Raw genomic sequence first — 112591 nt, forward strand, 5'->3', positions numbered from 1 at the left:
ACGGTGCATCGCACAAACTGCAATTGGATCGCAAGGCCAATTTACCGCCAAACCCACCGCCAAACAGGGCGCCAAACGCGCCGCCAAACACTTGAACGGCCCCATCCAGGGGTGCAATTCCTAGACGCACCATAATCAGGCCTCATCGAACGGGCGACTTGACGCGGTGCAGCGAGAACGCCGATAATTCAAACCAAGCGGGAACTCATCTCGTTTGGGAGCTTTAGAATCCAAGCGTTGGTTCGCCGCGCCTTGGCCTTTCGATTTCTCGCCACGACGTGAGCCTAGTCTCGATTCAGCTGGGGAATGCATGACGATGGCTTTTCAGGCAACCAACGCGCGCGCGCAGCGAGAGAAGGATGCTCATAACGAGGGCCTCAAACGGGGGACCTACAACAGCGTCTTTGCGCATACGCGTGTGCTGTATGACCGCAAGCGGCTGGAGCTTCTTCAGGGCCTCTTTCGGGGGCGGGAAGACGGAAGCTTCCTCGAGATCGGATCCGCCTCCTGGATCGCCTGGATCGCCAATAACGGCGTCCGTCCGAAGTCGCTCACCTGCATCAACATCTCCGAGGTCGAACTCGAGAAGGGCGTGAGCAGCGCCGAGCGCAGTGAAGTCAAGCCTCAGTTTAGGATCATGGACGCGAACGCGCTCGAGTTCGCGGACGGTACTTTCGACGTCGTTTATGGTGGAGGCATCCTGCACCACCTTGATTTTGAGAAGGCGGTGGACGAGGTATATCGGGTGCTGAAACCCGGCGGCATCATGGTGTTTCAGGAGCCGTTGGACCTGAACCCGATCGGGTGGGTCGTGCGCTGGGCGACGCCTGCTGCCCGGACGCCGGATGAGCGGCCGCTGCGCTTCAAGGAACTGAATTATCTGCGCAGCAAGTTCGACACCACATTTCACCATGAGCAGTTTACATCGGTGCCGCTTGGGGTCCTCTCCCGATTCATCTTCAAGGACGCCGATAATCCTCTGACCCGCACGGCCTTTGCTCTGGATGAGAAAATCGTTCGCGCGGCGCCATTCGTGGGGAACATCTACCGGCATGTTCTGATCGTTGGTCGCAAGTCCGCCCACTGAAGGCATGACAGCGCTGTTTGGGGTCCGATTATTGGGAAGCAGCCGTCTTCGGGCGTCGTTCGCGGTTGGGGGGACAGCGCGCTGTCAGGCAGTGTCGTTGTCCTCCGGCCGCGAGGCATTCCCTGTCTGCGCCAGGGCAGGGAAGGATCTCGCGGCGTCGCCTTTGGGCGGCCTGAATTCAATCCCGGCAAAAGCGGCTCTGGGCGCCAGCCCTCTAGGGGGCGATCATGCAAGCCGATGGTGGCCTGTGACGGACATGACGAACTCATGGGCGATTTTGCGATTCAATTTTGGATTCGTTTTTGATCGGATCATAGCCGGCGCGGTTCGATGAAGTACCTCCCAAAATCTCAGACGTTCGCGGGGCGATTTTCTATCTATTTGATCGCGGGCGTTTCCCAACAGCTCATCAATGTCGCGCTTCTTCCTATATTTTCCCATTTCCTCGAGCCAGCGGAAATAGGCTTGCTCGCGGTCCTTGCAGCGCTCGAGGCGTTGCTCGTGATTTCATTTGATGGTGCGTTTGCGGCCAGCTGTGTCCATTATTACCATGTCAACAAGACAGAATCGCGAGACCGCACGATCTCGCGGCTCTTTCTCGTCTCGCTGGCTGTCGCAGCGGTGTTGGCCTTGGCGAGCTTTGTGCTCATCTGGCCGACATGGTCGCTGTGGACCACTTTATCGCCGCCTTCGAGCATGCTCGTCGCGATTTTGATCGCGGGCGCATTTTTTCAGCGTATCAACCTGTTCGCGCAGCAGATGTATAGAACGCGAGAGCAGGCGAGGCCATTTGCAGTCATCGCTCTGGTTCGTATTTCCTTGCTTCTTGTCTTGAGTCTGCTGCTCGTCTGCGTTCTCGACCTTGGGCTTCTCGGAGTGTTTCTGGCGCGGGCGCTCGCGGCGTTCCTGACGATGATCATCGAGATCAAGCCGCTCGCGCGTCCGGCATTGTCGCCTGCTCCCGGGACCGTGGTGGAGCCATTGCTTCCCATCTGGCTGTTTGCGATGCCGCTGTTGCTTCAACAGCTTTCAGGATGGGCGCGCGTCTTTTTCGACCGGATTCTGCTCTCGAATTTTGTCGGGGCACCCGCCCTTGGGGTATATTTTGCGGCCGGTCTCGCGGGGCAAGCTTTCGCGCTTCTTACAATCACTTTCGATCAAACGTTTGCGCCATGGTATTATCGTAAAAGAAGCTCGGGCGAGTTGGATTTTAGAAAAAAATCAACGATTGTGGCCCGTGTTTATCTGTCGGGTCTCGGCATTCTGTGTGTGGTCGCCATGGCGGTTTCTCCCGAAATTTATCATATTCTGTTCCCGGGCCAGTTTGCCGAGGCGGGGAGAATCGCTCCCATGATCATTGCGGCTCAATTTATAAACGCCGCCGGGCAGTTCTTTTCCAAGGTACTCCTCTTTCATCGAAAGACAGCTCTAATTCCGGTCTTTAGCGGAGTTGGAATGCTTATCGGATTCGGCTGTATGATTTTTCTTGTCAATTATTTGGGGGTCGTTGCCGGCGCGTTGGGCCTCATCGTCACCAACCTCATCGTGCTCCTGGGCACATGGATGGCGGTTCGCCGCATCGAGGAGCCGGATTTCAGCATCCTTTTCACACTCTTCATGTCGTCGATGCTCTGTGTCTACGGTGCGATCTTGTACCAGTGGGGCTTCGCATTCGAACTTCACTCGCTGGCGGTGCGCGGGGCGGGCGTTGTCGTCTGTATCCTGGCCGTGGTGCCCCTCATCGGATCCGATGGCCGAGCCTTGATACTCGGCCTTCTGGGACGCCGGGGCGGAATCTGACCTGGTGGGGGTTCTCCTGACTTGGGGCGTGCGCGCCTTATCAGTGTGTGCAGCGGGCTGAGCTGACGACCCGTTCCCCTCTTCAACCGAAAGAGCCGGCCAACCGGCAAATGATCTCAATTTTCGCGTTTGCTCGTGATCCAGAAGCGGGGCGCCTGCGCGCGCCCGGCCTCATGGCAGTCGCCCCCGTCACCGCGACAGTGCGGGCGCAAACTGGGCGATATTTTCTTGCGTCAGGGTGTAGAGGGCGGTCTGAGCTTCGGCCACCTGCGCGCGATAGCTTTCGACGTCGTCGAGAATTGGGCTGAGGCGGGCGATGAAGGCGTCCTTGAATCCCCGGTGCTGCACGTCGACCTGCCATTCGGGCTTGCCGATGTCGTTGAGGAAATAGGCCAGCTTGGGATGGGAAACCAACGAGAAGATGGCATTGCCGACGCCGAAGGGGACCATCTGCCCATGCCCACGCATCCCTAGCGTCAGCGGGATCGCGGCGTAGAAATTCACGACCTCTTCGAAACTTGCGTTCGGCATGTCGTGCACGGTGAAGCGCACTCCGGCGGACCGCAGGAACGGGAGAAAATACCGATCGCGCGGATCGTGAATTGTGACCACAAGCCTCCAACCCTTTGAGGTGAGCCACTTCAAGCAATCGGCGATTTCCTCGACCACCGGTCCAACGCCATCTTTGAAGCGAAGCTCCGCCCTGTCGAACGCAAGATTGACCGCAGCGACGCGCTCCAGCCTTGGAACGTTGATGGGGTGGAAGCGCGATATCATGGTGGTCGGGCAGGGCTGAAACTTGAGCTTGGCTGCCAGTTCTGGAGAAAGGTATTCTGACAGCGCTGCAATGCTGCCCCGATTGCGCAGTCCGAAGAAGGCGGATTTGGCAATTGTCTCGGTGATGTGTTCCCTGAACTGGGATGCGAACTCGTCCTGCCCGGAAAACCGGTTGTAGCCTATGGCGAAGCCGATGATCGGACGCTCCAACTGGCGCAGGAGATCGAGGGGAATGTTCCACTGCCAGCCGGACGCACTCGCCGGAACGCTGTCCTTGAGGATCAGGCCGCCGCCCCCGAGCACCAGCGCCGGTGCGCGCTTGTTGATTGTTGCGATGTCCTCCGGCAGTACGCGCTCCCGTACCGGCATCAGCCGCCAGCGATGCTGTCCCAGTTCATGATCGATGATCTTTCTGGTGGAGACGAACAGCGCAGTATCGCCGCAGTTGCCCGACCGATGGACCCCGTAGTGGGGCAAGAAAGTCTCATCGGAGCCGAGGACCTTGTCTTTCAGGCGGTAGCCCCGGGGGCGCAGCCGTTCGCTGGCTGCGCTCAGGGCACGGGGTATGAAGCCATGCGGGTCTTGGCGCAACGAAGCCACGATGCGGTCTAGCATGTGTCTGGTCCCATCAGCGGGTAGGAGGAAAGGGGCTTGTCGTGTCTATCTGGTAGAGGCGGGCTTCGGCTATCTCGAAAGCCTATGCGGGCCGGGTGACGATCCGATTACGAGCACCTTGGAGCGTGTTGCGAGAAGCGCGGCCGTTCCGAAGAAAGGTGTTCATGATAATAAAAATTATCCATAATCTCCAAATCACATGGTTTAAACCAAGTATTTCTATGCAGCGTTCCATTATCAGTTATGCATATATTCATTTTCGCAAACGTCAGAGTCGTAAAATGCTCGGAAAATTGCGCCGCTCACACGGTTGTAATGCAATGATGGGAAGTCTTGTCTGGTAGTGCCGGTGCGAATTGTAGCGCTATTTTCTTGTGCGGTGCAAGAGTGGGAAGGCCGGTCGCCTGCTGGTCGACGCTGACCACCGTCCCCTGTCCTGAATAGGCCGTGGCGCCTGGCTGCCGGAGATTGAGCGGCTGGGTGCCGGCGATGGTCATCCTGAGGTCTGGATGGGCCTCACGCAGAACCGATTCGATGCGGGCGAACGTGCGCCCGGATGACCCGCCGGTCGCCACGGCGCGAACGGAAAGAGGCCTCGTCATCCACCCTCCAGACGTCCGGCACAAGCCGGTGCAGCCGCACCTTCGCAACGGCGCACCTTCTGTTTAACCGGAACTTTTTTTGCGGTGCAAGATTGGCTAGGATGCTGTGCGGCGGCGGCTATGGGAAACAACGGGATGAGAGACGTAAACGCAGCCTTTCTCCTGTCCCGCCGCGAACTGATTCTCGCCGGCCTGGGGATCATTTTCGTGCCGCCCGCCATTGCGGGTGCGACGCGCGACCCCTTCCTTGCGAATGCCCCCGCGGCACTCAAGGACCGCCTCGCCGAACTCGGGCGGCTCAGCCGTCGCACACAGGTGGGTCATGTGAACATTCCCCGCCTTTATCGGGACCTGGATGCTCTTCCCGGCAGCCGCGACGCGGTGGATCTGAGGTCCTTCGGCGCCCGGCAGGACGGAGAGACGGATGACACGGACGCTGTCCGCAACGCCCTGGGCTCGTCCGCGCAGGTCATCCGGATTTCGGGTGGAGGCGTGGTGCGGATCACGCGGTCGATCGACGTCGATCGTTCCGTGGCGTTCGTTGGAGCCGGTGATGGAACATCGATCCGCTACACTGGAGCGGGCGCCGTCTTCAATGTCGGCCTTCGGCAGGGCGGTGATACGGACTTCCTCCACGATCTTCGCTTCGATCGCCTGGTGGTGTCGGGTCCCGGCAACGGCAACAGAACGCCGCCGCTCATACAGGCGCGCAATGTCCGGGGCATCTCGCTCACCCGTTCGAAGATCTCGAACATGGGCGGGCTGGTGGTACGGCATGCTCTCGAACGCAAGATAAACTTCCGCGGCGAAGGCGCACCGCGATCTCCTGACGTGGACCCGGCCGTACTCGGCGGCTTCTCGGCAGCCTCGACCGACGATCTCAACGAAGACGTGGTGCTCATCGACAATGAGATCGCTTGCGATGCCTATTTTGCTCAGGCGCTGCGTGTGAATTTCGGCAAGCGGCTCGTTGCTGCCTACAATCGCTGCCGCCATGCCAATATTTCGTGGTGGGGTGGCGGCGGCCGGGTGATTGAGGGCGGGGCAATGCAGTTTCTCCGCCGGGTGCGAGAATTCGCCATTGTCGGCAACGAAGTCCATGGGTCTCTGGGCGGAATATACGGCAACAACGGCGATAACGTCCTGATTGAAGACAATATGTCCGATGACGTCCTGGACTGCGGCATCGATTTCGAGGGATGTTTCAACTCGATCGCTCGCAGAAATATTTGCAGAGACGCAGGTAATTTCGCGTATTCAACTTTTTTTGCTGCGAAGAATGTCAGCTTCGAACACAATATCGCCATTCAGACCGGCAAGGGCGCCAGCGCCCCCCAGCGGTTGGGCTCCCGTCCGGTTGGGAAGCCGACTGGAACAATCGTCTTCGCCCTGAGAAGCGCGGGCTTCGCGGGAGAGGGAAAGATCGAGGTTGCCTGCACCAACAACACTTTTGCGTTTACCGGTCCTGCTGGCCTCGGTTATGTACTGCCGAGCTATAGCTCTTCCCTGAATTTTTCTGAAAACGAATTTCTGAATGTGAAATGCAATCTGAAGTACAGCCAATCTGGGGTTGTCGTTATTAATAGGAACGCGTTTGTCTATACGCAGCCGAGCCTCGAGCCGGAGGTTCTGGTGGGGATCGGTGACACCAGGCCGCGGTCCGAGTCGCGCATCGTCGACAACACGCTGCTGATCGCGGCCGACATGCCAAAGGGCTCTGCGGCGTTGGGGGCGGTCCAGAGAAGTCCCGGCCGCACGGTCATCAGTGGCAACGACGTCAAGCTCTCCGGCGGCTCGGTGGAGTATGGGCTGCTGATCCGTACGGAAAAGCCGGAGGACGGGAAGGAGCCCGAATTCGTCGTGAGGGATAACCGGCTTCCCTCTATCGTCGACCGCAGCGAGGGGGGGGCTGCGAATGTGCTGGCTGAGGGCAATGTCGATGCAGGCGGCTCCGGCGTCGGCGTGGTCAGGTAGACCCGGGCCCCCGCGGCCAGAGGTGTCCGGCCACGAAGCAGTTCGAGCGAATGGATTCAGTGGAACGTGGCAGCATGAGGATGCGGGGGGCATGAAGTATCGGGCTGATATCGATGGGCTACGGTGCGTCGCCGTTGTGCCGGTTGTGCTATATCATGCCGGCCTTAGCCTGATGCCCGGCGGATTTGTTGGTGTTGATGTTTTTTTTGTAATTTCCGGGTTCTTGATCACCTCGATCATTTATAATGAAATGGTTCAGGAAAAATTCAGTTTCGTTTCTTTTTATGATCGACGCGTCAGGCGTATATTTCCAGCATTATATTTCGTTTTGTTTGTGTCGTCGATCTTTGCGTTAGTAATATTGATACCGGTTGATCTTGTGGGTTATGGAAATAGTATGATCTATACGACGCTGTTCGCGTCGAATTTTTATTTCTGGTCAACTGCGGGATATTTCGCCGAGGCGTCGGAGACGCTGCCTCTCCTCCACACCTGGTCGCTGGCGGTTGAAGAGCAGTTCTATCTGCTGTTTCCACCGGTGTTGCTGCTCGTGCTGCGGCTGATCGGCGCGCGGTGGCTTGCGGTCGTTCTCCTGGTCGGGGCAGGTGTCTCGCTGGCGGCATCGGCGTGGGGGGTCTTCGCGGTTCCCCGTCTCACATTCTATCTGCTGCCGACCCGGGCCTGGGAGCTCTTGATCGGCTCGCTGATTGCCGTCCCGTTCCTCCCCAAGATTCCGGCACGCTTGGGTTCGGCGCTTGCCGCGTCCGGCTTGGTCATGATTGCCGCGGCAATATTGACGATCGACGGCACGATGCCGTTTCCCGGCATCACCGCGCTCCTTCCCTGCATTGGCGCGGGGCTGGTGATCTATGGCGGCATGTGGTCCAGCGGAGGGCTGGCCAAGAGTGTGCTCGAATGGGCCCCGGTCGTGTATGTCGGCAGGCTCTCGTATTCCCTCTATCTCTGGCATTGGCCCGTTCTGGTTTTCGGTCGCCTCTATCTCGGGCGATCACCGAGTGCCGCCGAGGCGGTTGCTCTCGTCGCGCTCAGCTTTGCGCTCGCCGCGTTTTCATTGCGCTTTGTGGAGGCGCCCTTCCGTGGCGCGAACAGTCTTGGCGGGCGTCCCTGGCTCAGGCTCGGTGCCGGCGCAGGCCTCATCGCCGTAACCAGTGCGGTGGCGTTGACGTTCACCCTGAATCACGGCCTGCCCGGTCGCGTCTCCCAGGAAACGCTGACTGCGGAAGCGGTGCGCTGGGATCGCAATGCCTTGAGGCAGAGGTGCCTGGTCGATTCCCCGTTCTCGTTCAGCGCGCGCCAGAAACTGCCACCGATCGAGGGCTGCCTCGCGGGTCCAGGCGCGGCCGGGCAGCGCTATGAGGTCGTCGTGTGGGGGGACTCGCAGGCGGATTCCCTGGTGCCCGCCGTCGTCGATATGGTCGCCGCCAGGGGCTGGACGGTGCGCGAGATCGCCATGGAGGGATGCCCGCCACTGATTGGTGCGGATCTCGTTGTGGTCAAGCAGGACCTGCGTGGCGATCGCTGCAAGCAATTCAATACACAGGCGATCGAGATGATCCGCAATTCCCCCGGGCTGAAGCTTGTGGTGGTGGCGGGTCGGTGGTCCGTTTGGTCCGAAGGTGGAAGTGTGCCCGCTGACCCGCGCTACAGCGTTGACGAGATCAGCGGCGTTCGCAGCCTCGACAACAGCCGCCGCGTTTTCGCCCGCTCGCTTGAGGCATCGGTTCGCCAGATCACGGAAACAGGTGTTGCCGTCCTCCTCATGGGGCAGGTTCCGGAATATGAGCATTCGCCATGGCGCTGCGCGGCCTATGCACGCCTCCGAGGCCACCCCGTCGATGCCTGCAAGATCGGCGAGCGCAACGTGGTCGCGGCTCCCATGCAATATTCCAACACGATCATCCGGCAGCTTGCGAAGGACGATCCGCTCGTCTCCATCGTGCTGCCGACCGAAGTGCTCTGTGAAGGCGAGCGCTGTTATTCCGGGCGCGACGGAATATTCTATTATATCAATGCCAATCACCTGACCTCATCAGGTGCAAGGCATGTGCTGAGCGTCTTCACTTTCGATCCGAAGGTGGGCGGCGCAGGCGGGTCGCCGAACTGACCGGCCCGGGCATGGAGTTCGCGGGTTTGTGACCTGCGTCACGCCGCCCCTACTTCCGGTAATGATCCCGGTACCACGCCACGAAGGCCGGCACGCCGATGTCGAGTGGGGTCTGTGGACGGAATCCCGTCAGCGCTTCCAGCAGGCGCGGGTCGGCGAAGGTATCGCGCACGTCGCCGGGCTGCATGGGCCGCATGAGCTTTTCTGCCTCGCGGCCCACCGCGGCCTCGATGGCCTTGACGAAGTCCAGCAGCCCCACGGGTTCGCCGCCGCCGATGTTCACCGCCCGCCAGGGAGCGACCGGGGAGAGGCTGTCCTCGACGCCGGCGGCCTTAACCGGCTGGCCCGCCACCGGCGGCATGCCGGCGAGCCGCACCACGGCCTCGACGATGTCGTCCACATAGGTGAAGTCGCGCCGCATCTCGCCCATGCCGTAGATCTCGATCGGGCGTCCCGAAAGGATCGCGTCCACGAACTTGAACAGCGCCATGTCCGGCCGGCCCCACGGGCCGTAGACGGTGAAGAAGCGGAACGAGGTGGTCGGCAGGCCCCACAAGTGCGCGTAGGAATGGGCCATGGCCTCCATGGCCTTCTTGGTGGCGGCATAGAGCGTGATCGGCCAGTCCGCGCGGTCGGTCTCGGCGAACGGCATCTTCGCGTTGCCGCCATAGACCGAGCTGGTGGAGGCCATCAGCAGGTGCTTCGGCCGCGCGACACGCGCCGCCTCCAGCACGTTGTAGGAACCGACCAGGTTCGAATCCACATAGGTGCGCGGATGCTCGATGGAGTAGCGCACCCCTGCCTGGGCGGCGAGGTGAACCATCACGTCCGGCGCCGCGGCCTCGGTGGCGGCAGTGAGCGCCGCCATGTCCTCGAGCCGGGCCTCGACGGCGCGGAACCCGTTCGAACGGGCGAGAATGTCGTGGCGCGCGCGCTTGAGCGCCGGGTCGTAATAGTCGGTCATACCGTCATAGCCGACGACGAAATGGCCCTCGTCCAGCAGCCGGCGCGCCAGATGGAAGCCGATGAAGCCGGCGGTACCGGTGATCAGAAAGCGCATGAAGGGTCTCGCGAGGGGTTCAATCCGCAGTGGCGCAGGGATGAATGGTCCAGACTGGTGGGATCAGGTGATATATGGGTTTCCGCGCGTTTTGCGAACTTGCCCCACCGTCAGCCCTGCAAGACCGTGCCCGGAGGATGCTATCGCACGCATCATGTTCGCTCACGTCGCCCTCCCACGCGGGAGCGGGATCCGATCGTATTGGTCGAATTCGCGACCGGAGTCACGGGCTGGTTCCTGTTCAAGGACGCCTCCGGCAGATGGGCCGTCGTCCGCGTCATTTATGGAAATACACCACCTTGCCTCTCGATTCGCTCAATCCGATCCGAAAGCCGGCTGAAATAAATTTGGAAAAAATCTGAGTGATTTTGGTATCATCTATGAATTGAGGGTGAAATTCGATGCAAATTTTATTTATTGAATCCAAATCTGAGTCTTTAAGTATTTCAAATTCGGCGCCCTCTACATCCATTACGAGGGCAGTTGGACGATAAAGTGCCACGGCTTCGGAAAATGACACGCCTCTCACTTTTATTGCATGAGTGGTGCCGTCCTTGTCAGACAGTGAGCTGGCCCAAAAATGGTCGGAGATGAAGAATTCTACTTCGGATTGACTGGTAGAGGTGATCGCCGCATTGATGAGGGTGGGAGACAACCCATTCAGTGCGTAATTCTCTCGGGCAATTGCGCAAATATCGGGGTTCGCCTCGATGCTGACGACGTTTGATGAACCAACGATTTGGCAGCAGCGCATGCCGATAAAACCGACGGCGGCCCCGATCTCAAGCACCCTGTCGCTGGGCGTAAGTACGGTGCTGACAAGATGATATTCGGAGTGTTCGTACGAGCCTTTATAAAAGGCATCGCGCATTGTTGCCGGCCAACGGGGGTCGACCTTAAGCTTGATCCCGTTGATTTTGACGATCTGAGGCTTGACGACCCTAAACCAAGAAGTGAGCAGGTGGCGCCTGGCGAGTCTGACCGTGTGTCTCAGTCGGTCTTTGGCCTTCGTCCGCATGCGGGCACCTCCAGGCGGGGAATGACGCAGGTTGTTTCGTTTTGGGCGGGTCAGATCCATCTTCTTCTCACCATGGAACCTGCGCGCCGGTTCGTCGACCTCGACGGCGGTGCGTTGCCATCAGGAGACGAAAGGGCGTCGGGCAAGCAGCGCCATGTCCGCCGCGCAGGCTTCAAGTTCCGGCATATCCCAGGTTCGCCTTATGTTGCTGCCGGGGCCGGGTCGTCCAGCCTCAGATGTGGCCCGAGGCCTGGAGATAGCGGATGACCTCGTCGGCCAGGGCCTCGGGATCCTTTGTGCCGCCCAGCAAGGTGATCTCCGCCGCTTCGGGGCTCTCATAGGGGCTGTCGATGCCGGTGAAGTTGCGGATCTCGCCGGCACGCGCGCGCTTGTAGAGGCCCTTCACGTCGCGGCTTTCCGCGACGGCGAGCGGCGTGTCGACGAAGATCTCCACGAACTCGCCCGGCCCCATGAGCTCGCGTGCCATGCGGCGTTCCGCACGGAACGGCGAGATGAAGGAGACGAGCACGATCAGCCCGGCATCGACGAACAGGCGCGAGACCTCGGCCACGCGGCGGATGTTCTCGACCCGGTCGGCCTCGGTGAAGCCGAGGTCGCGGTTGAGGCCGTGGCGCACATTGTCGCCGTCCAGCATGGTTGTGTGCCGGCCCAGCACATGGAGCTTCTTCTCGACGATGTTGGCGATGGTCGACTTGCCGGCGCCCGAAAGGCCGGTGAACCAGAGCACCACGGGCTTCTGCGCCTTCAGGGCGGCGCGGCTGTCCTTGGTCACTTCCAGCGCCTGCCAATGGACGTTGGTGGCGCGGCGCAGGCCGAAATCGATCATGCCCGCCCCGACCGTGAGGTTGGACATGCGGTCGATGACGATGAAGGCGCCGGTCTGCGGCACCGCGCCGAAGGGATCGAAGGCGACCGGCGCCTGGGTGGAGAAATTCACCACCGCCACCTCGTTCAGCGCCAGCGTCTTGGCCGCGAGGTGCTGGAAGGTGTTCACGTCCACCTTGTGCTTGATCTCGGTGACGGAGGCGCCAACCGTGCGGGTGCCGATCTTGATGAGATAGGAGCGGCCGGGAAGCAGCGGCTCGTCGTGCATCCAGATGAGATGGGCGGCGAACTGGTCGGAGAATTCGGGCCGCGCGGCAGCGGCGGCGATGACGTCGCCGCGGGAGGCGTCCACCTCGTCCGCCAGCGTCAGCGTGACGGCCTCGCCCGCCACCGCCTCGGCAAGGTCGCCGTCGGCGGTGACGATGGATTTCACGCGGGTGGTGACGCCGGAGCTCGCGATCACCACCTCGTCGCCGGCGCGCACGGTTCCCGAGGCGACGGTGCCCGAAAAGCCGCGGAAATCGAGGTTCGGCCGGTTCACCCATTGCACCGGCATGCGGAAGGGGCGGCCGGCGGCGGCGCTCACCACCTCCACCTGCTCCAGGTGCTCCAGCAGCGCCGGGCCGGTATACCAGGGGGTGCGGGCGCTGGGCGTCAAAACGTTGTCGCCGAAGCGCGCCGACAGCGGGATCGCGACCAGGGTCTTAAAGCCGAAGTCCTTCGCGAACGCGCGGTAGGCGGCGACGATCTCGTCGAACACGGCCTGCGAGAAGTCGGCGAGGTCGATCTTGTTGACCGCCAGTACCACATGGTGGATGCCCAGCAGCGCAGCGATGTAGGAATGCCGGCGGGTCTGGGTCAGGATGCCCTTGCGCGCATCGATGAGGATCACGGCGAGGTCGGAATTCGAGGCGCCGGTGGCCATGTTGCGGGTGTACTGCTCGTGGCCGGGCGTGTCGGCGACGATGAACTTGCGCTTTTCGGTGGCAAAGAAGCGGTAGGCGACATCGATGGTGATGCCCTGCTCACGCTCGGCGGCGAGCCCGTCCACCAGCAGCGCGAAGTCGAGGTCCTCGCCCGTGGTGCCGTGCTTGCGGCTGTCGCTTTCGAGGGTGGCGAGCTGGTCCTCGAACAGGAGCTTGGTGTCGTAGAGCAGGCGCCCAATCAGCGTGGACTTGCCGTCATCCACGCTGCCGCAGGTGAGAAAGCGCAGGAGGCCCTTGGTCTCGTGGGCGGAGAGCTGGTCGAGAGGCGAGGCGAGGCCCTTTGTCGGTTCCATCAGAAATAGCCCTCGCGCTTCTTCTTCTCCATGGAGGCGGCCTCGTCATGGTCGATGAGCCGTCCGGCGCGCTCCGACGTGCGCGCGATCAGCATTTCGCGCACGATCGCCTCCAGCGTGGCGGCGTCGCTGTCGATGGCAGCCGTGAGCGGGTAGCAGCCGAGCGTCCGGAAGCGCACCTGGCGCATCTGCGGCGCCTCGCCCGGCTGGAGCGGCAGGCGAGCGTCGTCCACCATGATCATCTGCCCGCCGCGCCAGACGATGGGGCGCTCGGCGGCGAAGTAGAGCGGCACGATGGGGATATTCTCCGCCAGGATGTACTGCCAGATGTCCAGCTCGGTCCAGTTGGACAGCGGGAACACGCGCAGGGATTCTCCCGGCCGGATGCGGGCGTTGTAGAGGTTCCAGAGCTCCGGACGCTGGTTCTTCGGATCCCAGACGTGATTGGCGGAGCGGAACGAGAAGATGCGCTCCTTGGCGCGGCTCTTCTCCTCGTCGCGGCGGGCGCCGCCGAACGCGGCATTGAAGCCGTATTTGTCGAGCGCGGCCTTCAGCGCCTCCGTCTTCATCACCTGGGTGTAGAGCGAGGAACCGTGGTCGAACGGGTTGATGCCCTGGGCGAGGCCGTCCTCATTGGTGTGGACGATGAGGTCGAAGCCGAGCCGCTTGGCGGTCTCGTCCCGGAACGCGATCATCTCCCGGAACTTCCAAGTGGTGTCGATATGCATCAGCGGGAAGGGCGGCTTGGAGGGATAGAAGGCCTTTACCGCCAGATGCAGCATCACGGCCGAGTCCTTGCCGATGGAGTAGAGCATCACAGGGTTGCTCAGCTCGGCGGCGACCTCGCGCATGATGTGGATGGACTCGGCCTCCAGGCGCTTCAAGTGCGTCAGGCGATCTTGCGACACGTTCGTCACCTTGAGTGTGGGGTCTTTGCCATCGAATCCTGCCGGTCGGCGGCGCCGCCGGCCGAGCCAGCTGCATCCGTAAAGTCTGCGTGTCCGGGCAAGAAGAGAATTTCGAGCATCGTCCTTCGGCTTTGCTGCGGAGCGTATTCTACAGAACTGGTCGTGATTTTTGCTCCTGAGAAGCCGTCGATCAGGCACGCAATGCGTTAGCCTCGTGCACAAAGACAAGAGGCGCGTAGATACACCGGTGGCAGTTGCTGTGCAATGCGGTGCGGGGTCGCCGGCGGCGCTGACGGCACGACGATACGGCCTGTAGACCGGCAAATGTTCGTCAATCTTCCCGTGCGCGCATACACTGACGAGGCGCGATGCGGCTTCATATTGCACTGCAAGGCGCTGGACGGCCTGGGAGGCCTGTGTCAAAGCTAGGTTTCCGAGTCCGGGGGCACCGCGACGGTCGGATAGACGAAGAGGGCAGAGATGAAGATCGTGCCGGTAATCTTGGCAGGGGGAACGGGTACCCGCCTCTGGCCGCTGTCGCGCAATAGTCTTCCCAAGCAATTCCTGCCGCTCAACTCCAATTACTCTTTGTTCCAGGAGACGCTGCTGCGGGCGGCTCCGGGCGCGGAATTCGCCGATCCGGTGGTGATAACCAGCCACGACTATCGCTTCTACGCCCAGCGGCAAGCGCAGGAGATCGGAATCACCCCCACCGTGATCCTTGAGCCTGCGCGGCGCGACAGCGCCCCGGCGGTGGTCGCGGCGACGGCGCATGTTGCGTCGCAATATGGTCCCGAGGCGCTGGTTCTGGTTCTGGCGTCCGACCACGTGGTGCTGGAGGCGGACAAGTTCCGCGCCTCGGTGTTCGTGGCGGCGCGGGCGGCCGCCCTGGGCAACATCGTCACCTTCGGCATCGCGCCCGACCGCCCGCGCACCAGCTACGGCTATATCGACGTGGGCGAGCCGCTCGCCGTGGAGGGCGCCTTCAAGGTGCGCGCCTTCGTCGAGAAGCCCGACGCGGCGACGGCAGAGAAGTACGTGGATGCCGGCTACCTCTGGAATTCCGGAAACTTCGTGTTTCCCGCCAACGTGATGCTGTCGGAGGCCGAGGCGTTCGAGCCCGAGATCGCCCGCTGCGCCATCAGCGCGGTGGAGCAGGCCCAGGTGGATATCGGCTTCCTGAAGCTCGATCCGGCCGCCTTCGAGGCTGCCCCGGCCAAGTCGATCGATTTCGCGGTCATGGAGCGCACCACCAAGGCGGCAGTGGTGAAGGGCGACTTCACCTGGTCGGATGTCGGGTCCTGGGACGCGGTCTACGAGATCGGCACCGCCGACGACGCGGGCAACGTCACTAAGGGACCGGTGACGCTCCTCGACAGCGCCGGGAATTATGTGCGCAGCGACGGGCCGCTGGTGGCCGGCGTCGGCATCGAGAACCTCGCGGTGATCGCCACCGAGGATGCTGTTCTGGTGATGCCGGCGAACCGCAGCCAGGACGTGAAGGCGCTGGTGGCCGCGCTCAAGAGCGCGCGCCGCAACGAGGTGGAGAGCCACAACAAGGTCTACCGCCCCTGGGGCAGCTATGAGAGCGTGTGCCGCGGCGAGCGCTTCCAGGTGAAGAAGATCGTCGTGGAGCCCTCCGGCACGCTCTCGCTCCAGAAGCACCATCACCGTGCCGAGCATTGGGTGGTGGTGCGCGGCACCGCCGAGGTCACGATCGGCGAAAGCGTGAAGACCGTGAACGAGAACGAGTCGGTCTATATCCCCATGGGCAGCGTGCACCGGCTTGCCAATCCGGGCCGCATCCCGCTGGAGCTGATCGAGGTGCAGACCGGGTCCTATCTGGGCGAGGACGACATCGTCCGCCTGGAGGATATCTATCAGCGCGTCTGAACCTTTCCGCGCGTGGACCGGGCCGTCCTCCTGCGTCTTCGGGCGCCGGTGCGACGGCCCGGTCCGTTTTGCCCCTTCCCCTTCGCCGCGCAAGGGCGCAAAAGGCGGACATCGGGACGTCACGATTGGTGGATTATCGCCTCTGCTCCAGGCGGATGGGGGATGTCCGCCGCGTGAGCCCGGCCGCCCGGCCCGCGTCGCAGACGCCCCCGGGCGCACCGGGCGGGTGAAATGGAGCCGGCGGGATCAGACCGTCCCCGTCGTGGTCGAACCGGCTCCCGTGGACAAGTGGACGATCGACCATGCACGTGACGATGATCGGCGCAGGCTATGTGGGGCTGGTTTCCGGGGCGTGCTTCGCCGATTTCGGCCACACCGTCTCTTGCGTCGACACCGACGCGCGCAAGATCGAGGCGCTGCGGCGCGGCGAGATTCCCATCTATGAGCCCGGCCTTGCCGATCTTGTCGCCGCGAACGTCAAGGCCGAGCGCCTGTTCTTCACCACGAGTCTGACGGAGGGACTGGAGAAGGCGGAGGCGGTGTTCATCGCCGTCGGCACGCCTTCGCGGCGCGGCGACGGCCATGCCGACCTTACCTATGTCTACCAGGCGGCGCGGGACATCGCCCGCGCGATCTCGCGCTATACCGTGGTGGTGACCAAGTCCACGGTGCCGGTGGGCACCGGCGACGAGGTCGAGCGCATCATCCGCGAGACGCGGCCCGATGCGGAGTTCGCGGTGGTCTCGAACCCCGAATTCCTGCGCGAGGGCGCGGCCATCGCCGATTTCAAGCGCCCCGACCGCATCCTCGTGGGCACCGAGGACGAGCGCGCGCAGCAGGTGATCGCCGAGCTCTACCGGCCGCTCTACCTCAACCAGTCGCCGCTGCTCTTCACCTCGCGGCGCACCGCCGAGCTCACGAAGTACGCCGCCAACGCGTTCCTCGCCACCAAGATCACCTTCATCAACGAGATCGCCGATTTGTGCGAGCAGGTCGGCGCCAACGTGCAGGACGTGGCGCGCGGCATCGGCCTCGACAATCGCATCGGCTCCAAGTTCCTGCATGCCGGTCCGGGCTATGGCGGCTCCTGCTTCCCCAAGGATACGCTGGCGCTCATCAAGACGGCTCAGGACTACAGCGCACCGATTCGCATCGTCGAGACGGTGGTGTCGGTGAACGACCAGCGCAAGCGCGCCATGGCCCGCAAGGTCATCCAGGCCCTGGGAGGCACGGTGCGGGGCAAGACCGTGGGCATTCTGGGCCTCACCTTCAAGCCCAACACCGACGACATGCGCGACGCGCCGTCCATCTCCATCATCACCGCCTTGCAGGATGCCGGCGCCGTGGTCCGCGCCCACGATCCCGAGGGGGTGGAACAGGCCAAGCTGGTGCTGGATGGCGTGGACTACGTGGATACGCCCTATGCGGCGGCGGAAGGCGCGGCGGCGCTCGTCATCGTCACCGAGTGGGACGCCTTCCGGGCGCTGGACCTCAGGCGCATCCACGGGCTCATGGCCTCGCCCATCGTCGTCGACCTGCGCAACATCTATCGGCCCGACGAGATGGCGGCCCTCGGCTTCACCTATCAGAGCGTCGGCCGGGGCTGAGCGGGTGGCTCAGCTGCCGCGTTTCCGTGTCTCCGGCATCAGCATCAGGTAGAGCAGGAAGCCCAGAGCCGCGATGGCCGAGAGCGTGAGGAACGCCGCCGAATAGCCGGCCGCGACGATGGTTATGCCGGCGATGGAGGCGGACAGCGCCGCGCCCAGGCCCTGCGCGGTCGCGACCGCGCCCTGGCTCACGTTGAAGTGCCCGGTGCCTCGCGTCAGGTCGGCGACGACCACCGGGAACAGCGCCCCGTAGACGCCCGCGCCGACGCCGTCGAGGCACTGCACCGCGAACAGCCAGATCGGATCGTTGGACAAAGGGTAGAGCGCCCCGCGCAGCGCCAGCACGCCGAAGGCCACGAGGAAGATCGGCTTGCGGCCCCACGCGTCGGCTCGCGCGCCGGTGGTGATCGCCACTGGAACCATGACGAATTGTGCGACCACGATGCACAAGGCGATGAGGGATGTTGCCTGATCCTTGCCGACCACGCTCGTCAGCAACTGGCCCGTGGTGGGCAGCATCGCGGCATTGGCCAGGTGGAACAGAAAGCAGAGCAGCGCGAACAGGCGCAGGTTCGGATTGGCGAGGAGGGTACCGATGCCGCTCGCAGGCGCCTGCGCGCCCGGCTCGGCCGGCAGGCCGCGCGCCAGCGTGTCGTCGATCTCCCGCGCCGGCACGATCAGCATCGCGCCGATGCTCAGCACGGCCAGGATCGCCATGAGCCAGAACACCACCACCGGGCCGAACAGGATGGCGGTTCCGGCGGCGATGGAGGCCGACACCGCATTGCCCGCATGGTTGAACGCCTCGTTGCGGCCGATGCGCCGTGCGAAGGCCTTCGGCCCGACGAGGCCGAGCGTTATGGCCGCGAGCGCGGGCGGGAAGATCGTGCCGGCGATGGCCGCCAGCGACTGGGTGGCCGCCACGACGTAGAAATTGGTCACGAACGGCAAGGCGAGGCAGCACAGCGTCACCGCCAGGGCGCCGGCGATGATGATGGCCGGCTTGTTCCTGCTGCTGTCGATGAACGCCCCTGCCGGCGTCTGGGCGATCAGGCCGGTTACTCCGGCGATGGTGATGACGAGGCCGATGGTGGCCTCGTTCCAGCCCTGGTCGGGGCCGCGCACCGCCAGGAGATAGATGGCGAGATAGGGGCCGAGGCCGTCGCGCACGTCGGCGAGGAAGAAGTTGAGCGCGTCGAGGCCGAGGATCGCCTGGCGCGAGGGCACCCGCGTGCGGTCCGGCGTGGCGATCGCGGGCGCCGGGCCCGTGGCATCAGCGTCACCGAGCAGCATGCATTCTGGCCTTGGCCGGAGGAGGGGGAGGTATCGGACTTCCTGCGGCGGGCGCCGCGTATGGGCCGAGCTTGATCGTTGCCGTCCATAAACGCAGGTGGCGCCGCCTAGGTCCACGGCAGGACAAATTTTCTTTTATTCCCCAAGGTCATGTGGCCGACGGCGCGCGATGGCGCCGGCCGCGCCGGTCGTGTGACCGGCGCGGCGTTGGGGGTCCTCCGTGCGGCGGACTTCGAGCTCAGAAGAAGGCCTGGATCCCGGTGATGGCGCGGCCGAGGATTAAAGCATGGATGTCGTGCGTGCCCTCGTAGGTGTTCACCGTCTCGAGGTTGACCGCATGGCGCATGACGTGGAAGTCGGCGGAGATGCCGTTGCCGCCGTGCATGTCGCGGGCGACGCGGGCGATGTCCAGCGCCTTGCCGCAATTGTTGCGCTTGATGAAGGAGATGGTCTCCGGCGGCAGCTGGCCGGCATCCATCAGCCGGCCCACCTGGAGGCAGGCCTGCAGGCCGAGGGCGATCTCGGTGGCCATGTCGGCGAGCTTCTTCTGCACCAGTTGGGTGGCCGCGAGCGGGCGGCCGAACTGCTTGCGGTCGAGCGTGTACTGGCGCGCGGCGGCAAAGCACGCCTCGGCCGCGCCCATGGCGCCCCAGCCGATGCCGAAGCGGGCGCGGTTAAGGCAGCCGAACGGTCCGGCTAGGCCGGTGGCATTCGGCAGCAGGTTCTCCTCCGGCACGACGACGCCGTCGAGCACCACCTCGCCGGTGATGGAGGCGCGCAGCGAGAGCTTGCCCTCGATCTTCGGTGTGGAGAGCCCGGCCATGCCGCGCTCGACGATGAAGCCGCGGATGGCATTGTCGTGCGCCGCCGACTTCGCCCACACCACCGCGAGATCGGCGATCGGGGCGTTGGTGATCCACATCTTCGCGCCGGTGATGCGGTAGCCGTCCGCAACCTTCTCGGCGCGGGTGCGCATGCCGCCCGGATCGGAGCCGGCGTCCGGCTCGGTCAGGCCGAAGCAGCCGACCCACTCGCCGGTGGCGAGCTTCGGCAGGTACTTCTTCTTCTGCGCCTCGGAGCCGTAGGCGTTGATCGGGTGCATCACCAGCGAGGACTGCACGCTCATGGCCGAGCGGTAGCCCGAGTCCACCCGCTCCACCTCGCGGGCGGCGAGGCCGTAGGAGACATAGTTGAGGCCGGCGCCGCCGTATTCGGCCGGGACGGTCGGGCCGAGCAGGCCGAGGGCGCCCATCTCGTTCATGATCTCGCGGTCGAACCGCTCCTCCAGATAGGCGGAGGTGACGCGCGGCAGGAGCTTCTCCTGGGCGTAGTCACGCGCGGTGTCGCGCACCATGCGCTCCTCGTCGGAGAGCTGGCCGTCGAGGCCGAAGGGATCGGTCCAGTCGAACACGGGCTTGGACGAGGACGGCGCGGCCATGGTGATGCTCCCTGGTTTCAGCCGGTCGGAGATTTACATACCGACCAGTCGGAATATAATGTTGCGGATATAGCGCAAGCCGCGCACGGAGTCGAGACGGGAGGCCGCGCTTTGGCCAGCAAGGATCACACGCCACGCCGCAGCGCGCCTCCCGCAGGTGCGGCGCGCGGGCGGCCGCGCAAGGCGCCGGTCTCGCAGGAGGGGGAGGGGGAGGAGAAGCGCCTCGGCCGCCCGCCCCTGGTCAGCGACCCGCGCGAGGAAATCCTGCGCCAGGCTGCGAAGATGTTCGCGCAGAAGGGCTATGGCGCCTCCTCGCTGGCGGAGGTCGCCGCGACGCTCAATTATTCCAAGGGCGCGATCTACAATTATTTCGCCACCAAGCAGGAGATCTACGACGCCATCATCATCCGCACGCTGGAGGGGCTGAACCGGGCCGGCGCCGAGGCGGTGGCGCAGGGCGCGAGCCCGCGCGAGCGGTTGCGCCTCTTCATGATCGGCCATGCGCGCTACCTGGCGGAGAATTACGACAGCTTCGTCACCATGCTGGTTGGCTATTCCGGCATGGCGAGCGCCGCCCTCAAGGATGACGCACTGCGCCTGCGCGATGCCCATGAGGGCCTGCTGCGCGCCATCATCGCCGAGGGCGCGGCGGACGGCTCGTTCCGCGCCATGGACGTGGCCATGACCGGCCGCGCCGTGCTCTCGCTGCTGTCCTGGATGGCGCGCTGGTATCGCCCCGACGGGGCCATGGGCGCCGAGGAGGTGGCCGACTTCTACTGCGACCTCATCGCCTCCGGCCTCCTGCCCCGGGAACCCGCGGCGCGGGAGGGGCGTTGAATTTTCCGGAGCTGGGGCTGGCACCATGTGAGGAGGCTGCCATGAGCCGCAATGCCGCCAATTCGAACACGCCCGACGCCGCAAGCGCAAAGCCCGAGGCAAGCATCTTCGCCGGATTGACCGAGGTCGAGCGCGACCGCATCAAGCGCCGGGCTCATGCGCTCTGGCGCGAGGCGGGCTCGCCGCAGGGGCGCGACCGGGAATTCTGGGAGCGCGCGGAACTCCAGGTCCTCAAGGGCCAGAGCGCTGCGCAATAGGAGGATTTCATCATGCCGGCGAAATCCCAGGCGCAACAGAAGGCGGCCGGCGCCGCGCTCGCCGCCAAGCGCGGCGACATGCCCAAGTCCAAGCTGAAGGGCGCCTCGCGCTCCATGGCGGAGAGCATGAGCGAAGAGGAGCTGGACAAGATGGCGTCCACCCCGCGCAAGGGAAAGCCGCAGCACGCCGGCAAGGGCTGAACCCCCTGTCTCCGGGGGAGAGGGCAGGGCAGGTGGGCAGGGGCATCTGGGCGAGACTCCGGGCGCCGGCGCCGGGAACCTCTGATCTCAGCCCGGATCGCCCTGCCGGGCGAGGGCGATGGCTGTCGCCGGCGAGAGGCCGGCGGCGAGCGCGCCCTCGGTCATGTCCACGAGGTTGGCGACGAACGCTTCCTTCTCCAAGGCGAGGTTGAGGCGTCCGGCCGCCTTGTCGCGCTCCCAGTCGGCAAGCGCATAGATCGCCTGGCGCAGGGCGATCGACACCCGGTCGCGCACCAGCGCGCGGGGCAGATCCGGCAGGATGGCGTGCAGCAGGCTGACCACCCGCGACAGGCTGGCGTCGTTGCGATCCTTGGCGATGGCCCAGATGTCGAACTGCTGGCTAGCGTAGAACTGCGCGAGAAAGCGGATGTAGTGGTTCGCGCCTGAGCCGTCGTTCAGCTGGGCGGCGAGCGGCAGGATGAACACCTGCGTCAGCGCCCGCAGGTCGCCGGCAAGGCCCGCCTCCTGCAAGGCCTTCAGCTCGGCGAGACGGGCGACGTTCACCTCAGACATGCGCAGATCGAGGATGGCGGTGATGAGCGCCTCCTTCGAGCCGAAATAATAGTGGATCGCCGAGGCGTTCTGCTGGTCCGCGGCGCGGTTGATCTCGCGCATGGAGGTGGCATCGATGCCGTTCGAGGCGAACAGGCGCTCGGCCACCTCGATGAGATGGGCGCGGGTGGATTTCTCGCCGGCCGGCTGCGCCGCCGGGGCAGGCCGCGCACGGCCGCTGCCCGGCGGACGTCCCCGGCGCTTCTCCGCTTTCGGCTCATCCATGGTCGCACTCTCCGGCACAGTGGTGGGTCAGTCTCAATGAAGCCCGAACCCGGCTTCCTCTTCCCCGCAAGCGGGACAGGGTTCCGCGTCGCGGTTGCGTGCAGGCGCCCGAATTCCAGGCCGGCGCGAGGCTGAGGCCAGCCCAGGCTTGCCAGTTTAAATCACTTGAATTAACCTCGCCAGCGTCATCGAAGGCCCGCACCAGCACGGGCCATGGTCACGCTTCCGGGAGGAGCCTCAATGTCCACCGCACCCGTCGTCCTTCGTTATCTGCGCCGCGCCGGCTTCGCGCTGGCGTTCGGCTTCGCGCTCGCGCCCGGCGCCCTCCTCGCGAGCGAGGCCTGCACTGCCGACACCATCACCCTCGTCGTTCCCTACGCCCCCGGCGGCGTCGTGGACCTGGTCGGCCGCGTGGTGGCGGACGAACTGCGCACCAGCGTCGGCCAGAACGTGATCGTCGAGAACAAGGCCGGCGCCGGCAGCAATATCGGCACCGCCGCCGTGGCCCGCGCCGCCCCGGACGGGCGCACGCTGATTCTCGCCAGCGCCGCCCATACCATCAATCCGAGCCTCTACAAGAAGCTCACCTTCGACGCCATCAAGGACTTCGCGCCGGTGGGCATGGTCGGCTCGGTGCCGAACCTGATCGTGGTCAACCCCGAAGTGCCGGTCAATTCCATGGCCGAGCTGATCGCCTACGCCAAGGCCAATCCCGGCAAGATCAATTTCGGCTCGGCCGGCACCGGCTCCTCGCCCCATCTCGCCATGGAGATGCTGAAGGCCAAGACCGGCATCGACATGCAGCACGTGCCCTATCAGGGCCAGCCGCAGGCAACGCAGGACCTCATCACCAACCGCATCCAGGCCATGGCGCTGACCATGACGCTGGCCGTGCCGCTGGTGAAGGACGGCAAGCTGAAGGCGCTCGCCGTCACCTCCGAGAAGCGCTCCGAGGCGCTGCCGGACCTGCCGACCGTGGCCGAGACCGTGGTGCCCGGCTTCAACGTCGTCACCTATCTCGCGGTGCTGGCGCCCGCCGGCACGCCGGAGAAGACCATCAAGTGCCTCAATGCGGCGCTGGTGGCGGGCCTCGCCAAACCAAGCGTGGTCGAGCGCATGAAGCCGCTCAGCGCCATCATCGCACCCTCCAGCCCTGCGGAGCTCGCCGCCTTCATGGTGAAGGACCGCGACCAGTGGGCCGAGGTCATCGGCGCCGCCGGCATCACGGTGCAGTGACATGCACGGCGCGGCCTCTCCCCGGAACGTCTCGTTCCAAGACTACCTCGCGGACATCCGGACCTTCACGCGGGAGGTGCTGCGCCCAGCGGAGGACATCGTCGAGCATGACGATGCGATCCCGGCCGACATCGTCGACGCCATGCGGCGCATCGGCCTGTTCGGCATCACGCTGCCCCACGAATATGGCGGCCTCGGCTGGACCATGGAGCAGCAGGCGCTGCTCACCATGGAATTCACCCAGGCCTCGGCGGTCTACCGCTCGCGCTTCTCCACGACGATCGGGCTGACCTCGCAGGTCATCCTCGATTATGGCACCGACGCGCAGCGTCGGCGCTATCTGCCGGCCATGGCCTCCGGCGCCATGACCGGCGCCTTCTGCCTCACCGAGGAGGCGGCGGGCTCCGACGCGGGGGCGGTGGAGACCTGCGCGGTGCGCGACGGCGACCACTACGTCGTCACCGGCACTAAGCGCTACATCACCAACGCGCCGGATGCGGACGTGTTCATGGTGGTGGCGCGCACCGGGGAGGGGGAGGGCGCGGACGCGCTCTCCTGCCTGCTGGTGGAGCGTGGCACGGCCGGGCTTTCGACCCCGCCGCACGACCGCATGATGGGCCAGCGCGGCTCCCATGTGGGCGAGGTGCATTTCACCGAATGCCGGGTGCCGGCTTCCGCCCTCGTGGGCGGGACGGAGGGCAACGGCCTCAAGAAGGCGCTGCGCGGCATCAACCACGCCCGCACCCATGTGGGCGCCACCTGCGTCGGGCAGGCGCTGCGGCTTCTGGACGAGGGCACCGCCTATCTCCTGGAGCGCCAGCAGTTCGGCAAGCCGATCGGCGAGTTCCAGGCCATGCAGGTGCTGCTCGGCGAGAGCCAGTCCGAGGTGCTCGCCGCCCGCGCCCTGGTGCTGGAGGCCGCGCGCGGCTTCGACCGCGGCCCGCCCATTCCCATCGTCGAGATCGCCTGCGCCAAGCTGTTCGCCTCCGAGATGGTGTCGAAGGTGGCGGACCGGGTGGTGCAGATGCTGGGCGGGCAGGGCTACCTGGAGCAGCGCGCCGTGGCGCGGCTCTATCGCGACGTGCGCCTGTTCCGCATCTTCGAGGGCACCTCGCAGATCCAGCAGACCAACATCGCCCGCGCCGTCCTGCGCCGCGGCCGCCCGCTGCCGCTGGAGTGAGGGCGGCGGGGGCGGCGGGCGGCGGCGCGAGGTTTCCGCAGACGGCGTTTCCGCGTGCGGAGCGAGTGCCCAGAGCGCACCCCTCTCCTGCAAGCCAGGCCCAACGCGCTCTCCGCGCGCCCCGGCCAGACTCCTTTTCCGCTGGCCCAGACCGGACTCCCTCTTCCGCGTGCGGGGGAGGGTTGGGGAGGGGGAAAGGACCTAGGGGCGACAGCCGGCGGTCGGGTCTCGGCGACGGCTGCCCCCCCTCCCTCCCTCCCCCGCAAGCGGGAGAAGGGGCGCGAATGATGGGGACATCGCCCGGCAAGGAATCGCCGCTGCCGGCGGAGCGCCACTGGCCGAGACCCAACGCCCTCCCCGCAAGCCCGGATCGGACTCCCTCTCCCGCGTGCGGGGGAGGGTTGGGGAGGGGGCCCTGCGGTGCACAGCCAGCGTTTAGCTTTCGGCCAGGACTGCCCCAACTCTCCCTCCCGCAAGCGGGAGAGGGGGCGAACGGCGGGGTCTTCGCGTTGAGGCCGTCCACTATGGCCGCCCCCACCCCTTCTTCATCGCGCTAGGGCAGGTGCGCAGGGCCATTCACGCCCGCTCCATTCCAGTTGACGTATGACGAATTTTCCAGAAAGTATGATCTCCGAAGCGCCGCCGGCTGGGCGGCCGGGGCAGGGGGAAGCAGCATGACCCGGGGTTTCCACAGGTCCGCGCGGGCCGCGCTCGTCGCCGGCCTCGGCCTTCTGGCACCGGCCTTGGCGGCGACCCCCGCCGCCGCCCATTTCCAGGAGCTGCTTCCCTCCGCCGACGTGCTGCCGGACGGCGGCCCGGTGACGCTCGACCTCGTCTTCACCCACCCCATGGAGCGGGGGCCGGTGATGGACATGAAGAAGCCCAAGCGATTCGGCGTGAAGGCGGACGGCAAGGTGCGCGACCTCACCGGAACGCTGACCGATGCCGCCCAGGACGGCAAGGGCGCCTGGCGCGCCACCTACGATTTGAAGCAGCCCGGCGCCGCCGTGTTCTTCGTCGAGCCGCAGCCCTATTTCGAGCCCGCCGAGGGCAAGTACATCATCCACTACGCCAAGGTGGTGGTGGACGGCTTCGCCTCCGGCGAGGGCTGGGACGCCCTGGTCGGCCTGCCGGTGGAGATCGAGCCGCTCGCGCGCCCCACCGGGCTTTGGACCGGCAACGTCTTCCGCGGCATCGTGCGCAAGGCCGGCAAGCCGGTGCCGTTCGCCGAGGTCGAGGTGGAATATGTCAATGACGGCGCCGTGAAGGCGCCGAACGACGCCTTCGTCACCCAGGTCATCAAGGCCGACAAGGACGGCGTCTTCACCTATGCCATGCCGCGCGCCGGGTGGTGGGGCTTCGCCGCTCTGGTGGAGGCGGACGCCCCCATGGCCGCGCCGGACGGCAAGAAGGTGCCGGTGGAACTCGGCGCCCTCATGTGGGTGAAGGCGACCGACATGGTCCCCGCGGCAGCGCAGGCCAGGTGAGGCGGCGATGGCCCATATCCCCGACGGCGTGCTCTCGGTGCCGGTGCTGGCCGGCGGCGCCGTGCTGGCGGTGGCGGGCATCGGCTACGGGCTGAGGCGCATCGGCGAGGAGGAGATTCCCAAGGTCGCCATCCTCGCCTGCGGCTTCTTCGCCGTGTCGCTGGTGGCGATCCCGGTGGGGCCGTCGAGCGTGCATCTCCTGCTGTCGGGCCTGATGGGGCTGATGATCGGCCCGGCGGTGTTTCCCGCCGTGTTCGTCGGGCTCGTGCTCCAGGCGCTGCTGTTCGGCTTCGGCGGGCTGACGACGCTGGGCGTCAACACGGTGAACATCGCCCTGCCGGGGCTGCTGTGCGGCCTCCTGCTCTCGCCCCTGCTCCGCGGCGCGTCGCCCGCGCGGGCGGGCGCGGTGGGCGCCCTCGCCGGGGCGGCGTGCGTCGCGCTCACGGGGGGGCTCGTGGCGGCGGCGCTGGCGCTCTCGGCCTCCGAATTCGTGCCCTCGGCGCGCATCGTCCTGCTCACCTATGTGCCGCTGGCTGTGGGGGAGGCGTTCGTCACCGGCTTCGCGGTGGCCTTCCTGGCGCGGGTGCGGCCCGAGGCGATCGCCGGTTTCGCGCCGAAGGTCGCCGTCCCGGCGCCGGTGCCGCCAGCGGTTGCGGTGGCAGGGGAACGGCCGTGAGGCCGGCGCGTGCAAGCCTGCGGGCCGCGCTCGCCGCGCTGCTGGTGGCGCTCGCGCCGCTGCCGGCCGCCGCGCACCGGCTCAAGGTGTTCGCCACCGTGGAGGGCGACACCGTCTCCGGCTACGCCTTCTTCATCGGCGGCGGGCGCCCGGGCGGCGCCCAGGTGACGTTCCGCGACGCCGCCGGAAAAACGCTCGGCGCGGCCGTGACCGATGCGGATGGCGCCTTCGCCTTCACCCCCGCCCGCCCCGAGGCCATCACCGTGGTGGTGGACGCCGGCGACGGCCATGCCGCCGAGGTCGCGCTGGCCGCCGACCGCTTCGCCTCCGCTGCCGCCACAGTCGCACCGGCCGCGGGGGATGCCCGGCCCGGTGCGCCTTCCGCGCCCGCGTCGGGGGCTTCGGTGCCTGCTGCCCTGGCAGGAGTGCCCGCAGCCGCCTGCGATCCGGCCGCGCTGGCGGCCCTGGTGGACACAGCCGTGGCGCGCCAGGTGCGCCCGCTGCTGGAGGCTCAGTCGGAGGCCGAGGGCCGGGTGCGCTTCAATGACGTGATGGGCGGCATCGGCATGATCGTCGGCCTCGCCGGCGCCGCGCTCTGGGCCTCCGCCCGGCGCGCCCGCGCACCGGGCGGGGGCTAGGCGATGCCCGCCGCGCTCGGCGCCGCGCCCGTGCGGGTCTCCTTCGGCATCGCCGCGCTCGATCCGCGCACGCGCCTCCTCGGCGCCTTCGCCGGGGTCCTGGCGGTGGCTCTCCTCTCCAGCCTTTGGGTGCTCGCCGCGGCGGCGCTCGGCACCTTCGCGCTGGCGCTGGCGGCAGGGCCGGGCACGGCGGCGCTGATGCGGCGCCTGGTCCATCTCGAAGGCTTCATGCTGGTGCTGCTCGCGCTCCTGCCCTTCACGGTGCCGGGCACGCCGCTGTTCGGCGCCCCGCCCTTCGTCGCCAGCGCGGAAGGCTTCGCCCGCGCCGTGCAGATCCTGCTCAAGGTGAATGCCTGCGGCTTCCTGGTCTTCGCGCTCCTGGGCGGCCTGGAGCCGGTGCGCATCGGTGCCGCGGCGCTGGCGCTCAAGGCGCCCGAGCGCCTCGTGCAGCTCTTCCTCCTGGTGGTCCGCTATGGCGGGGTGCTGCGGGCCGAGGCGGCGCGGCTCCAGGAGGCCATGCGGGCGCGCGCGTTCGCGCCGCGGGCCTCGCTCACCTGGTCGCTGCATACCTGGCGCACCTACGGCCACATGCTCGGCATGGTGCTGGTGCGCGCGCTGGAGCGCGCCGAGCGCGTCTCCGAGGCCATGCGCTGCCGCGGCTTTTCCGGCCGGCTGCCGGCGTCGGCGGAGCGGCCCGCCCTCGGCGCCGCAGACCTCGCCTTCGCGCTCCTGCTGGCGGCCGCGATCCTCGCCGCCTTCGCGGCGGAGCACCTCGCATGAGCGCGCTCCTCGCGCTCGACGGCGTCACGGTGGCGCGCGGCGGGCGCACCGTGCTCGCCGGCGCGGACCTTCAGCTTCATGCCGGCGAGCGCCTCGCTTTGGTCGGCCCCAACGGCGCGGGCAAGACCACGCTGCTGCGCACCCTCGTCGGCCTGGAGCGCCCGAGCGCGGGCCGCGTCGTCGCCTTCGGCGCGGAACGGCGCACGGAAGTGGACTTCGGCACCGTGCGCGCCCGCGCGCAGCTCATGTTCCAGGACCCGGACGACCAGCTCTTCTGCCCCACCGTGATCGACGACGTGGCGTTCGGCCCGCTCAATCTCGGCCGGAAGCGCGATGAGGCCTTCGCCGCCGCGCGGGCGGTGCTGGAGCGCCTCGGTCTGGTGCATCTGGCGGACCGGGTGACGCACCGCCTTTCCGGCGGCGAGAAGCGCCTCGTGTGCCTCGCCGCGCTGATCGCCATGGCGCCGGACGCACTGCTGCTCGACGAGCCCACCAACGACCTCGACGAGGAGAACCGTGCCCGCATGATCGACATCCTGCTGCGGCTCGACGCGGCTCTGCTTCTGGTCTCGCACGACCGCGACTTCCTGGAGCGCATCGCCACCCGCGCCGTGCTTCTGCGCGAGGGGACGGTCCGGCCCGCGCTGGTGCACCGCCATGTGGTGACGCAGGAGGAGATCCACATTCACGGCCTGGACGCGAGCCACCGCCACGCGGAGGGGTGAGGCTTTACGCGGCGCCGCCGCTGGCCTACCTCGGGTGGCGGGGCGATCGGCCACCTGACCCGGCCACCCTGCCCCCATGGAGAGGGCGCCATGCAGCGCGTGACCGTCACCCTGGACGAGGACCTCGTCGCCGAACTCGACCGCTTCATCGAGAGCCGCGGCTACCAGAACCGCTCCGAGGCGGTGCGCGACCTCGCCCGCTCTGGCCTGCGCGAGGCCGCCGAGGCGGCCGGCGAGGGCGGCGACGCGGTGGGCGCGCTGGTCTATCTCTACGACCACGAGGCGCGCAACATGTCGAAGCGCCTGACCGAGGCGCACCACCTGCACCACGATATGTCGGTGTGCACGCTGCACATGCATCTCGACCACGACCAGTGCCTTGAGGTGGCGCTGCTGCGCGGGCCGACCCGCAGCCTGCGGCACTTCTCCGAGCGCCTGATCGCCGAGCGCGGCGTGCGCCACGGGCGCCTGGTGATGGTCCCGGTGGAAGCCCGCGCCGCCGGCGAGGGGCACGGCCACGGCTACAGCCACGGCCCGCACGGCCATCACCACCACCACCACGACGACGACACGGGTGATTCCTCCGCGTGAGGGTGGGGCGGCCAGGCGTGGGCAAGGCGTCTTCCAGAGCGCGAGCCGCGCTGCGCCTGCCGGGAACCCCTCTCCCTGGGGGAGAGGGTAGGGTGAGGGGCCCGCGTGAGGGCGTGTGCGGCGGGCGCTCCTCCCCCCTCCCGCAAGGGGAGAGAGAGCGCGAACGGTGGGGCCGGTCCTCGGTCCGCGGTGTCGCTTGGTCCGGGAACAGGCACAGGATGTCGCCGCCCGCGTGCCCCGGCCGACTGCAACGGCGCGCAGCGCCGTGGAAGGAGAGCCGGGGCCCAGCGCAAGAGTTCGCCGCAGGCGGCCCTTGCCCGCCGCAGGCGGGCGTCACCGTTTTGCCCGCTGCGCGGGAGTTTCCCCTGGACCCCGGCTTGGCGCTCCAGCTTCGCTGTCGCTTGGCCGGGGAACGGCTCCAGCTTCGCTGTCGCTTCGCCGTGGAACAGCGCCGGCATGCGCATGCCGGGCGCTCCTCCCTTCCCCCTTGCGGGAGAGGGGGCGCGAACGGTAGGGCCGGTCTTCGGACTGAGCGGGCGGGGGAAGAGGAAGGAGCCCCTGCGCACTTTGCCGCACCCTGTCGGCATCGGGCATACTCCGGCGTCCTTCGGACCGAGCCACGGAGACCAAGCCCATGATGTACGCCATTCTCTGCTACCACGAGGAAGACGTGGTCTGCGCCTGGACCAAGGAGCAGGACGATGCCGTGATGGCGCGGCTCGCGGTGGTGCAGGAACGGCTGACCAAGGAGGGCAGGATGGGCGCCTCGCTGCGCCTGCTCCCCACCTCCGCCGCGACCACCCTGCGCAAGAGCCAGGAGCCGCCGCTGGTGATCGACGGGCCGTTCGCCGAGACCAAGGAGCAGCTTCTGGGCTTCTACCTCGTGGATGCGGACGACCTCGACGGGGCGCTGGAGATTGCCCGCGCGCTGGGCGAGGCCAATCCCGGCGGCGCGCTGGAGGTGCGGCCGGTGGGGCTGTTCGTTCCCGACATGCGGCAGGGCGCCAAGTCCTGAGCCGGCGCGCAGAACCCGCCCATGACCGACACGGCGCTGACCGACACCGCCTTCATCCACGCCGCGCTCACCGCCGCGCGGCCGCAGGCGATGGGCGCGCTGCTGCGCTATTTCCGCGACCTCGACACCGCGGAGGAAGCCTATCAGGAGGCCTGCCTGAGGGCGCTCAAATCGTGGCCGCAGAAGGGGCCGCCGCGTGATCCCGTGGCCTGGCTCATCCTGGTGGGGCGCAACGCCGCGCTCGACGGCAAGCGCCGCGCCGCGCGCGATGCGCCGCTGCCGCCGGACGCGGCGATCTCCGACCTCGACGACATCGAGGCGCCCATGGCCGAGCGGCTCGACGGCGCGCACTATCGCGACGACGTGCTGCGGCTGCTGTTCATCTGCTGCCATCCCGAACTGCCCCACACCCAGCAGATCGCCTTGGCGCTGCGCGTGGTCTCCGGCCTCTCGGTGAAGCAGATCGCCCGCGCCTTCCTGGTGAGCGAGGCGGCCATGGAGCAGCGCATCACCCGCGCCAAGGCGCGCATCGCCAAGGCCGAGGTGCCGTTCGAGGCGCCCGGCGCGGTGGAGCGGGCGGAGCGGTTCCAGACCGTGGCGGCCATGATCTATCTCGTGTTCAACGAGGGCTATTCCGCCGCCGCCGATCCCGCGCGGGCGGGCCTATGCGAGGATGCCATCCGCCTCGCGCGGCTGCTGCTGCGCCTGTTTCCCGCCGAGCCGGAGATCATGGGCCTGCTGGCGCTGCTGCTGCTCCAGCACGCCCGCGCCCGCGCCCGCTTCGATGCCGCGGGCGAGCCGGTGCTGCTGGACGCGCAGGACCGCACCTTGTGGGACCGCGAGCGCATCATCGAGGGGCTGGCGCTGGTGGACAAGGCGCTGCGCCACCGCGCGCCCGGCCCCTACCAGGTGCAGGCCGCCATCGCCGCGACCCATGGGCGGGCGGCGCGCGCCGAGGACACCGACTGGGCGCAGATCGACGCGCTCTATGCGGCGCTGGAATTCATGCGGCCCTCGCCCGTGGTCACGCTCAACCGCGCGGTGGCGGTGAGCAAGGTGAAGGGGCCGGAGGCGGCGCTCGCCATGATCGCGCCGCTTGAGGGGCCGCTCTCGGGCTATTTCCATTTCCACGGCGCCAAGGGCGCGTTCCTTCTCCAGCTGGAGCGCAACGCCGAGGCGAAGGTGGCGTTCGACACCGCCATCAGCCTCGCCGGCACGGCGGCGGAGGCGAGCCAGATCCGCCGCTATCTCGACCAGGCGGCGGGCGACAGTGCGGCAAAAAAAGGCGGCGGGGATGTCGGTCCCGGCCCGGCGGACGCGTCATAACCAGGAGCGCGCCGCCCGGCGCGCCGAGAACGGAGAGCATCCATGGAGCAGACGGCGGAGAACCTGAAGGCCGGCATGGCGCCGGTGAAGGGCGGCGTGGTGCCCTATTTGCAGATCGACGGCGCCCTGAAGGCGGCCGAGCTGTATGGCCGCGCGCTCGGCGCCGAGACGGTGGCGGTGCTCCCGCCCGACGAGAAGGGGCGCACCATGCATGTGCACCTCTACGTCAACGGCTCCTCGATCATGATGGGCGATCCCAATCCCGAATGCGGCTACGAGCTTGAGACGCCGCAGGGCTATTCCCTGGTGCTGCAGGTCACCGACATCGACGCTTGGTGGGCGCGCGCCCGCGCCGCCGGCTTCGAGGAGATGATGCCGGTCCAGGACATGTTCTGGGGCGCCCGCTACGGGCAGTTGCGCGATCCGTTCGGCGTGGTGTGGGCCATGAACCAGCCGCTGGCCGGGTAACGCCTCCCGGCGCCGAGCCGGGGCCCAGGGGAAACTTCCGCGCAGCGGGCAAGACCGGGAAGGCCCCGTCTTTGGCGGGAGAAGCCGCCTTCGGCGTACCCCTTGCGCTGGGCCCCGGCTCTCCTTCCACTGCGCTTCGCTCCGTTGCAGTCGGCCGGGGCGCGGGGGCGGCGCACAGGAGCCCCCGGTTTGACAAAATGGGGTCGATCGCCTCCAAGCTCGCCCCGCGCGACGCCCGAAGCGAGGAGCGGCATGTCCACCAAGGCGGCACCCGGCGGAGCCTGGAGCCAGAGCACCAAGAGCCTGATCGCAGCCGACCGGCCCACCCTCGACGAGATGGCGGGCGAGGCGCTGGCGCGGCCAGGCCGGCTGCGCATCGCGCCGCGCGGCGACCTCGAAATCCTGTTCGCCCGGACCTTCGCCGCGCCGCCTGCCGCCGTGTTCCACGCCTGGACCGATCCGAGCCTCGCGCGGCAGTGGCTCGGCGCACCTGGCTTTCCCGTCATCGAGGCCGCGTCGGACCCGGTGCCGGGTGGCGCCTATCATTATGCGGTGGCCGATCCCGCGGGGCGCGTGATGGGCTGGGCGGGCACCTTCGGCGCTGTGACGCCAGACCAGGGCTTCCGCGCCACCGAGCGCTCCGACCCGGCCTGGTATCCCGGTGCGACGCAGGTGGCGCTGGAGCTGCGCGCTGCGGCGGGCGGCAGCGTGGCGCTGATCACTTACGCCTATGAGAGCCTGCCGGCCCGCACTCTGGTGCTGCGCTCGCCTATGGATGCGGGCCTTGCCGCCGGCCTCGACCGCCTCGCGGCGCTGGTGGAGAGGGCGCCGCCCGGCTGAGCCGCTGCCGCCCGTCCCTCACCGCCCGAAGCCCATGGCGTTGGGCAGCCAGAGGGTGAGCGCGGGAATGTAGGTGATGGCGATCAGCGCCAGGATGAGCGGCACCAGCCAGGGCAGGATGGCGACCGTCGTGCGCTCCACCGAGAGCTTCGCCACCCGCGCCAGCACGAACAGCACCATGCCGAGCGGGGGGTGCAGCAGGCCGATCATCAGGTTGAGCACCATGATGAGCCCGAAATGGATCGGGTCGATGCCGAGCTTGAGCACGATCGGCAAGAGGATCGGCACCAGGATAGTGATGGCGGCGATGGTGTCGATGAAGCAGCCGACGAACAGGATCAGCAGGTTCGCCAGCAGCAGGAACACCCACTTGTTCTGGGTGAAGCCGAGGATGGCGTCGGTGAGCATCTGCGCCGCCTGGCTGGCCGTGAGCAGCCAGGCGAAGATGGAGGCGGCGGTGACGATGAACAGCACCGAGGCGGTGGTCTCGATGGTGTCGAACGTCGCCTTGGCCAGCGTCCTCATGGTCATGGAGCGGTAGCGGACGAGGCCGAGGAACAGCGACCAGATCACCGCCGCCACCGCCGCCTCGGTGGGCGTGAACCAGCCGAGCGTCATGCCGCCGATGAGGATCACCGGCGTCATCAGCGCCATCACGGCGGAGAAGTCGTAATACCAGTCGAGGGCGATGAGCGCGGCGAGCGCGATCAGCACCGCCTGGTTGGTGGAGAGCCCGGCCTCGATCATGCCGTAGACCGCCAGCGGGAAGGCCAGCACCACCACCACCTCGGTGCCCGCGGACAGGAGCTGGCGCCAGGAGAAGGCGGCGTCCGCGCCCCATTTGTTGCGGCGGGCGAAATAGGCGACGGTGATCATCATCAAAAGCGTCATCACCACGCCCGGCACCACGCCGCCGAGGAACAGCGCGCCGATGGAGACGTTGGCGAGCATGCCGTAGATCACGAACGGCAGGCTCGGCGGGATGATCGGGCCGAGCGTCGCCGAGGCGGCCGTGACGCCGACCGCGAACTCGGTGGAATAGCCATGGTCCTTCATGGCCTTGATCTCGATGGTGCCGAGCCCGGCGGCGTCGGCGATGGCGGTGCCCGACATGCCGGAGAAGATCACCGAGCCGATGATGTTCACCTGGCCGAGGCCGCCGCGCATCCAGCCCACCAGCGCCACCGCGAAGGCATAGATGCGCCCGGTGACGCCGGCGATGTTCATGAGGTTGCCGGCGAGGATGAAGAACGGCACCGCCAGCAGCGGGAAGCTCTCGACGCCCGCGATCATGCGCTGGGCGATCACCACGTCCGGCACCGTGCCGGAAACCAGGATGTAGAGCAGCGAAGAGCCGGCGAGCGCGATCGCCACCGGAACGCCGCAGATCATGAGGGCGAGGAAGCCGCCGATGAGGATCCACATGGGCTCAGTCTCCCTTGTGCTCGAAGGGGGAGCCCTCGAAGGCCTCCGGTCTCTCAAGGATGGAATAGCCGCGGCGGATGTTGCACCAGGAGACCTGGAGCGAGCGCACCAGCATCATCACGAAGCCGAACAGCACCGCGTAATAGACGTAGCTCTTGGGCGCGTTGACCATCACCATGGGCTCGTCGCCCACCAGCGCGATGTAGCGCACCATCAGCCACACGCCGTAGGCGATGAAGCCGGTGCGCACGAGGTCGACGCCCAGCGCCATGGCCCGCGCCGGCGCGGGCGGCAGGAAGCGGTAGATGAGGTCCACCTGGATGTGGCGCGACAGGCGCACGCACATCGAGGCGCCGATGAAGACCACCGCCACCAGGAAGTAGCTGGCGATCTCCTCGGTCCAGGCGAAGCTGTCGTTCAGCACGTAGCGCGTGAAGAACTGGAGGAAGACCAGCCCCGCCATGATCCAGAAGGCGACGAGGGTGATCCAGTCCTCGAAGGCGTAGGAGGACAGGTCCACCTCCTCCTGTACGTCGAAGGTGTGGGCGAGCTCCTCGCCGGTGACGCGGGTGTGCGTTTCGTGGGCCATGGGGGTCCGCTGCGGATGGGGTGGGGTCTGGCGTGGGCGTGCGGCCATGGCGCCGCCGTCACCCTCCGGCTCGTCCGGAGGGTCCACCCCTCTGCTTGCGCCGGCGGAGGGGTGGATGCCCCGGACAAGCCGGGGCATGACGGCAGTGGCAGGCCGGAGGAACGGGCGCCGGGGCGCCCGTCCATCTACTGAAGCCGCTGCGCCCCGGGCTTTCGCCCGCTGCGCGGGAGTCTTGCGCTGGACCCCGGCTCGGCGCTCCGGCTGCGCCGTCGCTGGGCCGAGGAACGGGCGCCGGGGGGCGCCCGTTCCTCACATGCCGTCGCTCTTGATGGCCTGGATGCGGTCCCAGTCCGCCTTGCGGTAGCCGAAGCTCTCGAAGGTGATGTTCTTCATCACCGTGTCGCGGTACTCAGCCGTGTCCACCTCGACCACGTTCAGGCCCTTCTGCTTGAACACGTCGAGCAGCTCCTTCTCGCGCGCCGCGACCTCCTTGGTGGCGCGCGCCGCCGCTTCCAGCGCCACCTCGGTGAAGATCACGCGATCCTCGGGCGAGAGCTGGTTCCACAGCTTGGCGGAGATGATGGTGTTGAGGTGGTCGACGATGTGCCCGGTAAGGATGATATTCTTCTGCACCTCGAAGAACTTCTTCGCCTCGATGGTGGTGAGCGGGTTCTCCTGCGCGTCCACGGTGCCGTTCTGGAGCGCCAGATACACCTCGGCGAAGGCGATGGGCGTGATGTTGGCGCCGCAGGCCTTGGGCATGGCGAGGTAGGCCGGGGCGTCGGGCACGCGGATCTTCAGGCCCTTCATCTCGGCGCAGGTCTTGAACAGCTTGTTCGAGGTCGCCTGGCGCACGCCGTAATAGGTCACGGCGACGATGTGGTTGCCGGTCTTCTCGTTGTAGCCCTTGGCGAGGTCCTTGAAGACGTCGCTCTTGGCATAGGCCAGCAGGTGGTTCGCATCGCGGAAAGTATAGGGATAATAGGTGACGCCGATCGGCGGATAGGCCTTCCCGGCGAAGCTCGACCCCGAGATGATCATGTCGACCGTACCCAGGGTGAGGCCCTGGTTGATGTCGCTCTCCTTGCCGAGCTGCGAGGAGGGGTAGACGTCGATCTGGTAGCGTCCGTTGGTGCGCTTGGCGATCTCGCCGGCGGCCCAGACCGAGGCGGTGTGGAACGGCTCGGCCGGCTCGTAGACGTGCGCCCACTTGAGCTTGGTCTGGGCGCTGGCGGCGCCCGAGGCGAGCACGGCGGCCAGCGCGGCGGCGCCGAAGACGGCGGCGCTGAAGACGGATGCGGCGGAGAAGCCGCTGCGAAGACGGGTCATCCTGTTCCTCCCGATATGAGCGCGGCGTCTGTGTCCGCCTTTGAGGGTCGGCTGTATGGATCCGCGTGTGCGGTAGGCGCGTGCTGAGGCGCCTATGGTTGAACCACCTGTTCTGCGACGCGTGTCCTGTGTCGACGGGGCCTTGGCGGACCCCGTTTAAATCGTTTTGATTCGTGGGCACACCACGCCCGCCGCTGCTGCATGGTACTATGGCAGCCGCAACCGGCAAGGGGTCTCTCGCGCGGCGCGTGTCTTGTTTTCTTTCCGCTGGGCCGGCTCCCTCTCCCGCTTGCGGGGAGGGGTGGGGGTGCCGGGCGCTAGGTGCTCCACCTGGATCGGGGCAGAGGCGGGGCCAGTGACGACTTCGCCGGCGTGCGCCGCGCCACAGGCTTTCCCCCTCTCAGCCCCGGGAGAGGGTTCCGTGTCCCAGCCTGGTCGCAAGCCCTCACACCGCGCCCCCTTCCGCGCCCCCTGGCAGCCCGCCATCGCGCGCGGCACCGCCGCGCACCAAACAAAAACGCCTCCCGGGGCGTCCCGGGAGGCGGTGTCGTCGATCGGCCTTGGTCGGTTGAGCCGCGGTTCAGTCGCCGAACAGCTTGCGCTGCCACCAGCCCGAGCGCGGCTTCTGCGGCTCGCCCGAAGGCGCGGCGGGGGCAGGGGGTTCCACGGGCGCGGGGGCGGCGGCCTCCACCATCGTCTCGGTCACCGCGACGCTTTCGGCCGGAATCTCCGCCGCCGGGCTCTCCGGCGGAGCGGCCGGGACGGCCTCGCCGCCGCCGAGCACCACGGGCGCCTTCTCGCGCACGGTGGAGCGGCGGCGCGGCTTGCCGGCGTCTTCCGCAGCCGATGCGGCCTCGGCGGGCGCGGCTTCTGCCGGCGGGGCGAAGCGCGGCGCGGGTGCCGGCTCGGCGGAGACGGACGCAGCGGGTTCGTCGGCCGCCGGCGGCGCATAGGCATAGGGCGTCACCGCCGGAGCCGGGGTCCAGGCGTCCGGCGCGTCGCCGGGGCGCTCGGATGGGGGCTTGTCGTCGGTGCGGTCGTCGGAAGCGTGGTCGTCGGAAGCGAGGTCTTCGGCGCCGCGCGCCTCGGGCGCCCCGTCCTCGCCTTCGGCCTCGCCCTCGCCGGCCTCGCTCACGCCGTCCTCGCGCTCGCGCCGGTTGCGGCGTCCGCCGCGGCGTCCGCGGCGGCGACGGCGGCGGTCGCCGTTCTCGTCCTCGCCCTCTGCGGCGCCTTCGGCGCGGTCCTCGTCGCCGCGCTCGTCGGCCTTGTCCTCGCCTTCGCCGTCCTCGGCTTCGGAGACGGCGTCCTCGTCGTCCTCCTCGCCTTCGGCATCGCCCTCGCGGGCCTCGCGGGTCTCATCGCGCTCGCCGCGCCGGCGCCGGCGCCGGCGGCGCTTGCGGCGGCTGCCGTCGTCGGCGCGCTCCTCGGAGGCGGCTTCCGTGCCGTCGGCCTCGGCCGCCTCCTCCTGGCCCTCCTGGCCGTCCTCGTCCTCCTCCTCGCCATAGTCTTCGTCGAGCAGGATGGAATCGGGCTGCACCACGCTTGTGAGACGCGGCGCGGCGGGGGCCGGGGCGGCCGGGTCGCCCTTCTCGATGATGAAGGGCTGGTGGCCGGTGACGCTGTCGTCGGCGGAGATGGAGAGCGTGACGGAGAAGCGCTCCTCCAGCTCGCGCAGGTGGGCGCGCTTCTGGTTCAGCACATAGAGCGCCACCTCGGTGCGGGTGCGGCCCACGAGGTTGTGGGTGGTGGAGCGCAGGAGCTGCTCCTCCAAGGCGCGCAGGAGCTGCAGCGCCACGGAGGCGGCGGAGCGCACGTGGCCGGTGCCGCCGCAGTGCGGGCACACCTCGATGGAGCTTTCCAGCACGCCGGTGCGGATGCGCTGGCGCGACATCTCCAGCAGGCCGAAGTGCGAGATGCGGCCGATCTGGATGCGCGCCCGGTCGTTTTTCAGGCAATCCTTGAGCTTGCGCTCCACCGAGCGGTTGTTGCGCTTCTCCTCCATGTCGATGAAGTCGATGACGATCAGGCCCGCGAGGTCGCGCAGCCGGAGCTGGCGCGCGATCTCCTCGGCGGCTTCCATGTTCGTCTTGAGCGCGGTGTCCTCGATGTGGTGCTCGCGGGTGGCGCGCCCGGAGTTCACGTCGATGGAGACCAGAGCCTCGGTGGGATTGATGACGATGTAGCCGCCGCTCTTGAGCTGCACCACGGGCGAGAACATGGCGTCGAGCTGCTGCTCCACCCCGTAGCGGGCGAAGATCGGCTGGCTCTCGCGGTAGGGAATGACGCTCTTCGCATGGCTCGGCATGAGCATGCGCATGAAGTCCTTGGCCTCCTTGTAGCCGGCCTCGCCGGCCACAAGGATGTCGTCGATGTCCTTGTTGTAGAGATCGCGGATCGCCCGCTTGATGAGCGACCCCTCCTCATAGACGAGGTTCGGGGCGGCGGAATTGAGCGTCAGCTCGCGCACCGTCTCCCAAAGGCGCAGCAAATACTCGAAGTCCCGCTTGATCTCGACCTTGGTGCGGTTGGCGCCGGCGGTGCGCAGGATGATGCCCATCCCCTCCGGCACCTCCAGGTCCTGCACCACGTCCTTCAGGCGCTTCCTGTCCACCGCATTGGTGATCTTGCGGGAGATGCCGCCGCCGCGCGCGGTGTTGGGCATCAGCACCGAATAGCGGCCGGCCAGCGAGAGATAGGTGGTGAGCGCCGCGCCCTTGTTGCCGCGCTCTTCCTTCACCACCTGCACCAGCATCACCTGGCGCCGGCGGATGACCTCCTGGATCTTGTAGGAGCGGGCGCGGCGCTGCGGCGCGCGCTCCGGCACCTCCTCCATGGCGTCGTCGTCGGCGCCGAGATTCTCGATTTCCTCGTCCTCGTCGATCTGGTCGACGTCGCTGTCCTCTTCGTCGTCGTCCTCGTCGTCGGCGGGGGCGCGGCTTTCGGCGTCAGCGTGCTCTACGGCGTGCGGGGCACGGGCGCCCTCCTCGTCGTCGGGCAGGATCGGCGCCGGGTGGCTCTCGGCCTCGGCCGCCTCGCGGAGCCGCTCGTCCTCGTCCTCATCGTCGTGCGCCTGCTCCGCGGGGGCGGGCAAGGCGGCGCCGAACTGGGAATCGATCGCAGCCTCGATGCGGGCTTCGGTCTGCGCGGCCTCCTCGGCGGGGGCGACGAGCTCGGCCATGGAGCCGGCGTGGTCGACGGCCGGCGCGGTCTCAGCGACGGCTTCCTCTGCGGGAGCAAAGTCCGCGACGCCGTCGGCCGGTGCGGAGGCCTCGCCCTCGGGCGCGGCGTCGACGACGATCTCGGCCTCCTCCACCTCCTCGGTGACGGCGGCATCCGGCGCGGCGCGGCGCGAGCGGCCGCGCTCGCGGCGCCGGTCGCGCATCTCATGCTCGTCCTCGGCGAGGCGGGCGGCGCGCTCCTCCTCCTCGATCAGCGCGAGGCGGTCGGCGACCGGGATCTGGTAGTAGTCCGGATGGATCTCGCTGAAGGCGAGGAAGCCGTGGCGGTTGCCGCCATATTCCACGAACGCCGCCTGGAGGGAGGGTTCGACCCGCGTCACCTTCGCGAGGTAGATGTTGCCCCGCAGCTGCTTGCGGGACGCGGACTCATAGTCGAACTCTTCGACCCGGTTGCCGCGCACGACCACCACCCGGGTCTCCTCCGGGTGGGTGGCATCGATGAGCATCTTGTTGGCCATGGAAATCTCTCTTCGCGGCGCCGGAGGCTGGGCCCCGGAACGGTCGCCGGGGCGCAGCCGCAATCAGGCCCGCCCGGACGCCGCTGGAACGCCGGATGTGATGACGTGAGGAGGTAGAGACGCGAGCGCGCCCGGGCGTGTTGCGAACACCCTCGGCGTCGGGGCACACGGGGGCGCGATGAGCGCGCCGGTCGTGCGGAGAAAAATCCATGCCCTCGGCTACTCGTTCCTCGATGACGGGTCCGGCCGGACCCGGGGGCGAGCCCCCGGTCAGCCATCGTACACGCCCGCGCGATTCCCCAAATCGAACCGAAGGGGCCGATGGACGAAGGCGGCGAGGGGCCGTCGCCCGGACATCGTCGAGGATGCCCGACGTCCGCGCGCCGCCCTGAGGGGCGGGAGGCGGGACAAGGCCATGACCCTCGCGACCGATCTCCTGGCGGAGGACAGCCGCACACCGGGACATTGCCCGCGGCAGCCGCGGCCGCCTGAAGCCGAAGGGCCCTGGCCGGAACGCGAACCGTGTACGGTCTTTACTTACCCGCCCGGCTTCATGCTTGGCAAGGTTCTTGCGCGCTGCGGCACAAGACGGCGGCCAGATGGCGGTAACATCAGGCCTTGCGCGGGCCGCAGGCGGCTGCGGCCCGTAAACCGACGGTTAACACGCTGCCCCTTAACGCTTGAGTCGCGGCGCGCCGGGAAGGCTTCGCCGCCCGGTCCGGACGCCGGCGCGGCCAGCCGGATTCGCTGCGGGATCCATCGCGCACCTGCGGGGCGACCACGGTCGCGGCACCGCGGTGCCTCCGAAACGGGGCCGCCCATGACGGCATGCATCGACCCCCGCCCATCGCCCCGACGCGCCCCGCGCGCAGGCGCCCGGCTGCGCGCCTGCCTGGCGGCGCTGCTACCGGTGGTGCTCGCCGCCGGGAGCGTGCGCGCCCAGCCGCCGGCCGATGCGCCGGCTCCCGCCCAGGTCCTCGCTTCCGCTCTCGCGCCGGCGGCCACTGCCGAGGCGGTCGCCGCCCGCGACGCCCGGCTCGCGGGCGACGGCGAGCGCACCCGCCTGGTGGTCGACCTCGACCGCGCCGTGGCGTTCCGCGCCTTTACGCTGGGCAGCCCCTACCGGGTCATCCTCGACCTGTCCGGCGTCGCCTTCCGCTTCGCGCCCGAGCCCGACCAGATGCGGCGCGGCCTCGTTTCGGCCTGGCGGTTCGGCGCGCTGGCGCCGGGCAAGGCGCGCATGGTGCTGGAGGCGACCGGCCCCGTGGCGATCGACAAGGCGTTCGTGCTGGAGCCGCACGACGGCGAGCCCGCTCGCCTGGTGGTGGACCTGGTGCCGACCGACGCCGCGACCTTCGCGCGCCTGAGCGCCTCCGCCGCCGAGCGCCGGCTCGCCCCGCCGCCCGCGCCCGCCGCCGCCGCGCCGGGAGACGCCCGGCCGGTGATCGTGCTTGATCCCGGCCATGGCGGCATCGACAGCGGCACCACTGGCCGCAGCGCGTTCGCCGAGAAGGCCATCGTTCTGGAGACCGCGCTGGCGCTGCGCGACAAGCTGGAGAAGGCGGGCGCCTACCGGGTGGTGATGACGCGCACCGAGGACGTGTTCGTGCCGCTCGGCGAGCGGGTGCGGATCGCCCGCGCAAGCCGCGCCGCGCTGTTCGTCTCGCTGCACGCCGACGCGCTGGCCGCCGGCGACGGCCAGGCGCGCGGGGCGAGCGTCTACACCGCCTCGGAGACCGCGAGCGACGCCGACGCCGCCTCTCTCGCCGAGAAGGAGAACAAGGCCGACCTCATCGCCGGCGTCGACCTCTCCGATGAGAGCGACGAGGTGGCCGGCATCCTGGTGGACCTCGCCCGGCGCGAGACGCGCAACTTCTCCGCCCTGTTCGCGCGCTCGCTGGTGGGCCGGATGAAGGGCGCGGTGCGCACCCACCGCACGCCGCTGCGCTCGGCCGGCTTCAAGGTGCTTGGCGCCCACGACGTGCCCTCGGTGCTGGTGGAGCTCGGCTACATGTCCACGCCCGCCGACCTCAAGCTCCTCACCTCCGAGGCATGGCGCGACCGGGTCACCGATGCCATCCTGCAGGCGATCGCCGAGTTCTTCGAGCCGCAGCTCGCCGGCACCCCGGCCCGCGCCGAGCGACAAGTGCCGTAGCGGAAGATCGGGTCGGCGCGCGCAAGCGTGGCGCTTGTCGCGAAGCAGCCACGTTTGGCCACCATAGAATGCGCCGGATTCGCACCGAAGCGGCGGTCGCGCCATAGGGACGGTCGCGACGAAGTGAGGATGCGCAAGGCTGCGGCCGACACGGTCCGGCAATTTGTCCTTCGCAGCGCGGCGATCTCGCGCTATGGCGATAAAGGGCCGGAAGGCGGCGGGGTCGGCCCGCAGGAGGAAGGCGGGACGATGCGGCTGCTGTTGCGTTTCTTCGGGTTCATGTTCGCGCTCGGCACCCTGGTCCTGATGGCCGGGGCGGCAGGCGCGACCTATTTCGTCTGGAAATATTCCCAGGACCTGCCCGACTACTCGCAGCTGCAGAATTACGAGCCGCCGGTGATGACGCGCGTGCACGCCGCCGACGGCGCGCTGGTCGCGGAGTACGCCAAGCAGCGCCGCCTCTACATCCCCATCCAGTCCGTGCCGAAGCTCGTCATCGAGGCATTCCTGTCGGCCGAGGACAAGAACTTCTACGAGCACGGCGGCCTCGACCCCACGGGCATCTTCCGCGCCGCGAGCCACTTCCTGCAGAACTACGGCAAGAACGTCCGGCCGCAGGGCGCCTCCACCATCACCCAGCAGGTGGCGAAGAACTTCCTGCTCACCAACGAGGTCTCCATCGATCGCAAGATCAAGGAGGCGCTCCTGGCGCTGCGCATCGAGCGCGCCTATTCCAAGGATCGCATCCTCGAACTGTATCTCAACGAGATCTATCTCGGCATGGGCGCCTACGGCATCGCCGCCGCGGCGCTGGTCTATTTCGACAAGTCGGTGGACCAGCTCAACGTGCAGGAGGTGGCCTATCTCGCCGCCCTTCCCAAGGCGCCGTCCACCTACAATCCGTTCCGCGACCGCGACCGCGCCGTCGACCGCCGCAACTGGGTGATCGACCGCATGGTCGAGAACGGCTTCGTGTCCACCGACGACGGCGAGGCGGCCAAGAAGGCGCCCCTCACGGTCACGCCGCGCGCCACCGGCGCCCAGGCGGAGGCGGCGGAATACTATGCCGAGGAGGTGCGCCGCCAGATCTACGAGCGCTACGGCGAGCGCAAGCTCTATGAGGGCGGCCTCTCGGTCCGCACGCCGCTGCGCAGCGACCTCCAGGTGGTGGCCCGCAAGGCGCTGACCGAAGGCATGATCAAGTATGACGAGACGCGCGGCTGGCGCGGCCCGATCAGCCACATGGAGCTTGCCGGCGTCGACTGGGGCGTGAAGCTCGGCGAGGTGAAGGAGTACGGCGACGTGCCGTGGCGCATCGCCGTTGTGCTCGATGTCAACAAGGACAATGCCCGCATCGGCCTCCAGCCGCGGCGCGAGAAGTCCGGCCAGCGCTCGCACGAGCGCGTGGTGGAACTGCTGCCCGCCGACGGCGTGAAGTGGACCCGCAAGCCGCTCAACCAGGTGGTGAAGCCGGGCGACGTGATCCATGTGGAGCCGTTCGCCAACCGGCCGGGCCAGTACCGCCTGCGCCAGATGCCCGGGGTCGAGGGCGCCATCGTGGTGATGGAGCCCACCACCGGCCGCGTGCTCGCGCTCACCGGCGGCTTCTCCTACGACGAGAGCCAGTTCAACCGCGCCACCCAGGCCATGCGCCAGCCCGGCTCATCGTTCAAGCCGTTCGTCTATTCGGCGGCGCTGGACAACGGCTACACGCCGTCCACCATCGTCATGGACGCGCCGTTCGAACTGGAGCAGCAGGGGCAGGCCACATGGCGGCCGGAGAACTATTCCGGCAAGTTCTATGGTCCCCAGACCCTGCGCTTCGGCCTGGAGCAGTCGCGCAACGTGATGACGGTGCGGCTCTCCAACGACGTGGGCATGCCGATCATCGCCGACTATGCCAAGCGCTTCGGCATCTATGACGACATGCCGCCCTACCTCGCCATGGCGCTCGGCTCCGGCGAGACCACGCTGCTGCGCATGACCGGCGCCTACGCCATGATCGCCAATGGCGGGCGCAAGGTGACGCCCTCGCTGATCGACCGCATCCAGGACCGCTACGGCCACACCATCTACCGCCACGACGAGCGCGAGTGCCGCGGCTGCGATGCCGACAAGTGGCAGAACCAGCCGGAGCCGACGCTGATCGACCGGCGCCCGGTGGTGCTCGACCCCATGACCGCCTACCAGATCACCTCCATGATGGAAGGCGTGGTGCAGCGCGGCACCGGTACGGCGCTGAAGGAACTAGGCAAGCCGATCGCCGGCAAGACCGGCACCACGAACGAGGAAAAGGACGCCTGGTTCATCGGCTACACGCCGGAGATCGTGGTGGGCGTCTATCTCGGCTACGACAAGCCGCGGCCCATGGGCAAGGGCTCCACCGGCGGCATCCTCGCCGCGCCCGTGGTGCGCGAGTTCCTGCGCACCGCCATCGCCGACCGGCCGGCCATCCCGTTCCGGGTGCCCGCCGGCATCAAGCTGGTGCGCATCGACCGCAAGAGCGGCCAGCGCACGAGCGCCGGCGACGGCAACGCCATCCTCGAAGCCTTCAAGCCCGGCACCGCCCCGCCGGACGGCTACAACGTGGTCTATTCTGACGGCACCGTGACGCCCGAGGCCGACCGCGCCGTGCGCACGGGGACCGGCGGGCTTTACTGAAGGCGGGGGAGGGCGGCGGCGCCGACCCTGGGGGCCGTTACTGTTCGCTGGCGCGCGCGCCACTTCAGTCGAGATTGTGGGCGCACATGTCGTCGCCCATCGGCCCACCGTCGCCTTTTCCCCACCGTCGCCCTCCGACTTGATCGGAGGCCCCATTCGGCCACCAAGCGCGATGGTGGGATGGATGCTCCGGACGGGCCGGGGCATGACGGTGCGAAAACCGGCGCAGCGCAGAGAGCTTGGCCTCAAGCCGGGAACCGGTCAGATTGCCGGAGAGCGCCCGCACCCCAGGCGCTCGACCGGGAGAGGACATGGCCTCCGGACACGCCGCATCGCCCTTATCTGCACGCCGCATCGGACGCCGGGCCGGCTTGGCCGCCGCCGGGCTCGCCCTCGCCGCCGCCTCCCTGGTCCCCGCTTATGCCCACGGCCCCGACGGCGCGCCGCCGGCGCCGGCCGCCTTGGTCGCGCCCGTGCGCCAGCTGGAGGTGCGCGGCGCGTTCGAGGGCAAGGCCGAGGCGAAGGACATCAGCGCCATCGCCTGCGCGACCCCGGCCGGGGCGGCGGCGCGCGCCTGCCTGCTGGTGAGCGACGGCGTGCGCCATGCGCGGCTCGTCACCGTGGCGGCGGACGCCATCATGCTCGGCGCGCCGATCACCCTCGCCGCGAAGGAGGACGAAATGGGCGCGCGCACCAAGGAGGTGGACGCGGAGGGCGCCGCCTTCGTGCGCGCGGGCGAGCGCGGCTATTACTACGTCACCGGCTCGCACGGTGCCTCGCGCGGCAGCGGCAGCTACCAGAGCGCGCGCTTCGGCCTGTTCCGCATTCCGGTGGACCCGGCCACCGGGATGCCATCCTTCGGCGGCTTCGACGGGCCGCGCCCGGCGCCGGAGGTGGCGCGCACCGGCGCCCTGGAAGGCCTGATCGCCGCCGTGCCGGAGCTTGCCCCCAAGGCCTGCCGGCGCGACGGGCCGTGCGTCGGGCTCGATGCCGGCGGGGTGAACATCGAGGGCCTCGCCGCCAAGGACGGCGACCTCTATTTCGGCCTCCGCGCGCCCACCGTCGACGGCCGCGCCTTCGTGCTGCGCCTGCCGGCTGAGGGCCTGTTCGACCCGGCGGCGGCCCCGGCGCTCAGGCCGGCGGTGCTGCGCGCGCGGCTCGGCGCGCATTTCGGCATCCGCGACCTGGTGGCGGTCGCGGGCGGCTTCCTGATCCTCGCCGGGCTCGACGTGACCGAGCAGCCGGGCCTGTCCTATCCGAGCGCGGTGCATTTCTGGGACGGGGTCGGCGAGGCGACGCGCCTGCTGGCTGTCCTGGCCTCGGCCCATCCCATGGCCAAGGCGGAGGGCCTTCTGGTGCTCGCCGACGCGCCGGGGGAGGACTACCGGCTCCTGGTGGTGTTCGACAGTGCCGCGGGCGGCGCGCCGGCCGAATACCGCGTGCCCCGGCCCTGACCGCCGCTATTTCGGCACGCCGTTGATGACGAACAGCGCGTCGAGGAACTGGTCCGGCGGGAACGCGCCGAACGAGCGCGCATAGATCTGCCGGATGCTCTCGGTGCGGTAGAGGTTGGCCAGCGTGGTGTCCACCAGCAGGCGGAACGCCTGGTCGCCGCGCGGCATGGCGAGCGCGTAGGTCTCGAAGGTGAAATACTGCTCCGAGAGGGTCAGGTTGCCGCCCTTGGCGCGGTTGCGGATGAGATAAGCCAGGATGCCGCGGTCGCCGAAATAGGCGTCGAGCTTGCCGTCCGCCAGGAGGTCGAGGCCCTGCGGGTGGTCGTCCACCAGCACGATGTCGGCGGGGATGCGCATCTGCGCGAGCGTGGTGCGCAGCGTCTCCTCGGTGGTGGTGCCCTTGAGCACGCCCACCTTCTTGCCCTTGAGGTCTTCAAGGCCCTTCACCGGCGTGCCGCGGGTCACCACGCTGGCGCCGTCGAGGAAGGTGGGCAGCGAGAAGTCCACCAGTGCCCGGCGCGACATGGTCATGGAGGTGGGATCGCACAGGATGTCGATCTGCCCGTTCTTCACCGCCTCGAAGCGGTTCTCGGCGGTGATCTTCACATAGTCGATCTTCAGGCTGGGCAGCTTCAAATGCTGCTTCACCGCGCCCGCCACCTCGCGGCACAGGTCGACGATATAGCCCGCCGCCTGGCCGTTCGCCGCCTCGTAGGAATAAGGCGGCGCGAAATGGCGGTAGCCGATGCGGAAGGTCTTGCTCTCGGCCACCCGCTCCAGCGTCTGGGCGGCGGCGGGGGCGAGCGCGCCCGCCAGCATCAGCGCCGCCGCGCACAGGACCGCGCGCACCATGTTCCGCTTCATGGCCTTCTCCCCCGACCTCTCCTCGCGGCGCGCCGTGGCGTCGGCGCTTGCCCTGCCGTTCCTTTTAGCATGCACCGGAGCGGCGCCGAACGCCAAGCTTGGCCTTATGCGGCCTTCGCGCACCGCGGGAAGGGGGATGCGGGACATTCCGGAGCTTCACGCTATATCCAATCGGATATAAGAAGGCCTGCCGCCGCGCCGGCACGGCGCCCGGCGGCAGGCCATTGCGAGGACCTGGTTCATGACGCCATTGCTTTCCCGCCGCCACCTGATCGCCGGCACGGCCGCGCTCGGCGGATCGCTTGCCCTCTCGCCGCGCCTGCTGCGCGCGGCGCCGCTCGAAGGCCTCGACGTGCTCGGCGCGCCCAACGCCTCCACCATCGTGCTGGTGCGGCTGATGCAGACCGCGCCGTTCGCGGCGGCTGCGCCTAGCGCCTCGTTCCGGCTCTGGCGCGACACCGACGACCTGCGCGCCGCCATTGTCTCCGGCCGCACGAAGCTCTTCACCACGCCCACCCACGTGCCGGCCAATCTCGCCAATCGCGGCCTGTCGCTGAAGCTGCTGTGCCTGCTCTCCATGGGGCACCTGTCCATCGTCACGGCGGACGAGAGCATCACGTCCTTCAAGGACCTCGCCGGCAAGCCGGTCCTCGGCTTCTTCCGCAACGACATGCCGGACCTCGTGTTCCGCGCCATCGCCCGGCGCGAGGGGCTCGACCCGGACAAGGACATGACGCTCACCTACGTGCAGACGCCCATGGAGGCGGCGCAGATGCTGGCGGCGGGGCGCGCCGCCACCGCCGTGCTCTCCGAGCCGCCCGCCACCGCCGCCATCATGATGGCGAAGAAGGAGGGCCGCACTTTGCGCCGGGCCGTCAGCCTCCAGGCGGAATGGAAGCGCCTCTATGGCGGTGACGGCATCCCCATGGCCGGCGTCGCGGTCCATGAAGCCCTGCTCGCGGACAGCCCGGAACTGATGGCGGCGCTGCGCCAGGGCATGGTGCCGGCCAAGGACTGGGTGCTCCAGGACCGCGCGGCGGCCGCCGCGCTGGCGGAAGAGACGATGCAGATCAAGGCGCCCATGTTCTCCGCCGCGCTCGACCATTTCAACGTTGTGGCGGTGGGGGCAAAGCCCATGCAAGGCGCCCTGGTCGCCTTCTACGAGGCGATCCTGGCGCTGGCGCCCGAGGCGCTGGGCGGCCGGCTGCCGCCCGACAGCTTCTATCTCGACCTGTGAGCCCGGCGCGCGCGCGGCGTGGGCAGGCGGGATGGGGCGCGCTCGGCCTCGTCGCGCTGGCGCTCGCCTGGCAGGCGGGGCACTGGGCATTCGGCCCGTTCGTGCTGCCGTCGCTGGCCGAGACCGGCCGGGCCCTGGCGGGGCTGATCGCCAGCGGCGCCGCGGTCCCGGCGCTGGCGCAGACCGCGGTCCACGCGCTGGGCGGCTTCCTCGCCGGCGGCGCGGCGGGGCTCGCGCTGGGACTTCTCGGCGGCGCGTTCGTGCCGGTGGGGGCGGCGGTGCGGCCGGCGCTCACCGCCATCCTCGGCACGCCGCCCATCGCCTGGGTCGTGCTGGCGCTCCTGTGGTTCGGCCCCGGTGGCGGCGCGCCCACCTTCACGGTGGCGGTGACGGCGGCGCCGATCGTGTTCCTCGCCGCGCTCCAGGGGGTGCGGGCCGGCGACCCGCGCCTCGCCGAGATGGCGGCGGTCTATCGCGCGCCGCCGCTCCAGCGCCTGACCGACCTGCTGCTGCCGCGCCTCGCCCAGTTCCTGGCGCCGGCGTTCGCCACCGCGCTCGCCTTCGCGTTCAAGGTGGCGGTGATGGCGGAGGTGCTGAGCGGCGCGGACGGTGTGGGCGGCGCCATCGCCACCGCCCGGGCCTATCTCGATCTGCCGCAGACCATGGCCTGGATCGTGCTCGTGGTGGCGGCGCTGCTCGCCGCCGACGCGGTGCTGTTCGCGCCGCTGCGCGGCTGGATCGCGGCCAACGGCCCGGCGCCCGCGGCGGCGGGTTAGGCCATGCTCCGGCTCGATGGGGTGTGCCTCTCGTTCGGGGACGGGCCGGTGCTCGACGGCATCGGCCTCGCGGTGCCCACGGGCCGGCTGGTGGCGCTGATCGGCCCCTCCGGCTGCGGCAAGACCACGCTGCTCGGCCTCGCCGCCGGCGCGCTGCAGCCGCAGGCGGGGCGGGTGGAGAACCGCTTCGCGCGCACCGCCATGGTGTTCCAGGAGCCGCGCCTGCTGCCGTGGGCGGGGGCGCTCGACAATGCCGCCTTCGGGCTGAAGGCCATGGGGCTGGCGCGCGGCGACCGGCGCGCGCGGGCGCGGGACATCCTGCTGCGCCTCGGCCTCACGCTGCGCGACCTCGCCAAGCGCCCGGGGGCGCTCTCCGGCGGCATGCGCCAGCGGGTCGCCATCGCCCGGGCGCTGGCGGTCGAGCCGGACCTGCTTCTGATGGACGAGCCGTTCTCGGCGCTGGACGTGGGCCTCAGGGCGGAGCTTCAGGCGCTGGTGCGCGCCGAGGTGGAGCGCGCCGGCATCGCCGTGCTGTTCGTGACCCACGACGTCGCCGAGGCCGTGCGGCTCGCCGACCGGATCGTGGTGCTCTCGCCGCGCCCGGCGCGCGTGGTGGCGGACCTTGCGAGTGTGCCGCTGGCCGCGCCGAGCGCGGTGTTCGCGGAGGCCGCGCGGCTGCTGGCGCTGCCCGAGGTGGTGGCGGCACTCGCCCCGCCGGTGCGCGCCTGACCGCTCAGCCGCGGGGCAGGGGGCCGACCTTCATGGTGTCCTCGCCGCGATGCAGCGCGATGGACAGGCGGAAGCTGGTGCCGATGCGCTCGGCGAGCGCGATCACCCGGTTGGCGTCGGCGGGGGCGAACACAGCGTCGGCGGTGGCGCGGAACAGCGTCAGCCAGCGCGCGAAATGGGTGTCCGACAGGTCCGGCATGCGCAAATGCGGCGGCAGCGGCCGCCCGTCATAGCGTGCGGTGCGCAGCAGCACCGAGGACCAGAAGTCGCACATCTTGGCCAGATGCACCGGCCAGGCTTCGGGCGCGATCTCGCGGCCGAACACCGGACCGAGCAAAGCGTCCGCGCGCACCTCGTCGTAGAAGCCGTGCACCAGCCGGTGGATGTTGTCTTCCGTGATGCTGGCGCCGGTATCGGCCAGGAGGGAGCGCGGGGCGGGCGCCTGGGTCTGGGAAAGCTCGCTCATCGCACCATCCTTCCTGCGGCGCCGGGCCTGCGCAAGTCCGCCGTCGTGAGGCGGCCATTCCTGAGGGCGCGCCGGGGGGCAGGCATTGCGCCAGATCAATTCGCCCGGCGGCGGGCGCGGCCGCGCCCGCCTTGCAAATCGGGCGGCAATATGGCTCTTGGGCGCGAAGGCTGGCCCGCGGGCGCAGCCATGTGGTGTTGGCGCGGTCGTCGGCCCGCGCCTCGGCCGGAGGCATGACATGATTGATTTCGCCGAGCTTCGCCGCGGCATGGTGGACGGCCAGGTGCGCACCAACGACGTGACCGACCACCGCATCATCGCCGCGATGCTGGAGATCCCCCGCGAGCGCTTCGTGCCGGCCAGCCTGAAGTCGCTGGCCTATATCGACGACGACCTCCAGATCCGCGCCGCCGGTTCGGGCGCGGTGCCCCGCTTCCTGCTGGAGCCGATGATTCTCGCCCGCCTGGTGCAGCTCGCCGACATCGAGGCCGGCGAGCATGTGCTCGATGTGGGCGCCGGCACCGGTTATTCGTCGGCGCTGCTCTCGCGCCTCGCGCAGCAGGTGGTGGCGCTGGAGGAGGACCCGGACCTCGCCGCTGCCGCGACCTCCACGCTCGCCGACCTCGGCGTCGACAACGTGGCGGTGATGCAGGGCCCGCTCGCCGCCGGCTGGGCGAGCGAGGCGCCCTACGACTGCATCCTGCTCAATGGGGCGGTGGACGAGGTTCCTGCCGCGCTGTTCGCGCAGCTCAAGGAGGGCGGTCGCCTCATCGCCGTGGTGGGCGGCGGCGGCGCGGGCCGCGCCTGCGTCTTCACCAAGGTGGCCGGTCAGCCGAGCGAGCGCATCGCCTTCAACGCCGCCGTGCCCGCTCTGCCCGGCTTCGAAGCCCCGCAGCGCTTCGTCTTCTGACCCACCTGTGGCCCGATTGCCGCGGTGCTGCGAAAAGCACCGCGGGATCGAACCGGTCGGTTCCGTCTGCGGCAAGGTGCGGATATCTTTCCGAAAAGTTACCGCACGGCCCAGCTCTCGACGGGGGCTGTCGCACGCCGTGTCGGACCAGGAGAACTCGATGTCGTTTGCGACGAGCATGCGCCGACCGGCCCTGGCCTCCGGCCTGGCCTTCCTGGCGCTGGCCGCGCTCGCGCTTCCCGCGCGGGAAGCTGCGGCACAGACGCTCGATCAGGCGCTTGCCCAGGCCTATGTGAACAACCCGACCCTCAATTCGCAGCGCGCCGGTACGCGCGCCGTGGACGAGACCGTGCCGCAGGCCCTGTCCGGCTACCGGCCGACCTTGTTCGCCACCGCCTCGGCCGGCGTCGAATCGGCGCGCGCCAGGTCCCAGGGCGTGTCCACCTCGGGAACGCTGTGGCCGCGCCAGTTCGCGCTTACCGCCACGCAGACCATCTTCAACGGCTTCATCACCGCCAACACCACGCGCACCGCCGAATCGCAGGTGCGCGGCTCGCGCGAGACGCTGCGCAACACCGAGCAGGCGGTGCTGCTGAACGGCGCCACCGCCTACATGAACGTGATCCAGGCGATCGCGCTGCTCGACCTGCAGAACCAGAACCTCGCCGCCCTCCAGCAGGAACTGCGCGCCACGCGCGACCGCTTCAACGTGGGCGAGGTGACGCGCACGGACGTCGCCCAGGCCGAGGCGCGCGTCGCCGACGCCCAGTACGGCGTGAGCCAGGCGATCGCCAACCTGTCGTCCGCCAAGGCGGTCTACCGCCAGGTGATCGGCGTCGAGCCGGGCCGCCTCGTGTCGCCGGGCGCGGCGATCGAGGCCATGCTGCCGCGCAATCTCGGCCAGGTGGTCACCGCCGGCCTCGACCACCACCCGGCGGTGAAGGCCTCCGAGTTCGCGGTCGATGCCGCCATGTTCCAGGTGAAGGTGGCCGAGGGCGCGCTGATGCCCAACCTCAACGTCCAGGGCCAGCTCTACCAGACCTATGACAGCTCCGCGTCGGTCGACAGCGCGCGCGCCGCAGAGGTGACGCTGAACCTGTCGGTGCCGATCTATCAGGGCGGCGTCGAGTACGCGAACATCCGCCAGAACAAGGAACTGCTGACCCAGGCGCGGATCGAGGTGGACGTGAACCGCGATTCCATCCGCGCTCTGGCGGTGCAGTATTGGGGCGCGCTGGAGGCCTCGAAGGCGCAGATCGCGTCGGCCCAGTCGGCGGTCGCGGCCAACACGCTCGCCCTCGAAGGCGTGCGCGAGGAATGGCGCGTCGGCCAGCGCACCACCACCGACGTGCTGAACGCGCAGCGCGACCTCACCAACAGCCGCTCCGCCTTGGTGACCGCCCAGCGGGACCGCGTAGTGGCGGCCTATTCGCTCGTGTCCATCATCGGCAAGCTCGACGCGATCTCGCTGCGGCTCAAGGTGAACGTCTACAATCCCACGGTGCACTACAATCAGGTGCGCGACAGCTGGGCCGGCGTCCGCACGCCCGACGGCAAATAAGCGAAATACAAAATAAAGCCGGATAAAGGACGCCCGCGCGGGTTGCGACAAGTATTGCGGATGCCATAATTCCCCGAGTTACAGGTGATTCTGGCGTCCGGTCGCGTTTGCCAGCGCGAGGGTCGAGTGACGTCTCCGGCCGAGGTGTCGAGACATGTCTGCAAGCCCCAAGCTCCAAGAACCCTCCATGGACGAGATTCTCGCCTCCATCCGTCGCATCATCGCCGACGATGAACTGACCACGTCGCAGCGGCGCGGTGCGGCCGAGGCCGGATCGTCGCGCCGCTACGACGAGGAGCCGGCGCCGCGCGGCGGCGACGTGCGGCGCTGGGAACCGCGCGCCGAACGCCGCCCTGCCTCTCCCCGCCCCGAATTGCGCGGTGCGGATGTCCGCGCCCAGGAGATGCGGGGGCAGGAAATGCGCGGTTCCGAGGGTAGGGCCTCCGAGGGCAGGGGCTCCGAGGGACGAGGTTCCGATGGGCGCGGGTCGGATTCGCGCGGCGATGAGCAGCCGCTGGCGGATTTCGACGGTCTCGACGCCCTTCAGGAACTCGACGCCCATCTCGCCGATCTGCGCGCTTCCGAGGAGCGGACCGCCGAGCGCCGTGCCGAGGGGCGCCCGCCCCGGGCTCCGCTGCGCGGCGATGCTGCGGAGCCCCGCCGCTACCCCTCCGATCCCGTTCCCGGCTTCGAGGAGCGCCGCGAGGCGCGCGCCCACGCCCGCGATGCGGACGCCGAGCGCGCGGTGCGCCGCTCCGAGCGGCGGGAGATGCGCGAGAATCTCGCGCGCCCGGCTGCGCCCGAGCCTGCTCCGCAGCGGCCCTCGCTCGCCGCCGCCCGCGCCGCGGTCGAGAGCGACGCGCCGCCGCCCGCCGCGCGCCGCAAGGACCTGCTGTCGCCCGCCGCCGATGCCGCCATCGCCTCGGCCATGAATGCGCTCGGCGACCTCGTCCTGCCGCAGCGCGACCGCACGGTGGAGGATCTCGTGAAGGAGATTCTGCGGCCGATGCTGAAGGAATGGCTGGACGAGAACCTGCCCCACCTCGTCGAGCAGCTCGTGCGCGCCGAGATCGAGCGGGTGGTGCGCTCCGGCCGCTGAGCACCCCCGCTGGGCGCACTGCCGTATCATCCGGCGCGGCACCGAGTCTGTGGTGCGTTGCTTCCCGAGCTTGCGTCATCCCCGGCCTCGTGCCGGGCATCCACGCCGCGTCGCCGCGTTGGATGGCTGGGACAAGCCCGGCCATGACGGCGTGTCCTGGGATGCTGCCCTCGCGGGCTCCGGGCGGCGCACACTCACACGGCAGCAGCAGGCGAGACCATAGTGGGGCTCGGCTCGACGCTCGATGCGACCCTACCTCTTGATCTCCACCAGCAGCACCCAGGCCTCGGCCGCCGCCTTGACGATGGACAGCACCTGCGCGGCGGCGATCCAGTAGATGCCGCTGCCGTCGCCCCGGATCAGCAGCACGCCGCCGGCGAGATAGGGCAGCGCCGCCAGCTCGAACAGCACCAGGTTCATGCCGACCACGAGGCGCGAGCGCTTCTCGCTCGCCGCATTGGTGATGCAGATGTAGCTTCCGGCGATGAACAGCGGCGTCGCCGCCGCCACCACGAGAAGCCCGTGGGTCAAAAGGCCCAGCCCCGGCATCAGGAACACCAGGGACAGCACGGTCGCCACCAGGAGCAGCACCAGCGCCAGGAGCGCCCGGCTGGCGAGGCCGCTCGCCGCGAGGATGCGCTCCAGGTTGAGCGACAGGCCCACGAACAGCAGGCCGAGCAGCGCCGAGGCGCCGCCCACCATCGCCGCGAAGAAGTCCCCCCACGCGTCCATCGCCCGCCCCGAACGCGCCGCCGCCCGCGGTGCCCCCACGTCGGGGAATAGAGCATCGGTGGCGGCCGACGTCCATGGCGCGGCGGCGCAGAATAGCGACGGCGTGCCCTTCGCCGCGCGGGCCGGCGGCGGCGCGGTTGACGCCGGCCCCGCCATGCGGCTTTAACGCCGCCTGAGATTTCAATCGTGTCCGCGCGCCGCTCCTGCGGCCGCCCGGCCGCCGCACCAGGTTCCGGAGCCCCGTTCATGCTCGAGAAGATCTTCGATCCCGCCTCCGTGGAGGCGCGCATCGCCAAGGCCTGGGAGGACGAGGGCGCGTTCCGCTGCGGCCGGCCGGATCGCAAGGACAAGCCCGGCTTCTCCATCGTCATCCCGCCGCCCAACGTCACCGGCTCGCTGCACATGGGCCACGCGCTCAACAACACGCTGCAGGACGTGCTGGCGCGCTTCGAGCGCATGCGCGGCAAGGACGTGCTGTGGCAGCCGGGCACCGACCATGCGGGCATCGCCACGCAGATGGTGGTGGAGCGCCAGCTCATGGCCCAGCAGCTCCCCGGCCGGCGCGACATGGGCCGCGCCGCCTTCATCGAGAAGGTGTGGGCCTGGAAGGCGGAGTCGGGCGGCACCATCGTCGGCCAATTGAAGCGCCTCGGCGCCTCGTGCGACTGGTCGCGCGAGCGCTTCACCATGGACGAGGGGCTCTCCCGCGCGGTCCTCAAGGTGTTCGTGCAGCTCTATCGCGAGGGGCTGATCTACAAGGACAAGCGCCTGGTCAACTGGGACCCCAAGCTGGTCACTGCCATCTCGGACCTGGAGGTCCAGCAGGTGGAGACCAAGGGCCACCTCTGGTACCTGCGCTATCCCGTGGAGGGCGAGAAGGATACCTTCGTGGTGGTGGCCACCACCCGCCCGGAGACCATGCTCGGCGACACGGCAGTCGCGGTGCACACCAATGACGAGCGCTATGACGGCCTCGTGGGCAAGAACGTGGTACTGCCGCTCACCGGCCGCCGCATCCCGATCGTGCGCGACGACTATTCCGACCCCGAGAAGGGCTCCGGCGCGGTGAAGATCACCCCGGCGCACGACTTCAACGACTTCGAGGTCGGCCGCCGGCACGATCTGCCGATGATCAACGTGCTCGACGCCGAGGCGCGGATCGACGTACAGGGCATCCTCGACGACTATGCCGAGCGCCCCGAGGCCTATGTGGATGCGCCCGACGCGGCCGGCGTGCTCTCGCACCTGAAGGGCATGGACCGCTTCGCCGCGCGCAAGCACATCGTCGATCTGCTCACCTCGCTGGAGCTGGTGGAGAAGATCGAGCCCCACCCCCACATGGTGCCGCACGGCGACCGCTCGGGCGTGGTCATCGAGCCCTGGCTCACCGACCAGTGGTATGTGGATGCCAAGACGCTGGCCCAGCCGGCGCTCGCCGCGGTGCGCGACGGGCGCACGAAGTTCGTGCCGAAGAACTGGGAGAAGACCTATTTCGAGTGGCTGGAGAACATCCAGCCCTGGTGCATCTCGCGCCAATTGTGGTGGGGCCACCAGATTCCCGCCTGGTACGACCCGTTCGGCAATGTGTTCGTGGCCGAGGACGAGGACGAGGCGTTCGAGCAGGCCATCGCCCACAATGTCGGCAATGAGAGCCTCTCGCCCGAGGACGCGGAGGTGCTGATCCAGGACGCCGACCGGCGCGCCCAGTTCCTCACCCGCGACGAGGACGTGCTCGATACCTGGTTCTCGTCCGCTTTGTGGCCGTTCTCCACCATGGGCTGGCCGGACGAGACCGCCGAGCTGAAGAAGTTCTACCCCACCTCGGTCCTGGTGACGGGCTTCGACATCATCTTCTTCTGGGTCGCCCGGATGATGATGATGGGGATGCACTTCATGGACGACGAGGTGCCGTTCAAGGACGTCTACATCCACGCCCTCGTCCGCGACGAGAAGGGCGCCAAGATGTCGAAGTCCAAGGGCAACGTCATCGACCCGCTGGACCTCGTGGACCAGTACGGTGCCGACGCGCTGCGCTTCACGCTCGCCGCCATGGCCGCGCAGGGCCGCGACATCAAGCTCGCCACCTCGCGCGTCGAGGGCTACCGCAACTTCGCGACCAAGCTCTGGAACGCGGTGCGCTTCGCCGAGATGAACGGCTGCGTGCGCAAGGCCGGCTTCGATCCGGCGAAGGTGGAAGGCTCGCTCAACCGCTGGATCATCGGCGAGGCGGCGCGGGCCACGCGCGAGGTGTCGGACGCGATCCTCGCCTACCGCTTCAACGAGGCGGCGGGCGCGGTCTACCGCTTCATCTGGAACGTGGTGTGCGACTGGCACCTGGAGCTGGCGAAGCCGGTGCTCTCCGGCCCCGACAGCCCCGCCAGGGAGGAGACGCGCGCCACGACCGCCTATGTGCTCGACGTCGCGATGGCGCTCCTGCACCCGTTCATGCCGTTCCTCACCGAGGAATTGTGGGCCGAGACCGGCAGGGCCGGCCCGCCCCGCGCCGGCCTACTGGCGCTTGCGCCGTGGCCGGACCTCGCCGGCCTCGATGCGCCGGATGCCGAGGCGGAAGTGGGTTGGGTGGTGGACCTCGTCACCGAGATCCGCTCGGTGCGCGCCGAGATGAACGTGCCGGCCGGCGCCCAAATCCCGCTGGTGCTGGTGAGCCCCGGCGCCTCCACCGAGATCCGCGCCGCCGAGTGGGGCGAGTCCATCCGCCGCCTCGCCCGCCTTTCCGACATCGCGCTGGCGGATGCCGTGCCGGCGGAATCGGTGCAGATGGTGGTGCGCGGCGAGGTGGTGGCGCTGCCGCTCGCCGGCGTGGTCGACCTCTCCGCCGAGCTTGCGCGCCTGCGCAAGGAGGAGGCGCGCCTCGACCAGGAGGTCGCCCGCATCGACGGCAAGCTCGCCAACGAAAGCTTCGTCGCCCGCGCGCCGGAAGAGGTGGTGGAGGCCGAGCGCGAGAAGCGCGGGGAATATCTCAGCCGCAAGGAGAAGGTCCGCGCGGCCATCGCCCAGCTCTCGGGCGCCGCCTGAGCCTCGGCGCGCCGGGGCTCCGGGCGCCCCGGGCTGACGCAGCGGCCGCCGTCACAAGTGTGTGACGGCAAAGCCACAGCCGGGCGCATTCGCGGCGCCCGCCGCCGCCGCTGGCCGGTGCGCCGCGAAGCCGCCACAAAACCCCATGAAACCAATCTGCAACACGCGGGCGGTGTGTGTATCCCGGATGTCTCCGGCCGCTGCGTTCATGGTGGGTCCGTATGGGCGGCGTTATCATCAAGGCGACAAGGCCCGGATTGGGGGCCGATCTGAGCGGGTTCCGCCGTGGGGCAGCCGCAGCGCGGCCTTTCCGCGGCCCCGATATTGCCGCCCGGCCGGGGCATGATCTGCCCATGATGTCGGTTGATCGTTCTTCCCAGCGCAAGCGGGTGTCCCGCTCCGTGACGCGCACGCTGCGCGTCGGCGTTGCGGCGTGCGCCGTGGCCTTCCTGGCGCAGGCGCCGGTCGCCGCCTTCGACGGCACCCCCGACAACAACCCGTCCGCCCCGGTCGCGACCCGCCCGCTCACGCCCCCCGCCGACGTGCCGCTCGCGCCGCCCATGCGGCCGGTGGACGAGGCGTTCCGCTCCGGCGCCCGCGCGCTCGCCTCCGGCCAGACCGCCAAGGGGCTCGACGCGCTCGGCTATGCCGCCGCCCAGGGCCATCCGATGGCCCAGTGGAAGCTGGCGCGCATGTATGCCGATGGCGACGGCGTGAAGCGCGACGACGCCAAGGCGTTCCAGTACTACAGCACGATCGCCAACACCCATGCCGAGGACTATCCCGGCACCGCGCAGTCGCGCTTCGTCGCCAATGCGTTCGTGGCGCTCGGCTCCTATTACCTCGTCGGCATTCCGTCCGCCGGGGTGAAGCGCGACCCCTCCCGCGCCAAGGACATGTTCTCCTACGCGGCGTCCTATTTCGGCGACGCGGATGCCCAGTTCCTGCTCGGCAAGATGTATCTCGACGGCGTCGGCACCCAGCGCGATGCGCGCAATGCCGGCCGCTGGCTGAGCCTTGCCTCGCAGAAGGGCCAGTACAAGGCGCAGGCGCTGCTCGGCGAACTGCTGTTCAAGGGCGACGAGGGCGTGCCGCGCCAGAGCGCGCGTGGCCTCATGTGGCTCACCATCGCCCGCGAGGCCGCCGCCCGCCCGGACGACAAGTGGGTGGTCGACCTCCACGAGGCGGCCTTCGCCGAGGCCAGCGCCGACGAGCGCGCCCAGGCGCTGACCTATCTGGAGAACTGGCTCTCCCGCCAGCGCCGGTGAGTTGCCGCGGGTCGCGCCAGGCAGTCGGCCCCCTCTCGTTCCTGCCAGACTCGCGATTTTTAAGCTCCGGTGGGGCCTGCCGCCCTTTCGGCTGGAGCGGACGCGTCTGCGAGGCCCCCACTCCCCGTTGGGGAGAGGGAGTGTGTCGGAGCGCGGACCGAGGTCCCCGCAGCCCTCAGGCTCACCAGTGCGAGGGCGGGCCGGCGACGCCCAGGCCTTGGCGCGAGGCCTCGAAATCCAGGACCGTGTCCGGGGCGACGTTGGCGACGTTCACGTCCGGCCCGAAGCTCCTCACCAGCAGCTTCTTCAGCGCCTCGATATCGCAGGTCCGCACGTCCGGTATCCACGGGCCGGGCAGCTCGATCATGAGCCGGTCGGGGGCGATGCCGGCTGTGAGCGCGGCCAGCATGGCCGCGTCGGCACCGCCGTTCTCCACCAGCTCCGCCGCCTCCACCAGCACCAGGTCCGCGCCGGCGGCGAGGCACACGGCGGACTGGGCGATCATCTCCTGAGCCGTCGTGCGCCGGTCCTTGGCGCCCACTTCCGCGAACACCGACAGGCCGGCCGCGCGCGCCGCGCCGATCTGGGCCGCGCGCTGATCCTCGGTCAGGGGCACCACGTTGTCGGAGATCTCGATGGTGGAGAAGCCGATGCGCAGCGCCTCCGCATAGAAGCGCGGCAGCGCCGCCGCCCCGAGCGTCGCGAAGACATATTCGTGGAACTGGCCGCCGATGAAGGGGCGGATGTCGGCGGCGCGGTAGAGCGCCAGCTTCTCCTTGAGGTAGCCCTCGTCATAGAGCCGGGCGGTGCCGGTCTTGATCTTCACGAGGTCCACATAGGCGCCGGCCGTGCCCACCACGTCGGCGGCGGCGTTCAGCCCGAGCCCCTGGTCGATCATCATGGTGAGGCCGGTGCGGCGCGGCTTCTCAAGGCTGCGGCCCGTGGCGGCGGGTACGAAGGCGAAGGGGTGGGCCATCACATGCCCTCCGGGATCAGGTAGATCGGGCTCGACCAGGCGCGGTGTCCGTCCTCCAGGGTCACGGCCACCAGCAGCCGCCGCTCGGCCGCGCTCACCTCGATCTCGCGCGCGACATCGAGGCTGAAGGCGGTGCCCTCGTCGGCGAGCCGCCACGCCGAGAGCTTGCGGTCAAGCTTGCCGCAATCGATCTCCATCGGCGCCGCGCCGATGTCGGCGATGGCGCACTGGAGCCGGCCGACCGGCGTCTCCACCGCGATCTCGCCCGCCTCGGCGTCGGCGAGGGTCAGTTCCACGCCGGCGAAGTTGCCGGTGGTCACCGATTTCCAGGTGACGGCGTCTCCGTCCAGCTTCGCGGGCTTGTCCGGGTTGAAGAAGTTGATCTCCTTCATGGCGAGGATGCGGTTGCCGGAGACCGTGAGGCCCCCGTCCCACACCACCTGCCGGAAGCGGCCGCGATATTCCGCGCCCGACCAGGCGACCACGATGCGCCGGCCCTTCGGCGCCGCGGCGGCGGGGCGGATGGTCTCGATCACGGCGGTGCCGTCGCGCAGCTCCAAAGCGGCGATGGGGCTCTGGGCCGTCACCGAGACGGCGAGCGCGACCTTGCCTGCGGGCGTGCGCACGATGTCGCCCATGATCGCCTGCGCCGCCGCCCGTCCGGTGGCGCCGGGCAAAGACGGGTCGTCGCGGAACGCGTTGGCGCCCTCCGGCAGCGCCGCCTTGACCTCCAGGTCCAGGCGGCAGCCGGTGGTGCCGTAATGGTGGCGCGCGCGCATGGCGTCGAACAGGCTCGCCCGGTCGAAGCGCTCGGTGAGGAAGCAGGTGAGCCCGCCCAGCGCGCCGAACATGGAGGCGCCTGGAGGCTCGGCACCGGGCCGGCCCTTGTGGCCGTCTGAATTGCACACCACGCCCACCCGGTAGCCGAGGCCGAAGGCGTCCGCCAGCAGCCACTCGAAGGTGCCCCAGCTGGAATGCACCTCCACCGCCCGCTCCAGATCGGCGTCGTGGGCGAACGCGATGTCCGCATAGCGCCCGCCGCAATGGGCCCAGCAGATCACGTCATCGCCGGAGGTGGCGAGCGCGGCGAACAGGTCGCGCGCGTCCACGCAATCGGTGGCCTCGTCCGAGCGGTCGGGCACGAGCGCGTGGGAGGAGCGGCGGATGGTGCCGGCCTCGGTGCCGAAGAACACGTTGCGGTCGCCGCCGAGCCCGGTGTTGCCGGACCATTCGTAGCCGGGCACGGTGATGAAGCGGCCGGGCGCGTTGAAGTCCGCCATCAGGCCGTTCAGCTCGGCCCAGAATTCGCCGGTGATCTGGAAGTCGTTGCCCTGGTGGCCGACCGCGTCGATGAAGGCGATGTCGCGGGCAAAGCGCATGTAGTCGTGGGCGGAGGAGGAGCCGATTGTCTCCCCGCTCTGGGCGTGCAGGTCGCCCCACAGGCGCACCAGCCCGTCCGAAGGCGCCACCACCAGCGGGTTGGAGCCGGCGAGGAGTGTGCCGTCCGTGTCGAACACGTCGATGCGCACCGTGCCTTCGGCCTCCGCCTTCAGTCTGTCGATCCGCAGGGAGGACGCGCCCGGCACGAAGGTCGCCGTCTGCGGCAGGCCGGCGAGCGAACCGGTTGCCGCAAGGCGCACGGTGCGCCCGCTGACATCGGCGGGATTGCCCCAGCGGTCTTCCGCGCGGATGCCGAGCCAGGCCTCTTCGCCCGGCGTGCGGCGGGTGGGCATCACCGCGGTGAAGGAGGTCGCCGGCCCCGCGACGATGGCGAAGGTCGGCTGGTCCGGAACCCGCACATAGTGGCCGCAGGCGATGGGGTCCACCAGCACCTGGAACTCGTGGAACGGGTCGGCGAAGGTCTGGAGCCGGTGCCCCGGCGAGCCGCCGCGCGGGTCGCCGAAGCGCACCGTGATGGTCTCGCCCTCCTTCAGATAGCCCTTCACCACGCGGATCACGAGCGTGCGGTCGAATGGGCGGACGTTCAGCTTGTAGTCGAAGCGGGCGTCGAGCACCGCGCCGTTGGACGCCTCGACGCTCACGAAGTTCGCCGCCTTCGGGTCGTCGAATTGGGGCTGGCCCTGGTCGGTGGCGAAGCGGAAGCACACGCGCACCGTGCCGGTGTCGTCGATGCCGTAGCGCCCGGCCGTGTAGGTCAGCGTGATGTGCTGCATCGAGCCGGCCGGGAACGGCCCGCGCGGGGTAATGTCCACGCTGCCCGCCAGTTCGGGGGCGATGGAGGGCGGCTGCGGCACCCAGTTCGGGCGCGCCCGCACGGGACCGGTGGAGGAGGGAACGGCATTCATCGCTGCATGCCCCACTTTCTGAGGGTGTGGGTTTCCAGGGTGCGGAAGACGAGGCTCTCGATGGCCAGGCCGATCAGGATGACGGTGAGCAGGCCGGCGAAGACGTAAGGCGTCTCCAGCGCGACGCGGTTCTCGAAGATGAACCAGCCGAGCCCGCCCGATCGCGAGGAGGCGCCGAACACCAGCTCCGCCGCGATCAAAGTGCGCCAGGCGAAGGCCCAGCCGATCTTCAGCCCGGAGACGATGGCCGGCAGCGCCGCCGGCACCAGGATGCCGAAGATGTAGCGCAGGCCCTTCAGGCCGAAGGTCTGCCCGGCCATGCGCATGGTCTCGCTGACCGACTGGAATCCGGAATGGGTGTTGAGCGCCACCGCCCACAGCACCGAATGGACGATCACGAACACGATCGACCCCATGCCGAGCCCGAACCACAAGAGCGCCAGCGGCAGGAGCGCGATGGCGGGCAGGGGGTTGAACATGGCAGTCAGGGTGGAGAGCAGGTCGTTGCCCACCTGCGTGGTGGCGGAGACCGAGACCAGCGCCGCCGCCAGCACCACGCCGATGGCGTAGCCGATGAGCAGAATCTCCAGCGAGAACAGGGTGCGCTCCAGCAGCGTGCCGTGGACGAAGGCATCCCACAGCGCCACCAAAGTCACCGAGAGCTTCGGCAGCATCAGCTCGTTGTCGAGGATGGTGGCATAGACCTGCCAGACGAGGCCCAGCACCACCAGGATCACCACCCGGCGGAACAGCGCATTCTGAAGCAGCCTCTCGCGCCAGGTGAGCTTCCTGGCGATGTCGCCGATGGCCTCGGCGGCCTCCACCTTGCGCTCATAGTCCGGCCGCGGCGGCGGATCGCCGGCGGGGAGGATGACGGATGCGTTGGTCATCAGTGGGCCTCCGCCGTGTGGCCGGGGCGCCCGGCGAACAGCATGTCCTCGATGCGGGCCTGAAGCTCGGCGAAGCGCGGCGTCGCCACGCTGTCGAAGCCGAGGCCGGTGGCATCAAGCTCGGCGCGCACCTGCCCCGGATGGGGCGAGAGCACGAGGATGCGCGTGCCGACGATCAGCGCCTCCTCGATGGAATGGGTGACGAACAGGATGGTGAAGCGCGTGTCCTCCCACAAACGCAGCAGCTCCGCCTGCATGGTGCGCCGGGTGAGCGCGTCGAGCGCGGCGAACGGCTCGTCCATCAGCAGCACCTCGGGCTCCATGGCCATGGCACGGGCGATGGCCACGCGCTGCTTCATGCCACCGGACAGCGTGTGGGGATGGGCATCGGCGAAGCGCGTCAGGCCGATCTTGTCGAGATAGCCGCGCACGCGCTCCTCGATCTCGGCCCGGGGGAAGCGGGAATTGACGCGCATGGGGTAGGCGACGTTCTCGAACACGCTCTTCCAGGGCAGGAGCTGGTCAAACTCCTGGAACACCATCATCCGATCTGGCCCCGGCCCCTTGATGTCGCGGCCGTTGAGGCGGATGCGCCCCTCCACCGGCGGCAGGAAGCCCGCCACCGACTTCAATAGCGAGGACTTGCCGCAGCCGGACGGGCCGAGCAGCACGAAGCGGTCACCGGGATAGACCTTGAACGACACGCGCCAGGTGGCCGTGACCATGCGTTCGCGGGTCGTGTACTGGAGCGAGACGTCGTCGGCGGTCAGCACCGGCACTGCCGGGGAGGCGACGGCCGCCGCCGCCGGAGTGAGGGAGGGGGCCGTCATGGAGCCTCTCAGGCTTTTGCGTCGGCGGCGACGATCAGCGTCGGCCGGTCCGCGGCGGTGGGAAGGGTGCCGGACGGCGCGTCGCCGATGGCGCCGTCGATGGCGAAGGGCGCGTCGAGCGGCACCACATGGGCGGGCCCCGCTGTGGGGCCGAGCGGGAGCGCCGCGCCGGGCTTCGGCAGCAGGATGAGCGCGTCGAGCCCCGTGCCCTTCAGCGCCAGCGCGCGGCCTTCGGGGCTGTCGGTGACGCTGAGCGCGGGCGGCGTGCCGCCCTCGGGCAGGAAGGCCGCAAGCGCTTCCACCGCGAGGCCGGCGGCGCGCAGGTTGCAGCGCCGGTCCACCAGGCCGTGGCGAACGAAATAGCCCCGGTCGAGGTCCATGAACGGGTCGAGGAACATGGCGACGGCGGGGTGCGCCAGCGCGCAGGCGTAAAGCTCCGCGGCGGCGGCCAGGATCGCGCCGTCGTCGGTCACGTTGGCCGCCGGATTGTTGGCGGCGACGCGCAGGTGCAGGTCCATGAGCGCGCCGGTGCGGGTGGCGAAGGCGTCGAGTTCGGCCGAAAGCGCGACGAGGTCGGTGCCGAGCCCGGCGCGGATCACGAAGCCGTCCACCGGCAGGTCGATGAGGCGCTCCACTTCCGGCAACTGGTCCGGCCGGAATCCGTGGGAGACGAACAGCTCGATCTTCGATCCCACCTTCACGTCGTCCGCCGAGGTGGCGACCCGCGCCAGCAGCACCGGCCGGCCGATCGCGGCGCGGAACGTGGCGAGGTCGTCCTTGGCGGCGGCGATCGCATTGAACGGCAGCACACACTCGAACCGGTCCACGAGGTCGCGGTTCTCGACCAGCGCCTGCCGCGCCGCGCCCTTGGGCACGCCGAAGCCGGAGACGGTGAAGCGGAAGCCGTTGGCGACGAGATCGCCCATGCGGGCGCGGGCATAGGGGTCGATCAGGTCGTCGAGCGGCACCCTGAGGCGCCGCGTGCCAAGCCGCCAGAGCGCGGCGAGGGGATAGTCGTTGCGGGCGCGCTTGCGCACGAACTCGTCCATCGGCCCGTTCTGCGGCAGCGCCACGATCTCCGCCCAGGGATGGCGCATGAACACGCCGAGCGGCGACCCGCCGGGCAGCTTCTGGTGCGCGCTCTTGAGCGCGAGGCGCGGGGCGACGGGGGCGGCGGCCTCGGCCGCGCTCAGCTCGCGGCCATAGCTCGACACGTAGCGCACCACATGGCCATCGGCGTGCACGTCGACCAGCGCGAAGCCGAGCTTCTCGGCGTCGTCGCGGCCGTTCTCCGGCGCCGCCTCGATGCGGAACATCTCGGAATAGTCCTGCCGCACGAAGGACGTGGCGGGCATCACATAGTATTCGGTGCCGGCAAGCCGGTGGTAGAAGATGTTGTGCACATGCCCCGCGAACACCGCCTCCACCTCGTGCCGCGCGAACAGCGCCAAGAGGTCGGAGCGGGCGGGCTCGTCCACATTGTCGTAGGTGGAGGGCTCGTCGGGCGCGAGCACGAACAGCGGATAGTGCATGAATACGAACACGCGCTTGCCCTGCGAGGCGGCGAGCGTCTCCTCCAGCCACGCCCGCTGCGCGGCCTCCATGGGCAGACCGGAATTCATCACCGGCGTGTTGAGCGTGATGACGCGGATGGCGTCGTGGTCGACCACCCGGTAGCTCGGCCCGTACGTCTTCTCGTGGATCGCGATCCAGCTCTCGCGCACGCCCTTGGCCGGCATGGCGGGGTTGGGCTTGTCGCCGATGTCGTGGTTGCCGGGCAGTACGTGCATGCGGTTGTGGTGCTGGCGGAACACCTGCTGGGTGAGGGCGACCGCCTCCTCGAAGGTGGGCAGCTCCGGCACCGGATGCACCAGGTCGCCGAGATGGATCACGAACTGCGGCTCGTAGCGCGCGATCTCGCGGGCGATGAAGCGGGCGCGGCCGGTGGCCCGCTCGTTCACCTTCCAGGGCGCCGACTGGTCGCCGCTCTCGGGCTTCACATGGGTGTCGCCCACGACGGCGAACGTGAAAAGGCGTGTCTCGGGATGCAGCATCACGGACTCAAGAACGCTGGGGGGAGGGGGAGGACGGGCCGAAAGGGGCGCGGCGCCCGGCCGATGCGGGGCGCCGCGCCAAGGGCTCAGCTGCCCTTTTCGGAATGCACGGTCTCGAAGAAATAGTCCTTCCAGGAGGTCGGCTTCTGCTTCAGAGCGCCGGTCTTGTACATGAAGTCGGCGATCTTCATGCTCTCCTTCGGGAAGATGTCGAAGTCGTAGGTCGGCGAGGCGAGGATTTCCTCGACGATGGCGCGGTCGGTCTTGTCGCCCGTTACCGCATAGTATTTGTCGATGGAGCCCTTCAGGTCGGACTTGATGAGGGCCACCGCCTTCTTCTGGGCCTCCATGAAGGCCTCCACCAGCTTCGGGTTGTTCTTCACGAAGTCGGCCTTGGCGTAGATCACGCTCAGCGTCGCCGGGCCGCCCTGGATCTCGAACGAATCGGCCACCTTGCGGATGCCGGGCACCTTGAGCGCGCGCTCCTGGAACGGCGAGCTCGCCATGTAGCCGGTGATGCCGCCCGCCTTGGAGGTGAGCGCGGCGAACGCCTCGGGGTGGGCCATGGAGACCTGGATGTTGTCCAGTTCGCCCGACTTGCCCGGCCCGAACGCCTGCTCGACGCCCATGGCCAGCACGATGGCCTGGATCGAGACCTTGATGGACGGCAGCGCGATCCGGTCGTCCGGTCCGAAGTCCTTGATGGACTTGATGCTGTCCTTGTTGGTCAGAAGGTACATGGGCGAGGCGTTGATGGCCGAGAGCGCCTTCACGCCATAGTTCTTGGAGGTTCGGTCCCACAGCGTGAGCAGCGGGGAGAGGCCGGCGGAGGCGATCTGCACGCTGTCGGAGAGCAGCGCGTCATTGAGCGGGCCGCCGCCGCCGAGGCGGGCATATTCCACCTTGAGGTCGAGGCCCTTGGCCTTGGCCGCCTCCTCCCACAGCTTGTCGTGCTGCATGACGATGAGCGGCAGATAGGGCAGGCCGATTTGGGTGGCGACCTTGACGGACGACATCTCGGCGCGCGCGGGCGCCCCGGCAATGGTAAATGCGGCCGCGGCCACGAGGGCGCAGCCGGCCAGGCGGCGCAAATTCAAGGGAAGGGACATCGACCACTCCTCTGGTTGGAGCGCGGCGCCGGGGCGGTCGCCGCAGGGGGCGCCGCTTCCGGTCGTCTCCCCTATGTGACAGTAAAAGCCTATGGTATGGTCAACCATCACACAAGCTCATTTGAACGCCACGCCGGTTTTCATCTAAAGGGAAGCAGGTGCACCGTGGAGCACGGACGGGTCGTGGACGTACCCCTTGAAACGGCAGCCGGCGGCGCCGACGAGGCCCAGGATGCGGCGGAGGCGCGCAGGCGCCTGCGCACCTCGGCGGTGCCTCTTTATGTGGCACTTTCCAATCTGCTGCGGGCAGAGATCGAGGAAGGCCGCTGGCCGGTCGGCGCGCAGCTGCCGACGCTGGAGCGCCTCTCCGAGATGTACGGCGTCGCCCGCGTCACCGCCCGCCAGGCGCTGGGCGTACTTGCGGACGACGGCCTCATCGAGCGGGTGCAGGGCAAGGGCACCTTCGTCGCCAGCGGCGCGCCGGAGCGCAAGATCATCCAGCTCGATTCGGACTGGCACAACTTCCTGAAGATGCTCGACGGCAACCTGCCCGAGCCGCTGGTGGTGGACCCCGACAGCGCGCCGCCGCGCCTCGGCCCCAGCGAGGGCCGCCCGGCGCCGTCCTACCGCTACATGCGCCGCGTCCACCGCGCGAGCGCCCAGCCTTATTGCGTGATCGACGTCTATCTCGCGCAGCACGTCTATGCGCAGGCGCCCGCGGCGTTCGACACTCAGATGGTCATTCCCCTGCTCGGCAAGGTGTGCGGCTCGAAGCTGCAGAAGATGTCCCAGTCGTTCCGCATCATGGCGGCGGACCTCACCGTGGCGCGCTGGCTCGATCTGCCGGTTGGGGCGCCGGTGGGCGAGGTCCGGCGCGTCATCACCGACCAGGACGGCATCGTGCTCTATCTCGGCATCGGCCAGTATCGCGGCGACCTCGTGGTGTTCAACACCACCCTGGAGGTGCCGCGGGAGTAAAAAGCCCCCGTCCGCGGGAGGACGGGGGTTCAGTCGCGGGAGGACCGGGGAACCGAGGGGTCAGGCGGGCGCGCCCAGGAGCTGCTCCAGGATGATGCCTTCGAGCCGCGCCAGTTCCGGCGAGCCGCGCCGGCGCGGGCGCGGGAGCGGCACCTCCACGTCGAGCGCGATGGCCCCGTCCTCGATCAGCACCACCCGGTCGGCGAGCGCCACAGCCTCGGCGACGTCGTGGGTGACGAGGACGGCGGTGAAGCCCTGCTTCAGCCAGATCCGCTCCAGCAGCATCTGCATCTCGATCCGGGTGAGCGCGTCGAGCGCGCCGAGCGGCTCGTCGAGGGCGAGGATGCGCGGCCGGCTCGCCAGCGCGCGGGCCAGCGCCACCCTCTGGCGCTGGCCGCCGGAGAGCACCGCCGGCCACTCCCCCGCACGGTCCGAGAGGCCGACCTGCGCGAGCAAAGAGAGCGCCGCCGCGTGCTTCTCCCTGCGGTCGCGCATGTGGGAGAGGCCGACCGCGACGTTCGCCGCCACCCGCGCCCAGGGCAGGAGCCGCGGCTCCTGGAACATCACGCGCGTGATGTCGGCGCGCCGTTCGGTGCTGGCGATCTCCAGCGTGCCCGCGGTGGGCGCGTCGAGCCCGGTGAGGAGGCGCAGCAGCGTGCTCTTGCCGCAGCCGCTCTTGCCGATCACCGCCACGAACTGGCCCGCCGGCACATGCAGGTCGAGACCGTGCAGCACTGTCTTCGGGCCGAACGCCTTGCGCACGCCCTTGAAGGTGAAGGCGGCGCCGCTTGGCGCGGCCGCTTCGCGGGCGGCGGGCGCGGGGAGGGGAGCGGACTTCGCCTCCGGCAGGAAGAAGGGCGCCCCCTCGAAGCGCAGGCCCGCAGGGGGAGCGACGGTGTCGGTGTCGCGCACGGCGATGTTCATGGCGTTTCTCCTCACTGGGGCTGGAAGGCCGGGTGCCATGTCAGGAACGCGCGCTCCAGCAGGCGGGCGGCGCTGTCCGCAAGCTTGCCGAGCAGCGCGTAGATCAGGATCGACAGCACCACCACATCGATCAGCAGGAACTCGCGCGCCTGCATCGCCATGTAGCCGAGGCCCGAGGAGGCGGAGATGGTCTCGGCCACGATCAGCGTCAGCCACATGATGCCGAGCGCGTAGCGCAGCCCGACGAAGATCGAAGGCAGGGCCCCCGGCAGGATCACCCGGGCGAACAGTTCCAGGCGCGACATGCCGTAGATGCGCCCCATCTCGATCAGCTGCGGGTCCACCGTGCGGATGCCGTGCAGGGTGTTGATGTAGATCGGGAAGAACACGCCGAGGGCGACCAGGAACAGCTTGGCCTCCTCGTCGATGCCGAACCACAGGATGACCAGCGGGATCAGCGCCAGGTGCGGGATGTTGCGCACCATCTGCAGCGTCGTGTCCGAGGCGGCGCGGCTGATGCCCGAAATGCCGTTGGCAAGGCCGAGCGCGAAGCCGATGGCGCCGCCGATGGCGAAGCCCACCAGCGCCCGCCAGGCGGAGACACCGATATGCTTGAAGATGTCTCCGGAAACGGTGAGCTTCCACAAGGCCGCCGCCACGTCGGAGGGGGCCGGCAGAATGGTCGGCGGGATCTCGCCGAGGCGGGCCGCCGCCTCCCAGCCGACGAGCAGCAGGACCGGCAAGACCCAGCCGGCCCCGCCCTCCACGGTGCGCCTGAGGGGGGCGCTCATGACGCCGCCTTCAGTTTCGAGCCGCCATGCGCGCCAACCGCGAACTCGTTGGCGATCTTGCTGTTGAAGCGGGTGTCGCGGCCGAGCCCGAGCGCGGGGAACAGAAGCTCCGCCACCCGGTAGGCTTCCTCCAGATGCGGGTAGCCGGAGCCGATCACGGTGTCGATGCCGAGCTCCTGGTATTCCGCCAGCCGCTGCGCGACCTGCTCCGGCGTGCCTACCAGCGCGGTGCCCGCGCCCGAGCGCACGAGGCCGACGCCGGCCCACAGATTGGGCGAGACCACGAGGCGGTCGCGCCGGCCGCCGTGCAGCGCCGCCATGCGCCGCTGGCCCTCCGAATCCATCTCCACCTTGAAGCGCTTCTGCGCCCGCGCGATCTGGTCGTCGGTGATGCGGCTGATGAGCCGGTCGGCGGCGGCCCAGGCCTCGTCCTCGGTCTCGCGCACGATGAAGTGCAGCCGGATGCCGAAGCGGATGTCGCGCCCGCGGGCGGCGGCCTTGCGGCGCACCGCAGCGATCTTCTCCTTCACCCCCGCCGGCGGCTCGCCCCAAGTGAGGTAGAGGTCGGTCTGGTCCACGCCCAGCACCTGGCCCGCCTCCGAGGAGCCGCCGAAATAGAGCGGCGGGGTGGGGCGCTGCACCGGGGCGAAGTCGAGCCGCCCGCCCTCGATACGGTAGTAGCGGCCGTCGAAGTTCACGGTCTCGCCGGAGACGAGGCGCCGCCAGATGGTGAGGAACTCGTCCGCCTGCGCATAGCGCTCGTCATGGGCGATGAAGAGCCCGTCGCCGGCGAGCTCGGTCGGGTTGCCGCCCACGACCACGTTGAGCAGGAGCCGCCCGTTGCTCAGGCGGTCGAGGGCGGCGGTCTGGCGGGCCGCGAACGCGGGGGTGGTGACCCCCGGCCGCAGCGCCACCAGAAACTTCAATTTCTCGGTCACCGTGGCGAGGCCCGCGGCGGTGATCCAGCTGTCCTCGCAGCTCTGGCCGGTGGGCAGCAGCACGCCCTGGTAGCCGAGCCGGTCCACCGCCTGCGCGATCTGCTTGAAGTAGCCGAATTCCGGCGGCCTCTGCCGGGTTTCCGAGCCGAGATAGGAGCCGTCGCCGTGGGTGGGAATGAACCAGAAGAAGTTGATCGGGTCGCGGGCCATGGGGGCCTCCTTCGCGGTGCCGGTTGAGGGGTCAGCTCTGGGGACGCACCCACACCGCGTCCTTCACGACGATGGCGCGGGGGATGAGGCCGAGCTTGGCGAAGCGGTCGGCGGTCTGCTGCTGGCCGGCGATCACCTCGGCTGTCAGCGGGCCGACGCCGAACACCTGCCGGTCGGCGGCGCGGGTCTGGGCGGCGATGTCGACACCCGTCACCTCCGCCAGCACCTTGGCGACCTCGGTGCGGTTCTGGTCGGCCCACCTGGCGCTCTGCTTCAGCGCGTCCTCGGCCTTGATCACCACCGCGGGATGGGCGGCGGCGAAGCTCTTGTTGGCGAGGAAGTAGGTGTTGACGTTCAGCTCGTCCTTGGTGGTGGTGAGCACGCGCGGCTTGTGGCGCAGCTCGGCGATGGCGAAGAACGGGTCCCAGATCGACCAGGCGTCGATCTTGCCGGAGGCGAACGCCGCCGCCGCATCCGCCGGCGAGAGATAGACCGGCGTGATGTCCGCGAACGGCACGCCGGCGCGCTCCAGCGCGGCCACCAGCAAGTTGTGTGCGCTCGATCCCTTGGTGACGCCCACCTTCTTGCCCTTCAGGCCGGCCACCGAGGTGACGGCGCTGTCCGCCGGCACGAGGATGCCCTCGCCCGCGCCGTTGGAGGGCAAAGCGGCCACGTAGACGAGGTTCGCGCCCGCCGCCTGGGCGAAGATGGGCGGGGCGTCGCCGGTCCATCCCACGTCCACGGCGCCGGCGTTCAGCGCCTCCAGCAGCGGCGGGCCGGAGGGGAATTCCACCCAGCGCACCGAGATGCCTTCGGGCGCGAGCGCCTTCTCGATGATCTGTAGGTGGCGCGTGACCACCGGCAGGCCGGCCTTCTGGAAGCCGATGCGGAATTCCTTGAGCGGCGCCTGCTGCGCACCGGCCGGCGAAAGGCCGATGACGGCGGAGGCGGCGGCGGCGAGGGCGAGAAGGCCGGCGCGGCGGGAGAGGGCGATCATGTGCATGTTCCTTTGCGAAGGCGGGGCTGTCAGGCGCGGGCGGCCGACCAGACGATGTCGGAGACGGTGATCGCCTTGGGGATCAGGCCAAGCGCGAGGAAGGTGTCGGCGATCTCCTGCTGCTGGCGCACCACGGCGTCGGTGATCGGGTTCAGCTCGATCGGGTAGCGGTTGGTGGCGATCTTCTGCGCCTCCAGCTCGACGCCCGTGACCTCGGCGGTGAGCTGGGCCAGCGCGTCGCGGTTCCGCGCCGCCCAGGCGGTCACCTGCTTCAGCTCGTCCAAGGCGGCGTGCAGCACCTGCGGCGCCTTGGTCGCGGTGGTCTTGTTGGCGAGATAGAAGGTGTGGCTCGCCAGCCCGTCATTGGTGGTGACGATGGCACGCGCGTCGTGGCGCTTCTGGGCGATGGCCCAATAGGGGTCCCAGATGGTCCAGGCGTCCACGCGGCCGGAGGCGAAGGCGGCAGCGGCGTCCGCCGGGGCGAGATAGACCGGCGCGATGTCGGTGAAGGAGAGGCCGGCGCGCTTCAGCGCCTGCACCGTGAAATTGTGCGAGGACGAGCCCTTGGCGATGGCGACCTTCTTGCCCTTGAGGTCGGCGACGCTCTTGATGGGGGAGTCCGTCGGCACCAGGGTCGCGGACTGGGTCGCCGGAGCGGCGGCGACGTAGAGCAGGTTGGCGCCGGCCGCCTGGGCGAAGATCGGCGGCGTGTCGCCCACGGTGCCGATGTCCACCGAGCCCGAGCCCAGCGCCTCCAGCAGCGGCGGCCCGAACTGGAACTCCACCCAGCGTACGGACTCGACGCCGAGGCCCTTCAGGCGCTTCTCCAGCGCCTGCTGCTGGCGCGCGGCGACCAGGATGCCGCTCGATTTCTGGTAGCCGACCTTGAACTCCTTCGGCACCTCCTGCGCGACGGCGGAACGATGGGCGAAGGCAAGGGCGGCGGCGCCGGCGGTGCCGGCGAGGAACTGGCGCTTGGTAAGCATGGATCGGTCTCCGGATCGCCGGTCAGGCGACGTTGGGGATGGGGTGGCGGACCGCGAAGGCGAGCGCGCGGTCGAGTTCGCCGGCGGCCTGGGCGATGCGGGCCGAAACGGCGTGGTCGGCGATGACGCCCTCGCGGAAGTCCTGGTCGCCGGCATAGATGGCGGTGGGCAGGGTGAGGGCGGCGAAGAAGCCGAACAGCGGCCGCAACTGGTGCTCGACGACGAGCGCATGGCGGTGGCCGCCGCCGGTGGCGGCGAGGATCACCGGCGTGCCGGCCAGCGCGGTGGGATCGACAAAGTCGATCAGGTGCTTGAACAGCCCCGCATATGAGCCCTTGTAGACCGGGGAGCCGACGATCAGCGCATCCGCCTCCTCGATGGCCGAGACGATGGCCTGCGCGGCGCGGGGCAGCGCCTCGCGGTTGGAGGTGCCGATGGCGGGGCCGGCGTCGACGAGATCGTAGATCTCCAGCGACACCGCCCGGCGGGCGGAGACCTCCGCGCCGATGGTCTCGATCAGGGCGCGGGTGCGCGAGGGGCGACGGGTGCTGCCCGAAAAGCCGACGATGCGGGGGATCATGGGTGGCCTCCGGCGGCGCGACGGGGCGGGTGCGCAATGGACATGACGGGGCGTTCGCCGGCGGGGCCGGCGCCTTCTTTCAAAACGGGTGAGGGCGAAGGGAGGCGAGCGGCAGCGGGCGCTCAGCGCCGCGTGCTGCCGCTCCCTCTACACGGACGGATGCGCACGCCGGCAATCATGGTGTGCCTCGTTCAAGCCGTTCCTGATGCGCGGCGACGGCGTGCGCCACCGCAATGTCCCACCATGATTGGCCGGGGCGGGAGGCGGTGTCAATATTAAATCTACTAAATCAATAGACTAAATAAAATTTCAACGATTTCGTCATCTATCTATCTGATATAATTACATATATTCGAACTACCGAGCAGCGGGTCGGAGCCGGTTGCCGCACGATCTGTCGGCACGTCGATCGGTGCAGCCGGCCGCGCGTCACAGCTGGCGCGTCAGGTTCTCGGCGAAGGAGAGGATGTGCGCGCGCGTCGCCGCCTCTGCCGCGTCGGCGTCGCCGGCGCGCAGCGCATCGACGATGGAGGCATGCTCGTCCACCACGCGGCGGTGGTGCTCGGGGGCGCGCAGCGAGACGAACCACACGCGCTGCGCATGCTCGTGCAGGGTCCGCAGGATCTCGCCCAGCACCTGGTTGCGCGCCGCGGCGGAGATGGTGGCGTGGAACGCGGCGTCGAGGCGCATCAGCATCTCGATGTCGCGCGCGGTCGCCGCTTCCCCGCCCTGGCGCACATTGTCGGCGAGCGCCGCGATCACGCGCGGCGTGGCGCGCTCGGCGGCGAGGCGGGCGCAGAAGCCTTCGTTGACGAGGCGCACGTCCACCATGTCGCGCACCTCGTCGTGGGAGATGGGGCGCACGATGATGCCCTTGCGCGGCAGCACCTCGACCAGCCCGTCGCGCATCAGCCGGTCGAACGCCTGGCGCACCGGCGTGCGGCCGAGCCCGAGGCTGGCGGAGACCGCCGCCTCGCTCAGTGCCTCGCCGGGGCGGAAGGCGCACATGATGATGCGCCGCTTGATGGTCTCGTAGGCCTCGTCGCGCAGCGAGCGCGGCGCCGTACCCTCACGGTTCTCGCCCGCGCGGCCGTCGCTCGCGTCAGGCAACGTCAGGTCCGGCGCGCGTCCGCTTGGCATCATCCCAGCTCCGCCGCGCGCTTCAGGCTCGCGAACATGGACACCCGCAAGAGGTAGTCCCGCATGGCGGCGGGATCGTCCTTGACGTGCCGCATCTGATCCGTGAAGCGCGCCTGGTCCTCGGGGCTCGCGGCCTCCAGGTTGCGCTTGTTCTGGATCGTCTGGGTCTGCACGTATTCCACCGTCACCTGCCGGCGCTGGAGGTCGTAGCGGTCGAGTTCGTCGTCCCCCGCCTCCTTGTGCCACACCTTGGCGAGGCGCTGCGAGAGGCTGACGGCGTCGTGGATGCCGCCGTTCATGCCCATGCCGCCGAGCGGGTTGTTGATGTGGGCGGCGTCGCCGGCAAGGAAGGCGCGGCCCACGCGGTAGGTCTTCGCCACCCGCTGGTGCACCCGGTAGAGGGTCGCGTGGGCGATGTCGAACGCCGCAGGCCCCTGCGGGCAGGCGCGCTTCAGCAGCGACTGGCCGAAGGCGGCGGAGACCGCGTCCTGGTCGCTCATGTCGGGATGGACCGGGAACATCACCCGCCACAGGTCCGGCACCTTCAGCAGGAAATGCCACAAATCGGGGTCGGCGACGTAGGACACCGCGTCGAGGTTCGGCATCACGGAATAGAAGTCGAACGGGGTCGAGAGCACCAGGAAGCGCTCCGGCCAGGTGAAGCCCTCGAACTCGATGCCCAGGGCCTGCCGCACCTGCGAGCGTGCGCCGTCGGCGCCGATCAGCCAGCGCCCGCGCCGCGTCTCCACGGCCCCGCCCTCGCGGGCGATCTCCACCGAAACGCCGTCGGCATCCTGCGTGACGCCCACCACACGGCGGCCGAATTCGATCTCGAAGCCGGGCGTGCCATCAAGCTTGTTCAGCAGGATGCGCGTGAGCTTGAACTGCTCGGACTGGAGCCGGTAGGGGTGGCGCGTGGCGTCGGCGATGGCCGCGAAGTCGAAATCGGCGATCACCTCGCCGTTCATGCGCCGGTACTGGAAGCGCGGGGCGATGAGGCCCTCGGCGATCAGCTCCCCGGCGGCGCCCAGATCGTCCAGCATGTCGAGGGTCGGCGGGTGGAAGGTGGAGGCGCGCGATTCCGTCGCCAGCGCCTGCTCGCCCTCGAACACCGTCACCGGCACGCCGCGCCGCACCAGTTCCGCCGCCGCCACCATGCCCACCGGCCCTGCGCCGGCGATGAAGACCCGCTCTTCCATTCTCGTTCCGTCCTTGCCTCTTGTCCTCTGGGTCTCGGAAAGACCGCGCTATCGGACCCGCGTGCGGCGCGTGCTCCGGAGGCTGTCGGGACACGCCACCCTCGCGGGTCCTTGTCCTGTCCTCCTGCCGTCATGCCCCGGCTTGTCCGGGGCATCCACCCGCCGCTCGCGCGGCGTGTCAGGACCGGTCAGGCCCGGCCCACAGGGTGGACCCCCGGACAAGCCGGGGGGTGACGGTACGGCAAATGCCTGGGGATCTCCTCAAAGCCATGCCGGCTCCTCGCAATCCTCAAGCTGCCGTCGACGCGTCGCGTCCCGACACGGAGATCCAGTGGCGGATCTCCGAGCGGATGCGGTCCACCTCGGCCGGGCTGTCGCTGGCGCCCTCAGGCACGGCGATCTGGTGCACGAGGCGCGCCGGCGCGCCGAACACCAGGATGCGGGTACCGAGATAGATCGCCTCGTCGATGGAGTGGGTGACGATCAGGAACGTCATCTTCTGCCGCCGCGCCAGCGCCCGGAAGTCGGAGCGCAGCCGCATGGCGGTGATCTCGTCGAGCGCGCTGAAGGCCTCGTCCAGGAGGATGATCTCCGGGCCGGTCGCGAAGGCGCGGGCGATGTTGGTGCGCTGGCGCATGCCGCCGGACATCTCGCTCGGCAGCGCCTCGGTGAAGGTCCCGAGGCCCACCGCGCGAAGCCATTCGCGCGCCCGCTCGCGCCGCTCCGCCTCCGGAACGCCCTGGATCTGAAGGCCGAGCGCCACGTTGTCGGTGGCGGTGAGCCAGGGCAGGAGCCGGTCCTCCTGGAAGATGCGCGCGATGCGGCCCTTCTTGCGGATGAACTTCTCCACCGGCTCGCCGTCGATGGTGATGCGCCCGCCGTCGAGGCTCTTGAGGCCCAGCAGGCAGTCGAACAGCACCGACTTGCCGGCGCCGGTGGGCCCGACGATGGCGACATACTCGTTGTCGGCCACGTCGAAGGTCAGCTCGCGGATCGCCTCCACGGCGCCGCCGCTCTTCTGGATGAAGGACTTCTTCGCCTTCTCGACGCGGATCTTCACAGGCGATTGCTCGGACATGGCGGGCCTCACGTGCGGTCGTGGTGGTCGCCGCGCCAGCGCAGCACGATGCGTTCGAGCGCCTCGACGCCGTGGGTCATCATGATCGCCACCGCCACCATGATGAGGGTCCAGGCGAGCACCATGGCCATGTCGAACACGTTCTTGGCGAGGTCGAGCTCGCGGCCAATGCCGAACGAGGCGCCCACCAGCTCGGCCACGATCACGGTGCGCACCGCATTGCCGATGTTGAGCTTGGTGGCGGTGAAGGCGAACGACTTCACGAACGGCCACAGCAGCAGGCGGATGTACTGGGCGCGGCTGGCGCCGAACGAGAGCACCATGTCGGTGAGCTTGCGGTCGATGGAGCGCACGCCGTCATAGACGCAGAAGGCGGTGATCGGCACGCACAGCATCACCAGCACGAAGGCGATGCGCAGCTCCACGTTGGAAAACCAGATCACCACGATGATCACCCAGTTCAGCGCCGGCACGCCCATGATGAACTTGATGATCGGCCGCAGGAAGTCGTCGGCCCCGCGCCACAGCCCCATGGCCAGCCCGATGGGCACGCCGATGAGGAGCGACAGCATCACCGCGAACATCATCCGCGCGAAGGTGATGAGCCCCTGGGAGAGCATGTCCCAGGTGGTGAGGATGGTGAGGATGTTCTTCGCGATGTCGCCGAGGCTCGGGAACAGGATCGGCGGGAAGAACAGGGACGCCGTCTGCCAGGCGATGGCGAGCACCGCGAACGGCGCGACGGCCTTCAGGGCCCGCACGGCGCCGCGTCGGAGGCGGCTCGGCGCGGGGGCCGCGACTGCGATGTCGGACATGAGGCGATCCTCCGTGGCCAGTCCCGGCGGCGCGGCGAAGCCGGCGGCCGGGACGGTCGTTTCTGCCGCTTACTTCTTGGGCCAGGTGTAATAGACGCCGGCGTCCGGGACGGCATTAAGGAAGCCGGCCTCCTTGAAGCCCTTGAACAGGGCATCGAGGTTGTCCTTCTGCTCGATCGCGGGGACGACCACGAAGGTGGTGATCTTCATCTTCCGGCTCTCCTGAAGCGCCTCAACGGGCACCTTGGCGAACTCGGAAATGATCTTGTCGGCCTCTTCCGGGTTGGTGTTGTAGAAGTCCGCGGCCTCCTGCCACATCTTCAGCGTGGCCTGGACCTTGTCCGGATTGGCGTCGATCCAGGCCTTGTGGGCGAAGGCGCCGAGATACCAGACCGGCGCGTCGGACTTCATGCCGAGCGCCTCGCGGATCGAGGCGTTCATGTCGCCCACCAGGTGGAAGCCCTTGATGAGGGTCGAGGACAGGGCGGGGTCGAACAGCAGGCCGGCATCGGCGCGGTCGGCGAGCAGCATGGTCTGCACCGCTGCCGGAGCGGCGTCGACCACGTTGATGTTCTTGCGCGGATCGAGGTCGTTCTGCTTCAGGAAGAACGAGGCCATGCCGTAGAAGCCGGACGAGGTGGTCGCCGCCACCGTCTTGCCCTTGAGGTCCGCCGGCTTGGTGATGTCCGCCTTGTTGGAGACGAAGGCGTGGTTGGCGGTGGAGATGGTGAACAGCAACTGCACCGGCATGCCGCGGGTATAGAAGTTCGCCCCCGAGAACAGCGCGCCGAAGATGTGCGTGGTGCGGCCCGAGGCGAAGTCCGAATAGAGGATGCCGGGGTTCGGGTAGAGCTTGATGTCGAAGTCGAGCCCGTACTTCTTGTCGAGCCCGCGCTTCTGGATGATCGGCACGAGGAACGAGCCGTTCGAGGGCGGGGCGAGGCCGCCCGCGCCGGAGACGGTTTCCTGCGCGAGCGCGGGCGACGCCACAGCCAGGGCGCCGGCCAGAAGGCCGGCGAGGGCCGAGCGGCGCGTGAGAGGGCCGAAAATCGAAGTCATCGCTTGTCCCCTTCCGGTTGTTCTGGTGGACACCTGATGGCGCCCGCCGGGGCTCAGCCGAGCACCGGCAGCACGCTCACGTCGTAGCCGTGGCGGATGGTGCGGCCGAGCACGGGGTCCTCGATCTCGAACTCGAAGCGGTCGGCGGGGCGGATGCCGCCATGGGCGGCGAGCGTGCCGCAGAACATGGCGGCGCCGCCCTCGAACGGGCCGTCATAGCCACTGAGGATGTCGAGCGGCGGCAGCATGGCGGCGACCGAACCCTCCTGGTAGAGCGCGCGCTTGCCGTCGATGACGGCGTAGGAGCGCAGCATCAGGCGATCCCAGTGGGGCAGCACCTCGTCCAGCGCCCACAGCTCGGGCGCCACGGGCTTGTCGCACATCTGCTTGGAAACAGTGATGTTGTAGGTCTCGACCTTGCGGTCGGTATGGTCCGAGCCGATGCCGAGGAAGCGGCGGGCGCCGGTCTTGAGGATCATGAACTCCACCTCGCCGGACGAATCCGGGCCGGTGGATTCGATGGCGTCGGCGGTGGTCAGGCGGGCGGCGGCGACGCGGTAGTAGATCGGCGTCGAGGCGGGGCGCGGAACGCCCAGCTCCTCCAGCTCCTTGATGTGCTTTTCCAGCGCGACCTTGTCGCGCCCGGTCCAGCCGGCGATGACGGCGGTGCGGACGAGGATGGTCTCCTCATAGGAGCGGCCGTCGGCGTGGACGGTGAAGGTGAGGGCCTGGGCGTGTCCGGATGCGGACATCTTGTTTCCTCCAATGGATTGGCACTGCGGGAGATTCTGGAACGGCGGCGGCCCGGACGGGGCGCGAGCTGGCTTTCATACAAAGCCATCCTCGGGCCCGGTTCAAGCTGAAATATCAGGCGGATTTCACAATGATCCAGCCGAAGGCGCGAAGAGGCAGCGGGACTGTCCTATTTATCCAATAGACTGATTTTCATATATAAAACTGAGCACCCGGACCGCGCTTCGCCTTCCGATCGTGGCGGCGGATGCTGAATGGGCAGGCGCTCCTTTGCCCAATCAGAGGGCAGGTCCAGGGCTTCCCACCCGCGGCCTCACTCGGCCTCGGCCGCATGGCGCGGCAGGCCGGGGCCGAGGCCGTCGGCCATGGCGAGGGCGGTTGATGTCCAGATGTGGTGGGTGGGCGTCAGCTGGTCCGGGTCGTCGAGGGTGCCCAGCGTCACGTCCACCGCATCCTCGCGCGCCATGTCGAAGAGGATCGGGCTGCCGCAGGTGCCGCAGAAGCCGCGGGAGACGCCGGGGGAGGAGGCGTAGGTCGCCATAACCCCTTGCACGACCTCGAAATCCTCGCGCGCCACGGTCACCCACGGCAAGGCGGCCGAGCCCGAGGCGCGGCGGCAGATGGTGCAGTGGCACCAATAGGCCGCGCGCGGATGACGCAGCCGGTAGCGCACCGCGCCGCACAGGCAACCGCCTTGGAGGACCATGCGAAGTCCCTTTCCCGATCTCGCGAAATCACGCCCAATTCCCCGCGAGTCCACCTAGTCCCGCCTGGTCCCTTCCCGTCGTCCCGCCCTCAGGTGGCGATGGCGAGATCGGCCCACACCGGCACGTGGTCGGAGGGCTTCTCCCAGGCGCGCACGTGCTTGTCGATGCCCACCGCGATCAGCCTGTCCGCCGCCTGCGGCGAGAGCAGCAGATGGTCGATGCGGATGCCGTTGTCGCGCTGCCACGCCCCCGCCTGGTAGTCCCAGAAGGTGTAGAGGCGCGGCGCGTCGGAGGCGGCGCGCACCGCGTCGGTCAGGCCGAGATGGATCAGCTCGCGGAACGCCTGCCGGGTGCGCGGAAGAAACAGGGCGTCGCCCGCCCAGGCCGCGGGGTCGGCGGCGTCCTCCGGCATGGGGATGACGTTGAAGTCGCCGGCCAGCACCAGCGGCTCCTCCAGCTTCAGCCGGTCTTCGGCGAACGCCTTCAGGCGCGCCATGAAGCCGAGCTTGTAGGGATATTTCTCGGTGTCCGGCGGGTTGCCGTTGGGCAGATAGAGGCAGGCGACCCGCACCACCCCGCCTTTCACCGACACCACCGCCTCGATGAAGCGCGCCTGCTCGTCGCCGTCGTCGCCGGCGAGGCCGTGGGTCACGTCCTCGAGCGGCAGCTTGGAGAGCAGGGCGACGCCGTTGAAGCCCTTCTGGCCGTGGACGCTCACATTGTAGCCGAGGCTCTCGAACGGCTCACGCGGAAACGCCTCCGTCTGGCACTTGATCTCCTGGAGGCAGACCACCTCCGGGTCGGTTGCCTTGAGCCACGCCACCGCGTGGTCGAGCCGCTGGCGGATGGAGTTCACGTTCCAGGTGGCGATGCGCATTGGGGGGCTCCTCGGGCCGGCGAGGATAGCGTGCGGCGCCCCGGCCGCAAGGGCGGGGGCGGGGAGCACCCGTCCCCCTTGTGGGGAGGGCCAGGGTTGGGGGTGTCGGACCCATGCGGGAAGGCGCTTCCGCCGTCATGTCCGAGGGGCGCGCGACCCCCGCCCACTCGCCCCTCCCCGCAAGGAGGAGGGGAGTGCACCTGGCTTTGCGGTGTGGCTCACGGGGAGCCGGCCGGGAGTAGTCGCGGCGGCGCATCAGGTTCAAACGATCCCGCGTCCGCCGCCCGCCCGGCTTGCGGGCCGCGGCAAAGAATGGCATGGACGATCCTCGCTCCGGCCACAGCGGTATTTCCGGCATGACGTTCGCCTCGATCGAGTTTCTCTTTTATTTTTTCCCGCTGTTCCTGGTCCTGTATTTTTCCGCGAAGACGATTACGACGCGGAACTATATCTTTCTTGCCTTCTCTGTGGTCTTTTATGCGGCGGGCTACACGCCGCATATCATCGTTCTGTTCTTTTCTGTTGCGGTAAATTATTTTCTTGCGCAGATGATCGACCGCAGGGATGGACCTGAGCGTAAGAAGATGCTCGTGGTCGCCATCACATTCAATCTCATTCTGCTCGGCATCTTCAAGTATACCGGATTTCTAATCCAGAACCTCAACGTGCTTCTGGAGCCGACCGGCTTCTCGTTCCAGGTTCCCGCCATCGGCCTGCCGCTCGGCATCTCGTTCTATTCCTTCCACGCCATTTCCTATATCGCCGATATCTACAAGCGGAAGGTGCGCGCCAACCGGGACCCGGCCCAGTTCGCGCTCTATATGTGCATGTTCCCGCAGCTCGTGGCGGGCCCCATCGTGCGCTACAACACGGTGGCGCGGCAGCTTTCCAAGCGGCGCACCACCTGGGGCCGCTTCTCCGCCGGCGCGCGGCTGTTCGCCATCGGCCTCGCCTGGAAGGTGCTGATCGCCGACGAGCTGGCGCGCCTGGTGGACGGCATCTTCGACACCACCACCAACCCCACCTTCGTGGAGGCGTGGCTCGGCGTCTTCGCCTACACGATCCAGCTTTATTACGATTTCGCCGGCTACTCGACCATGGCGGTGGGCCTCGGCGTGATGGTGGGCTTCGTGCTGCCGCGCAATTTCCGCGTGCCGCTCACCTCCAAGAGCATCACCGAGTTCTGGCGCCGCTGGCACATGAGCCTGTCGGCCTTCCTGCGCGACTATCTCTACATTCCCCTCGGCGGCAGCCGGAAGGGCGAGACGCGCACCTACATCAACCTCTGGATCGTCTTCCTGCTGTGCGGCCTGTGGCACGGGGCCAGCTGGAACTTCGTGCTGTGGGGCGGCTATCACGGCATGTTCCTGGCCATGGAGCGCGCCGGCCTCGGGCGCATGCTGGAGCGCCTGCCGGGCGGCCTCGCCCAGGTCTATGCCATGGGGGTCCTGATGGTGGGCTGGTGCCTGTTCCGCACCAATTCCATGCCCGAGGCGGTGGAGATGTTCCAGGGCCTGATCGGCCTCAACGGCTTCTACCGCCCTTCCATGGCGCTCAGCTTCGGCCTCACCCCGCTCGCCATCGTCGCCATGATCGTCGGCTCGGCCATCGGCTTCTGGCAGTGGAAGCGCTGGCCGATCCTGTCCGGCGAGGGGCGGTTCGCCATGGTGGCGGACTATGCCTTCATCGGCGTGCTGATGGTGTTCAGCATCATCTGGCTCGGCGGCGCCTCCTCGACGCCGTTCCTCTACTACCGGTTCTGAGCCATGACCCTGCTCTCGCGCCATCGCCGCTATATGGGCGCCATGATCGCCGGCATCTTCGCGCTGCTGCTGCTGTCGAACCTCATCCCCGATCCGCTCGGCCGGTTCACCTGGCGCTCGGCGCTGCGGCCGGAGCTGGGCTACGGCCACATGATCTCGGTGGCGTTCAACAATGTGGGCGAGTTCATCCAGGACAATTTCGGCTTCCGCGCCTCGCTGCCGGTGCTGCGCCGGGAGCTACGCGCGGAACTCGCCTCGCCCGATACCCGGCCGATCTATTCCGGCCGCACCGGCCAGCTGTTCTGGGGGCGCGAGAACAGCCCCGAGCAGTCCGCCGGCGCCTTCGTGCGGGTGCCGGGCGTGCGGCGCTTCGCCGAGATGATCGGCGAGATGAACGCCATCCTCACCGCCCAGGGCGCGAAGCTCGTGGTGGCGCTGCCGCCCAACGCCCAGTCGGTGGACCTGGAGGGCCTGCCGGAGTGGCACGACCGGCTCGCCTATCCCACCACCGAGTACGACCTCATGCTCGGCGCCATGAAGGCGCTCGGCGTCACGGCGGTGGACCTGCGCGCGGAACTGCGCAAGACGCCCTATCCGCGCTACCTGCTCACCGACACCCACTGGAACTACCGCTCCTCGGTCGCCGCCTTCAACGCGGCGGTGACGGCGGCGGGGCATCCGGAATGGGCCCTCGACCTTTCGCGCGCCATCGGCGCCCAGCGGACGGTCCCGTCCGGCGACCTCCTGCGCACCATGCGGATGCCGCCGCAGATCCAGGACCACAACTTCGTGCTCCACGTGCCGCTGCGGAAGTTCGCGCTGGATCCGCGGCTGCCGCACCACAACGTGTTCCGCCCCTTCGCCTCCACCGTGTTCCCCTATAGCGGCGGGGGTCCGCGCGTGCTGGTGATGGGCGACAGCTTCAGCGCCCTGGTCTGGCCGCGCCTGTTCATGAATTCCAACGTGTCCGAGGTCGGCTGGATGCACGCCTCGCGGCAGGTGCTCGGCTCGTGCGATTTCAATTTCGACAACCTGCTGCGCTTCAAGCCGGACATCGTCATCTATGCCCGCGGCGAGCGCTTCTTCACCTGCGCGCCCCACGCCTGGCCGCGCAACCTGCCGCGCCCGGACGCGGCGCTGAAGGCGAAGGTCGCGGCGGCGGTGCCCGCTTTGCCGTGACGCCGCGCCGCCGCGCGCGGGGATACCGGCCCTTGCGGCGCGGGCGTAAGGTCCCTGCGGTCCGATAGCGCGGGCAGGGGGCGGCAAGCGGCGGGCAGGCGGCGGGCAGGGGGAAGGCGTGGTGGATACGGTCCTCAAGGACGCGATGGTCTATCTCATCGCCGCCGGCGTGCTGGTGCCGCTGTTCCACCGCGCGCGCATCGGCGCCGTGGTGGGCTTCATCGCCATCGGCGTCCTGCTCGGCCCGCACGGGCTCGGCCGCCTCGCCGCCGACGTGCCGCTGGTGCGCTTCATCACCATTTCCAGCCCGCAGCGGGTGGCGCCGTTCGGCGAATTGGGGGTGATCTTCCTCCTGTTCCTGCTGGGGCTCGAATTCTCGGCGGCGCGGCTGTGGGCGCTCCGGCGCGAGGTGTTCGGCGCCGGCGCGCTCCAGGTGGTGCTGTGCGCGGCGCCGCTCGCGGCGCTGCTCTATCTGCCGTTCGGCCATCCCGGCCTGGCGCTGGTGGTGGGGCTGTCGCTGGCGCTCTCGTCCACCGCCGTGGTCACCCAGCTTCTCGTCTCCGAGCACCGCTCGCTCACCGCCTTCGGGCAATTGGTGATCGCGGTGCTGCTGTTCCAGGACCTGATGGTGGTGCCGATCCTGCTGGCTGTGGACCTGCTCGGCCCGCAGTCGGGCGACGTGGCGTGGCTCGCGCTCTCCGCGCTGGGCAAGGCGGCGGCGGCGGTGGTGGCGATCCTGCTTGCCGGGCGCTTCGTGCTGGCGCCGCTGGTGGCGCTCGCCGCCAGCACCGGGCTGCGCGACCTCATCATGGCGATCACGCTGGTGGTGGTGGTGGGCGCCGCCGGGCTCACCCACGCCGCCGGGCTCTCCGCCGCGCTCGGCGCCTTCCTCGCCGGCATGCTCCTGTCGGAGACCGCCTACCGGCACCAGATCGAGATCGACCTGGAGCCGTTCAAGGGGCTCCTGATCGGCGTGTTCTTCGTCACCGTGGGCATGAGCGTCGATATCGCCGGCGTGCTGCCGCATGCCTGGCTTCTGGTGCAGGTGGTGGCGGCGGTGCTCGTCCTGAAGGTGGCCTTCACCTATGCCGCGGTGCGCCTCATGGGCGCGCGGCGGCCGGTGGCGGCGGAGGCCTCCGTCCTGCTCGCCCAGACCGGCGAGTTCGCGCTGGTGGTGCTCGGCCTGCTCGCGGCGCGCCGGCTGGTGGACCCGGCGCAGATGAGCACGCTGGTGACCGCGGTGGTCATCACGCTGGCGCTGACCCCGCTGATGGCGCGGCTCGGCCGCAGGCTCGGCGCGCGGCTGGAGCGGGCGGACGCGCGCGATCTGGAGGCGCCGGCCGCCATCGTCCCGCTGTCCGGACATGTGGTGATCGGCGGCTTCGGCCGGGTGGGCCGCACGGTGGCGGCCATCCTCGCGCGCGAGAACGTGCCGTTCGTGGCGGTGGACGCCGACCCGGTGCGCGCGGCGGTGGAGCGCCGGGCCGGCCGGCCGGTCTATTTCGGCGATGCCGGGCGGCTCGATCTGCTGGAGCGGCTGGGCGGCGACACGGCCAGCGCCTTCGTCGTCACGCTCGACGCCGCCGGCCCGGCCGAGGGCATGGCGGCCGCGGTGCGGGCGCGCTGGCCGAAGGCGGCTGTGGTGGCGCGCGCCCGCGACGCCGCCCACGCGCGCCGGCTCGCCGCGCTCGGCGTCTCAGGCGTCATCCCCGAGACCGTGGAGGCCAGCCTGCAGCTCGCCGGCCGCCTGCTGGAGGCGCTCGGCCTGCCCGAGGAGGTGGTGAGCGCGCGCATCGCCGAGGCGCGCGAGGCCGAGCGCGCGAAGATCGCGGGCGGGAGCGGCGCAGACGGCCGGTGATTTCCGGTAGGAATCGGCCTTATAGGTGGTGGGCAGGCGGGCACGCGCCCGCGGGAGATGGGCATGGATCACAGGAGTCTGCGCCGGCGGGTGTTCGACCTTCTGGAGCGCGACGTGCCGGGGGATCGCCTCGCCGACGTGATCCATTTCGGCCTGATCGCGGTGGTGGTCGTCAGCGTCGTCATCGCCGTGCTCGGCACGGTGCCGTCCCTGGGCCTCAGGGACGGGATCGCGTTCGGCGCCATCGAGCACGCCTGCCTCGCGGTGTTCGTGGTGGAATACCTGATGCGGCTGTGGGTGGCGCCGGAGCATCCCCTGCGGCGCGGCATGCCCGCGTGGAAGGCGAGCGTCGCCTATGCGTTCACGCCGTTCGCGGTCATCGACCTGCTCGCCATCGTGCCGCTGGCGGGCTCGCTGTTCGGCAGCTACGAACTGCACGGGCTGCTGGTGCTGCGCCTGATGCGCTTCCTGAAGCTCGCGCGCTACTCGTCGGGCTTCAACGCGCTGTTCCTCGCCATCCGGCGCGAGCGCTACGCGCTGTTCTCCTGCCTTCTGATCCTGGCCTCCGGCGTGCTCACGGCGGCGACGCTGATGTATCTCGTCGAGCGCGACATGCAGCCCGACCAGTTCGGCTCCATCCCGGCGGCCATGTGGTGGGCCATCACCACGCTCACCACTGTGGGCTATGGCGACGTGGTGCCGGTGACGGCGCTCGGGCGGGTGATCGGCGGCATCACCATGGTCTCGGGCCTGGTGATGCTGGCGCTGCCCATCGCCATCATCGCCACCTCGTTCTCGCAGGTGATCGCGCAGCACAATTTCGTCGTCACCCTCTCCATGGTCTCGCGGCTCGCCCCGTTCACCGACCTCGACCCGAAGGCGCTCGGCGCGCTGATGCCGGTGCTGCACTCGCGCAGCTTCGACCGCGGCCACCTGGTGGTGCGCAAGGGCGAGAAGACCGGCCACCTCTACGTGGTGCTGGAAGGCTATGTGGAGGTGGAGCACCCGGACGGCGTCGAGCGCCTGGGGCCGGGCGGGGTGTTCGGCGTCGCTCCAGGCGCGGGGATGGAGCACCTGACGGTGCGCGCCGCCAGCAAGGCCAAGGTCCTGGTGATCGAGGAGAACGAGTTGCACACCCTGATGGCGCGCCATCCGGTGGTGGTGGCGCGGCTCTCGGGCATGGTGTTCCCCAAGACGGGCGCCTGACGCGGCGTCGGCGCCGCGCCTACTGGGCGGCCTCGGCCTCGGTCAGGTTGTCGAGCCCCTGGATGATGTGGTGCGCGAGCGCGTCGGCGATCGGCGAGGGTTCGTGCCGGCTGCGCAGCAGGCCGATCTCGCACGGCGGCAGCGAGGGATAGCCGTCGCCGGTGCCCAGCACCCGCATGCCGGGCCGCAGCGCCGATTCGGGGAAGACCGACACCGCGAGGCCGGCGAGCACCGCCGCCGAGACCGCGCCGCTGTTGGGGCTGGTGTAGAGCACCCGGTGGCTGCGCCCGGTGCCGGCGAGGCGCGAGACCGCGAGCGCGCGCCATTCGCAGGTGGTCCGGCCGAGCGCCAGCGGCACCGGCGTCTCCAGGTGCACCGCATGCCGCGCCGAGGACACCCACATCAGCCGCTCGCGGCGGATCACCTGGGCGTTGCGGGCGGAGGTCTCGGTGTTGGTGATGATGGCGATGTCGATGCTGCCGGCGGCAACGCGCTGCGTCAGGTCGCTCGTGGGCTCGCAGATCACCGTCAGTTCCACCGAGGGATGGGTGCGCGAGAAGCGCGCCATGATGTCCGGCAGGTAGCGGTCGGCATAATCGTCCGGCACGCCGAGGCAGACCCGGCCGGACAGGGCCGTGTCGGTGAAGCTCGAAACCGCCTCCAGGTTCAGCTTCACGATGCGCCGGGCATAGTCGAGCAGGCGCTCGCCGTCCTCGGTGAGGCGCGAGGCGCGCCCGTCGCGGGTGAAGATCGGCCGTCCGACCCGCTCCTCCAGCCGCTTCATCTGCATGGAGACCGCCGACTGAGTCTTGTGCACCACCTCGGCCGCGCGGGTGAAGCTGCCGGTTTCGGCGATGGCCACGAAGGTCCGAAGCTGATCGGGATCGAGGAGGATGCTCATGATTGTCTCCCGGTCGTTTTTTAGGCGCCAGCGCCATCCCCTTGCCGCGCCACGCTCTGGCTGAGCCGGGGTCCGCGCGCCCGTCAACTCATCATTATCGATGATAAGTGAGATGAAAAACATTCGCTAGCTTGATTCATTGGTGCAAGGCACAAAGGCGCCACCCCAGCGTGGGCGCGATATCGGGTGGCTTGGGAGGCCACGGTTTGCCGAGAAGAGGGCGCGCGCCGCCACGCGGTGATGGAGATGATGATGAGTATCCATGGTGAAGTCCGCAGCTCTGCCGTCGCCCCCGTGGGCGAACTCCTGGCCGCCGTCATGCTCGCCTTCGCGCGAGCGATCGGCGCCGGCGCGAAGGCTGTGGGCGGGATCGGCCGCGCGATGGAGCGCCGCCGCACCCTCAACGAGCTGGCCGGGCTCGACGATCATATGCTGTCCGACATCGGCCTGACGCGCTCGGACCTGCGTGACGCGACCGCGGCGCCCCTTCTGTCCGATCCGACGCTGGCCTTGGCCCAGCGCGCCAGCGAGCGCCGGACCTCCGCCCGATTTGCGCGCGGCGCCCGCCACTCCTGAGGGCGCAACGCGCTTGACCCGACCGGCGGGCATGCCCCTCGGCTCCGCCGCGCCTGGCCCGCGCCGTCCGCAACCGGCGCGGGCCACTTTTCATTCGGGTGGGCGATTTTCACGTGGCCGTGGGACTAGCGGGCGTGCTTCGGGGCGGGCTCACGGGCGCGCCCCGTTCCCTCCTGGGTTCCCTGCCGCCTGAGCAGCAGCGCCGGCGCGATCTTCTGCGCGCGCTATTTCCCCGAGCCGCCCGGCTCCCGGGGCTTGGCGCCCGGCTCGCTCGTGCTGGCGCCCGGCGCCGCGACCTTGCCGCCGGCCGGATCGGCCGGAGACGGATTCATCATGTCCAGCCAATAGTCCGGGAACGTGTAGCGAGGCCGCTCGTCGTCGGCGCCGGGCAGGCGCGGCGGAAAGCCCTGGGCGAACATCTGCGCGAAAAAGTCCTGGAACGGCAGGGGGCTGGTGGCGGCGGGCGCCGGCTTGGCGTCGCGCACCGGAGGCGCGGGCGCGGCGGTGCCTGCGCCGGCGGAAAGGCCCCCCTGTCCCACCTGTCCCACCTGTCCCACTTGCGCCATGGTATTCGCCATGGCGTTCACCACCTCCTGCCAGGCGTTCGCCGGGCTGCGCGCGGGCGCGGGCGCGGCAGCGGGGGCCGAGGGCACGTACTGCATCATGGAGCGGGCGAAGGCATCGGCCCAGGGATTGCCGGTGGACGGCATGCGCGGCTCCGGCGCCGAGAAGGCGAGGAAGGCGTCGATCCAGGGGTTGCCGGTGCGCGACGCCGCGGCGCGCGGGGGCTCGGAGCCGGGCATGCGGCTGAGCATGGCGGCGAGCATCTGCTGCAGGGCGCCGGAGGCGGCCAGCGAGCGCGAGAGCCCGCCCACCGTCAGCGCGGCATAGGCCGGCATCATCTGCCGCACCACCGCGACGCCGAGGCCGGTGGAGGCCGCCACCTGGTTGGCGACCGCGCGGCTGACCTCGCCCGGCCCGAACATCGCGTCGAGCGCCTGCTGGCCGGCGCGCGACAGCTCGGACGGCGCGGCAGGCTGCGCATAGAGCGCGCCATAGGGGCCGTTCGCCATCATCGACATCAGCATGCCCATGGCCTCGGGCGACTGGGTGGCGTGGCGGAACCCCTCGGCGAAGGCCGGGATCATCGCCTCGGCGGCCGCCTGCGCCTGCTGGAGCGAAAGCCCGTAGGCCCGCGCGAGCGTCTCCATGCCCTGGCCGCCCTGGGCTGCGGTCAACATGCGAAGAAACTCGTCCATGGCGGCCTCCGTCGGAGCGGGTTCTTCTCGAAGGCCGTTCCGCCGCGGTCCCTTCGCTCCGACCCATCTCGGCGCGCCGGGCACCGGCCAGGCGCGGGCGGACTCATCCGCCGCCGCAACCTTACGCCATGCTTCTGCCGAAATCACGAATGGATAGCAGGAGCATCCGGCCACCTCCGGCCTCCGCGCCCCGGCTGCAGCCTCGCGCCTCAGCCGGAGAATTCGGTCTCGTGCGTGAGGATGTCCTGCGCCTCCGGATTGATCGGGCGCGCGGGCTTTTCGGGCGCGGTGAGCGGCTCGGGCTCCACCTTGCGCTTGGTCCACAGGTCGTCGGTGGCGAAGATGCCCTCTTCGAGCTGGCGCTCCAGCCGGCGGTGGTCGCGCACCCGGACGTCGGCGATGCGCGCTGCGGCGGCCGGGGCGGCGACGCCCAGCGCCTCCAGCGTGCGGCCGCCGAAGGCGAGCGCCGATTCGAGCGTCTCGCGAATCTCGAAGTCCACGCCCTTGCGCAGCAGGTCCATGGAATGGACGCGGTCGAAGGCGCGCACATAGAGCCGCGCGGAGGGAATGGAGGAGCGCACGATGTCGACGATGCGGTTGGCGTCCTCCTTGTCGTCGACGCAGACGCAGATCACCTCCACCTGCTCGGCGCCCGCGGCGCGCAGCACGTCGAGCCGGGTGCCGTCGCCGTAATAGATGTGCACGCCGAACCGGCCGGCGGACTGGATCATCTCCACGTCGTTGTCGATGATGGTGACGCTCACCCCCTCGGCCAAAAGGCACTGGGCGACGATCTGCCCGAAGCGGCCGAAGCCGATCACCAGCACCGAGCCGTCCGCCTCCGTGAAGTCGTCGGGCTCGGGCTCGGGCGGGCCGGTGCGGCGGGCGATCTTGGGGGCGAGGCGCCCCACCAGGGCGAACAGCAGCGGACCGGCGATCATGGTGAGGGCGGCGAGCGCGATCAAAAGGTCGGCCTGCGGCCCCCTGAGGATGCCGGTGGCGAGCGCCAGCGGAAACAGCACGAAGGCGAACTCGCCCGCCGGCGTCAGCGCCACAGCGGCGAGCAGCGATTCGGCCGGGGCGATGTCGTCGTGGCGGAACACGCCGTAGACCACCACGCTCTTGATGCCCACCACCGCCAGCGTGGCGATCAGCAGCGCGCCCACATGCTCGCCCACCACCACGAGGTTCAGCGACATGCCGACGCTCATGAAGAACAGCGCCAGCAGCAGGCCGCGGAAGCCGTCGAGATTGGCCTCGATCTCGTGCCGGAAGGTGCTTTCCGACAAAAGCAGCCCGGCGAGGAACGCGCCGAGCGCCATGGACATTCCGGCGAGCTGCATCAGCCCGGCGGCGCCCAGCACCACCAGCAGCGCCGCCGCCGTCATCGCCTCGCGGGCGCCGGAGCGGGCGAGCACGCGGAAGAGCGGATTGATGAGGAAGCGGCCGAACACGACGATGATGCCGATGGCCGCCGCCGCGCCCAGCGCCTGGAGCACCGTTGCGGTGGGGTCGGCGGCCGCCGCCTCCTCCGAGCCCGGCGCCAGCAGCGGCACCAGGGCCAGCAGCGGCACCACCGCCATGTCCTGGAACAGGAGCACCGAGAAGCTGCGCTGGCCGTAGGGCGCCGCGAGGTCGCCGCGCTCGCCGAGCAGCTGGAGCGCGATGGCGGTTCCGGAGATCGAGAGCGCGACGCCGCTGACCACCGCCGCGGCGAGACCGAAGCCGAGGCCGAACACGGCCAGCGCCGCGAACAGCGCGGTGGTGACCGCGAGCTGCGCCGCGCCGAGGCCGAAGATGTAGCGGCTCATGGACAGGATGTGGGACGGCTTCAGTTCGATGCCGATCAGGAACAGCAGCATCACCACGCCCAACTCGGCGACGGTGGAGACCACCGTGGGGTTGGCGACGTTGAAGCCCACCGGGCCGATGGCGATGCCCACCAGCAGATAGCCGACCACGGGGGAGAAGCCGAGGCGCCGGGCCACCGGCACCGCGATCACCGCGGCGCTGAGAAAGGCCAGCGCCGCAATGAACAGCTCGTGGTCTTCCCCGTGCATCCCCGCATTCCTTCGCTGATCGCGCCGGCCCCAATCCCCTTTTGGTCAGCAAGCATGTCCAAACCAAGCCCGTCCTGCGGCCAAGCCAAGGCTTGCCGGGAGGCTTCGAAAGGTCACGCTGCGTCAGGCCTGCGGCCCTTCTTCGCGCCGGTCCGGCGGCGCCTGCCGGGCGCGTCCCGAAGGCGCGGGCACGGTCACTTCAGCTCGTCGAATCCGCCGGCGAATCCGTTGAGCGACAGCGGCACGCCGATGCCTTCCTCGGGGGTCTGGAAGATGATGAAGATGGCCTGCTTGCCGGTGCGCAGCCGATTGACCAGCGCGTCGTCCATCACCACTTCGGCGACGCAGCCATTGGGCAGGCAGCGCACGAATCCGGCGCGCCCCACGTCCTGGTCGTCGATCTTCAGGCCGAGCCCGGCCGGCAGCAGCACGCCGAGCGGCGCCAGCACGCGCAGGAGGCGGCTCTTCTGGTCGGCGGTGTGCAGCACGATCACGGTCAGCCCCACATTGGGGCGGTCGTCGGCGAATACCGACTGGAGCAGCACGCACTGCTCGCCCTGGGCGCCGGGGGGCGTGTCGCAGCGAATCTGCCAGTCGCCGTGCACCGACTTCACCACGCCCTGCGCCGCCGCCGGCCGCGGGGCCGCGATCGCCAGCAGGAGCGCGCCGACGACCAGGAGCAGCGCTCCGGCCATTCTGCCTGCCCGCGCCGTCAGGGCTCGGTCCGGGACGATCGGCGGGCGGGCGGGGAAAGTCAGGACCATCGTCAACTCCGGCAGGGACCCGGCTGCGGCCGGACGCTTCTGCCTTATCTGAATTTCGTGAACCAATGCCTTAATGCCCTAGCCTTCCTGTCAACAATGGGGCGGCGGGCGTCGCCGATGCCCATAGCACGGACCGGGCGCCACCGGTCCGCGAGGAGGCGGCGCCTGCGCGGTATTTTGTCTCTTCCGTGGTAATTAGGTAAGATCCGCGGCTGCGTCAGAGCGCCTCACGGGCACCTTAAAACGCAAGACTGCCAACGGCTTGGGCGGGGATCAGCGGGAGGTGGACGGCGGCCGCCTCCAAGGCCTGGGCGTTTTGTCCAATCGCGCACGATCCGGGCGATTGCAAGGCGCCACCAATTGTGTTTGATGAATTCTAGGGAGAGTGGCTGCCGTCGTCCGGCGCGCTCTCGCAGTGGCAAAAAGACCGGAAAAAACTCGGCGCGTTTCCGCCGACCAAGGAGAGTTCCAGACCATGATGTCGCTCGTCCGCGCCGCTGGACTTTTCGCCGGCACCCTTCTTTCGGCGGTCCTCGCGTCCGGCGCGGCCAACGCCCAGATGGGCCAGGCTGCCGACTGGCAGATCAACCTCCAGGACGCGGCGACGCCCGTCATGGAGCGCATCCACGGCTTCAACGACCTGCTTCTGATCATCATCACGGCGATCGTCCTGCTGGTGCTGGTGCTGCTGGTGGTGGTGGCGCTGCGCTTCAACGAGCGCGCCAATCCGGTGCCGTCGAAGACCAGCCACAACACGCTGATCGAGGTGGCCTGGACGGTGCTTCCGGTGCTGATCCTGGTGGTGATCGCCGTGCCGTCCTTCCGCCTGCTGCACCTGCAGCTCAACATTCCGGAGGCCGACCTCACCCTGAAGGTCACAGGCCACCAGTGGTACTGGTCCTACGAGTATCCGGACAATGGCGGCTTCGGCTTCGATTCGTACATGGTGCCCACCAAGGACCTGAAGCCCGGCCAGCCGCGCCTGCTCGCCGTGGACAACGAGGTGGTGGTGCCGGTGAACAAGAACATCCGCGTGCAGGTGACGGCGGCGGACGTGATCCATTCCTTCGCCGTGCCGTCCTTCGGCATCAAGATCGACGCCCTGCCGGGCCGCCTCAACGAGACCTGGTTCCGCGCCACCCGCGAGGGCGTCTATTACGGCCAGTGCTCAGAGCTGTGCGGCCGCGACCACGCCTTCATGCCGATTGCGGTGCGCGTGGTGAGCGAGAAGGACTTCGAGGCCTGGCTGGCCCAGGCCAAGGCCAAATTCGCCTCCGCGCCCGCCGACGGCCGGGGCATGCTCGCCTTCGCCGCGGCGCAGTGACGAAGCGGCAGTAAGCGCGGCGCCGGCGGGGCCAGTCCCGGCCGGGCCGTCAGGAAGAACTGCCGGGCCTTTCGGCCCGGCCCGAAGAAGAAACGCATGCCGGGCCGTCCCGCTTGAGGCCGCGCCGGGCAACCGAGGATCAAGCGTATGGCGACCGAGGCGACGTCAACCGACCACGCGAAGCGCGACCACGCGGCGGACAAGGCTCACGGCCATTCCGGCTACGGCGCGCATTCCGACGCCGCCCACGAGGCCGGCCACATCCCGACCGGCTGGCGCCGCTGGGTGTTCTCCACCAACCACAAGGACATCGGCGTGATGTACCTGCTCTTCGCCATCGTGGCGGGGATCGTGGGCGGTGCGCTCTCCATCGGCATCCGCATGGAGCTCCAGGAGCCGGGGATGCAGATCTTCTCCGATCCGCAGACCTTCAACGTGTTCACCACCGGACACGGCCTCATCATGATCTTCTTCATGGTGATGCCCGCGCTCATCGGCGGCTACGGCAACTATTTCGCCCCGCTGATGATCGGCGCGCCGGACACCGCCTTCCCGCGCATCAACAACATCGCCTTCTGGCTGCTTCCGCCGGCCTTCATCCTGGCGCTGTCCTCGCTGTTCGTGGAGGGCGCGCCCGGCTCGCTCGGCTTCGGCGGCGGCTGGACCATCTATCCCCCGCTGTCGTCCAAGATCGGCCATCCCGGCCCGGCCATGGACCTGCTGATCTTCTCGCTCCACATCGCCGGCGCGTCCTCGCTGCTCGGCGCCATCAACCTCATCACCACCATCTTCAACATGCGCGCCCCGGGCATGACGCTGCACAAGATGCCGCTGTTCGCCTGGTCGCAGCTCATCACCGGCTTCCTGCTGCTGCTGTCGCTGCCGGTCCTCGCCGGCGCCATCACCATGCTGCTGACCGACCGCAACTTCGGCACCACCTTCTTCGACCCGGCCGGCGGCGGCGACCCGATCCTGTTCCAGCATCTGTTCTGGTTCTTCGGGCACCCCGAGGTGTACATCCTGATCCTGCCCGGCTTCGGGCTGATCTCCCACATCGTGTCCACCTTCTCGCGCAAGCCCGTGTTCGGCTATCTCGGCATGGCCTACGCCATGGTCGCCATCGGCGTGGTGGGCTTCGTCGTGTGGGCGCACCACATGTACACGGTCGGCCTGTCCACCGGCACGCAGTCCTACTTCGTGGCCGCGACCATGATCATCGCCGTGCCCACGGGCGTGAAGATCTTCTCGTGGATCGCCACCATGTGGGGCGGCTCCATCCAGTTCCGCACGCCCATGCTGTGGGCCATCGGCTTCATCTTCCTGTTCACGGTCGGCGGCGTGACCGGCGTCGTGCTCTCGAACGCGGGCATCGACCGCTCGCTGCACGACACCTATTACGTGGTGGCGCACTTCCACTACGTGCTCTCGCTCGGCGCCGTGTTCGCCATCTTCGCGGGCTGGTACTACTGGTTCCCGAAGATGTTCGGCTACATGATCCCCGAGTTCTGGGGCAAGCTGCACTTCTGGGTCACCTTCATCGGCGTGAACCTGATCTTCTTCCCGCAGCACTTCCTCGGCCTCGCCGGCATGCCGCGCCGCTATGCGGACTATCCGGACGCCTATGCCCACTGGAACTTCATCTCCTCCATCGGCTCGTACATTTCGGGCGTGGCGGTGCTGATCTTCCTCACCGGCACGGCCATCGCCTTCATCCGCAAGGAGAAGGCCGCCGCGAACCCGTGGGGCGAGGGGGCGACCACCCTGGAATGGACGCTGCCGTCGCCGCCGCCCTACCACCAGTTCGAGGTGCTGCCGCGCATCAAGTGAGCGGCGCCGCGCCCGCCGCAGCGCGGGCGCGGGGATCGAAGCGGGGCTCAGGGCCCCATCGAAAGGGCGCCGGGCGACCGGCGCCTTTCGGGTCCGCCGGAGGCCCGTCGCCGGCCCGCCGGCTGGGTGCATCCGGTCCGGATCGCGGATTGGAAGCAGCGCGTGACAAGCAGTGAGTGAAGCGGATGAGTGACGTGAGCGTGAGCCTTTCCAAGACCGATGCCGCGGGGCGTGCGCCGCAGGCGGCGGAGGGGCTCGCCGGTCCGGCCGACTTCATCGAGCTGCTGAAGCCGCGGGTGATGTCGCTGGTCATCTTCACCGCTCTGGTGGGCCTCGTGCGCGCGCCGGGCGACATGCACCCGGTGCTCGCCTTCACCGCGCTCCTGTGCATCGCGGTGGGCGCCGGCGCCTCGGGCGCGCTGAACATGTGGTGGGACCGGGACATCGACGCCATCATGACGCGCACCGCGCGCCGGCCGATCCCCACCGGCCGGGTCTCCGCCGAGGAGACGCTCGCCTTCGGCCTGACCCTCGCCGCCTTCTCGGTGGTGGTGCTGGGCCTGCTGGTCAACGAACTCGCCGGCGCGCTGCTCGCCTTCACCATCTTCTTCTACGTCGTCATCTATTCCATGTGGCTGAAGCGCTCGACGCCGCAGAACATCGTCATCGGCGGCGCCGCCGGCGCGTTCCCGCCCCTGGTCGCCTGGGCCGCCGCCACCGGCACGGTGAGCCTGGAGCCGGTGCTGCTGTTCTCCATCATCTTCTTCTGGACGCCGCCGCATTTCTGGGCGCTGGCGCTCTACCGGGCCGACGACTACGCCCGTGCCGGCGTGCCCATGCTGCCGGTCACAGCCGGCCCCGACGAGACGCGCCGGCAGATCCTGCTCTACACGCTGTTCCTGGTGCCGCTCGCCATCAGCCCGGCGGTGCTCGGCCTTGCCGGCATCGTCTATGGCGTGGTCGCCACCGCCTGCGGCGCCGTGCTGCTGCATCTCGCCGTGCGCGTCTATCGCCGCCGCGAGGGCGCCGCCGCGGTGTCGGCCGCGAAAGCCATGTTCGGCTTCTCGATCCTTTATCTCTTCCTCCTGTTCGCGACGTTGCTGGGCGAGGCGCTGGTGACGCGCGTCCTGCCGGCCGTCACGGGTCTCGGCGCAGCATGAGCGGGAACATGACGCCGCTGCCGCCGGAGAAGCCGGCGGAGGACGAAGAGGGTGTGGTTCTGACGCCGGAGCAGCTCCGGCGGCGGCGGGCGCGCAACATCGCCATCGCCACCGTCCTGGGGTGCCTGGCGATCCTGTTCTACGTGGTGACGATCGTGAAGCTCGGTCCCAACGTGCTCAACCGCCCGCTCTGACGGGGGAGGCGCATCACCCGGCGGGGGCCGGGCGGGACGGGGACGAGGTGCGGGATGGAACGGGGCCGAGGGCTGGAGAGAAGAGACGAAGGTGGACGCTGAGACGCACCAGACCGCAGGACAGGCGCAGGCGCGCGGGCCCAAGGGCCGGCACCGCCTGATCGCGCTCGCCTGCCTCGGCTTCATCGCGGCCATGGTGGGCGTGACCTACGCCTCGGTGCCGCTCTACGCCATGTTCTGCTCGCTGACCGGCTTCGGCGGCGCGACCCGCGTCGCCTCCGGCGGCCCGCTGCCGGCCGCCATCGACCGCACCCTGGACATCCGCTTCGACGCCAACGTGGCGCCCGGCCTGCCTTGGGCGTTCCGCCCGGTTCAGCGCGGCATGAGCGTGAAGATCGGCGAGACCTCGCTTGCCCATTACGAGGCCGACAACACGGCCAGCGCCGAGACCCGCGGCAACGCTACCTACAACGTCACGCCGGCCCAGGCGGGCGCCTATTTCGTCAAGCTCCAGTGCTTCTGCTTCGAGGAGCAGGTGCTCTCCGCCGGCGAGCGGCTGGACATGCCGGTGGTGTTCTACATCGACCCGGCGATCCTGGACGATCCGGACCTCAAGGGCCTGAAGACCATCACGCTGTCCTACACCTTCTTCCCCTCCAAGGCGCCGGCCAAGCCGGTGGCGCGGGTCGAGGGAATCGGCGAGGCGAAGGGCGGCAAGCCACTCTAGGCAACGACATCCGCCGCGTCGCGCGGCAGCTTTAACGGGAGCCGCGCCGCACGGCCGGTTCCGATGAGATCGGGGAAGGGAGGCCGCCATGGCCGAGGCACACGTCAAGCAGCACGACTACCATGTGGTGGACCCGAGCCCGTGGCCGATCATCGGCTCGGTCGCGGCGCTCATCGCCACGTCCGGCGGCGTGATCTGGATGCACGGCGGCACCAGCCTCATCGCCATCGTCGGCATCCTCGGCATCATGTACACGATGTTCGGCTGGTGGCGGGACGTGATCCGCGAGAGCCGCGCCGGCTTCCACACGCCGGTGGTGGTGCTGGGCCTGCGCTACGGCGTGATCCTGTTCATCGCCTCCGAGGTGATGTTCTTCGTCGCCTGGTTCTGGGCCTTCTTCGACGCCTCCCTGTTCGTCGGCGAGGCCATCAACTTCCAGCGCATGGAGTTCACCGGCGGCCACTGGCCGCCCACCGGCATCGAGGCGTTCGATCCCTGGCACCTGCCGCTGCTCAACACGCTGATCCTGCTCACCTCCGGCACCACCGTGACCTGGGCGCACCACGCCATCGTCCACGGCGACCGGCAGGGCCTGAAGTACGGCCTGTGGTGCACGGTCGCGCTCGGCTTCTTCTTCTCGCTGATGCAGGCCTACGAGTATTCGCACGCCCATTTCGGCTTCTCGGGCAACATCTATGGCGCCACCTTCTTCATGTCGACGGGCTTCCACGGCTTCCACGTGATCGTCGGCACGATCTTCCTCGCGGTCTGCCTGCTGCGCGCCTATGTGGGCGACTTCACGCCCAAGAAGCACTTCGGCTTCGAGGCGGCGGCCTGGTACTGGCACTTCGTGGACGTGGTGTGGCTGTTCCTGTTCACCTTCGTCTATGTCTGGGCGTCGGCCGGCTCGGCCACGCACTGATGGGCACGCTGGCGCAGGGCGCCGCGGCGGCGCCGCGGCACGGGCAGGCGTGATGGCGGGCGAACCCTATCGCGCGCCGGTTTCGCCCGTCGCCGCGGGCCTCGGCTGCCGCTGCCCCCGCTGCGGCCGGGGCAAGCTCTTCAAGGGCTTCCTCGACCTCGCGCCCAAATGCGACGCCTGCGGCCTCGATTATGCCTTCGCCGATGCGGGGGACGGGCCGGCGGTGTTCGTCGTCCTCATCGCCGGCGCCATCGTGGTCAGCCTCGCGCTCTGGGTGGAGATCGCCTACGAGCCGCCCTTGTGGGTGCATGCGCTGCTCTGGCTGCCGGTGATCCTCATCGTCAGCCTCGGCATGCTGCGGCCGCTGAAGGCGCTCATGGTGGCGCTGCAATACCGCAACAAGGCGGCCGAGGGCCGGCTCGACCGGTGAGCCGGCCCCTGAGCGCGCCGGCCGGCGCGTCCCCGGGCGGCCGGCCGCGGCCCGGAGCCTGACCGCCATGCGGCGCTCGCCTCTGATCGCCTCGCTGTTCGCGCTCGGCGCCTTCGCCATCCTGGTGGGCCTCGGCACCTGGCAGCTGGAGCGGCTCGCCTGGAAGCGCGATTTGCTCGCCACCATCGCCGCCCGCGCCTCCGCCCCGGCCGCGCCGCTGCCGCCCGCCGCCGACTGGCCTGCGCTCGACCGCGCCCGCGACGAATACCGCCATGTCGCCCTCCGCGGCACCTACGATCATGCCAAGGAGGCGCTGGTCTACGGCGTCGCCGGCGAGGATCTCGGCGCCCTCAAGGGCAGCGCGGGCTATTTCGTCTTCACCCCGCTGATCCGCACCGACGGGCCGCCCGTGCTGGTCAATCGCGGCTTCGTGCCGCTGGAGCGCCGGGACGCCGCGACCCGCGCCGAGGGGCAGGTGGCGGGTGAGCGGCAGGTCTCCGGCCTGCTGCGGTTTCCGGAAGAGACGAGCTTCTTCGTGCCCGCCAACGACCCCGCCCGCGACGCCTTCTATCGCCGCGACCCGGCGGAGATCGCCGCCGCGCGCGGGCTTCAGGGCGCGCCGGGCTTCTATGTGGAGCTCGACCGGGGCGCGGCGCCCGGCGGCCTGCCGGTAAGCGCGGGCGCCAAGGCGGACCTGCCGAACCGCCACCTGGAATATGCCCTGACCTGGTACGGCCTCGCCGCGACCCTCGCCGGCGTCGCCGCCGCCGTGGCGTGGACGCGCCGGCGCGCCGCGCGCCCGCCGCGCGCCTGACGCAGCGGCATGTCGAAGGGCGCTCGGGCCATCCGGGGCGCCGATGTGCGCGCCGCGCATGGCGCCTGCGTCCGAAAGCGGGAGCGCGGCCCTCCGGCAAGCTGCTAGATTGGCATCCGCACCGCGCCCCGGGGCTGGCGCGGGCCTCATCCTTGCATCGTTACGGGCAAGGCTGCGGGCAACGCTACGGGCAAGGCGGCTTCGGGAGTGGGGTGTCATGGCGTGGACCGACGTGGTGGTTCTCGGGGCGGGCGTGGTCGGCGTCAGCGTGGCGCTTCACCTGCGGGCGCACGGGCTCTCGGTGGCGCTGCTCGACCGCGGATCGCCGGGCGAGGGCACCTCGTTCGGCAATGCCGGCGTGATCGAGGGCAGCGCGCTCCTGCCGGTGGGCTTCCCGCGCGACATCCCGGTGCTGCTGCGCCATGCGCTCAAGCTCTCGTCCGAGAGCAACTACCAGCTCGCCGCTCTGCCGGGCCTCGCGCCCTGGATCCTGTCCTATTTCAACGCCTCCAGCGCCAGGGGCCTCGCGGCGACCGCGCGCGACCTGCGCCCGCTGCTCGACGTGGCGCGCGCCGAGCACCACGCGCTCGCCGGCCCCGCCGGCGCTATGGGGCTGCTGTCGCCCACCGGCTGGGTGAAGCTCTACCGGACGGCGCGGCAGTTCGCGAAGACCGCGACCGAGCGCGCGCTCGCCGACGAACTGAAGGTCGCCTATTCGGTGCTCGACACCGAGGCGGCCTGCGCGCTGGAGCCGGCCCTGCGGCCGGTGTTCGAGGCCGCCATCCACTGGCACGATTGCGACAATTGCTCCGATCCCGGCGGCCTGGTGAAGGCCTATGCCGCCCTGCTGGAGCAGCGCGGCGGCCTGCTGCTCCAGGGCGATGCCCGCACCCTGCGCCGCCAGAGCGGCGGCTGGCGGGTGGAGACCGCCTCCGGCCCGGTGGACGCGGAAGAGGCAGTGGTGTGCCTCGGCCCCTGGTCGCTGGAGGTGCTGCGCCCGCTCGGCCTGCCGCTGCCGCTGGCGCCGAAGCGCGGCTATCACGTGCACCTCGCGCCCGAAGGCGGCATGACGCTCGGCCGGGCGCTGGTGGACGTGGCCTATGGCTACGCGCTCCAGAACACCCGCTACGGCATCCGCCTGACCACGGGCGTGGAGTTCGCCGGGCTCGAAGCGCGGTCGAGCCCGGTGCAGATCCATCGTGACGTGCCCCATGCGCGCGAGCTGCTGCCGCTCGGCGCCGTTCGCGAGGCCGAGCCTTGGCTGGGGCGCCGGCCGGCCTTCCCAGATTCCAAGCCGGTGATCGGCCCGGCGCCGGGCATCGGCGGGCTGCATCTCGCCTTCGGCCACGGCCATTGGGGCCTGACGCTGGGCCCCGTCACCGGCCGCCTGCTGGCGGAGATGATGACCGGGGCGACGCCCTTCATCGATCCGGCGCCCTTCGCGCCCGGCCGCTTCGGCCTGCGCGCGGCGCAGCGGATCTAGCTCAGCGCATTCCGCTCAGCGCACGTAATATTCCTGCGGGCGCCGGCCCTCGGCGAAATAGCCGAACACGGCGGCCGCGGTGGCGGCCTGGAGCAGCAGGTTGGGGAACAGGGCGGCGAAGTCCATGGTGTCCACCGCGCCCTGCTGGAGCACCGAGCGGATCGAGAACTGGGCGTAGGCCGAGACCACGACCCACGCCACCATCAGCCACGGCACCGCGGTGAGCGCGTGGCGCGAGCGCGCCACCGTCAGCAGCACCATGGCGAGCGCCCACACGAACAGCACCGCCTGCGGCAGCAGGCCGAGGCGCAGCAGCTCGGCGGACAGGCCCGGCCCGCGCAGGCCGTCCATCAGCAGGGAGGCTGCGCCCTCGACGCCCACATTGGCGATCACCGAGAACATCAGCGCCAGCGGCACGGCGGTGATGCCGCAGGCGCACCAGAAGATCACCGCGAGTGCGCCGCCGAGGCGCCGCGCGCGCGGCTCGCTCGATGCGGCGCGCGGGGCTAAGGGGGGAAGGTGGGTCATGGAGGGCTCCGGTGGGGGTCAGGCGCCGGCGAGCGGCGAGCCGAACAGGTCGCGCCAGGCAAGCTGGGCATCGGCGAAAGGAAGGCGGGTCGCCGCATGGACGCCGCGCGCGGCGGCGCGGGCGAGCACCAGGCTCGCCACCGCGCCGATCACCGCGAGGTCCGCCAGCGGCGCGTCCAGCGGACGGCGGCCGGTGGCGAGCGCGAACACGCAGTCGCCGTCGAGCGGTGTGTGGATGGGAAACAGCGACATGGCCAGCCCCGCCTGCGCCATCACGGCGAGGCGGTCGGCCTGGATCGGGTTCAGCACCGCGTCGGTGGCGATCACGGCGATGGTGGTGGCCATGCGGCTCGCGCGCGATTTCAGCGGCGGCGCCAGCGCCTCGTCCGGATAGTGCGCGGGCAGGCCGAGCCCGCCGAACTCGCCGTCGCGCTCATAAGGAGCGGCGCGGAAATGCGGGCCGGCGCCCACCAGCGGGCTGCCGACCGCGTTCACCGCCACCACCGCGCCCACGACATGGCCGGTGGGGGTGATCGCCGAAGCGGAGCCGAGCCCGCCCTTCACCGTCGCGGTGGTGGCGCCGGTGCCGGCACCGACGCTGCCGAGGCCGAAGTCGAGCGCCGCCGCGTCGAGGGCCTCGCGGCCGAGGCGACGATAGGGCGGCTCCTCGCCCCAGGCCTTGTCGCCGCCGTCCAAGAGGTCGAACAGCACCGCCGCCGGAACGATCGGCACCCGCGCCGGGCCGACCGCGAAGCCGCGCCCCTGCGCCGCGAGCCGCGCCGCCACCGCGCCCGCCGCGTCGAGCCCGAAGGCCGAGCCGCCGGAGAGCGTGACGGCGTCCACCCGGTCCACGGTCGCCGACGAATCAAGCAGATCGGTCTCGCGCGTGCCGGGCCCGCCGCCGCGCACGTCCACCGCCGCGACCGCCGGCGTCTCGCAAAGAACCACGGTGACGCCGGTGCCGGCGCGAAGATCGGTGGCGTTGCCCACGCGGATGCCGGGGACGTCGGTGATGAGATTGCGCACGCTGTTGCCTCCCCGCCCTTCATAGAGCGGGACGCCCCGCGAGGGAACGCGCGGCCGCCCTTGTCGCATGGCGTGCACGCGCCGCTTTCCTCGCGCGCGCTCGCCCATTAGGGTCCGCCGCCAAAGCACGGGGAGGCTCGATATGGCTGGCACGCGGCCGAAGGTGGTGGAGACGGCATCGCAATTGCGCGCGGCGGTGCGCGGCTTCCGGGGGGAGGGGGCGAAGGTGGCGCTGGTGCCCACCATGGGCGCGCTCCATGCCGGCCACATCGCCTTGGTGCGCCGGGCGCGCGAGATCGCCGGGCGCTCGGTGGTCTCGATCTTCGTCAATCCGACCCAGTTCGGCCCCACGGAGGACTTCTCCCGCTATCCGCGCACCTTCGAGGCCGACCTCGACAAGCTCGCCGACGTGCGGGCCGATCTGGTCTACGCCCCCGCGGCGGCCGACATGTATCCGCAGGGGTTCGCCACGCGGATCGAGGTGGGCGGCCCCTCGCAGGGGCTGGAAACCGACTTCCGCCCGCATTTCTTCGGCGGCGTCGCCACCGTGGTGGCCAAGCTCTTCATCCACTGCATGCCGGACTATGCGCTGTTCGGCGAGAAGGATTATCAGCAGCTCAAGGTGGTCACGCGCCTGTCGCGCGACCTCGACCTCGGCGTCCAGGTGGTGGGCATGCCCACCATCCGCGAGGCGGACGGGCTCGCCCTGTCCTCGCGCAACGCCTACCTCTCGCCTGAGGAGCGCGCCACCGCGCCGGTGATCCACCACGCGCTGAACGGCGCGGCGGAGATGATCCGCGCCGGCGGCGACCCGACCATCGCCACCGCGCAGGCGAGCGAGCGCATCGCCGCCGCCGGGTTGAGGGTCGACTATGTGGCGGCGCGCAACGCAGAGACGCTGGCGCCGCTCGCGGGCGCGGACGAGCCGGTGCGGCTGCTCGCCGCCGCCTGGCTCGGCACCACCCGCCTCATCGACAACATTCCGGTGTGAGGCGCGCGGCGCGCTACACCGCGCCCATGTAGCTCACGGCGAACGCCACCAGCACCAGAGCGATGCCGGCGACGAGAACCGTGAGCACCCGCCCCGAGCCGATGCCCTGGCGCGCCTTGGCGGCGGGCTCCACCGGCTCGCCTTTCGGGCCGCGCCGGGTGACGGGTTCATGGAACTCCTGTTCGTCGCGGATTTCCTCCGGCTCGCGCATGGGCCTCTCCTTCGCGTGCGTTGCGTCGAAGGGGAAACGCCGCTGGGCGCCGCCTTGTTTCAGGCGGCGGTTCGGCGCGGCGTGCGCGGCGGGGCGGATGCGAGCGCGGCGACGAGATCCTCCAGGCTTTTCAGGTCGTGCACGGGCCGGAATTCGTCCACCTGCGGCAGCATGGCGGCGATGCCGCGCGCGCGCGGCTCGAAGCCGTCATAGCTCAGGAGCGGGTTCAGCCAGACGAGGCGCCGGCAGGAGCGCTTGAGCCGCGCCATCTCGGCGGCGAGCGTCGCGTCCACGTCCCGCTCCAGCCCGTCGGTGAACAGCAGCACCACCGGGTTCTGCGCCATGACGCGGCGCGACCAGTCCTTGTTGAACGCCCGCAGCGAGGTGGCGATGCGGGTGCCGCCGGACCAGTCCTGCGCCGCCTGCGCCACCGCCGCGAGGGCGGCATCCGGATCGCGCCGGGCGAGCGCGCGGGTGACGTTGGTCAGCCGCGTGCCGAACAGGAAGGTCGAAACCTTCCGCTTCGCTCCGAGCGCGTGGAGGAAATGCAGGATGGGGCGCGAATAGTCGGCCATGGAGCCGGAGATGTCGACCAGCGCCACCACGGGGGGCGGCTTCTCGTCCGGTCCCCGGCGCTTCAGCGGCACGAGGTCGCCGCCGGTGGCGAGCCCGGCGCGCAGCGCGGCCCGAAGATCGATGCGCGGCCCGCGCGGGTCGCGCACGAGGCGGCGGGTGCGGGCGCGGTCGTCGGGCATCTTCAGCGCGGCGATGCGCTGGCGCGCCTGCGCCAGTTCGGCGGCGGACATCTGCGCGAAATCCTTGCGGCGCAGTATGTCGTCGCTGGAGGCGAGGAGGCGCGCATCCACTTCGAGCCGAGGCGGCGCGTCGGGCTTGCGCGCGTCGCCGATGCCGGAGAACAGCGCCTCCTCCACCCGCCGCATGACGCTCTCGCGCTTCTCCTCGCGCGCGGGCACGGCGGCGGGGGAGAGCATGGCGATGAGCCGCTCCTGGTGCCCGCGCCGGCGCCAGAACAGGCGGAACGCCTGGTCGAACACGAGGCTGTCCTCGTGGCGCGAGACCATCACGGCGTGGAGCGTCCAATAGAGGTCGTCCCTGGTGCCGACGCCCGCCGCCTCCACCGCTTTGACCGCATCGACGATGCGCCCCGGCCCCACATTAAGGCCGGCGGCGCGCAGCGCGCGGCCGAAATAGGCGATGTTGTCGGGAAGGCGGCCGCTCATGGGCAGGAAGCCCCGGCGGCTCCCCTCCCCCGTGCGGGGAGGGGCGGGGGGGGCGGGGGTGTCGGCGATGCCTCTCACAGCGCCTCGGCCCGCGTGCGCGCCTCGGCGACGAGGCGCTCGATGACCGGGGCGGAGGTCTTGGCGATATCGTCCTGGTACTTGAGCAGCACGCCCAGCGTGTCGCCCACCGTGGCGGGGTCGAGCGCCACCGCGTCCAGCTCCACCAGCGCCGAGGCCCAGTCCAGCGTCTCGGCGACGCCCGGCACCTTGAACAGGTCCTCCCGCCGCAGCGCCTCCACGAAGCCCACCACCTGCGCCGACAGCCGCGCCGGCACGCCCGGCAGGCGGGCGCGCAGGATGGCGAGTTCGCGCCCGGCGTCGGGATAGTCCACCCAATGGTAGAGGCAGCGCCGCTTCAGCGCGTCGTGGATCTCGCGCGTGCGGTTGGAGGTGAGGACGACGATGGGCGGCGCCGCCGCCTTGACGGTGCCCAGCTCGGGGATCGTCACCTGGAAGTCGGAGAGCACCTCCAGCAGAAACGCCTCGAACGCCTCGTCGGTGCGGTCGAGCTCGTCCACCAGCAGCACCGGCGGCCCCTCCGCGTGGGGCTCCAGCGCGTCGAGCAGCGGCCGGCGCAGGAGATAGCGATCGGAGAACACGTCCGCGGCGATGGCATCCCTGTCGCGCTCGCCTGCGGCCTCGGCGAGGCGGATGGCGATCATCTGGCCGGCATAGTTCCAGTCATAGACCGCGGCCGAGAGGTCGAGCCCCTCATAGCATTGCAGGCGGATGAGGCGGCGGCCGAGCGCCGCGGCGAGCGTCTTCGCGACCTCGGTCTTGCCGACCCCGGCCTCGCCCTCCAGCAGCAGCGGCCGGCCCATGCGCAGGGCGAGGAACACCACGGTCGAGAGCGCCCGGTCGGCCACGTAGCCGGCCTTGAGCAGCAGGTCGGCGGCGGCGTCGATCGTGGCGGGCAGGGGCGTGCGCGGGGGTGTGCGAGGGGGTGTGCTCATGGGGCAAATCTAGAGCGACGGACCGCCAATGGGAAAGGGGCCGCCCTGCGCCGCTCCCACCGGGGCACGCCCCCGCCCTGGCGGGCGAGGGCGCTGTTGCCGAACCGGTGCTCAGGGCGCGATTTCGACCACCACGCGGCCGCGCACCTTGCCGTCGAGGATGTCGGCGCCCTTGGCGATCACCGCGTCGAGGGGCACGGTCGTGGTCATGGCGGCGAGCTTGGCATGGTCGAGGTCGCGCGCGAGGCGCGCCCACGCCTCCAGGCGCCGGGCCTTGGGCGCCATCACGGAATCGATGCCGAGCAGCGCCACGCCGCGCAGGATGAAGGGCGCGACGGAGGTGGGCAGGTCCATGCCGCCGGCCAGGCCGCAGGCGGCGATGGCGCCGCCATAGCGCGTCATGGCCAGCAGGTTGGCGAGCGTGTTGGTGCCGACGGAATCGACGCCCGCCGCCCAGCGCTCCTTGGCGAGCGGGCGGGCCGGGCCGGACAGCTCCTGCCGGGCGATGATCTCCTTGGCGCCGAGGCCCTTCAGATAGTCCGCCTCCTGCTCGCGGCCGGTGGAGGCGATGACGTGCCAGCCGGCGCTCGCCAGGAGCGAGATGGCGACCGAGCCGACGCCGCCGGCCGCGCCCGTGACCACTGCGGGGCCGTGCTCGGGCTTGAGGCCATGGCGCTCCAGCGCCATCACCGAGAGCATGGCCGTGTAGCCGGCGGTGCCGATCGCCATGGCCTGGGCGGCGGTGAGGCCGGCGGGCAGCGGCACCAGCCAGTCGGCTTTCACGCGCGACTTCTCGGCATAGGCGCCGAGATGGGTCTCGCCGGTGCCCCAGCCGTTCAGGATCACGGCATCGCCCGGCTTGAAGGCGTCGCTGTCGGAGCGCTCCACCACGCCGGCGAAGTCGATGCCGGGGATCATGGGAAAGCGGCGCACCACCGGCCCGCGGCCGGTGAGCGCGAGGCCGTCCTTGTAGTTCAGGGTCGAATGGGTGACGCGGACGGTGACGTCGCCGTCCATGAAATCGGCTTCGTCGAACGCCTTGAGCGCGACGCTCTGTCCGGCGTCTGTCTTCTCCACGACGATGGCGCGCATGTTGGTCTCCTTGTGCGTTTCCTGCGGGTTGGTCGTTCCGCGCCGCCTATCCGCGCACCAGCGCGAAGAAGCCGTCGGCGAAGGTGCGCAGCGGGGCGGCGGTGCGCTCCAGCTTGGCGCGCAGCACGGCGCCCTCCCAGCCGATCCAGAAGAAGGCGGCGAGCTGGTCGGGGTCGCGGTCGGGGTCGATCTCGCCGGCCGCCTGCGCGCGGGCGAGGCAGGAGGCGGTGCGCACCTGCCAATCGGCGAACACGCCGGCAAGGCGCTGGCGGAAGGGCTCGGGCAGGGCGCCCATCTCCTGGCCGAGATTGCCCACCAGGCAGCCGCGCCGGAAGTCGTGCCGCGCCATCGAAGCCTCGGCGGAGCGCGTGAACGCTTCGAGCCGCGCCAGCGGCGTCAGGGTGTCGTCGGCGAAATGCCGGTCGAGCCGGGCGGCGAAATGGGCGGCATAGCGGTCGATCAGCTCGGCGCCGAACGCCTCCTTGCTCTTGAAGTAGTGATAGAACGAGCCCTTGGGCACGCTGACGGTGCTCAGCACCTCATCGATGCCGGTGGCCGAGAAGCCCTTCTCAGTGAGCGCCACCAGCCCCGCGCGCAGCAGCGCCTCGCGGGTGTCGCTCGGGGCGTCAGGCGCCCGCGGCGGGCGGCCGCGCTTGCGCGGCTGGGGGGTGGCGGCATCCATGGGCCGATAATTAGACCGACCGTCTATCTAATTCAAGCGCGCCCTGCGTGCGGGAGCGGCACCCATGTATTGCCCCGTCATGCTCCCCGCTGTTCCCGACTATCCCCCACCCCGTCATGCTCCGGCTTGACCGGAGCATCCATGCATCCCTCCGCGCGCCGCACCCGGCCGTAGGATGGGCCCTCCGGTCAAGCCGGAGGGCGACGGCGGGGAAATCTCACGGCCGTCATGCCCCGGCTTGTCCGGGGCATCCACCCGGCCGCTTGCGTGGCGCTTGCGGACGTGTAGGCCTGCGGGTCGCAGGTTGATCGCCCGGGCAGATCGGGGGATGACCGTCGTGAATGGGTGGACGCAGGAGGGATCATGCTCGGACGGCTCATGGCGGCGCTCGCCTGTGCGCTCGCTCTCATGCTTGCGGGTGCTCCGGCGCGGTCGGAGCCGGTTCTCTCGCTGAAGGCGGACGGCGCGGCGCGCACCTACACCGCCGCCCAGTTGCTCGCCCGGCCGGACGCGGTGTCGGTGTCGGTGCCGTCCGACATCGCCTATGGCGGACGCGCGACCTACCGCGCCGTGCCGGTGCTCGCGCTGCTGGCGGAGGCCGGCATTCCCACCGATGCGCCCATCGAGGTGAAGGCGCTCGACGGCTTCATCGCCCATTATCCCGCCGGCATCTTCACGGAAGGCGGCCCGGACGGCGCACGCGCCTTCGTGGCGGTGGAGCCGCACCACGCCCCCTGGCCCAAGCTGAAGGGCAAGGTCGCCACCGCCGGGCCGTTCTACATCGTCTGGCAGAACCCCAAGGCGGGACGCGTCAGCAGCGAGCACTGGGCCTATCAGGTGGCAAGCATCGAGAGCGCGCTCGATCCGCTGGTGCGCTGGCCGCAGATCGACGTGGCGCCTTCGCTTCCCGTCGATGCGCCGGCCCGCCGGGGGCTCACGGTCTTCATCCACAATTGCATGCCGTGTCACCAGATGAACGGCGGCGGCGAGAGCACCATCGGCCCGGACCTCAACCTGCCCATGAATCCGACCGAGTACTTTCAGCCTGCGGCTCTGCACCGGCTGATCCGCGATCCGGCCGCGGTGCGCACCTGGCCCGAGCGCCGCATGCCGGGGTTCGACGCGGCGACCATCCCGGACCGGGCCCTCGACGATCTGATCGCCTATCTCGACGCCATGCGCCACCGGCGCAAGTGAGGGGAGGGCGGCCTCGGCCCCGTCATGCCCCGGCGCGTCCGGGGCATCCACCGGCCCGCTTGTCCTGCGCCATGGAAACAGGACGCCAGCCCGGCCGCTGGGTGGTTCCCCCGGACAAGCCGGGGGATGACGCGCGGTTGGGTGGCGCGGCCTCCTCAGCTCCTGAACTTCTTTGCCAGCGCCTCGGAGCCGCGCGCCAGGATGCCGACGTCGGAGCCGACCGCGGTGAAGACGCAGCCGGCGGCGATGTAGCGGCGCGCCAGCGTCTCGTCGCCGGTGAGGATGCCGGCGCGGTTTCCCGCCTTGCCGATGCGGCCGATCATGTCCTCGATCAGCGTCACGATGGCCGCGTCGCCCTGGCCGCCCAGATGGCCGAGCGCGGCCGAGAGATCGCCGGGGCCGATGAACACGCCGTCCACCCCCGGCACCGCGGCGATGGCGTCGAGATGGTCGAGGCCGAGCCTGGATTCGATCTGCACCAGAACGCAGATCTCCTCATGGGCGCGGGCGTAATAGTCGCTCACCCGGCCGTAGCGCGAGGCACGCGAGGCGGAGGCGAAGCCGCGCACCCCGTGCGGCGGATAGCGCGTGGCAGCGACCGCGGCGGTCGCCTGCTCGGGCGTGTCCACCATGGGGATGAGGAAGCTCTGCACCCCGGCATCCAGGAAGCGCTTGATGACCACGGTGTCGTTCACCGGCGGGCGCACGATGGGCTGGGTCGCCGGATATTCCATCATGGCGTGAAGCTGGTTCACCACCTGAGGCAGCTCGTTGGGGGAGTGCTCGGTGTCGATCAGCAGCCAGTCGAAGCCCGAGCCGGCGAGGATCTCCACCGACAGGTGGTTGGCAAGGCTCGACCACAGGCCGATCTGCTGGCGGCCGGCATAAATGGCGCGCTTGAAGGTGTTGGCAGGCACGTCCAAGGGGTGTGTCCTTCTTCGTCAGTAGATGGCGGGCTCGCCGACGGGGGCGCCGAAGGCGGTCTCAAGGAAGTCGAAGTCGCAGCCCTGGTCGGCCTGGCCGATATGGCGCGAGAACATCCAGCCATAGCCGCGCTCGAAGCGCGGCTCGGGGGCGGGCAGAGCCGCGCGGCGGCGCGCCAGCTCCTCCTCCGGCACCAGCATGTCGATGCTGCGGTTCGGTACGTCCACCCGCACCAGGTCGCCGGTGGCGATGAGCGCCAGCGGCCCGCCGACATAGCTCTCCGGCGCCACGTGCAGGATGCAGGCGCCGTAGCTGGTGCCGCTCATGCGGGAATCGGAGATGCGCAGCATGTCGCGCACGCCCTGCTTCACCAATTTCTTCGGGATCGGCAGCATGCCCCATTCCGGCATGCCCGGCCCGCCCAGCGGGCCGGCATTGCGCAGCACCAGGACATGGTCGGGCGTCACGTCGAGGTTCTCGTCCTCCACCGCCGCCTTCATGCTGGGATAGTCGTCGAACACCAGCGCCGGGCCGGTGTGGACGCGCAGATGCGGCGCGCAGGCGCTGGGCTTGATGACGCAGCCGTCCGGGGCGAGGTTGCCGCGCAGCACGGCGAGCGCGCCCTCGGCATAGATCGGGTTCTCGAGCGGCCGGATCACGTCGTCATTGTAGACGGTGGCGCCTTCCAGCGTCTCGCCGAGCCTGCGGCCGGAGACGGTGAGCGCGTCGAGATGGAGCAGGGGCTTGAGGCGTCCCATCAGCGCCGGCAGCCCGCCGGCGAAGTAGAAGTCCTCCATCAGGTACGCCTCGCCCGAGGGCCGCACATTGGCGAGCACCGGCACGACGCGGCTCGCGGCATCGAAGTCGTCGAGGGTGATGTTGCAGCCGGCGCGCCGCGCCTGGGCGATCACGTGGATGATGGCGTTGGTGGAGCAGCCCATGGCCATGGCCACCGTGATGGCGTTCTCGAACGCCGCGCGGGTCTGGATGCGGGCCGGGGTGAGGTCGTCCCACACCATGTCGACGATGCGCCGGCCGGAGGCCGCGCACATGCGCATGTGGCCGGCATCGGCGGCGGGGATGGAGGAGGCGCCGGGCAGCGTCATGCCGATCGCCTCGGCGATGGCGGTCATGGTGCTGGCGGTGCCCATGGTCATGCAGTGGCCGTAGGAGCGGGCGATGCCGCCCTCGATCTCGTTCCAGGCCGCCTGGTCGATGTTGCCGGCGCGCCGCTCGTCCCAGAACTTCCAGGCATCCGAGCCGGAGCCCAGCGTCTTGCCGTTCCAGTTGCCGCGCAGCATCGGCCCGGCCGGCACATAGATGGCCGGCACGCCGGCGCTGGTGGCGCCCATCAGGAGGGCCGGGGTGGACTTGTCGCAGCCGCCCATCAGCACCGCCCCATCCACCGGGTGGGCGCGGATCACCTCCTCCACCTCCATGGCCAGCATGTTGCGGTAGAGCATGGAGGTGGGCTTGAGGAAGGTCTCGGAGACGGAGTGCACCGGGATCTCCAGCGGGAAGCCGCCGGCCTGGAACACGCCGCGCTTGATGTCCTCCACGCGGTCCTTGAAGTGGGCGTGGCAGGAATTGAAGTCCGACCAGGTGTTGAGGATGGCGATCACCGGCTTGCCGGCCCAG

98 protein-coding genes (1 of these 98 only partly in view) are annotated in these 112591 nt (G+C 69.3%); 49 read left to right on the top strand and 49 right to left on the bottom strand.

Annotated features, from left to right (window positions below):
- The first annotated feature begins 310 nt into the window (after nt 1-310).
- Complete coding sequence (locus D9R14_RS03855) at nt 311-1087, top strand: class I SAM-dependent methyltransferase (RefSeq protein WP_121621988.1); 777 nt, start codon at nt 311-313, stop codon at nt 1085-1087.
- 330 nt (nt 1088-1417) lie between these two features.
- Nucleotides 1418-2887 (top strand): lipopolysaccharide biosynthesis protein, encoded by a 1470-nt coding sequence (locus D9R14_RS03860; protein WP_121621989.1) that lies wholly within the window; start codon nt 1418-1420, stop codon nt 2885-2887.
- A 189-nt stretch (nt 2888-3076) separates the two neighbouring features.
- Here the strand turns inward: D9R14_RS03860 and D9R14_RS03865 are convergent, their stop codons facing one another.
- Together D9R14_RS03865 and D9R14_RS22805 are read right to left on the bottom strand one after the other, a co-directional pair.
- Nucleotides 3077-4279, bottom strand: coding sequence for a polysaccharide pyruvyl transferase family protein (locus D9R14_RS03865; protein ID WP_121621990.1), 1203 nt, complete (start codon nt 4277-4279; stop codon nt 3077-3079).
- A 302-nt stretch (nt 4280-4581) separates the two neighbouring features.
- On the bottom strand, nt 4582-4881 hold the full coding sequence (locus tag D9R14_RS22805) for a hypothetical protein (RefSeq protein WP_147452939.1): 300 nt from the start codon (nt 4879-4881) through the stop codon (nt 4582-4584).
- A gap of 135 nt (nt 4882-5016) precedes the next feature.
- Between D9R14_RS22805 and D9R14_RS03870 the strand changes: the two genes are divergently transcribed.
- Complete coding sequence (locus tag D9R14_RS03870) at nt 5017-6855, top strand: right-handed parallel beta-helix repeat-containing protein (RefSeq protein ID WP_170168478.1); 1839 nt, start codon at nt 5017-5019, stop codon at nt 6853-6855.
- A 91-nt stretch (nt 6856-6946) separates the two neighbouring features.
- On the top strand, nt 6947-8980 hold the full coding sequence (locus tag D9R14_RS03875) for an acyltransferase family protein (protein ID WP_170168479.1): 2034 nt from the start codon (nt 6947-6949) through the stop codon (nt 8978-8980).
- Between the two features lie 49 nt (nt 8981-9029).
- Here D9R14_RS03875 and D9R14_RS03880 read toward each other — a convergent pair whose 3' ends face one another.
- From D9R14_RS03880 to cysD, 4 genes are all read right to left on the bottom strand, one after another.
- Nucleotides 9030-10040, bottom strand: coding sequence for an NAD-dependent epimerase/dehydratase family protein (locus D9R14_RS03880; protein WP_121621993.1), 1011 nt, complete (start codon nt 10038-10040; stop codon nt 9030-9032).
- Between the two features lie 277 nt (nt 10041-10317).
- Entirely contained in the window at nt 10318-11118 is an 801-nt protein-coding gene (locus D9R14_RS03885; RefSeq protein WP_121621994.1) for an FkbM family methyltransferase, read from the bottom strand.
- Nucleotides 11119-11290: 172 nt separating this feature from the next.
- Nucleotides 11291-13183, bottom strand: a complete 1893-nt coding sequence (gene cysN, locus D9R14_RS03890; RefSeq protein ID WP_121621995.1) for a sulfate adenylyltransferase subunit CysN — start codon at nt 13181-13183, stop codon at nt 11291-11293.
- Complete coding sequence (gene cysD, locus D9R14_RS03895) at nt 13183-14091, bottom strand: sulfate adenylyltransferase subunit CysD (protein ID WP_121622105.1); 909 nt, start codon at nt 14089-14091, stop codon at nt 13183-13185. Before cysD ends, cysN begins: the two co-directional genes overlap by 1 nt.
- A 480-nt stretch (nt 14092-14571) precedes the next feature.
- Between cysD and D9R14_RS03900 the strand changes: the two genes are divergently transcribed.
- Together D9R14_RS03900 and D9R14_RS03905 are read left to right on the top strand one after the other, a co-directional pair.
- Nucleotides 14572-15984 (top strand): mannose-1-phosphate guanylyltransferase/mannose-6-phosphate isomerase, encoded by a 1413-nt coding sequence (locus D9R14_RS03900; RefSeq protein ID WP_121621996.1) that lies wholly within the window; start codon nt 14572-14574, stop codon nt 15982-15984.
- Between the two features lie 302 nt (nt 15985-16286).
- Complete coding sequence (locus D9R14_RS03905; RefSeq protein ID WP_121621997.1) at nt 16287-17591, top strand: UDP-glucose dehydrogenase family protein; 1305 nt, start codon at nt 16287-16289, stop codon at nt 17589-17591.
- Between the two features lie 9 nt (nt 17592-17600).
- Here D9R14_RS03905 and D9R14_RS03910 read toward each other — a convergent pair whose 3' ends face one another.
- Nucleotides 17601-18884, bottom strand: a complete 1284-nt coding sequence (locus tag D9R14_RS03910; RefSeq protein ID WP_121621998.1) for an MFS transporter — start codon at nt 18882-18884, stop codon at nt 17601-17603.
- Between the two features lie 238 nt (nt 18885-19122).
- The gene (locus tag D9R14_RS03915) at nt 19123-20322 is read right to left on the bottom strand and encodes an acyl-CoA dehydrogenase (RefSeq protein WP_121621999.1); all 1200 of its coding nucleotides are present in this window, start codon (nt 20320-20322) and stop codon (nt 19123-19125) included.
- A gap of 111 nt (nt 20323-20433) precedes the next feature.
- On the opposite strand from D9R14_RS03915, the gene D9R14_RS03920 reads away from it, so the two are divergent.
- The 3 genes from D9R14_RS03920 to D9R14_RS03930 are packed head-to-tail and all read left to right on the top strand — an operon-like array spanning nt 20434 to nt 21617.
- Nucleotides 20434-21159: a TetR/AcrR family transcriptional regulator gene (locus D9R14_RS03920; protein WP_121622000.1), complete on the top strand. Its 726-nt coding sequence runs from the start codon at nt 20434-20436 to the stop codon at nt 21157-21159.
- Between the two features lie 41 nt (nt 21160-21200).
- Entirely contained in the window at nt 21201-21416 is a 216-nt protein-coding gene (locus D9R14_RS03925) for a DUF2934 domain-containing protein (RefSeq protein WP_245420536.1), read from the top strand.
- A gap of 12 nt (nt 21417-21428) precedes the next feature.
- Nucleotides 21429-21617 (top strand): DUF3008 family protein, encoded by a 189-nt coding sequence (locus tag D9R14_RS03930; protein ID WP_121622001.1) that lies wholly within the window; start codon nt 21429-21431, stop codon nt 21615-21617.
- A gap of 87 nt (nt 21618-21704) precedes the next feature.
- Here D9R14_RS03930 and D9R14_RS03935 read toward each other — a convergent pair whose 3' ends face one another.
- Nucleotides 21705-22454 carry a TetR/AcrR family transcriptional regulator gene (locus D9R14_RS03935; RefSeq protein WP_121622002.1) on the bottom strand — a complete coding sequence of 250 codons (750 nt, stop codon included), beginning with the start codon at nt 22452-22454 and terminating at the stop codon, nt 21705-21707.
- A 240-nt stretch (nt 22455-22694) separates the two neighbouring features.
- Between D9R14_RS03935 and D9R14_RS03940 the strand changes: the two genes are divergently transcribed.
- The 12 genes from D9R14_RS03940 (at nt 22695) to D9R14_RS03995 (ending at nt 33416) form a co-directional block, all read left to right on the top strand.
- Nucleotides 22695-23690, top strand: coding sequence for a Bug family tripartite tricarboxylate transporter substrate binding protein (locus tag D9R14_RS03940; RefSeq protein WP_170168480.1), 996 nt, complete (start codon nt 22695-22697; stop codon nt 23688-23690).
- 1 nt (nt 23691) lies between these two features.
- Nucleotides 23692-24870, top strand: coding sequence for an acyl-CoA dehydrogenase family protein (locus tag D9R14_RS03945; protein WP_121622004.1), 1179 nt, complete (start codon nt 23692-23694; stop codon nt 24868-24870).
- Nucleotides 24871-25544: 674 nt separating this feature from the next.
- The gene (locus D9R14_RS03950) at nt 25545-26357 is read left to right on the top strand and encodes a DUF4198 domain-containing protein (protein WP_121622005.1); all 813 of its coding nucleotides are present in this window, start codon (nt 25545-25547) and stop codon (nt 26355-26357) included.
- A gap of 7 nt (nt 26358-26364) precedes the next feature.
- Complete coding sequence (gene cbiM, locus D9R14_RS03955) at nt 26365-27033, top strand: cobalt transporter CbiM (RefSeq protein ID WP_121622006.1); 669 nt, start codon at nt 26365-26367, stop codon at nt 27031-27033.
- The gene (locus tag D9R14_RS03960; protein WP_245420538.1) at nt 27030-27671 is read left to right on the top strand and encodes a NikL family nickel/cobalt ECF transporter subunit; all 642 of its coding nucleotides are present in this window, start codon (nt 27030-27032) and stop codon (nt 27669-27671) included. The genes cbiM and D9R14_RS03960 overlap by 4 nt, the downstream gene beginning before the upstream one ends.
- A 3-nt stretch (nt 27672-27674) precedes the next feature.
- Nucleotides 27675-28451, top strand: coding sequence for a cobalt ECF transporter T component CbiQ (cbiQ, locus tag D9R14_RS03965; RefSeq protein ID WP_121622007.1), 777 nt, complete (start codon nt 27675-27677; stop codon nt 28449-28451).
- A complete protein-coding gene (locus D9R14_RS03970; protein WP_121622008.1) occupies nt 28448-29176 on the top strand; it encodes an energy-coupling factor ABC transporter ATP-binding protein in 729 nt (242 codons plus the stop codon). Before cbiQ ends, D9R14_RS03970 begins: the two co-directional genes overlap by 4 nt.
- Before the next feature lie 90 nt (nt 29177-29266).
- Nucleotides 29267-29767: a nickel-responsive transcriptional regulator NikR gene (nikR, locus tag D9R14_RS03975; protein ID WP_121622009.1), complete on the top strand. Its 501-nt coding sequence runs from the start codon at nt 29267-29269 to the stop codon at nt 29765-29767.
- A gap of 634 nt (nt 29768-30401) precedes the next feature.
- The gene (locus D9R14_RS03980; protein ID WP_121622010.1) at nt 30402-30782 is read left to right on the top strand and encodes a YciI family protein; all 381 of its coding nucleotides are present in this window, start codon (nt 30402-30404) and stop codon (nt 30780-30782) included.
- A gap of 36 nt (nt 30783-30818) precedes the next feature.
- Complete coding sequence (locus D9R14_RS03985; RefSeq protein ID WP_121622108.1) at nt 30819-32108, top strand: RNA polymerase sigma factor; 1290 nt, start codon at nt 30819-30821, stop codon at nt 32106-32108.
- A 42-nt stretch (nt 32109-32150) separates the two neighbouring features.
- Complete coding sequence (locus D9R14_RS03990) at nt 32151-32576, top strand: VOC family protein (protein WP_121622011.1); 426 nt, start codon at nt 32151-32153, stop codon at nt 32574-32576.
- Between the two features lie 252 nt (nt 32577-32828).
- Nucleotides 32829-33416, top strand: coding sequence for an SRPBCC domain-containing protein (locus tag D9R14_RS03995; RefSeq protein ID WP_121622012.1), 588 nt, complete (start codon nt 32829-32831; stop codon nt 33414-33416).
- 18 nt (nt 33417-33434) lie between these two features.
- On the opposite strand, the gene D9R14_RS04000 is transcribed toward D9R14_RS03995, so the two are convergent.
- The 4 genes from D9R14_RS04000 to D9R14_RS04015 all read right to left on the bottom strand — a co-directional run bounded on the left by D9R14_RS04000 (nt 33435) and on the right by D9R14_RS04015 (nt 40456).
- Complete coding sequence (locus D9R14_RS04000; protein WP_121622013.1) at nt 33435-34841, bottom strand: TRAP transporter large permease; 1407 nt, start codon at nt 34839-34841, stop codon at nt 33435-33437.
- Nucleotides 34842-34845: 4 nt separating this feature from the next.
- Nucleotides 34846-35430 carry a TRAP transporter small permease gene (locus tag D9R14_RS04005; RefSeq protein WP_121622014.1) on the bottom strand — a complete coding sequence of 195 codons (585 nt, stop codon included), beginning with the start codon at nt 35428-35430 and terminating at the stop codon, nt 34846-34848.
- Between the two features lie 309 nt (nt 35431-35739).
- Nucleotides 35740-36759, bottom strand: coding sequence for a sialic acid TRAP transporter substrate-binding protein SiaP (locus D9R14_RS04010; protein WP_121622015.1), 1020 nt, complete (start codon nt 36757-36759; stop codon nt 35740-35742).
- Between the two features lie 580 nt (nt 36760-37339).
- The gene (locus D9R14_RS04015; protein ID WP_121622016.1) at nt 37340-40456 is read right to left on the bottom strand and encodes an Rne/Rng family ribonuclease; all 3117 of its coding nucleotides are present in this window, start codon (nt 40454-40456) and stop codon (nt 37340-37342) included.
- A gap of 820 nt (nt 40457-41276) precedes the next feature.
- Between D9R14_RS04015 and D9R14_RS04020 the strand changes: the two genes are divergently transcribed.
- From D9R14_RS04020 to D9R14_RS04030, 3 genes are all read left to right on the top strand, one after another.
- Nucleotides 41277-42611, top strand: coding sequence for an N-acetylmuramoyl-L-alanine amidase (locus tag D9R14_RS04020; protein ID WP_121622017.1), 1335 nt, complete (start codon nt 41277-41279; stop codon nt 42609-42611).
- Between the two features lie 249 nt (nt 42612-42860).
- The gene (locus D9R14_RS04025; RefSeq protein WP_121622109.1) at nt 42861-45272 is read left to right on the top strand and encodes a penicillin-binding protein 1A; all 2412 of its coding nucleotides are present in this window, start codon (nt 42861-42863) and stop codon (nt 45270-45272) included.
- Nucleotides 45273-45583: 311 nt separating this feature from the next.
- Nucleotides 45584-46726, top strand: a complete 1143-nt coding sequence (locus tag D9R14_RS04030; protein WP_121622018.1) for a DUF3616 domain-containing protein — start codon at nt 45584-45586, stop codon at nt 46724-46726.
- A 6-nt stretch (nt 46727-46732) separates the two neighbouring features.
- Here the strand turns inward: D9R14_RS04030 and D9R14_RS04035 are convergent, their stop codons facing one another.
- The gene (locus D9R14_RS04035) at nt 46733-47590 is read right to left on the bottom strand and encodes an amino acid ABC transporter substrate-binding protein (protein WP_121622019.1); all 858 of its coding nucleotides are present in this window, start codon (nt 47588-47590) and stop codon (nt 46733-46735) included.
- 241 nt (nt 47591-47831) lie between these two features.
- On the opposite strand from D9R14_RS04035, the gene D9R14_RS23470 reads away from it, so the two are divergent.
- From D9R14_RS23470 to D9R14_RS04050, 3 genes are read left to right on the top strand one after another with little or no spacing between them, the layout of a single operon-like run.
- Complete coding sequence (locus D9R14_RS23470) at nt 47832-48827, top strand: ABC transporter substrate-binding protein (protein WP_121622020.1); 996 nt, start codon at nt 47832-47834, stop codon at nt 48825-48827.
- Nucleotides 48824-49603, top strand: coding sequence for an ABC transporter permease (locus D9R14_RS04045; protein WP_121622021.1), 780 nt, complete (start codon nt 48824-48826; stop codon nt 49601-49603). Before D9R14_RS23470 ends, D9R14_RS04045 begins: the two co-directional genes overlap by 4 nt.
- A gap of 3 nt (nt 49604-49606) precedes the next feature.
- Nucleotides 49607-50332, top strand: coding sequence for an ABC transporter ATP-binding protein (locus D9R14_RS04050; RefSeq protein WP_121622022.1), 726 nt, complete (start codon nt 49607-49609; stop codon nt 50330-50332).
- Between the two features lie 4 nt (nt 50333-50336).
- On the opposite strand, the gene D9R14_RS04055 is transcribed toward D9R14_RS04050, so the two are convergent.
- Nucleotides 50337-50798 (bottom strand): group III truncated hemoglobin, encoded by a 462-nt coding sequence (locus tag D9R14_RS04055; protein WP_245420540.1) that lies wholly within the window; start codon nt 50796-50798, stop codon nt 50337-50339.
- Nucleotides 50799-51036: 238 nt separating this feature from the next.
- On the opposite strand from D9R14_RS04055, the gene D9R14_RS04060 reads away from it, so the two are divergent.
- The 3 genes from D9R14_RS04060 (at nt 51037) to D9R14_RS23360 (ending at nt 54368) form a co-directional block, all read left to right on the top strand.
- On the top strand, nt 51037-51708 hold the full coding sequence (locus tag D9R14_RS04060) for a protein-L-isoaspartate O-methyltransferase family protein (RefSeq protein ID WP_121622023.1): 672 nt from the start codon (nt 51037-51039) through the stop codon (nt 51706-51708).
- A 160-nt stretch (nt 51709-51868) separates the two neighbouring features.
- Nucleotides 51869-53269: a TolC family outer membrane protein gene (locus D9R14_RS04065; protein WP_121622024.1), complete on the top strand. Its 1401-nt coding sequence runs from the start codon at nt 51869-51871 to the stop codon at nt 53267-53269.
- A 154-nt stretch (nt 53270-53423) separates the two neighbouring features.
- A complete protein-coding gene (locus D9R14_RS23360) occupies nt 53424-54368 on the top strand; it encodes a DUF2497 domain-containing protein (RefSeq protein WP_121622025.1) in 945 nt (314 codons plus the stop codon).
- A gap of 252 nt (nt 54369-54620) precedes the next feature.
- On the opposite strand, the gene D9R14_RS04075 is transcribed toward D9R14_RS23360, so the two are convergent.
- On the bottom strand, nt 54621-55100 hold the full coding sequence (locus D9R14_RS04075) for a hypothetical protein (protein ID WP_121622026.1): 480 nt from the start codon (nt 55098-55100) through the stop codon (nt 54621-54623).
- A 246-nt stretch (nt 55101-55346) separates the two neighbouring features.
- On the opposite strand from D9R14_RS04075, the gene D9R14_RS04080 reads away from it, so the two are divergent.
- Nucleotides 55347-58136, top strand: coding sequence for a valine--tRNA ligase (locus tag D9R14_RS04080; RefSeq protein WP_121622027.1), 2790 nt, complete (start codon nt 55347-55349; stop codon nt 58134-58136).
- Nucleotides 58137-58489: 353 nt separating this feature from the next.
- Nucleotides 58490-59404 (top strand): tetratricopeptide repeat protein, encoded by a 915-nt coding sequence (locus D9R14_RS04085; protein ID WP_245420542.1) that lies wholly within the window; start codon nt 58490-58492, stop codon nt 59402-59404.
- A gap of 181 nt (nt 59405-59585) precedes the next feature.
- Here the strand turns inward: D9R14_RS04085 and D9R14_RS04090 are convergent, their stop codons facing one another.
- The 6 genes from D9R14_RS04090 to D9R14_RS04115 form a co-directional block, all read right to left on the bottom strand.
- Nucleotides 59586-60380, bottom strand: coding sequence for a phosphosulfolactate synthase (locus tag D9R14_RS04090; protein WP_121622028.1), 795 nt, complete (start codon nt 60378-60380; stop codon nt 59586-59588).
- Nucleotides 60380-62686, bottom strand: a complete 2307-nt coding sequence (locus D9R14_RS04095; protein ID WP_121622029.1) for a CehA/McbA family metallohydrolase domain-containing protein — start codon at nt 62684-62686, stop codon at nt 60380-60382. Before D9R14_RS04095 ends, D9R14_RS04090 begins: the two co-directional genes overlap by 1 nt.
- Nucleotides 62683-63576 (bottom strand): ABC transporter permease, encoded by an 894-nt coding sequence (locus D9R14_RS04100; protein ID WP_121622030.1) that lies wholly within the window; start codon nt 63574-63576, stop codon nt 62683-62685. Before D9R14_RS04100 ends, D9R14_RS04095 begins: the two co-directional genes overlap by 4 nt.
- On the bottom strand, nt 63576-64406 hold the full coding sequence (locus D9R14_RS04105; protein WP_121622031.1) for an ABC transporter ATP-binding protein: 831 nt from the start codon (nt 64404-64406) through the stop codon (nt 63576-63578). The genes D9R14_RS04100 and D9R14_RS04105 overlap by 1 nt, the downstream gene beginning before the upstream one ends.
- An 8-nt stretch (nt 64407-64414) precedes the next feature.
- On the bottom strand, nt 64415-66460 hold the full coding sequence (locus D9R14_RS04110) for a metallophosphoesterase family protein (RefSeq protein ID WP_121622032.1): 2046 nt from the start codon (nt 66458-66460) through the stop codon (nt 64415-64417).
- Nucleotides 66461-66546: 86 nt separating this feature from the next.
- Complete coding sequence (locus D9R14_RS04115; RefSeq protein ID WP_170168481.1) at nt 66547-67569, bottom strand: ABC transporter substrate-binding protein; 1023 nt, start codon at nt 67567-67569, stop codon at nt 66547-66549.
- A 183-nt stretch (nt 67570-67752) separates the two neighbouring features.
- Between D9R14_RS04115 and D9R14_RS04120 the strand changes: the two genes are divergently transcribed.
- The gene (locus D9R14_RS04120; protein WP_170168482.1) at nt 67753-68547 is read left to right on the top strand and encodes a GntR family transcriptional regulator; all 795 of its coding nucleotides are present in this window, start codon (nt 67753-67755) and stop codon (nt 68545-68547) included.
- Between the two features lie 60 nt (nt 68548-68607).
- Here D9R14_RS04120 and D9R14_RS04125 read toward each other — a convergent pair whose 3' ends face one another.
- The 14 genes from D9R14_RS04125 to xth all read right to left on the bottom strand — a co-directional run bounded on the left by D9R14_RS04125 (nt 68608) and on the right by xth (nt 81601).
- The gene (locus D9R14_RS04125; RefSeq protein ID WP_121622034.1) at nt 68608-69471 is read right to left on the bottom strand and encodes an ATP-binding cassette domain-containing protein; all 864 of its coding nucleotides are present in this window, start codon (nt 69469-69471) and stop codon (nt 68608-68610) included.
- A gap of 11 nt (nt 69472-69482) precedes the next feature.
- Entirely contained in the window at nt 69483-70262 is a 780-nt protein-coding gene (gene ssuC / locus D9R14_RS04130; protein WP_121622035.1) for an aliphatic sulfonate ABC transporter permease SsuC, read from the bottom strand.
- Nucleotides 70259-71410 (bottom strand): FMNH2-dependent alkanesulfonate monooxygenase, encoded by a 1152-nt coding sequence (gene ssuD, locus D9R14_RS04135; protein WP_121622036.1) that lies wholly within the window; start codon nt 71408-71410, stop codon nt 70259-70261. The genes ssuC and ssuD overlap by 4 nt, the downstream gene beginning before the upstream one ends.
- A gap of 31 nt (nt 71411-71441) precedes the next feature.
- On the bottom strand, nt 71442-72407 hold the full coding sequence (locus D9R14_RS04140) for an aliphatic sulfonate ABC transporter substrate-binding protein (protein ID WP_121622037.1): 966 nt from the start codon (nt 72405-72407) through the stop codon (nt 71442-71444).
- Nucleotides 72408-72436: 29 nt separating this feature from the next.
- Nucleotides 72437-73393 carry an aliphatic sulfonate ABC transporter substrate-binding protein gene (locus tag D9R14_RS04145; RefSeq protein WP_121622038.1) on the bottom strand — a complete coding sequence of 319 codons (957 nt, stop codon included), beginning with the start codon at nt 73391-73393 and terminating at the stop codon, nt 72437-72439.
- A gap of 22 nt (nt 73394-73415) precedes the next feature.
- On the bottom strand, nt 73416-73973 hold the full coding sequence (msuE, locus tag D9R14_RS04150; RefSeq protein ID WP_121622039.1) for an FMN reductase: 558 nt from the start codon (nt 73971-73973) through the stop codon (nt 73416-73418).
- 429 nt (nt 73974-74402) lie between these two features.
- Nucleotides 74403-75113 carry a GntR family transcriptional regulator gene (locus D9R14_RS04155; RefSeq protein WP_210210806.1) on the bottom strand — a complete coding sequence of 237 codons (711 nt, stop codon included), beginning with the start codon at nt 75111-75113 and terminating at the stop codon, nt 74403-74405.
- A complete protein-coding gene (locus D9R14_RS04160) occupies nt 75113-76312 on the bottom strand; it encodes an FAD-dependent oxidoreductase (RefSeq protein WP_121622040.1) in 1200 nt (399 codons plus the stop codon). The genes D9R14_RS04155 and D9R14_RS04160 overlap by 1 nt, the downstream gene beginning before the upstream one ends.
- Nucleotides 76313-76601: 289 nt before the next feature.
- Entirely contained in the window at nt 76602-77390 is a 789-nt protein-coding gene (locus tag D9R14_RS04165) for an ABC transporter ATP-binding protein (RefSeq protein ID WP_121622041.1), read from the bottom strand.
- Between the two features lie 8 nt (nt 77391-77398).
- Nucleotides 77399-78205, bottom strand: coding sequence for an ABC transporter permease (locus D9R14_RS04170; protein ID WP_121622042.1), 807 nt, complete (start codon nt 78203-78205; stop codon nt 77399-77401).
- Nucleotides 78206-78274: 69 nt separating this feature from the next.
- Nucleotides 78275-79264 (bottom strand): ABC transporter substrate-binding protein, encoded by a 990-nt coding sequence (locus D9R14_RS04175; protein ID WP_121622043.1) that lies wholly within the window; start codon nt 79262-79264, stop codon nt 78275-78277.
- A gap of 53 nt (nt 79265-79317) precedes the next feature.
- A complete protein-coding gene (locus D9R14_RS04180) occupies nt 79318-80016 on the bottom strand; it encodes a DUF2848 domain-containing protein (RefSeq protein WP_121622044.1) in 699 nt (232 codons plus the stop codon).
- A 314-nt stretch (nt 80017-80330) separates the two neighbouring features.
- On the bottom strand, nt 80331-80723 hold the full coding sequence (locus tag D9R14_RS04185) for a GFA family protein (RefSeq protein WP_121622045.1): 393 nt from the start codon (nt 80721-80723) through the stop codon (nt 80331-80333).
- 89 nt (nt 80724-80812) lie between these two features.
- Entirely contained in the window at nt 80813-81601 is a 789-nt protein-coding gene (gene xth / locus D9R14_RS04190) for an exodeoxyribonuclease III (RefSeq protein WP_121622046.1), read from the bottom strand.
- Nucleotides 81602-82185: 584 nt separating this feature from the next.
- Between xth and D9R14_RS04195 the strand changes: the two genes are divergently transcribed.
- The 4 genes from D9R14_RS04195 (at nt 82186) to D9R14_RS04210 (ending at nt 87607) form a co-directional block, all read left to right on the top strand.
- Entirely contained in the window at nt 82186-83364 is a 1179-nt protein-coding gene (locus D9R14_RS04195) for an MBOAT family O-acyltransferase (RefSeq protein WP_342634772.1), read from the top strand.
- A gap of 3 nt (nt 83365-83367) precedes the next feature.
- Entirely contained in the window at nt 83368-84543 is a 1176-nt protein-coding gene (locus tag D9R14_RS04200; protein ID WP_121622047.1) for an alginate O-acetyltransferase AlgX-related protein, read from the top strand.
- Between the two features lie 118 nt (nt 84544-84661).
- Nucleotides 84662-86401 carry a cation:proton antiporter domain-containing protein gene (locus D9R14_RS04205; RefSeq protein WP_147452941.1) on the top strand — a complete coding sequence of 580 codons (1740 nt, stop codon included), beginning with the start codon at nt 84662-84664 and terminating at the stop codon, nt 86399-86401.
- Nucleotides 86402-86464: 63 nt separating this feature from the next.
- The gene (locus tag D9R14_RS04210) at nt 86465-87607 is read left to right on the top strand and encodes a cyclic nucleotide-gated ion channel (protein ID WP_170168483.1); all 1143 of its coding nucleotides are present in this window, start codon (nt 86465-86467) and stop codon (nt 87605-87607) included.
- 19 nt (nt 87608-87626) lie between these two features.
- On the opposite strand, the gene D9R14_RS04215 is transcribed toward D9R14_RS04210, so the two are convergent.
- Nucleotides 87627-88508, bottom strand: a complete 882-nt coding sequence (locus D9R14_RS04215) for a LysR substrate-binding domain-containing protein (RefSeq protein ID WP_121622050.1) — start codon at nt 88506-88508, stop codon at nt 87627-87629.
- Between the two features lie 186 nt (nt 88509-88694).
- Here D9R14_RS04215 and D9R14_RS04220 point away from each other — a divergent pair, with 186 nt between their 5' ends.
- Complete coding sequence (locus tag D9R14_RS04220) at nt 88695-89084, top strand: DUF1127 domain-containing protein (RefSeq protein ID WP_245420544.1); 390 nt, start codon at nt 88695-88697, stop codon at nt 89082-89084.
- Between the two features lie 224 nt (nt 89085-89308).
- On the opposite strand, the gene D9R14_RS04225 is transcribed toward D9R14_RS04220, so the two are convergent.
- From D9R14_RS04225 to D9R14_RS04235, 3 genes are all read right to left on the bottom strand, one after another.
- A complete protein-coding gene (locus tag D9R14_RS04225; RefSeq protein WP_121622051.1) occupies nt 89309-90343 on the bottom strand; it encodes a DUF937 domain-containing protein in 1035 nt (344 codons plus the stop codon).
- A 209-nt stretch (nt 90344-90552) separates the two neighbouring features.
- A complete protein-coding gene (locus tag D9R14_RS04230) occupies nt 90553-92403 on the bottom strand; it encodes a monovalent cation:proton antiporter-2 (CPA2) family protein (RefSeq protein ID WP_121622052.1) in 1851 nt (616 codons plus the stop codon).
- 194 nt (nt 92404-92597) lie between these two features.
- Nucleotides 92598-93098 carry an invasion associated locus B family protein gene (locus D9R14_RS04235; protein WP_245420546.1) on the bottom strand — a complete coding sequence of 167 codons (501 nt, stop codon included), beginning with the start codon at nt 93096-93098 and terminating at the stop codon, nt 92598-92600.
- A 544-nt stretch (nt 93099-93642) separates the two neighbouring features.
- On the opposite strand from D9R14_RS04235, the gene coxB reads away from it, so the two are divergent.
- The 9 genes from coxB (at nt 93643) to D9R14_RS04280 (ending at nt 102048) form a co-directional block, all read left to right on the top strand.
- On the top strand, nt 93643-94491 hold the full coding sequence (gene coxB / locus D9R14_RS04240; RefSeq protein WP_121622054.1) for a cytochrome c oxidase subunit II: 849 nt from the start codon (nt 93643-93645) through the stop codon (nt 94489-94491).
- A gap of 147 nt (nt 94492-94638) precedes the next feature.
- The gene (gene ctaD, locus D9R14_RS04245) at nt 94639-96318 is read left to right on the top strand and encodes a cytochrome c oxidase subunit I (protein ID WP_121622055.1); all 1680 of its coding nucleotides are present in this window, start codon (nt 94639-94641) and stop codon (nt 96316-96318) included.
- A gap of 185 nt (nt 96319-96503) precedes the next feature.
- Nucleotides 96504-97478 (top strand): heme o synthase, encoded by a 975-nt coding sequence (locus D9R14_RS04250; RefSeq protein WP_121622056.1) that lies wholly within the window; start codon nt 96504-96506, stop codon nt 97476-97478.
- A gap of 8 nt (nt 97479-97486) precedes the next feature.
- Nucleotides 97487-97672 (top strand): cytochrome c oxidase system small membrane protein, encoded by a 186-nt coding sequence (locus D9R14_RS04255; RefSeq protein WP_121622057.1) that lies wholly within the window; start codon nt 97487-97489, stop codon nt 97670-97672.
- A gap of 157 nt (nt 97673-97829) precedes the next feature.
- Complete coding sequence (locus tag D9R14_RS04260) at nt 97830-98399, top strand: cytochrome c oxidase assembly protein (RefSeq protein WP_210313851.1); 570 nt, start codon at nt 97830-97832, stop codon at nt 98397-98399.
- A gap of 88 nt (nt 98400-98487) precedes the next feature.
- Nucleotides 98488-99321, top strand: a complete 834-nt coding sequence (locus tag D9R14_RS04265) for a cytochrome c oxidase subunit 3 (RefSeq protein ID WP_121622059.1) — start codon at nt 98488-98490, stop codon at nt 99319-99321.
- A gap of 52 nt (nt 99322-99373) precedes the next feature.
- Complete coding sequence (locus tag D9R14_RS04270; RefSeq protein ID WP_121622060.1) at nt 99374-99751, top strand: DUF983 domain-containing protein; 378 nt, start codon at nt 99374-99376, stop codon at nt 99749-99751.
- Between the two features lie 67 nt (nt 99752-99818).
- Nucleotides 99819-100565: an SURF1 family protein gene (locus D9R14_RS04275; protein ID WP_121622061.1), complete on the top strand. Its 747-nt coding sequence runs from the start codon at nt 99819-99821 to the stop codon at nt 100563-100565.
- 217 nt (nt 100566-100782) lie between these two features.
- The gene (locus D9R14_RS04280) at nt 100783-102048 is read left to right on the top strand and encodes an NAD(P)/FAD-dependent oxidoreductase (RefSeq protein WP_121622062.1); all 1266 of its coding nucleotides are present in this window, start codon (nt 100783-100785) and stop codon (nt 102046-102048) included.
- Between the two features lie 15 nt (nt 102049-102063).
- Here D9R14_RS04280 and D9R14_RS04285 read toward each other — a convergent pair whose 3' ends face one another.
- Together D9R14_RS04285 and D9R14_RS04290 are read right to left on the bottom strand one after the other, a co-directional pair.
- Complete coding sequence (locus D9R14_RS04285) at nt 102064-102576, bottom strand: hypothetical protein (RefSeq protein ID WP_121622063.1); 513 nt, start codon at nt 102574-102576, stop codon at nt 102064-102066.
- Nucleotides 102577-102594: 18 nt separating this feature from the next.
- A complete protein-coding gene (locus tag D9R14_RS04290) occupies nt 102595-103602 on the bottom strand; it encodes a P1 family peptidase (RefSeq protein WP_121622064.1) in 1008 nt (335 codons plus the stop codon).
- Nucleotides 103603-103744: 142 nt separating this feature from the next.
- Here D9R14_RS04290 and panC point away from each other — a divergent pair, with 142 nt between their 5' ends.
- Nucleotides 103745-104593, top strand: coding sequence for a pantoate--beta-alanine ligase (panC, locus tag D9R14_RS04295; protein ID WP_121622065.1), 849 nt, complete (start codon nt 103745-103747; stop codon nt 104591-104593).
- A gap of 13 nt (nt 104594-104606) precedes the next feature.
- On the opposite strand, the gene D9R14_RS04300 is transcribed toward panC, so the two are convergent.
- The 5 genes from D9R14_RS04300 to acuR all read right to left on the bottom strand — a co-directional run bounded on the left by D9R14_RS04300 (nt 104607) and on the right by acuR (nt 108832).
- Nucleotides 104607-104804, bottom strand: a complete 198-nt coding sequence (locus D9R14_RS04300; protein ID WP_121622066.1) for a hypothetical protein — start codon at nt 104802-104804, stop codon at nt 104607-104609.
- Nucleotides 104805-104863: 59 nt separating this feature from the next.
- The gene (locus D9R14_RS04305; RefSeq protein WP_121622067.1) at nt 104864-106045 is read right to left on the bottom strand and encodes a vWA domain-containing protein; all 1182 of its coding nucleotides are present in this window, start codon (nt 106043-106045) and stop codon (nt 104864-104866) included.
- 74 nt (nt 106046-106119) lie between these two features.
- Nucleotides 106120-107058: an AAA family ATPase gene (locus D9R14_RS04310; protein WP_121622068.1), complete on the bottom strand. Its 939-nt coding sequence runs from the start codon at nt 107056-107058 to the stop codon at nt 106120-106122.
- Between the two features lie 111 nt (nt 107059-107169).
- On the bottom strand, nt 107170-108150 hold the full coding sequence (gene acuI, locus D9R14_RS04315; protein WP_121622069.1) for an acrylyl-CoA reductase (NADPH): 981 nt from the start codon (nt 108148-108150) through the stop codon (nt 107170-107172).
- 46 nt (nt 108151-108196) lie between these two features.
- Nucleotides 108197-108832, bottom strand: a complete 636-nt coding sequence (gene acuR, locus D9R14_RS04320; RefSeq protein WP_121622070.1) for an acrylate utilization transcriptional regulator AcuR — start codon at nt 108830-108832, stop codon at nt 108197-108199.
- A gap of 363 nt (nt 108833-109195) precedes the next feature.
- Here acuR and D9R14_RS04325 point away from each other — a divergent pair, with 363 nt between their 5' ends.
- A complete protein-coding gene (locus tag D9R14_RS04325; RefSeq protein WP_210210807.1) occupies nt 109196-110029 on the top strand; it encodes a c-type cytochrome in 834 nt (277 codons plus the stop codon).
- 155 nt (nt 110030-110184) lie between these two features.
- Here D9R14_RS04325 and D9R14_RS04330 read toward each other — a convergent pair whose 3' ends face one another.
- Nucleotides 110185-110952, bottom strand: coding sequence for an HpcH/HpaI aldolase family protein (locus D9R14_RS04330; protein WP_121622071.1), 768 nt, complete (start codon nt 110950-110952; stop codon nt 110185-110187).
- 18 nt (nt 110953-110970) lie between these two features.
- On the bottom strand, nt 110971-112591 hold the 3' portion of the coding sequence (gene araD / locus D9R14_RS04335; RefSeq protein ID WP_121622072.1) for an L-arabinonate dehydratase. 116 nt of this gene lie beyond the right edge of the window; 1621 of the gene's 1737 nt are visible here — the last part of the coding sequence; the start codon falls outside the window, past its right edge — the gene reads right to left on this strand; the stop codon is at nt 110971-110973.

Source organism: Xanthobacter tagetidis, assembly GCF_003667445.1.
Lineage (GTDB): Bacteria > Pseudomonadota > Alphaproteobacteria > Rhizobiales > Xanthobacteraceae > Xanthobacter > Xanthobacter tagetidis.

Excerpts from the sequence above, each read along its gene's own strand:
- D9R14_RS03855 (WP_121621988.1), top strand. The coding sequence starts at position 311 with ATGACGATGGCTTTTCAGGCAACCAACGCGCGCGCGCAGCGAGAGAAG.
- D9R14_RS03860 (WP_121621989.1), top strand. The coding sequence starts at position 1,418 with ATGAAGTACCTCCCAAAATCTCAGACGTTCGCGGGGCGATTTTCTATC.
- D9R14_RS03865 (WP_121621990.1), bottom strand. The coding sequence starts at position 4,279 with ATGCTAGACCGCATCGTGGCTTCGTTGCGCCAAGACCCGCATGGCTTC.
- D9R14_RS22805 (WP_147452939.1), bottom strand. The coding sequence starts at position 4,881 with ATGACGAGGCCTCTTTCCGTTCGCGCCGTGGCGACCGGCGGGTCATCC.
- D9R14_RS03870 (WP_170168478.1), top strand. The coding sequence starts at position 5,017 with ATGAGAGACGTAAACGCAGCCTTTCTCCTGTCCCGCCGCGAACTGATT.
- D9R14_RS03875 (WP_170168479.1), top strand. The coding sequence starts at position 6,947 with ATGAAGTATCGGGCTGATATCGATGGGCTACGGTGCGTCGCCGTTGTG.
- D9R14_RS03880 (WP_121621993.1), bottom strand. The coding sequence starts at position 10,040 with ATGCGCTTTCTGATCACCGGTACCGCCGGCTTCATCGGCTTCCATCTG.
- D9R14_RS03885 (WP_121621994.1), bottom strand. The coding sequence starts at position 11,118 with ATGGATCTGACCCGCCCAAAACGAAACAACCTGCGTCATTCCCCGCCT.
- cysN (WP_121621995.1), bottom strand. The coding sequence starts at position 13,183 with ATGGAACCGACAAAGGGCCTCGCCTCGCCTCTCGACCAGCTCTCCGCC.
- D9R14_RS03900 (WP_121621996.1), top strand. The coding sequence starts at position 14,572 with ATGAAGATCGTGCCGGTAATCTTGGCAGGGGGAACGGGTACCCGCCTC.
- D9R14_RS03905 (WP_121621997.1), top strand. The coding sequence starts at position 16,287 with ATGCACGTGACGATGATCGGCGCAGGCTATGTGGGGCTGGTTTCCGGG.
- D9R14_RS03910 (WP_121621998.1), bottom strand. The coding sequence starts at position 18,884 with ATGCTGCTCGGTGACGCTGATGCCACGGGCCCGGCGCCCGCGATCGCC.
- D9R14_RS03915 (WP_121621999.1), bottom strand. The coding sequence starts at position 20,322 with ATGGCCGCGCCGTCCTCGTCCAAGCCCGTGTTCGACTGGACCGATCCC.
- D9R14_RS03925 (WP_245420536.1), top strand. The coding sequence starts at position 21,201 with ATGAGCCGCAATGCCGCCAATTCGAACACGCCCGACGCCGCAAGCGCA.
- D9R14_RS03930 (WP_121622001.1), top strand. The coding sequence starts at position 21,429 with ATGCCGGCGAAATCCCAGGCGCAACAGAAGGCGGCCGGCGCCGCGCTC.
- D9R14_RS03935 (WP_121622002.1), bottom strand. The coding sequence starts at position 22,454 with ATGGATGAGCCGAAAGCGGAGAAGCGCCGGGGACGTCCGCCGGGCAGC.
- D9R14_RS03940 (WP_170168480.1), top strand. The coding sequence starts at position 22,695 with ATGTCCACCGCACCCGTCGTCCTTCGTTATCTGCGCCGCGCCGGCTTC.
- D9R14_RS03945 (WP_121622004.1), top strand. The coding sequence starts at position 23,692 with ATGCACGGCGCGGCCTCTCCCCGGAACGTCTCGTTCCAAGACTACCTC.
- D9R14_RS03950 (WP_121622005.1), top strand. The coding sequence starts at position 25,545 with ATGACCCGGGGTTTCCACAGGTCCGCGCGGGCCGCGCTCGTCGCCGGC.
- cbiM (WP_121622006.1), top strand. The coding sequence starts at position 26,365 with ATGGCCCATATCCCCGACGGCGTGCTCTCGGTGCCGGTGCTGGCCGGC.
- cbiQ (WP_121622007.1), top strand. The coding sequence starts at position 27,675 with ATGCCCGCCGCGCTCGGCGCCGCGCCCGTGCGGGTCTCCTTCGGCATC.
- D9R14_RS03970 (WP_121622008.1), top strand. The coding sequence starts at position 28,448 with ATGAGCGCGCTCCTCGCGCTCGACGGCGTCACGGTGGCGCGCGGCGGG.
- nikR (WP_121622009.1), top strand. The coding sequence starts at position 29,267 with ATGCAGCGCGTGACCGTCACCCTGGACGAGGACCTCGTCGCCGAACTC.
- D9R14_RS03980 (WP_121622010.1), top strand. The coding sequence starts at position 30,402 with ATGATGTACGCCATTCTCTGCTACCACGAGGAAGACGTGGTCTGCGCC.
- D9R14_RS03990 (WP_121622011.1), top strand. The coding sequence starts at position 32,151 with ATGGAGCAGACGGCGGAGAACCTGAAGGCCGGCATGGCGCCGGTGAAG.
- D9R14_RS03995 (WP_121622012.1), top strand. The coding sequence starts at position 32,829 with ATGTCCACCAAGGCGGCACCCGGCGGAGCCTGGAGCCAGAGCACCAAG.
- D9R14_RS04000 (WP_121622013.1), bottom strand. The coding sequence starts at position 34,841 with ATGTGGATCCTCATCGGCGGCTTCCTCGCCCTCATGATCTGCGGCGTT.
- D9R14_RS04005 (WP_121622014.1), bottom strand. The coding sequence starts at position 35,430 with ATGGCCCACGAAACGCACACCCGCGTCACCGGCGAGGAGCTCGCCCAC.
- D9R14_RS04010 (WP_121622015.1), bottom strand. The coding sequence starts at position 36,759 with ATGACCCGTCTTCGCAGCGGCTTCTCCGCCGCATCCGTCTTCAGCGCC.
- D9R14_RS04015 (WP_121622016.1), bottom strand. The coding sequence starts at position 40,456 with ATGGCCAACAAGATGCTCATCGATGCCACCCACCCGGAGGAGACCCGG.
- D9R14_RS04020 (WP_121622017.1), top strand. The coding sequence starts at position 41,277 with ATGACGGCATGCATCGACCCCCGCCCATCGCCCCGACGCGCCCCGCGC.
- D9R14_RS04025 (WP_121622109.1), top strand. The coding sequence starts at position 42,861 with ATGCGGCTGCTGTTGCGTTTCTTCGGGTTCATGTTCGCGCTCGGCACC.
- D9R14_RS04030 (WP_121622018.1), top strand. The coding sequence starts at position 45,584 with ATGGCCTCCGGACACGCCGCATCGCCCTTATCTGCACGCCGCATCGGA.
- D9R14_RS04035 (WP_121622019.1), bottom strand. The coding sequence starts at position 47,590 with ATGAAGCGGAACATGGTGCGCGCGGTCCTGTGCGCGGCGGCGCTGATG.
- D9R14_RS23470 (WP_121622020.1), top strand. The coding sequence starts at position 47,832 with ATGACGCCATTGCTTTCCCGCCGCCACCTGATCGCCGGCACGGCCGCG.
- D9R14_RS04050 (WP_121622022.1), top strand. The coding sequence starts at position 49,607 with ATGCTCCGGCTCGATGGGGTGTGCCTCTCGTTCGGGGACGGGCCGGTG.
- D9R14_RS04055 (WP_245420540.1), bottom strand. The coding sequence starts at position 50,798 with ATGAGCGAGCTTTCCCAGACCCAGGCGCCCGCCCCGCGCTCCCTCCTG.
- D9R14_RS04060 (WP_121622023.1), top strand. The coding sequence starts at position 51,037 with ATGATTGATTTCGCCGAGCTTCGCCGCGGCATGGTGGACGGCCAGGTG.
- D9R14_RS04065 (WP_121622024.1), top strand. The coding sequence starts at position 51,869 with ATGTCGTTTGCGACGAGCATGCGCCGACCGGCCCTGGCCTCCGGCCTG.
- D9R14_RS23360 (WP_121622025.1), top strand. The coding sequence starts at position 53,424 with ATGTCTGCAAGCCCCAAGCTCCAAGAACCCTCCATGGACGAGATTCTC.
- D9R14_RS04075 (WP_121622026.1), bottom strand. The coding sequence starts at position 55,100 with ATGGACGCGTGGGGGGACTTCTTCGCGGCGATGGTGGGCGGCGCCTCG.
- D9R14_RS04080 (WP_121622027.1), top strand. The coding sequence starts at position 55,347 with ATGCTCGAGAAGATCTTCGATCCCGCCTCCGTGGAGGCGCGCATCGCC.
- D9R14_RS04085 (WP_245420542.1), top strand. The coding sequence starts at position 58,490 with ATGATGTCGGTTGATCGTTCTTCCCAGCGCAAGCGGGTGTCCCGCTCC.
- D9R14_RS04090 (WP_121622028.1), bottom strand. The coding sequence starts at position 60,380 with ATGGCCCACCCCTTCGCCTTCGTACCCGCCGCCACGGGCCGCAGCCTT.
- D9R14_RS04095 (WP_121622029.1), bottom strand. The coding sequence starts at position 62,686 with ATGAATGCCGTTCCCTCCTCCACCGGTCCCGTGCGGGCGCGCCCGAAC.
- D9R14_RS04100 (WP_121622030.1), bottom strand. The coding sequence starts at position 63,576 with ATGACCAACGCATCCGTCATCCTCCCCGCCGGCGATCCGCCGCCGCGG.
- D9R14_RS04105 (WP_121622031.1), bottom strand. The coding sequence starts at position 64,406 with ATGACGGCCCCCTCCCTCACTCCGGCGGCGGCGGCCGTCGCCTCCCCG.
- D9R14_RS04110 (WP_121622032.1), bottom strand. The coding sequence starts at position 66,460 with ATGCTGCATCCCGAGACACGCCTTTTCACGTTCGCCGTCGTGGGCGAC.
- D9R14_RS04115 (WP_170168481.1), bottom strand. The coding sequence starts at position 67,569 with ATGTCCCTTCCCTTGAATTTGCGCCGCCTGGCCGGCTGCGCCCTCGTG.
- D9R14_RS04125 (WP_121622034.1), bottom strand. The coding sequence starts at position 69,471 with ATGAACATCGCCGTGCGCGACACCGACACCGTCGCTCCCCCTGCGGGC.
- ssuC (WP_121622035.1), bottom strand. The coding sequence starts at position 70,262 with ATGAGCGCCCCCCTCAGGCGCACCGTGGAGGGCGGGGCCGGCTGGGTC.
- ssuD (WP_121622036.1), bottom strand. The coding sequence starts at position 71,410 with ATGGCCCGCGACCCGATCAACTTCTTCTGGTTCATTCCCACCCACGGC.
- D9R14_RS04140 (WP_121622037.1), bottom strand. The coding sequence starts at position 72,407 with ATGATCGCCCTCTCCCGCCGCGCCGGCCTTCTCGCCCTCGCCGCCGCC.
- D9R14_RS04145 (WP_121622038.1), bottom strand. The coding sequence starts at position 73,393 with ATGCTTACCAAGCGCCAGTTCCTCGCCGGCACCGCCGGCGCCGCCGCC.
- msuE (WP_121622039.1), bottom strand. The coding sequence starts at position 73,973 with ATGATCCCCCGCATCGTCGGCTTTTCGGGCAGCACCCGTCGCCCCTCG.
- D9R14_RS04155 (WP_210210806.1), bottom strand. The coding sequence starts at position 75,113 with ATGCCAAGCGGACGCGCGCCGGACCTGACGTTGCCTGACGCGAGCGAC.
- D9R14_RS04160 (WP_121622040.1), bottom strand. The coding sequence starts at position 76,312 with ATGGAAGAGCGGGTCTTCATCGCCGGCGCAGGGCCGGTGGGCATGGTG.
- D9R14_RS04165 (WP_121622041.1), bottom strand. The coding sequence starts at position 77,390 with ATGTCCGAGCAATCGCCTGTGAAGATCCGCGTCGAGAAGGCGAAGAAG.
- D9R14_RS04170 (WP_121622042.1), bottom strand. The coding sequence starts at position 78,205 with ATGTCCGACATCGCAGTCGCGGCCCCCGCGCCGAGCCGCCTCCGACGC.
- D9R14_RS04175 (WP_121622043.1), bottom strand. The coding sequence starts at position 79,264 with ATGACTTCGATTTTCGGCCCTCTCACGCGCCGCTCGGCCCTCGCCGGC.
- D9R14_RS04180 (WP_121622044.1), bottom strand. The coding sequence starts at position 80,016 with ATGTCCGCATCCGGACACGCCCAGGCCCTCACCTTCACCGTCCACGCC.
- D9R14_RS04185 (WP_121622045.1), bottom strand. The coding sequence starts at position 80,723 with ATGGTCCTCCAAGGCGGTTGCCTGTGCGGCGCGGTGCGCTACCGGCTG.
- xth (WP_121622046.1), bottom strand. The coding sequence starts at position 81,601 with ATGCGCATCGCCACCTGGAACGTGAACTCCATCCGCCAGCGGCTCGAC.
- D9R14_RS04195 (WP_342634772.1), top strand. The coding sequence starts at position 82,186 with ATGCTCGTGGTCGCCATCACATTCAATCTCATTCTGCTCGGCATCTTC.
- D9R14_RS04200 (WP_121622047.1), top strand. The coding sequence starts at position 83,368 with ATGACCCTGCTCTCGCGCCATCGCCGCTATATGGGCGCCATGATCGCC.
- D9R14_RS04210 (WP_170168483.1), top strand. The coding sequence starts at position 86,465 with ATGGATCACAGGAGTCTGCGCCGGCGGGTGTTCGACCTTCTGGAGCGC.
- D9R14_RS04215 (WP_121622050.1), bottom strand. The coding sequence starts at position 88,508 with ATGAGCATCCTCCTCGATCCCGATCAGCTTCGGACCTTCGTGGCCATC.
- D9R14_RS04225 (WP_121622051.1), bottom strand. The coding sequence starts at position 90,343 with ATGGACGAGTTTCTTCGCATGTTGACCGCAGCCCAGGGCGGCCAGGGC.
- D9R14_RS04230 (WP_121622052.1), bottom strand. The coding sequence starts at position 92,403 with ATGCACGGGGAAGACCACGAGCTGTTCATTGCGGCGCTGGCCTTTCTC.
- D9R14_RS04235 (WP_245420546.1), bottom strand. The coding sequence starts at position 93,098 with ATGGCCGGAGCGCTGCTCCTGGTCGTCGGCGCGCTCCTGCTGGCGATC.
- coxB (WP_121622054.1), top strand. The coding sequence starts at position 93,643 with ATGATGTCGCTCGTCCGCGCCGCTGGACTTTTCGCCGGCACCCTTCTT.
- ctaD (WP_121622055.1), top strand. The coding sequence starts at position 94,639 with ATGGCGACCGAGGCGACGTCAACCGACCACGCGAAGCGCGACCACGCG.
- D9R14_RS04250 (WP_121622056.1), top strand. The coding sequence starts at position 96,504 with ATGAGTGACGTGAGCGTGAGCCTTTCCAAGACCGATGCCGCGGGGCGT.
- D9R14_RS04255 (WP_121622057.1), top strand. The coding sequence starts at position 97,487 with ATGACGCCGCTGCCGCCGGAGAAGCCGGCGGAGGACGAAGAGGGTGTG.
- D9R14_RS04265 (WP_121622059.1), top strand. The coding sequence starts at position 98,488 with ATGGCCGAGGCACACGTCAAGCAGCACGACTACCATGTGGTGGACCCG.
- D9R14_RS04270 (WP_121622060.1), top strand. The coding sequence starts at position 99,374 with ATGGCGGGCGAACCCTATCGCGCGCCGGTTTCGCCCGTCGCCGCGGGC.
- D9R14_RS04275 (WP_121622061.1), top strand. The coding sequence starts at position 99,819 with ATGCGGCGCTCGCCTCTGATCGCCTCGCTGTTCGCGCTCGGCGCCTTC.
- D9R14_RS04280 (WP_121622062.1), top strand. The coding sequence starts at position 100,783 with ATGGCGTGGACCGACGTGGTGGTTCTCGGGGCGGGCGTGGTCGGCGTC.
- D9R14_RS04285 (WP_121622063.1), bottom strand. The coding sequence starts at position 102,576 with ATGACCCACCTTCCCCCCTTAGCCCCGCGCGCCGCATCGAGCGAGCCG.
- panC (WP_121622065.1), top strand. The coding sequence starts at position 103,745 with ATGGCTGGCACGCGGCCGAAGGTGGTGGAGACGGCATCGCAATTGCGC.
- D9R14_RS04300 (WP_121622066.1), bottom strand. The coding sequence starts at position 104,804 with ATGCGCGAGCCGGAGGAAATCCGCGACGAACAGGAGTTCCATGAACCC.
- D9R14_RS04305 (WP_121622067.1), bottom strand. The coding sequence starts at position 106,045 with ATGAGCGGCCGCCTTCCCGACAACATCGCCTATTTCGGCCGCGCGCTG.
- D9R14_RS04310 (WP_121622068.1), bottom strand. The coding sequence starts at position 107,058 with ATGAGCACACCCCCTCGCACACCCCCGCGCACGCCCCTGCCCGCCACG.
- acuI (WP_121622069.1), bottom strand. The coding sequence starts at position 108,150 with ATGCGCGCCATCGTCGTGGAGAAGACAGACGCCGGACAGAGCGTCGCG.
- acuR (WP_121622070.1), bottom strand. The coding sequence starts at position 108,832 with ATGGATGCCGCCACCCCCCAGCCGCGCAAGCGCGGCCGCCCGCCGCGG.
- D9R14_RS04325 (WP_210210807.1), top strand. The coding sequence starts at position 109,196 with ATGCTCGGACGGCTCATGGCGGCGCTCGCCTGTGCGCTCGCTCTCATG.